This window comes from Cupriavidus agavae, assembly GCF_004217045.1.
GTDB lineage: Bacteria > Pseudomonadota > Gammaproteobacteria > Burkholderiales > Burkholderiaceae > Cupriavidus > Cupriavidus agavae.
Genome location: NZ_SGXM01000001.1, coordinates 2060335 through 2175677 on the forward strand (window position 1 = coordinate 2060335; position 115343 = coordinate 2175677).

General features: G+C 66.9%; 94 protein-coding genes, 1 tRNA gene and 1 other RNA gene (1 of these 96 running past the window's edge). 41 read left to right on the forward strand and 55 right to left on the reverse strand.

Annotated elements, in window-relative coordinates:
* Positions 1 to 116 precede the first annotated feature (116 nt).
* The gene (gene mltB / locus EV147_RS09390) at positions 117 to 1223 is read left to right on the forward strand and encodes a lytic murein transglycosylase B (protein ID WP_130390807.1); all 1107 of its coding nucleotides are present in this window, start codon (positions 117 to 119) and stop codon (positions 1221 to 1223) included.
* A gap of 57 nt (positions 1224 to 1280) precedes the next feature.
* Here mltB and cysM read toward each other — a convergent pair whose 3' ends face one another.
* From cysM to gyrA, 18 genes are all read right to left on the reverse strand, one after another.
* Complete coding sequence (gene cysM, locus EV147_RS09395) at positions 1281 to 2183, reverse strand: cysteine synthase CysM (protein WP_130390808.1); 903 nt, start codon at positions 2181 to 2183, stop codon at positions 1281 to 1283.
* A gap of 106 nt (positions 2184 to 2289) precedes the next feature.
* Positions 2290 to 3615 (reverse strand): solute carrier family 23 protein, encoded by a 1326-nt coding sequence (locus EV147_RS09400; protein WP_130390809.1) that lies wholly within the window; start codon positions 3613 to 3615, stop codon positions 2290 to 2292.
* 216 nt (positions 3616 to 3831) lie between these two features.
* Entirely contained in the window at positions 3832 to 4251 is a 420-nt protein-coding gene (locus EV147_RS09405) for a ComEA family DNA-binding protein (RefSeq protein WP_130390810.1), read from the reverse strand.
* A 223-nt stretch (positions 4252 to 4474) separates the two neighbouring features.
* Complete coding sequence (gene rfaD, locus EV147_RS09410; RefSeq protein ID WP_130390811.1) at positions 4475 to 5467, reverse strand: ADP-glyceromanno-heptose 6-epimerase; 993 nt, start codon at positions 5465 to 5467, stop codon at positions 4475 to 4477.
* Positions 5468 to 5491: 24 nt separating this feature from the next.
* Complete coding sequence (gene rfaE1 / locus EV147_RS09415; RefSeq protein WP_130390812.1) at positions 5492 to 6436, reverse strand: D-glycero-beta-D-manno-heptose-7-phosphate kinase; 945 nt, start codon at positions 6434 to 6436, stop codon at positions 5492 to 5494.
* A gap of 27 nt (positions 6437 to 6463) precedes the next feature.
* Positions 6464 to 7837, reverse strand: coding sequence for a UDP-glucose dehydrogenase family protein (locus EV147_RS09420; protein WP_130390813.1), 1374 nt, complete (start codon positions 7835 to 7837; stop codon positions 6464 to 6466).
* 39 nt (positions 7838 to 7876) lie between these two features.
* On the reverse strand, positions 7877 to 9064 hold the full coding sequence (gene lapB, locus EV147_RS09425; RefSeq protein WP_130390814.1) for a lipopolysaccharide assembly protein LapB: 1188 nt from the start codon (positions 9062 to 9064) through the stop codon (positions 7877 to 7879).
* Between the two features lie 3 nt (positions 9065 to 9067).
* Positions 9068 to 9394, reverse strand: coding sequence for a LapA family protein (locus EV147_RS09430; protein ID WP_130390815.1), 327 nt, complete (start codon positions 9392 to 9394; stop codon positions 9068 to 9070).
* Positions 9395 to 9630: 236 nt separating this feature from the next.
* Positions 9631 to 10050, reverse strand: a complete 420-nt coding sequence (locus EV147_RS09435; RefSeq protein WP_130390816.1) for an integration host factor subunit beta — start codon at positions 10048 to 10050, stop codon at positions 9631 to 9633.
* Positions 10051 to 10083: 33 nt separating this feature from the next.
* Positions 10084 to 11778: a 30S ribosomal protein S1 gene (gene rpsA / locus EV147_RS09440; RefSeq protein WP_130390817.1), complete on the reverse strand. Its 1695-nt coding sequence runs from the start codon at positions 11776 to 11778 to the stop codon at positions 10084 to 10086.
* 154 nt (positions 11779 to 11932) lie between these two features.
* Positions 11933 to 12601, reverse strand: a complete 669-nt coding sequence (cmk, locus tag EV147_RS09445; RefSeq protein ID WP_130390818.1) for a (d)CMP kinase — start codon at positions 12599 to 12601, stop codon at positions 11933 to 11935.
* Between the two features lie 159 nt (positions 12602 to 12760).
* Positions 12761 to 14074, reverse strand: coding sequence for a 3-phosphoshikimate 1-carboxyvinyltransferase (aroA, locus tag EV147_RS09450; protein ID WP_130390819.1), 1314 nt, complete (start codon positions 14072 to 14074; stop codon positions 12761 to 12763).
* A gap of 42 nt (positions 14075 to 14116) precedes the next feature.
* Entirely contained in the window at positions 14117 to 15019 is a 903-nt protein-coding gene (locus tag EV147_RS09455; RefSeq protein WP_130390820.1) for a prephenate dehydrogenase, read from the reverse strand.
* 16 nt (positions 15020 to 15035) lie between these two features.
* Positions 15036 to 16160: a histidinol-phosphate transaminase gene (gene hisC / locus EV147_RS09460; protein ID WP_130390821.1), complete on the reverse strand. Its 1125-nt coding sequence runs from the start codon at positions 16158 to 16160 to the stop codon at positions 15036 to 15038.
* A 17-nt stretch (positions 16161 to 16177) separates the two neighbouring features.
* On the reverse strand, positions 16178 to 17314 hold the full coding sequence (gene pheA / locus EV147_RS09465; RefSeq protein ID WP_130390822.1) for a prephenate dehydratase: 1137 nt from the start codon (positions 17312 to 17314) through the stop codon (positions 16178 to 16180).
* 95 nt (positions 17315 to 17409) lie between these two features.
* On the reverse strand, positions 17410 to 18573 hold the full coding sequence (serC, locus tag EV147_RS09470) for a 3-phosphoserine/phosphohydroxythreonine transaminase (protein WP_130390823.1): 1164 nt from the start codon (positions 18571 to 18573) through the stop codon (positions 17410 to 17412).
* 135 nt (positions 18574 to 18708) lie between these two features.
* Positions 18709 to 19275 (reverse strand): DUF2059 domain-containing protein, encoded by a 567-nt coding sequence (locus EV147_RS09475; RefSeq protein WP_130390824.1) that lies wholly within the window; start codon positions 19273 to 19275, stop codon positions 18709 to 18711.
* An 82-nt stretch (positions 19276 to 19357) separates the two neighbouring features.
* Positions 19358 to 22042: a DNA gyrase subunit A gene (gene gyrA, locus EV147_RS09480; RefSeq protein WP_130390825.1), complete on the reverse strand. Its 2685-nt coding sequence runs from the start codon at positions 22040 to 22042 to the stop codon at positions 19358 to 19360.
* A gap of 446 nt (positions 22043 to 22488) precedes the next feature.
* Between gyrA and ompA the strand changes: the two genes are divergently transcribed.
* The 5 genes from ompA (at position 22489) to EV147_RS09505 (ending at position 26140) form a co-directional block, all read left to right on the forward strand.
* Complete coding sequence (gene ompA / locus EV147_RS09485) at positions 22489 to 23145, forward strand: outer membrane protein OmpA (protein WP_066739225.1); 657 nt, start codon at positions 22489 to 22491, stop codon at positions 23143 to 23145.
* A 119-nt stretch (positions 23146 to 23264) separates the two neighbouring features.
* Entirely contained in the window at positions 23265 to 24008 is a 744-nt protein-coding gene (gene ubiG, locus EV147_RS09490) for a bifunctional 2-polyprenyl-6-hydroxyphenol methylase/3-demethylubiquinol 3-O-methyltransferase UbiG (RefSeq protein WP_130390826.1), read from the forward strand.
* Positions 24008 to 24664 carry a phosphoglycolate phosphatase gene (gene gph / locus EV147_RS09495; RefSeq protein ID WP_130390827.1) on the forward strand — a complete coding sequence of 219 codons (657 nt, stop codon included), beginning with the start codon at positions 24008 to 24010 and terminating at the stop codon, positions 24662 to 24664. The genes ubiG and gph overlap by 1 nt, the downstream gene beginning before the upstream one ends.
* 90 nt (positions 24665 to 24754) lie before the next feature.
* Positions 24755 to 25114, forward strand: a transfer-messenger RNA (tmRNA) gene (ssrA, locus tag EV147_RS09500).
* 234 nt (positions 25115 to 25348) lie between these two features.
* Positions 25349 to 26140, forward strand: a complete 792-nt coding sequence (locus EV147_RS09505) for a phosphoribosyltransferase (protein ID WP_235844640.1) — start codon at positions 25349 to 25351, stop codon at positions 26138 to 26140.
* 75 nt (positions 26141 to 26215) lie between these two features.
* Here the strand turns inward: EV147_RS09505 and EV147_RS09510 are convergent, their stop codons facing one another.
* Positions 26216 to 26587, reverse strand: a complete 372-nt coding sequence (locus tag EV147_RS09510; protein WP_235844641.1) for a hypothetical protein — start codon at positions 26585 to 26587, stop codon at positions 26216 to 26218.
* Between the two features lie 104 nt (positions 26588 to 26691).
* Positions 26692 to 27855, reverse strand: coding sequence for a lytic polysaccharide monooxygenase (locus EV147_RS09515; protein ID WP_130390828.1), 1164 nt, complete (start codon positions 27853 to 27855; stop codon positions 26692 to 26694).
* A 237-nt stretch (positions 27856 to 28092) separates the two neighbouring features.
* On the opposite strand from EV147_RS09515, the gene EV147_RS09520 reads away from it, so the two are divergent.
* Complete coding sequence (locus EV147_RS09520; protein WP_130390829.1) at positions 28093 to 28497, forward strand: hypothetical protein; 405 nt, start codon at positions 28093 to 28095, stop codon at positions 28495 to 28497.
* Between the two features lie 85 nt (positions 28498 to 28582).
* Here EV147_RS09520 and EV147_RS09525 read toward each other — a convergent pair whose 3' ends face one another.
* Positions 28583 to 29053, reverse strand: coding sequence for a cyanophycin metabolism-associated DUF1854 family protein (locus EV147_RS09525; RefSeq protein ID WP_130390830.1), 471 nt, complete (start codon positions 29051 to 29053; stop codon positions 28583 to 28585).
* 22 nt (positions 29054 to 29075) lie between these two features.
* Positions 29076 to 31376: a cyanophycin metabolism-associated ABC transporter gene (locus EV147_RS09530; protein ID WP_130390831.1), complete on the reverse strand. Its 2301-nt coding sequence runs from the start codon at positions 31374 to 31376 to the stop codon at positions 29076 to 29078.
* A 339-nt stretch (positions 31377 to 31715) separates the two neighbouring features.
* On the opposite strand from EV147_RS09530, the gene cphA (EV147_RS09535) reads away from it, so the two are divergent.
* Together cphA (EV147_RS09535) and cphA (EV147_RS09540) are read left to right on the forward strand one after the other, a co-directional pair.
* Positions 31716 to 34367 (forward strand): cyanophycin synthetase, encoded by a 2652-nt coding sequence (gene cphA / locus EV147_RS09535; protein WP_130390832.1) that lies wholly within the window; start codon positions 31716 to 31718, stop codon positions 34365 to 34367.
* Positions 34368 to 34400: 33 nt separating this feature from the next.
* Positions 34401 to 36971 carry a cyanophycin synthetase gene (gene cphA / locus EV147_RS09540; protein ID WP_130390833.1) on the forward strand — a complete coding sequence of 857 codons (2571 nt, stop codon included), beginning with the start codon at positions 34401 to 34403 and terminating at the stop codon, positions 36969 to 36971.
* 33 nt (positions 36972 to 37004) lie between these two features.
* Here the strand turns inward: cphA (EV147_RS09540) and EV147_RS09545 are convergent, their stop codons facing one another.
* The 4 genes from EV147_RS09545 to EV147_RS09560 form a co-directional block, all read right to left on the reverse strand.
* The gene (locus EV147_RS09545; RefSeq protein WP_130390834.1) at positions 37005 to 37664 is read right to left on the reverse strand and encodes an amino acid ABC transporter permease; all 660 of its coding nucleotides are present in this window, start codon (positions 37662 to 37664) and stop codon (positions 37005 to 37007) included.
* A gap of 170 nt (positions 37665 to 37834) precedes the next feature.
* On the reverse strand, positions 37835 to 38641 hold the full coding sequence (locus EV147_RS09550; protein ID WP_130390835.1) for a transporter substrate-binding domain-containing protein: 807 nt from the start codon (positions 38639 to 38641) through the stop codon (positions 37835 to 37837).
* Between the two features lie 155 nt (positions 38642 to 38796).
* Positions 38797 to 39705, reverse strand: a complete 909-nt coding sequence (locus EV147_RS09555) for a glutamate/aspartate ABC transporter substrate-binding protein (RefSeq protein WP_130390836.1) — start codon at positions 39703 to 39705, stop codon at positions 38797 to 38799.
* A 112-nt stretch (positions 39706 to 39817) separates the two neighbouring features.
* Complete coding sequence (locus EV147_RS09560; RefSeq protein WP_130390837.1) at positions 39818 to 41095, reverse strand: D-amino acid dehydrogenase; 1278 nt, start codon at positions 41093 to 41095, stop codon at positions 39818 to 39820.
* A 186-nt stretch (positions 41096 to 41281) separates the two neighbouring features.
* Between EV147_RS09560 and EV147_RS09565 the strand changes: the two genes are divergently transcribed.
* A complete protein-coding gene (locus EV147_RS09565; RefSeq protein WP_130391251.1) occupies positions 41282 to 42235 on the forward strand; it encodes a LysR family transcriptional regulator in 954 nt (317 codons plus the stop codon).
* Positions 42236 to 42319: 84 nt separating this feature from the next.
* Positions 42320 to 43630 carry a hemolysin family protein gene (locus EV147_RS09570; protein ID WP_130390838.1) on the forward strand — a complete coding sequence of 437 codons (1311 nt, stop codon included), beginning with the start codon at positions 42320 to 42322 and terminating at the stop codon, positions 43628 to 43630.
* 113 nt (positions 43631 to 43743) lie between these two features.
* On the opposite strand, the gene EV147_RS09575 is transcribed toward EV147_RS09570, so the two are convergent.
* The 4 genes from EV147_RS09575 to EV147_RS09590 all read right to left on the reverse strand — a co-directional run bounded on the left by EV147_RS09575 (position 43744) and on the right by EV147_RS09590 (position 47399).
* Positions 43744 to 43833 (reverse strand) — tRNA-Ser (locus tag EV147_RS09575).
* A gap of 86 nt (positions 43834 to 43919) precedes the next feature.
* Positions 43920 to 45227, reverse strand: coding sequence for a serine--tRNA ligase (gene serS, locus EV147_RS09580; protein ID WP_130390839.1), 1308 nt, complete (start codon positions 45225 to 45227; stop codon positions 43920 to 43922).
* A 168-nt stretch (positions 45228 to 45395) separates the two neighbouring features.
* Complete coding sequence (locus EV147_RS09585; protein ID WP_130390840.1) at positions 45396 to 45872, reverse strand: hypothetical protein; 477 nt, start codon at positions 45870 to 45872, stop codon at positions 45396 to 45398.
* 213 nt (positions 45873 to 46085) lie between these two features.
* The gene (locus tag EV147_RS09590) at positions 46086 to 47399 is read right to left on the reverse strand and encodes a replication-associated recombination protein A (protein WP_235844642.1); all 1314 of its coding nucleotides are present in this window, start codon (positions 47397 to 47399) and stop codon (positions 46086 to 46088) included.
* A 223-nt stretch (positions 47400 to 47622) separates the two neighbouring features.
* On the opposite strand from EV147_RS09590, the gene EV147_RS09595 reads away from it, so the two are divergent.
* A complete protein-coding gene (locus EV147_RS09595; protein ID WP_130390842.1) occupies positions 47623 to 48306 on the forward strand; it encodes a hypothetical protein in 684 nt (227 codons plus the stop codon).
* A 128-nt stretch (positions 48307 to 48434) separates the two neighbouring features.
* Entirely contained in the window at positions 48435 to 48602 is a 168-nt protein-coding gene (locus tag EV147_RS26095) for a hypothetical protein (protein WP_198680196.1), read from the forward strand.
* Between the two features lie 16 nt (positions 48603 to 48618).
* Here EV147_RS26095 and EV147_RS09600 read toward each other — a convergent pair whose 3' ends face one another.
* From EV147_RS09600 to EV147_RS09610, 3 genes are all read right to left on the reverse strand, one after another.
* Complete coding sequence (locus EV147_RS09600; RefSeq protein ID WP_130390843.1) at positions 48619 to 49038, reverse strand: hypothetical protein; 420 nt, start codon at positions 49036 to 49038, stop codon at positions 48619 to 48621.
* Positions 49039 to 49059: 21 nt separating this feature from the next.
* Complete coding sequence (gene lolA / locus EV147_RS09605; RefSeq protein ID WP_130390844.1) at positions 49060 to 49695, reverse strand: outer membrane lipoprotein chaperone LolA; 636 nt, start codon at positions 49693 to 49695, stop codon at positions 49060 to 49062.
* Between the two features lie 121 nt (positions 49696 to 49816).
* A complete protein-coding gene (locus EV147_RS09610) occupies positions 49817 to 52150 on the reverse strand; it encodes a DNA translocase FtsK (protein ID WP_130390845.1) in 2334 nt (777 codons plus the stop codon).
* Positions 52151 to 52331: 181 nt separating this feature from the next.
* On the opposite strand from EV147_RS09610, the gene trxB reads away from it, so the two are divergent.
* From trxB to EV147_RS09625, 3 genes are all read left to right on the forward strand, one after another.
* The gene (gene trxB, locus EV147_RS09615) at positions 52332 to 53285 is read left to right on the forward strand and encodes a thioredoxin-disulfide reductase (RefSeq protein WP_130390846.1); all 954 of its coding nucleotides are present in this window, start codon (positions 52332 to 52334) and stop codon (positions 53283 to 53285) included.
* 139 nt (positions 53286 to 53424) lie between these two features.
* The gene (locus EV147_RS09620) at positions 53425 to 54090 is read left to right on the forward strand and encodes a Smr/MutS family protein (RefSeq protein WP_130390847.1); all 666 of its coding nucleotides are present in this window, start codon (positions 53425 to 53427) and stop codon (positions 54088 to 54090) included.
* A gap of 4 nt (positions 54091 to 54094) precedes the next feature.
* Positions 54095 to 54736, forward strand: a complete 642-nt coding sequence (locus tag EV147_RS09625; RefSeq protein ID WP_130390848.1) for a trimeric intracellular cation channel family protein — start codon at positions 54095 to 54097, stop codon at positions 54734 to 54736.
* Between the two features lie 71 nt (positions 54737 to 54807).
* Here EV147_RS09625 and glnK read toward each other — a convergent pair whose 3' ends face one another.
* Positions 54808 to 55146: a P-II family nitrogen regulator gene (glnK, locus tag EV147_RS09630; RefSeq protein WP_006162803.1), complete on the reverse strand. Its 339-nt coding sequence runs from the start codon at positions 55144 to 55146 to the stop codon at positions 54808 to 54810.
* A gap of 103 nt (positions 55147 to 55249) precedes the next feature.
* Entirely contained in the window at positions 55250 to 57313 is a 2064-nt protein-coding gene (locus EV147_RS09635) for an NAD(+) synthase (RefSeq protein WP_130390849.1), read from the reverse strand.
* A gap of 175 nt (positions 57314 to 57488) precedes the next feature.
* Between EV147_RS09635 and EV147_RS09640 the strand changes: the two genes are divergently transcribed.
* A complete protein-coding gene (locus EV147_RS09640) occupies positions 57489 to 58676 on the forward strand; it encodes a GNAT family N-acetyltransferase (protein WP_130390850.1) in 1188 nt (395 codons plus the stop codon).
* Here the strand turns inward: EV147_RS09640 and EV147_RS09645 are convergent.
* Together EV147_RS09645 and ppa are read right to left on the reverse strand one after the other, a co-directional pair.
* A complete protein-coding gene (locus EV147_RS09645; RefSeq protein WP_130390851.1) occupies positions 58673 to 59269 on the reverse strand; it encodes a cytochrome b in 597 nt (198 codons plus the stop codon). The two genes, EV147_RS09640 and EV147_RS09645, sit on opposite strands and share 4 nt — an antisense overlap.
* 128 nt (positions 59270 to 59397) lie before the next feature.
* Positions 59398 to 59925, reverse strand: a complete 528-nt coding sequence (gene ppa / locus EV147_RS09650; protein ID WP_130390852.1) for an inorganic diphosphatase — start codon at positions 59923 to 59925, stop codon at positions 59398 to 59400.
* A 186-nt stretch (positions 59926 to 60111) separates the two neighbouring features.
* Between ppa and EV147_RS09655 the strand changes: the two genes are divergently transcribed.
* From EV147_RS09655 to EV147_RS09670, 4 genes are all read left to right on the forward strand, one after another.
* Positions 60112 to 61548, forward strand: a complete 1437-nt coding sequence (locus EV147_RS09655; RefSeq protein ID WP_130390853.1) for an aldehyde dehydrogenase family protein — start codon at positions 60112 to 60114, stop codon at positions 61546 to 61548.
* On the forward strand, positions 61541 to 61777 hold the full coding sequence (locus EV147_RS09660) for a hypothetical protein (protein ID WP_130390854.1): 237 nt from the start codon (positions 61541 to 61543) through the stop codon (positions 61775 to 61777). The genes EV147_RS09655 and EV147_RS09660 overlap by 8 nt, the downstream gene beginning before the upstream one ends.
* Before the next feature lie 93 nt (positions 61778 to 61870).
* On the forward strand, positions 61871 to 62632 hold the full coding sequence (locus tag EV147_RS09665; protein ID WP_130390855.1) for an SDR family oxidoreductase: 762 nt from the start codon (positions 61871 to 61873) through the stop codon (positions 62630 to 62632).
* 66 nt (positions 62633 to 62698) lie between these two features.
* The gene (locus tag EV147_RS09670; protein ID WP_130390856.1) at positions 62699 to 64012 is read left to right on the forward strand and encodes an MFS transporter; all 1314 of its coding nucleotides are present in this window, start codon (positions 62699 to 62701) and stop codon (positions 64010 to 64012) included.
* 115 nt (positions 64013 to 64127) lie between these two features.
* Here the strand turns inward: EV147_RS09670 and EV147_RS09675 are convergent, their stop codons facing one another.
* The 6 genes from EV147_RS09675 to EV147_RS09700 form a co-directional block, all read right to left on the reverse strand.
* Complete coding sequence (locus EV147_RS09675; protein ID WP_130390857.1) at positions 64128 to 70058, reverse strand: hybrid sensor histidine kinase/response regulator; 5931 nt, start codon at positions 70056 to 70058, stop codon at positions 64128 to 64130.
* 38 nt (positions 70059 to 70096) lie between these two features.
* Positions 70097 to 72277: a methyl-accepting chemotaxis protein gene (locus tag EV147_RS09680; RefSeq protein WP_130390858.1), complete on the reverse strand. Its 2181-nt coding sequence runs from the start codon at positions 72275 to 72277 to the stop codon at positions 70097 to 70099.
* Between the two features lie 80 nt (positions 72278 to 72357).
* Entirely contained in the window at positions 72358 to 72903 is a 546-nt protein-coding gene (locus EV147_RS09685; protein WP_130390859.1) for a chemotaxis protein CheW, read from the reverse strand.
* 80 nt (positions 72904 to 72983) lie between these two features.
* Positions 72984 to 73352: a response regulator gene (locus tag EV147_RS09690; protein ID WP_130390860.1), complete on the reverse strand. Its 369-nt coding sequence runs from the start codon at positions 73350 to 73352 to the stop codon at positions 72984 to 72986.
* A gap of 32 nt (positions 73353 to 73384) precedes the next feature.
* Positions 73385 to 73879 carry a response regulator gene (locus EV147_RS09695; RefSeq protein WP_130390861.1) on the reverse strand — a complete coding sequence of 165 codons (495 nt, stop codon included), beginning with the start codon at positions 73877 to 73879 and terminating at the stop codon, positions 73385 to 73387.
* 347 nt (positions 73880 to 74226) lie between these two features.
* Complete coding sequence (locus EV147_RS09700) at positions 74227 to 74397, reverse strand: rubredoxin (RefSeq protein WP_008644874.1); 171 nt, start codon at positions 74395 to 74397, stop codon at positions 74227 to 74229.
* A 249-nt stretch (positions 74398 to 74646) separates the two neighbouring features.
* Between EV147_RS09700 and hemL the strand changes: the two genes are divergently transcribed.
* From hemL to EV147_RS09720, 4 genes are all read left to right on the forward strand, one after another.
* Positions 74647 to 75939 carry a glutamate-1-semialdehyde 2,1-aminomutase gene (gene hemL, locus EV147_RS09705; RefSeq protein WP_130390862.1) on the forward strand — a complete coding sequence of 431 codons (1293 nt, stop codon included), beginning with the start codon at positions 74647 to 74649 and terminating at the stop codon, positions 75937 to 75939.
* A 149-nt stretch (positions 75940 to 76088) separates the two neighbouring features.
* Positions 76089 to 76685, forward strand: a complete 597-nt coding sequence (locus tag EV147_RS09710; RefSeq protein WP_130390863.1) for a LemA family protein — start codon at positions 76089 to 76091, stop codon at positions 76683 to 76685.
* Between the two features lie 22 nt (positions 76686 to 76707).
* Positions 76708 to 77532: a TPM domain-containing protein gene (locus EV147_RS09715; protein WP_130390864.1), complete on the forward strand. Its 825-nt coding sequence runs from the start codon at positions 76708 to 76710 to the stop codon at positions 77530 to 77532.
* A gap of 10 nt (positions 77533 to 77542) precedes the next feature.
* The gene (locus EV147_RS09720; protein ID WP_130390865.1) at positions 77543 to 78079 is read left to right on the forward strand and encodes a TPM domain-containing protein; all 537 of its coding nucleotides are present in this window, start codon (positions 77543 to 77545) and stop codon (positions 78077 to 78079) included.
* An 18-nt stretch (positions 78080 to 78097) separates the two neighbouring features.
* Here the strand turns inward: EV147_RS09720 and EV147_RS09725 are convergent, their stop codons facing one another.
* Positions 78098 to 78862: an MHYT domain-containing protein gene (locus EV147_RS09725; RefSeq protein WP_130390866.1), complete on the reverse strand. Its 765-nt coding sequence runs from the start codon at positions 78860 to 78862 to the stop codon at positions 78098 to 78100.
* 115 nt (positions 78863 to 78977) lie between these two features.
* Positions 78978 to 80246, reverse strand: coding sequence for an MFS transporter (locus EV147_RS09730; protein WP_130390867.1), 1269 nt, complete (start codon positions 80244 to 80246; stop codon positions 78978 to 78980).
* 1190 nt (positions 80247 to 81436) lie between these two features.
* Here EV147_RS09730 and EV147_RS09735 point away from each other — a divergent pair.
* From EV147_RS09735 to EV147_RS09795, 14 genes are all read left to right on the forward strand, one after another.
* Positions 81437 to 81619: a Flp family type IVb pilin gene (locus EV147_RS09735; protein WP_407923206.1), complete on the forward strand. Its 183-nt coding sequence runs from the start codon at positions 81437 to 81439 to the stop codon at positions 81617 to 81619.
* Positions 81620 to 81714: 95 nt separating this feature from the next.
* Entirely contained in the window at positions 81715 to 82296 is a 582-nt protein-coding gene (locus EV147_RS09740; RefSeq protein WP_130390868.1) for an A24 family peptidase, read from the forward strand.
* Between the two features lie 69 nt (positions 82297 to 82365).
* Positions 82366 to 82512 carry a hypothetical protein gene (locus EV147_RS25925; RefSeq protein WP_157994675.1) on the forward strand — a complete coding sequence of 49 codons (147 nt, stop codon included), beginning with the start codon at positions 82366 to 82368 and terminating at the stop codon, positions 82510 to 82512.
* 117 nt (positions 82513 to 82629) lie between these two features.
* Positions 82630 to 83472 carry a Flp pilus assembly protein CpaB gene (gene cpaB / locus EV147_RS09745; protein WP_130390869.1) on the forward strand — a complete coding sequence of 281 codons (843 nt, stop codon included), beginning with the start codon at positions 82630 to 82632 and terminating at the stop codon, positions 83470 to 83472.
* 43 nt (positions 83473 to 83515) lie between these two features.
* Positions 83516 to 85318: a type II and III secretion system protein family protein gene (locus tag EV147_RS09750; protein WP_130390870.1), complete on the forward strand. Its 1803-nt coding sequence runs from the start codon at positions 83516 to 83518 to the stop codon at positions 85316 to 85318.
* 41 nt (positions 85319 to 85359) lie between these two features.
* Complete coding sequence (locus EV147_RS09755) at positions 85360 to 85683, forward strand: hypothetical protein (protein WP_130390871.1); 324 nt, start codon at positions 85360 to 85362, stop codon at positions 85681 to 85683.
* A gap of 49 nt (positions 85684 to 85732) precedes the next feature.
* Positions 85733 to 86977 (forward strand): AAA family ATPase, encoded by a 1245-nt coding sequence (locus EV147_RS09760; protein WP_130390872.1) that lies wholly within the window; start codon positions 85733 to 85735, stop codon positions 86975 to 86977.
* 18 nt (positions 86978 to 86995) lie between these two features.
* Positions 86996 to 88393, forward strand: coding sequence for a CpaF family protein (locus EV147_RS09765; protein ID WP_130390873.1), 1398 nt, complete (start codon positions 86996 to 86998; stop codon positions 88391 to 88393).
* A 27-nt stretch (positions 88394 to 88420) separates the two neighbouring features.
* A complete protein-coding gene (locus EV147_RS09770; protein WP_130390874.1) occupies positions 88421 to 89395 on the forward strand; it encodes a type II secretion system F family protein in 975 nt (324 codons plus the stop codon).
* Between the two features lie 21 nt (positions 89396 to 89416).
* On the forward strand, positions 89417 to 90370 hold the full coding sequence (locus tag EV147_RS09775; RefSeq protein WP_130390875.1) for a type II secretion system F family protein: 954 nt from the start codon (positions 89417 to 89419) through the stop codon (positions 90368 to 90370).
* A 34-nt stretch (positions 90371 to 90404) separates the two neighbouring features.
* A complete protein-coding gene (locus EV147_RS09780) occupies positions 90405 to 90887 on the forward strand; it encodes a TadE/TadG family type IV pilus assembly protein (protein ID WP_130390876.1) in 483 nt (160 codons plus the stop codon).
* Between the two features lie 35 nt (positions 90888 to 90922).
* Positions 90923 to 91585, forward strand: coding sequence for a TadE family protein (locus tag EV147_RS09785; RefSeq protein ID WP_130390877.1), 663 nt, complete (start codon positions 90923 to 90925; stop codon positions 91583 to 91585).
* A 28-nt stretch (positions 91586 to 91613) separates the two neighbouring features.
* Entirely contained in the window at positions 91614 to 92918 is a 1305-nt protein-coding gene (locus EV147_RS09790; protein WP_130390878.1) for a vWA domain-containing protein, read from the forward strand.
* Positions 92919 to 93051: 133 nt separating this feature from the next.
* Positions 93052 to 93840 carry a metallophosphoesterase gene (locus tag EV147_RS09795; RefSeq protein WP_130390879.1) on the forward strand — a complete coding sequence of 263 codons (789 nt, stop codon included), beginning with the start codon at positions 93052 to 93054 and terminating at the stop codon, positions 93838 to 93840.
* Positions 93841 to 93995: 155 nt separating this feature from the next.
* Here EV147_RS09795 and groL read toward each other — a convergent pair whose 3' ends face one another.
* The 9 genes from groL to EV147_RS09840 all read right to left on the reverse strand — a co-directional run bounded on the left by groL (position 93996) and on the right by EV147_RS09840 (position 112847).
* Positions 93996 to 95639, reverse strand: a complete 1644-nt coding sequence (groL, locus tag EV147_RS09800; protein ID WP_130390880.1) for a chaperonin GroEL — start codon at positions 95637 to 95639, stop codon at positions 93996 to 93998.
* A 91-nt stretch (positions 95640 to 95730) separates the two neighbouring features.
* Positions 95731 to 96021, reverse strand: a complete 291-nt coding sequence (gene groES / locus EV147_RS09805) for a co-chaperone GroES (RefSeq protein WP_130390881.1) — start codon at positions 96019 to 96021, stop codon at positions 95731 to 95733.
* Positions 96022 to 96318: 297 nt separating this feature from the next.
* Entirely contained in the window at positions 96319 to 105285 is an 8967-nt protein-coding gene (locus EV147_RS09810; protein ID WP_130390882.1) for a two-partner secretion domain-containing protein, read from the reverse strand.
* A gap of 63 nt (positions 105286 to 105348) precedes the next feature.
* Positions 105349 to 107082, reverse strand: coding sequence for a ShlB/FhaC/HecB family hemolysin secretion/activation protein (locus tag EV147_RS09815; RefSeq protein ID WP_130390883.1), 1734 nt, complete (start codon positions 107080 to 107082; stop codon positions 105349 to 105351).
* Positions 107083 to 107096: 14 nt separating this feature from the next.
* The gene (locus tag EV147_RS09820; protein ID WP_130390884.1) at positions 107097 to 108053 is read right to left on the reverse strand and encodes a fimbrial protein; all 957 of its coding nucleotides are present in this window, start codon (positions 108051 to 108053) and stop codon (positions 107097 to 107099) included.
* Positions 108050 to 110719, reverse strand: a complete 2670-nt coding sequence (locus EV147_RS09825; protein ID WP_130390885.1) for a fimbria/pilus outer membrane usher protein — start codon at positions 110717 to 110719, stop codon at positions 108050 to 108052. The genes EV147_RS09820 and EV147_RS09825 overlap by 4 nt, the downstream gene beginning before the upstream one ends.
* A 2-nt stretch (positions 110720 to 110721) precedes the next feature.
* On the reverse strand, positions 110722 to 111468 hold the full coding sequence (locus EV147_RS09830) for a fimbrial biogenesis chaperone (RefSeq protein WP_130390886.1): 747 nt from the start codon (positions 111466 to 111468) through the stop codon (positions 110722 to 110724).
* Between the two features lie 126 nt (positions 111469 to 111594).
* Positions 111595 to 112131, reverse strand: coding sequence for a fimbrial protein (locus EV147_RS09835; protein WP_130390887.1), 537 nt, complete (start codon positions 112129 to 112131; stop codon positions 111595 to 111597).
* A 431-nt stretch (positions 112132 to 112562) separates the two neighbouring features.
* A complete protein-coding gene (locus EV147_RS09840; RefSeq protein ID WP_130390888.1) occupies positions 112563 to 112847 on the reverse strand; it encodes an ArsR family transcriptional regulator in 285 nt (94 codons plus the stop codon).
* A 156-nt stretch (positions 112848 to 113003) separates the two neighbouring features.
* On the opposite strand from EV147_RS09840, the gene EV147_RS09845 reads away from it, so the two are divergent.
* Complete coding sequence (locus EV147_RS09845; RefSeq protein ID WP_235844643.1) at positions 113004 to 113267, forward strand: anti-sigma factor family protein; 264 nt, start codon at positions 113004 to 113006, stop codon at positions 113265 to 113267.
* Between the two features lie 16 nt (positions 113268 to 113283).
* On the opposite strand, the gene EV147_RS09850 is transcribed toward EV147_RS09845, so the two are convergent.
* Complete coding sequence (locus EV147_RS09850) at positions 113284 to 114162, reverse strand: c-type cytochrome (RefSeq protein ID WP_130390889.1); 879 nt, start codon at positions 114160 to 114162, stop codon at positions 113284 to 113286.
* Positions 114163 to 114492: 330 nt separating this feature from the next.
* Between EV147_RS09850 and EV147_RS09855 the strand changes: the two genes are divergently transcribed.
* Positions 114493 to 115343: the beginning of a diguanylate cyclase gene (locus EV147_RS09855; protein WP_130390890.1), read on the forward strand. Its footprint extends 2515 nt past the window's final position; 851 of the gene's 3366 nt are visible here — the first part of the coding sequence; its start codon is at positions 114493 to 114495; the stop codon falls past the right edge of the window.

Sequence of the window (115343 nt, forward strand, 5' to 3'; positions counted from 1 at the left end):
GTCAAGTTTGTCTCCAGACGTTACGTTAGCACAGGACGTGCCCGCGCTCAGCGCGCGCCGCGGGGCGTCAGCGGTAGCCCTTCCGCTATACTCGGACCCGACTTGCAAAGGACAACATGACCGACCAACAGCGCTCCCTGCGCCGCCCGCTGCTGGGCGCCGCACTCACCGCTGCCGCATTGGGACTGTGCGGCGTTTCTCCCAGCCTGCTTGCCGCCGGCAAGCGCCGCGTGAGCGTCCGGGAAGAGGAAATCGAACCGGGCCGCTACCAGAATCATCCGCATGCGCGTGCGTTCATCGACGAGATGGTGGCCCGCAACGGCTTCCCGCGCGCCGAACTCGAATCGTATTTTGGCCAGGCCGTGTACTCGGCAACCGTGTCGCGGCTGATCATGCCGCCGACGACGCCGGGCAAGAAAAGCTGGCGCGCCTATCGCTCGCGCTTCATCGAGCCAATCCGCATCAACGCCGGCGTCCGCTTCTGGCAGCAGAACCGCGAAACCCTGCGCCGCGCCGAGGCCGAGTTCGGCGTGCCGGCCTCGGTCATCGTCGGCATCATCGGCGTTGAAACGATCTACGGCCGGGACATGGGCACGTTCCGCGTGATCGATTCGCTGTCGACGCTGGCCTTCGACTATCCGGACACCCCCAACCGGGCCGCCCGCACCAAGCTGTTCCGAGACCAACTGGCCGACTACCTGCTCTGGTGCCGCGACACGAAGACCGACGTGTTCTCGGTGCTCGGCTCCTACGCCGGCGCGGTGGGCATTCCGCAGTTCATGCCCACGAGCCTGCGCGAGTATGCCGTCGACTATGACGGCGACCGCCATGTGGACCTGCGCAACAGCCCGACCGACGCGATTGGCAGCGTCGGGCGCTTCCTGCAGCTACATGGATGGGAGGCGGGCCGCCCGGTGGCGTGGCGCATTGCCAGCGACGCCGGCAGCCTGGGCGTGGCTGCGGCAGCCGCCGACGGCGAGCCGTGGCCGACCCGCACGCTGAACCAGCTCACGCGCGCCGGACTGCGCGTGGACGAGCCGATCGACCTGCAACGCGAAGGGGAAACCGGGGTATTGGTGGTGGATCTGCCGACGCCGGACCAGCCCGTGGAGTACATGATCGGGCTGCGCAATTTCTATGTGCTGACGCGGTACAACCGGAGCTTCTTCTACGCGCTGTCGGTGTACCAGCTTGGAGAAGCGGTGAAGGCGGCGATGGGCTGACGCCGGTGGAGATGTGCTCCCCTCTCCCGCAAGCGGCGGGAAAGGGGAAAGAACCCATCAAGCCGGAAACACGCCCGTCGATAGATACCGATCGCCCCGATCGCAGACCACGAACACGATCGTGGCGTTCTCCACTTCCTCTGCCACGCGCAGCGCCACGCACAGCGCGCCCGCCGCCGAGATTCCGCAGAAAATTCCCTCTTCCCGAGCCATGCGGCGCGCCATGTGTTCGGCATCGGCCTGCGTCACCGGCTCCTGGCGGTCGACCAGCTTGTCATCGTAGATCTTCGGCAGATAGGCTTCCGGCCACTTGCGGATGCCCGGAATACGCGAGCCCTCCGCGGGCTGGGCGCCGATGATCTGGATGGCGGAATTCTGTTCCTTGAGATAGCGTGACACGCCCGTGATGGTGCCGGTCGTGCCCATGGCGGACACAAAGTGCGTGATGCGGCCCTCGGTATCGCGCCACAGTTCGGGGCCGGTGGTCTCGTAGTGCGCGAGCGGATTGTCCGGATTGGCGAACTGGTCGAGGATAACGCCCTTGCCTTCGCGCTCCATGGCATCGGCCAGGTCCCGCGCGTACTCCATGCCGCCTTTGACCGGCGTCAGGATGATCTCGGCGCCATAGGCAGCCATGCTCTGGCGGCGCTCAAGGCTCAGGTCCTCGGGCATGATCAGCACCATCCGATAGCCGCGTACCGCCGCGGCCATGGCCAGCGCAATGCCGGTATTGCCGGACGTCGCCTCGATCAGCGTGTCGCCGGGCTTGATGCGGCCGCGCGCCTCGGCACGGCTGATCATCGACAGCGCCGGCCGGTCCTTGACGGAGCCAGCCGGGTTGTTGCCCTCGAGCTTGCCGAGAATCACGTTGCCGCGCGCCTCGATGGCGGCACCGGGAATGCGTTGCAGTCTGACCAGCGGCGTGTTGCCGATGGTGTCTTCAATCGTTTTATAGGCCATGGTGCGGGGTCGTCAGTATTCGTCGGCCATTGTAATCCACCCACCTTACCCGCACCGGGCGCCGGGCCATTCCGGCCCGGCCGGCCCGCGCCAATGACGCGGTGGGTCAGTGGGTCAGGCCCTGCTCCTCCTCCCGCCCCTTGCCGAGCAGGTGGTAGAGCAGGATGGCGCCAAACGTGGCGGTACCGATACCGCCCAGCGTCATGCCGCCGAGCTTCAGCGTCAGGTCGCCAGCGGCCACGGTCAGCGTGGCGCCCACGGTGATCAGGTTGCGCGAACTCGAGAAATCGACGTGGTTCTGCACCCAGATGCGCCCCGCCGTGGCCGAGATCAGGCCGAACACGACGATGGTCAGCCCGCCGATCACCGGACCGGGAATGGTCAGGATCAGCGCGCCGAACTTCGGCGAGAACCCGAGCAGAATCGCCACGGCAGCGGCCACGACGAAAATCAGCGTCGAGTAGATCTTGGTCACCGCCATCACGCCCATGTTCTCGGCGTAGGTGGTCACGCCCGTGCCGCCGCCCGAGGCGGACAGCATCGTCGCCACGCCATCGCCGATGAACGCGCGGCCGATGTACGGATCGAGATTGCGGCCCGTCATCACCCCGATTGCCTTGATGTGGCCCAGGTTCTCGGCCACCAGCACGATGGCCACCGGCGCTATCAGCAGCATGGCATTGAATTCGAACACCGGCGTGGTGAATTCCGGCATGCCGAACCAGCTCGCCGCCGCCACGCCAGAGAAATCGATGGCCTTGCCCATGCCCATCACATTGGTAGCGACGAAGTAAGCCAGGTAACCGGCCAGCCCGCCCAGCAGCACCGGCAGGCGTCCCAGCATGCCGGGCGCGCGCACCGCGATGAGGCCAACAGCCAGCACGGTCAGCAGGCCCACCCAGGTGTCGAGCGGCGCACCGCTGACGGCCTTCACGGCCACCGGCGCCAGGTTCAGCCCGATCGCCGCGACGATGGCGCCCGTGACCACCGGCGGCATCAGCTTCTCCACCCACGAGTAACCTACCGCCTGCACGACGAGCCCGATCACGGTGTACAGCGCCCCGGCCGCGATGATGCCGCCCAGCGCCACCGGAATATTCGGGTTGGGGCCGCTACCCGCATAGCCGGTAGCGGCAATCACCACGGCGATGAACGCGAAGCTCGAACCCAGGTAGCTCGGCACCCGGCCGCGCACGCACAGGAAGAACAGCAGGGTGCCGATGCCCGAAAACAGGATGGCGATATTGGGATGGAAGCCCATCAGGATCGGCGCAATCGCCGTGGAGCCAAACATCGCCACCACGTGCTGGATGCCCGCGAGCAGCGTCTGCCCGGCCGGCAGCCGTTCGTCGGGCCCGATCACACCCGTGGTCTTGAGCCGCCATGTCGGCAGGAAACTCCCGTCGTCGGTACTGTCCTGGCCATTCGCCATCTTGTTCTCTCCCTGTCAGCGGTACGCCCGTGCTGGTCTGTTGTGTCGTGTTGTGTTGTCATCGGCTCCGGCGGATCCCATGCGGGGCCGGAGCGGCGATGCGGATGATACCGCGCACCCTGCGCCGTGCAAAACGGCACCGGCGCGGCACCGATGCCAGCCAAGCACAACGCATACCAGGGTCGGTGTGTTGACCGCCCACACCCTGCGGGCAGGTCAGCGGGCGGCGGGCTTCTGGGCCGGCGCCTTCGCGGCCGGTGCCGGCGCAGTCTGGGCCGCCTGGGGCGCCGCCCGGGCCGGCGTTGGCGCGGCGGCCTTGCCGAAGGTCAAGCCTGCGGCTTCGAGGTTGGCTGCCGATTTCGGCCCCACGCCCGGCACGCGGTCCGCGAGGTCGATGGCGTCCTTGAACGCGCCGTGCTTCGTCCGCTCGTCGAGGATGCGTTTGGCGGTGGCCGGGCCGATACCCTTGACCGAGGTCAATGCCGACTCGTCGGCCGCATTGATATCGATCGCGGCGCACGCGGGGCCCATCGCCAGCATGGCCAGCGCGGCGCCGAAGGCCACGGCCACACGCCGGCAGCCGCCACGCGCGGCGTCGGCCATTTCGGACAGCAGGGATACGAACGTCTTTTGCATCAGGAACTCCTTTTCCGTTGGATTCAACCCGCCACCGGATGGCAGCGGGACGATCAGGATAGGAGTCCGAGCGGACGACAGAAACGGCCGGACACACAAGTTCACAACTCCCGCGCGCTTATGTGTCCGAACTGCAATAGGAGCGTTGCACTCCCAGAATTTCTACGAGATTCACGGGCGCAAAGCGACGGCCGGCGTCGCGCTCCCGCCACAGCATTCCGGCTCAGCTACGTTCCATCAGCCACTTGCAGTAACGCGTCACGCCTTCCTGCACGGTCAGGAACGGTGCGTCGTAGCCGGCCGAACGCAGGCGCGAGACATCGGACTGCGTGAAGCACTGGTACTTGCCGCGCAGCGCATCGGGAAACTTCACGTACTCGACCAGCCCTTCCTGCACCATCTCGTCGAGCGAGAGCGGCGGCTTGTCGTCAGCCTCGCGCAGCGCATTGACCACCGAGACGGCGATATCGTTGAACGGCTGCGAACGCCCCGTGCCCAGGTTGAAGATGCCGGACTTCCCGGGATGGTCGAGGAAGTACAGGTTGACCTTGACCACGTCTTCCACCGAGACGAAATCGCGGCTCTGCGTGCCCGGGGCGTAGCCGTTGTACTCGCCGAACAGCTTCACGGTGCCTTCGGCACGGAACTGGTTGAAATGGTGGAACGCCACCGAAGCCATGCGGCCCTTGTGATACTCGCGCGGGCCGTAGACGTTGAAATAGCGGAAGCCGACGATCTGTGACAGCGCCGACGGCAGGCGGCGGCGCACCACCTGGTCGAACAGGAACTTCGAGTAGCCGTAGACGTTCAGCGGCTTCTCGTACTCCCGGTCCTCGCGGAACATCGTAGAAGCGCCATAAGTAGCCGCCGACGACGCATACAGGAACTGCGTGCCCTGCTCCAGGCAGGCCTCCATCAGCGCCAGCGTGTAGCGGTAGTTGTTCTCCATCATGTAGCGGCCGTCGGTCTCCATGGTGTCGGAACACGCGCCCTCATGGAACACCGCACGGACACGGCCGAAATCGCCGCGCCGGAAGCGCTCCACGAACTCGGTCTTGTCGAGATAGTCGGCGATTTCGCAATCGACGAGGTTGTTGAACTTCTCGGCGCGCGTGAGGTTGTCCACGGCGACGATGTCGCTCTCGCCGCGGTCGTTGAGGCCCTTGACTAGGTTGCTGCCGACAAAGCCGGCGGCGCCGGTCACGATGATGGTCATGGCGGTATCTGGCTGTGGCGCGCCTCAGGCGGCGCCGAACAATTCGGAATAACTGACGACGGCGGTGCCGAGCTTGCCGACAACGATGCTGCCGGCGCGGTTGGCGTGCTGCACGGCTTCCTTGAGCGGCACGCCGGCGCCGAGCATGGCGGCCAGCGTGGCAATCACGGTGTCGCCGGCCCCCGATACATCATAGACTTCGCGCGCCTGGGCCGAGACATGGAGCACCTCGGCCTCGGTGTAGAGCGTCATGCCCTCTTCCGAGCGGGTCAGCAGCAGTGCTTCGAGCTGCAGGTCGCGGCGCAGGTTCTGCGCGCGGATCGTCAGGTCGGCCTCGGTCTTCCACGCACCGACCACGGCGCGCATTTCGGAGCGGTTCGGCGTGATCAGCGTGGCGCCGCGATAGCGCGAGTAGTCGTCGCCCTTCGGGTCGATCAGCACGGTCCGGCCGGCCGCGCGGCCGGCCTCCACCATGCGGCCCACGTGCGTGAGCCCGCCTTTGCCGTAGTCAGACAGCACCAGCACCTGGTAATCGTTGACCAGCGCGTTGTAGCGGTCCTGTACCGAAGCCAGCACTTCGCTGGCCGGGGCGTTCTCGAAATCCACCCGCAGCAGTTGCTGCTGGTGCGCCACCACGCGCAGCTTGATCGTGGTGTTCAGCGATTTGTCGTGGTGCAGGTAGGGCTGCACGTCGCTGGCGGCGAGCAGCGTCTCCAGCGTGCGGCCGGGCTCGTCGTCGCCGACCACGCCCAGCATGCCGACCCGCGCGCCCAGCGCCGCGGCGTTGCGGGCCACGTTGGCCGCGCCGCCCAGACGTTCGTCGCTGCGCTTGATCTGCACCACCGGCACCGGCGCTTCGGGCGAGATGCGGTGCACGTCGCCGAACCAGTAGCGGTCCAGCATCATGTCGCCCACCACCAGCACCTGGGCCTGGCGGATCTGCTCCAGCGGAATCGTGTTCTTGCTCATGAACTGTCCTTTACGGTGCCAACGGGATCAGGACGCGGCGTTGGAGCGCCCGATCGCGTGGTATTCGATGCCGGCCTGCGCCATGGCATCGGGTTCATAGAGGTTGCGGCCGTCGATGATGACCGGCGTCTTCAGCAGCTTGCGGATCTGCGCGAAATCGGGGCTGCGGAACACCTTCCATTCGGTCACGATCACGAGCGCATCGGCGCCGTCCAGCACGTCCATCTGCGCCTCGCAGAACTGCACCCGCGCCATGCCGCCGGGAGTGCCGGCCAGGTCCTGCTCGATCACGCGGCGGGCTTCGGCCATGGCCACGGGATCGTGCACCCGCAGCGCCGCGCCGCGCGACACCAGTTCACGGGCCAGCACGCGCGAGGGTGCCTCGCGCATGTCGTCGGTATTGGGCTTGAACGCCAGGCCCCAGACGCCGAACGTGCGGCCGCTCAGGTCCTCGCCGAAGCGGCGCACCACCTTGTCGCCCAGCACCTGCTTCTGGGCGTTGTTGACGCGCTCCACGGCCTCGAGCACGCGCATCGGCTTGCCGTGGTCGCTGGCGGTGCGCATCAGCGCCTGCACGTCCTTGGGGAAGCACGAGCCGCCGTAGCCGGCGCCCGCGTAGAGGAAGCTGTAGCCAATGCGCGGGTCCGAGCCGATGCCCAGGCGCACCAGTTCGATGTCGGCACCCACTTCGTCAGCCAGGTTTGCCAGCTCGTTCATGAACGAGATGCGCGTGGCCAGCATCGAGTTGGCGGCGTACTTGGTGAATTCCGCCGAGCGTACATCCATATAGAAGGTGCGTTCATGGTTGCGGTTGAACGGCGCGTAGAGCTGGCGCATGATCGCCTGCGCGTGCCGGCCGGACGCATCGGGCGCGCAGCCCAGCACGATGCGGTCGGGCCGCATGAAATCCTCGACGGCCGCGCCCTCCTTGAGAAACTCCGGGTTCGACACAACCGAGTACTGCAGGTCCTCCAGCCCCCGTGCAGCCAGTTCCTCGCGGATGGCCGCGCTGACGCGGTCGCCGGTGCCCACCGGGACCGTCGACTTGTCCACCACGACCTTGAAGCCGGTCATGTGCCGGCCGATATTGCGCGCGGCCGCCAACACGTACTGCAGGTCGGCCGAGCCGTCCTCGTCGGGCGGCGTGCCCACGGCGATGAACTGCACGTCGGCATGCTCGACGCTGGCCGCCACATCGGTCGAAAACGTCAGCCGGCCCGCCGCGCGGTTGCGGTCGATCAATTCCTTGAGGCCCGGCTCGTAGATCGGCACGCCGCCGGCGTTGAGCAGCGCGATCTTGCGCTCATCCACATCGAGGCAGAACACAGCATTGCCAAGCTCTGCCAGGCAGGCGCCGGTCACCAGACCCACATAGCCGCTGCCGATAATCGTGATTTTCATTGCTGAAGGTCCAGAACGGTGGCGTTTGCCTCAGATGACCTAGCCAAGCGCTTCGGAACGGCGTGGCGCATACGTCTCCCAGCGATTGCAGCCGGGGCATTGCCAATAGAACAGGCGCGCCCTGAAACCGCACTCGCGGCAGGTGTAGCGCGCCAGATTACGCGTGCGAAGTTGCAGAAGATCGCGGATGGCGGCGGTTTCCTGCGACTGGGCGTCGGGCGCGCCCGTGCCGTCCGCCGCCTGGCCCGCGGCCTGGGCTTCGAAATACCTGGTCAGCGCCAGCAGCGATGGCTGACGGCGCAGTTGCTCGCGCATCAGGGCCGTGGCCCCCTCCGGACCATTGACCTCGAGTTCGGTCTTGTACGCGGTATCGAGCAGTTCCGGCGCCAGGTTGCCCTTGAGCAGCCCCCGCAGCCAATCCAGCGCCTTGCCCTGCTCGCCCAGCGCGCCATAGGCCTTGACCACGCGGTCGGCCACCAGCGGCAGGTAGGCGGCATCCTGGCTCTCGATGGCGAGCCAGTGCTGCAGCGCGCCCGGCAGGTCGCCGGCGGCGGCCGCCACGTCGCCCAGCAGGATCGGGGCGCGCACGTTGGCGGGGTTTTCCTCGCGGGCGCGGCCCAGCCAGGCGATGGCGTCCTCGGGTTTTTTCTTCTGCAGCGCGTCCTGCGCCAGTTCGCAGCAGAACTGCGCGATCTGCACGCGGTAGTCCTTCTGTTCCAGCGTCTGCAGTTCCCGGGCGGCGTCGATGGCCTTGAGCCATTCCTTCTCGACTTCGTACAGCTCCAGCAATACCCGCTTGGCCGACGCCGCGTACGGCCCCGACATCAGCCGGCGCAGCGATTCCTCGGCGCGGTCGAGCAGGCCGGCGCGCAGGTAGTCCTGCCCCAGTTCATAGAGTGCGTGCTCACGTTCGGGCTCGGGCAGGTCAGGACGCGTGGCCAGGTTCTGGTGCACGCGGATCGCACGCTCGGTTTCGCCCCGGCGGCGGAACAGCGCGCCGAGTGCGAAGTGCAACTCCGTGGTCTCGGGATCGAGCCGGGCCACCTCGACGAAGGCGTCGATCGCCTGGTCCGGCTGCTCGTTGAGCAGGAAATTGAGGCCCTTGAAATACGAACGGGGCAGCGCGCCCTGCTCGCTGATCAACTGGCGCAGGTCGAACCGCGCCGCCATCCAGCCAAGGCCAAAGACAAGTGGCAGCGCAAGCAGCCACCAGGTTTCAAACATCATGGATCAGACTTTCGGGCCGACTACGTTATAGGGGACGCCCGGCTTGGCCTCTGGCGGCACGGGATCGACAGGCGCCGTTGCGGCGCGCACCTGGTTCAGGGCGCGGCGCAGCCGTGCGGCTTCCATGCGCTGGCGCATCAGGCCCGGCGCCACCGACGCCAGCGCCGCCAGAATGCCCAGCCCAAAGGCGGCCAGCAGGATCAGGATCAGCGGCGCATGCCAGACCGCGCCAAAGAACAACTGGAGGTCGGCATCGGCGGTATTGCGCAGCGCCAGCACGAACAACAGGACGAACAGGACGATGCGGAAGATCCAGGCGACAAGTTTCATGCGGTGAGGGCCATCGGAACGAGAGCGGAGACCCGGCCGGCAATTGCGCAGCGGGGCCCGGGCGACGGATTCCCGGCATTGTAGCGGAATCACTTCGGCCAAACGGTAACCATTGGTCGCTTATTCGTCGCTTTCGCGCATAGTTGGCCTCCATTACGGCGCCGTAACGGGGGCGTAAACGAAGAAAGGCGCTCCCGGGGGAGCGCCTTCCAGAGACTGCAGTACTTCAGAGCAGGCTACGAGCGGACCAGATTGAGCTGGCTATCCTCGTGCAGCCCCACCGAAGTGGACTGCACGGCGGACGATGCCGACATCGACCCGGCCTTGCCGTGCGACGCCTGGCCGTTGGCGGCCATGACGCCAGCCTGCGGCCCGGCCGGACGATCCACCCGTTCGCGCAACTCCTTGCCCGCCTTGAAGTGCGGCACCCGTTTCTCGGGCACCAGCACGCGTTCGCCGGACTTGGGGTTGCGCCCCACGCGAGGCGGCCGCCGGTTCAGACCAAAGCTGCCGAAGCCACGGATCTCGATGCGATGGCCATCGGCCAGGGCCTCGGACATCGCGTCGAGAATCGTTTTCACCGAGATGTCCGCATCCCGCAGCAGCAACTGCGGGAAACGGGCAGCCAGTTTTTCGACGAGCTCGGACTTGGTCATGGGCGGTCTCGCTGTTCGCGCGGCGCTCGGATATTACTGGTTGTCCTGGCCCAGCTTGGCCTTCAGCAGCGCGCCCAGGTTGGTCGTGCCAGCCGTGCCGGTGTCAGCCTGGAACTTCTGCATCGCTTCCTGCTGCTCTGCGCTGTCCTTGGCCTTGATCGACAGGTTGATGTTGCGCGACTTGCGGTCCACGTTCACCACCAGGGCGGTGATCTGCTCGCCTTCCTTCAGCACGTTGCGGGCATCTTCCACGCGGTCGGCGGAGATTTCCGAGGCGCGCAGGTAGCCTTCGACGTCGTCGGCCAGCTGCACCACGGCACCCTTCGGATCAACGGCCTTGATCACGCCATTGACGAGCGAACCCTTGTCGTTGGCCGAGATGAAGTTGTTGAACGGATCGCCCGACAGCTGCTTGATACCCAGCGAGATGCGTTCCTTGTCGACGTCGATGCCCAGGACGACAGCTTCCACTTCGTCGCCCTTCTTGTACTTGCGCACGGCTTCTTCGCCCGACTCCTGCCACGACAGGTCCGACAGGTGCACCAGGCCGTCGATGCCGCCCGGCAGACCGATGAACACGCCGAAATCGGTGATCGACTTGATCTGGCCCGACAGCTTGTCGCCCTTCTTGTGGTTGCGGCTGAAATCGTCCCACGGGTTGGCCTTGCACTGCTTCATGCCCAGGCTGATACGACGCTTGTCTTCGTCGATATCCAGAACCATGACTTCGACTTCGTCGCCCAGCTGGACAACCTTCGACGGGGCCACGTTCTTGTTGGTCCAGTCCATTTCCGACACGTGGACCAGGCCTTCGATACCGGCTTCGATTTCCACGAATGCGCCGTAGTCGGTCAGGTTCGTGACCTTGCCGAACAGGCGCGTGCCTTGCGGGTAACGGCGCGAGATGCCCACCCACGGATCTTCGCCCAGTTGCTTCACGCCCAGCGAGACGCGGTTCTTTTCCTGGTCGAACTTGAGGATCTTGGCGGTGATTTCCTGGCCAACCGACAGCACTTCGCTCGGGTGGCGGACACGGCGCCAGGCCAGGTCGGTGATGTGCAGCAGGCCGTCGATGCCACCCAGGTCCACGAACGCGCCGTAGTCGGTGATGTTCTTGACGATACCGTTGACGATCGCGCCTTCCTTCAGCGTTTCCATCAGCTTCTGGCGCTCTTCGCCCAGCGTGGCTTCCACCACGGCGCGGCGCGACAGCACGACGTTGTTGCGCTTGCGGTCGAGCTTGATGACCTTGAATTCCAGGGTCTTGCCTTCGTACGGCGTGGTGTCCTTGATCGGACGCACGTCGACGAGCGAACCGGGCAGGAACGCGCGGATGCCGTTGACCATGACGGTCAGGCCGCCCTTGACCTTGCCGGTCACGGTACCCGAGATGATCTCGCCGTCTTCCAGCGCCTTCTCGAGGTTCAGCCACGATGCCAGGCGCTTGGCCTTGTCGCGGGAGAGAATCGTGTCGCCATAGCCGTTCTCGAGTGCGTCGATGGCCACGGAGACGTAGTCGCCGGCCTGCACTTCGAGTTCGCCCTGGTCGTTCAGGAACTCCTCCACCGGCACGAATGCCTCGGACTTGAGGCCGGCGTTGACGACCACGAAGTTGTGGTCGATGCGCACCACTTCAGCGGAAATCACTTCGCCAGCCTTCATGTTGGAGCGGGCGATCGATTCCTCGAACAGTGCGGCAAAGGATTCGTTAGTTTGCAGGTCGGACATAAACGTAGTTAGCAATCCGCAATACAGTGGCCGGCACGACTATCGCGCTCAGTCTGCCAGTGCAGCGGGGTTAGGTTGCAATGCACCGGACATCGGATCCTTCCGAGCCGTCCGGGCTCCAGCGGTGCTGCAGCCCGCCTGCCGTTATCGCGCTTCAATGCGTTGCGCGCACGGCGGCATACCACTCCAGCACCTGCGTCACCGCCTCGTCCACCGTCATTTCAGAGGTGTCCAGGCGCTGCGCATCCTCTGCGGGACGCAGCGGCGCGGCGGCACGGGAACGGTCCCGCGCGTCGCGCGCCTCGAGGTCACGCAAAAGGTCTTCGATATTAGCAGAAATACCCTTATCAATCAATTGTTTATAGCGCCTGCGGGCGCGCGCCTCCACGCTGGCCGTCAGGAACACCTTGAGGCGGGCCTCCGGGAAGATCACGGTGCCCATGTCGCGGCCATCCGCCACGAGTCCCGGCAGCTTGCGGAAGCCGCGCTGGAGTGCCGTCAACGCATCACGGACCGGCTGGTGCACCGCCAGCGCCGACGCACGGTTGCCAATCGCCTCCTGGCGGATCAACTGGCTGACTTCCTCGCCGGCCAGCCATACGCGATCCGGGCCAAACTTTACGTCGAGGTGCAAAGCCGTCCTGGCAAGGGTGTCGACGTCCTGCACGTCCACATTGGCACGGTCGCTGGCCAGCGCCACCAGCCGGTAGAGCGCGCCGCTGTCGAGCAGGTGGAAGCCAAGGGCATCCGCCACCTTGTGAGCCACCGTGCCTTTGCCAGACGCGGTTGGCCCATCTATGGTGATGACGTCGATGATAGTCATTCTTTATTAATTAGCTTGAAACTATTGATTTCCGAACTTGATGTCGAATCGATATGATGGGTGCCATGGTTGCGTGGCAACGGCGCCTCCCGAAGTCGGCGCTCCCCACAAAAGACGCTGCGCAACCATCCAGAATCAGGCAGCGGCCGGCGTGCGCGCCTACCGCGCCACCCCGGCAAACACCGGAAAGTAATCCGGGAACGTCTTGGCCACGCAGCCCGGTTCGTTGATCCGGACCGGCAGCGGTCCAAAAGCGGCCAACGAGAAACACATGGCCATCCGATGATCATCATAGGTGCCAATCCCGTCGGCGGGGGTCTGCCAGGCCGATGGGGATGAAGGGGGCGTCACTTTCAGGTAGTCAGCGCCCTCTTCCACCTCGGCGCCAAGCTTCCGGAGTTCGGTTGCCATCGCGGCGATGCGGTCGGTTTCCTTGACACGCCAGCTGGCGATATTGGTCAGCGTCGTGGTCCCCTCGGCGAACAGGGCGGCCACGGCCAGCGTCATGGCGGCGTCGGGAATGTGGTTGCAATCGAGTTCGATGCCGTTCAGCCGGCCATCGTCGCGCTCGGTGCCGCGCACCTCGATCCAGTTGTCACCAGCCATCACGTTGGCGCCCATGCGGTTCAGCGCGTCGGCGAAACGCACATCGCCCTGGATGCTCGACAGTCCCACGCCCTCCACCCGCACCGGGCCGCCACCGATGGCGCCGGCCGCAAGAAAATACGATGCGGTCGAGGCATCGCCCTCGACATAGATCTCGCCCGGCGAGCGGTACTCGGCGCCGGCCGGCACGAAGAACCGCTCCCAGCCCTGCCGCTCCACCACGATGCCGAAGCGGGCCAGCAGGTTCAGCGTGATCTCGATGTAGGGCTTCGATATCAGTTCGCCCACCACCTCGATCTCGATTCGCCCCGACGGCGCCGCCGCCATCGGCAGCGTCATCAGCAGCGCGGTCAGGAACTGGCTCGACACGTCGCCGCGCACGCGGATCGGCGCGTCGATGCGGATGTCGGCCGGGCGGATCTGCAGCGGCGGATAGCCGGGCGTGCCGAGGTAGTCGATCGCGGCGCCCACCTGCAGCAGGCCATCGACGAGATCGCCGATCGGCCGCTCGTGCATGCGCGGCACGCCGCTGACCTTGTAGCTGCCGCCCTGCAGCGCCAGCGCGGCCGTCAGCGGCCGGATGGCCGTGCCGGCATTGCCCATGAACAGGTCGGCCGACTTGTTCGGAAACTGGCCGCCGGCACCGGTGACGATGCAGTCTCCGCCCTCGCGCCGCCACGCTACCCCTAGCACCTTGAGGGCGTCGAGCATGACGCGCGTGTCGTCGGAATCGAGCAGGTCGCGCACGCGGGTCTCGCCCGTGGCCAGTGCCGCCAGCAGCAGCACGCGGTTGGAAATGCTCTTCGAGCCGGGCAGGCGCACCGTGCCCGATGCGCGGGTCAGGGGTCCGAGGGTCAGATGTTCCATGGTCTTGGCAGCATGCCATCGCGCCCGAGGACGCGGCGGCTTTCAGGGTTCTACGTTATGGAGGGCGTTGGCGCGGGCAGCACCCCATTTCAGGCGCGTGTCGCTGGCGCGCTTGAACACGCGTTCCAGCGCGTCGCCGTCGCCGGCCTTGATCTGGGTCTTGAGATAGCCGAGCACCGCCTCGTAAGTATCGATCTCGCGCAACAGGGCGTCCTTGTTGGCCACGCAGATGTCGCGCCACATTTCGGGCGAGGACGCCGCGATCCGGGTGAAATCGCGGAAGCCGCCGCCGGCAAAATCGAGCTTCAGCGGGCCGTCCTCGGCGTTGGCCACCTGCGCCACCAGCGCGTAGGCCAGCACGTGGGGCAGATGGCTCACCGATGCGAATACCGCGTCGTGCTGCACGGCGGACATCACGTGGCAGTCGGCACCCGCCGATTCCCACATGGCGCGCACGGCGGCCACGTCGGTCCGGCTGTTCTCCTGCAGCGGGCAGAGCACCACCTTCTTGCCAAGGTACAGGTCGTTGAGCGCCGCCTCCACGCCGTTCAGCTCGCGCCCGGCAATCGGATGGGCCGGCACGAACTGGGCGACCTTGTCGCCGAGCGCGGTCTTGGCCGCCATGATCACGTCGGACTTGGTACTGCCGGCGTCCGTGACGATGGTGCCGGGCTCCAGGTGCGGCTCCAGCGCATGGAGCAGCGCGAAGTTCTGGGCCACGGGCGCGCACAGCACGATCAGGCTGGCGCCGCGCGCGGCGTCAGCCAGCGACGTGGCGGCCTCGTCGATCACGCCGAGCCTGACGGCCTTTTCGAGCGAAGCCGCCGTGCGGCCCACGCCGACCACGGTGCCCACCACGCCGGCGCGCTTGAGCGACAGCGCCAGCGATCCGCCGATCAGCCCGACGCCGACGATGACCACACGGGAAAAATGCAGAGCGTTCACGGGTTCAGACCTTTCTTCACTTCAACGCCTGCTCGAGCGCCGCGATGCACGCGGCGTTCTCGTCCGGCAAACCGATCGTGATGCGCAGCCACTGCGGCAGGCCGTAGTTGGCTACCGGGCGTACGATCACCCCTTGCCTGAGCATCGCCAGGTTGACACGGGCGCCCGCGCCATCGTCGGTGCCCACGCGCACCATCACGAAATTGCCCGACGATGGCACGTATTCCAGCCCCAGCCGCTCGAACGCCGCCACGAGCTGGGCCTTGCCGTCCCGGTTCAGCGCGGCGCTGCGGGCCAGAAAGTCCTCGTCTCCGAGCGCGGCCACCGCCGCGGCCTGGGCCAGGCTATTGACGTTGAAGGGCTGGCGCACGCGGTTCAGCAGATCGGTCAGCGGCGGCTGCGCCACGCCGTAGCCCACGCGCAGGCCGGCCAGGCCGTAGGCCTTCGAGAACGTGCGCGAGACCATCAGGTTCGGATACTTCCGCACCCAGGCCACCGATTCATACTGCTGCGCCGGGTCGAGATACTCGTTGTACGCTTCGTCGAGCACCACCACCACATGGGGCGGCACCTTCGCCAGAAACGCCTCGATCTGGGCGGCCGTCACGAAGGTGCCGGTCGGATTGTTCGGATTGGCGATGAATACCAGCTTGGTGTCCGGGGCAATCGCGGCGGCCATCGCGTCGAGATCGTGCCCGTACTGGCGCGCAGCCACCTCGATGGCACGCGCGCCCACTTCCTGCGTGGCCAGCGCGTACACCGCGAACGAATACTCGGCGTAGACGATCGATTCGTCAGCCCGCACCAGGGCGTGCGCGGCCAGCTCCAGAATGTCATTGCTGCCGTTGCCGAGCGTCAGCCATTCGGCCGGGACATCGTATTTTTCCGAAAGCGCGGCCTTCAGCGCGAAGCCGTTGCTGTCCGGGTAGCGTCCCAGGTCTTCCACCGCCGCCGCAAGCGCGGCCCTGGCCGACACCGGCATGCCGAGCGGATTCTCGTTCGACGCCAGCTTGACGATGCGCGCCTCGTCGAGGCCGAACTCACGCGCCACCTCGGAAATTGGCTTTCCTGCGATGTACGGCGAAATCCTGCGCACGTAGGTCGGGCCGAAGTAGTCGGCCGCCTTGCCCTGCTCTGCCATGGTGTCTCCCCTGCGTGTCACTTGCTCGACGGATACGAGCCCAGCACCTTCAGATACGCGGCGTTGGCGCGCAGCATCTCGATGGCCCGCGCCACGGACGGGTCGTGCTGGTGGCCTTCCACGTCGACATAGAAGTAGTACTCCCAGGCACCGCTGCGCGCCGGACGCGACTCGAAGCGGCACATCGACACGCCGTTCTCGGCCAGCGGCGCCAGCAACTGATAGACCGCGCCCGCCTTGTTCGGCACCGACAGGATCATCGACGTCTGGTCGCTGCCCGAAGGCTCGGTTTCGTAGCGGCCGATCACCGCAAAGCGCGTGCGGTTGTGCGGATCGTCCTGGATGTGCGTGCGCACCATGTGCAGGTGGTAGCGGTTGGCCGCCGTCTCGCCGGCGATTGCCGCCACGGTGGGGTCCTCGCTGGCCATGCGCGCCGCCTCGGCGTTGCTCGATACGGCCTGGCGCTCCAGGTGCGGATAGTTGGCCGTCAGCCAGTGCTGGCACTGGGCCAGGGCCTGCGCGTGGGCGCGCACCACGGTCACACCCTGCATGTCGGGCGTCGCCGCCATCAGGTTGTGGTGCACCTTCAGCGCGATCTCGCCGCTGATCTTCAGCGACGTCTGCAGGAACAGGTCGAGCGTGCGCGACACCGCGCCCTCGGTGGAGTTCTCCACGGGCACCACGCCATACTCGACGGTGCCGGCTTCCACCGCGCGGAACACCTCGTCGATGCTCGGGCACGGCACGCCCGACACTTCATGGCCGAAATGCGCGTAGAGCGCCTGCTCGGAGAACGTGCCAGCCGGGCCGAGGAACGCGATCTCCAGCGGCTTCTCCAGCCCGCGGCAGGCCGACATCACCTCGCGCCAGATCGACGCCACGCTTTCGCCAAGCAGCGGGCCGGGATTGGCGCCCTGCACCTTGCGGATGACTTGCAATTCACGCTCGGGACGGAACACCGGCGCGCCGTACTTCTTCTTGACCTCGCCCACGTCGAGGGCCAGTTGCGCGCGGCGGTTCAGCAGCGCCAGCAGTTCACGGTCGACGGTGTCGATCTGGTCGCGCAGCGGCGCCAGGTCGGCCGACAGCGCCTGCTCCTGGGGGCTCGGTCCCGGCGTGGAGCCGTTGGCGTCGGGCTTGTCTTGCTGTGTCATATCAGGGCCTGTGGGGCGCCCGCGGGGGCGGCCTCGGAAAAGTCTGGGGCAACGCTGCCCGGCGCGCGGGCGGCGGGGCGTCGGCTAACCCGCCGTCAGGCGGCGGTACGCTCGAACTCGCGCATGAACTCCACCAGCGCGGCAACGCCTTCGAGTGGCATCGCGTTGTAGATGCTGGCGCGCATGCCGCCCACGGACTTGTGGCCCTTGAGCTGTACCAGGCCGTTCGCGCGCGCCTGGGTCAGGAACGCTTCGTTGCGCGATTCGTCGCGCAGCAGGAACGGTATGTTCATGCGCGAGCGGCAGCTGGGATCGATTTCGTTACGGTAGAAGTCGCTCTGGTCCAGGAAGTCGTACAGCATGCGCGCCTTGGCGATATTGCGCTGTTCGATCGCGGCCACGCCGCCCTGGGCCTTGAGCCACTGGAACACGAGCCCGGCGACGTAGATCGCATAGGTGGGCGGCGTGTTGTACATCGAATCATGTTCGGCCACCAGGCGCCAGTTGAACGCCGAGGGGCACAGCGGGTGGGCGAAGCCGATCAGGTCTTCACGGACGATCACGATCGTCACGCCGGCCGGGCCGATATTCTTCTGCGCGCCGCCGTAGACCACCTGCACGCGCGACCAGTCGATCGGGCGCGAAAGGATGTGGCTCGACGCATCGGCCACGACGATGCGGCCCTTGTCGTGCACGCCGGTCTGGCCGATATCGGGAATCTCCTGGAACTCCACGCCGACGATCGTCTCGTTGGTGCAGAGGTGGACGTACGAGGCATCGTCCGACAGCTTCCACGACTTCACGTCCGGAATCTTGTGCCACTTCTGGTCCTTGCTCGACGCCGCCGTGTTGACCTCGCTGTAGCGCCGCGCCTCCTGCTCGGTCTTGACCGACCAGGTGCCGGTCAGCACGAAGTCCGTGCGCGGCTTATCGGTATTCACGCGGCCCGCCAGGTTCAGCGGCACGATGCCGTTCTGGCCGATGGCCCCGCCCTGCATGAACAGGATCCGGAAGTTCTTCGGAATGTGCAGCAGCTCGCGCAGATCCGCCAGCGCCTGCTGGTGGATGCTGTCGAATTCCTTGCTGCGGTGGCTCATCTCCATGACCGACACCCCGGTGCCGCGCCACGACAGCATTTCCTCGGCGGCCTGCTGCAGGACTTCCGTCGGCAGGGCCGCCGGACCGGGCGAGAAATTGAAGACGCGCTCGGCCAGCGAACGTTGCAGGCCGGTCAGGGCGGGATTCTGGGGATCGTTCATGGGGAAAAAGAAAAATGGCTGCCGGATTGAACCAGGCAGCCATTATCCCCCAAAACCCGCGCCCCTTGGACACCGGGGGCGTCCGGAGCGGGGCGGGAACAGCCGGCGGGGCCGGCCGTCGATCACTTCGCGTGCTTACTTCGACGCGGCGGTGATTTCCTTCTCGGCGGCGTCGCGCATCGACTTGCCAACCTGCGGGCCGTACTTCTGCATCATCGAGCCCCAGATTTCCTGGGTGGCCTTGCCCTGGTTCTGCATGAACTTCTGGCCCGTCGGCGACTTCAGGAACGTGGTCAGGTCCTTCAGCTCCTGCGTCGTGTAGTACTTGCCGAACGCGTCGTAGTGCGCCTGGATGGCGTCCTTGCGGAAGCCATCGGTGTTGAACGCGGTGCCCGCGCCGTCCACCATGCGCTGCACGGCGCCGTTCTTCTTGAGCTTCTCGACGGCGGCCTGCTTCTGCTTGTCGTTCAGCGTCTTGTTCTCGACCAGCACCTGCTCCAGCACCAGCGGCGCTTCCTGCTTGGCGCCCTGCTGCCAGTTGTCCGCCTGGCCCTTCACGGCCTGGTCGGCCTGCATGACGGACAGCAGTTCCTTGATGGCCGCCGTCTTGTCCTTGTCTTCCTGAGCGTGCGCACCTTGCGCCAGCATCATCATCGGAGCAAAAGCAGCCAGAACAGCAATACGTCGATAGGTTTTGAGCATTGTGACTCCCTGGAAAATACGTCCCGTTTAGTCCGGCCGGCCGTCTGGCGAGTTCCGGCCGCCGTCCCGTTGTTGCAACAAATTACGAATTGGCGTCCGCGTCCGTGGCGCCCGCATCGGTCGCGCCGGTGGTGTCGTCCGCCGCCGTCTCGTCGTCGTCCGCACCGTTGTCGGCATCGGTCTCGACAATGCGCTGCAGGCCCGACAAGCGGGTCCCCTCGTCCACATTGATCAGCGTCACGCCTTGCGTGGCACGGCCCATTTCGCGGATTTCGGCGACCCGGGTGCGGATCAGCACGCCGCCGGTCGTGATCAGCATGATCTCGTCCTCGGGCGATACCAGCGCCGCAGCCACCACACGGCCATTGCGCTCGCTCGTCTGGATCGCAATCATGCCCTTGGTGCCACGGCCGTGTCGAGTGTACTCGCTGATCGGCGTACGCTTGCCGTAGCCGTTCTCGGTGGCCGTCAGCACGCTCCCCGCCGGCGCGGCGGTGCCTTCGGCAGCGTCGGCGGCGTCAGTCTCTGCCGGCGCCACCAGCATGGCGATCACCGACTGGCTCTCGTCGAGATTCATGCCGCGCACGCCACGCGCCTGGCGGCCCATCGGGCGCACGTCGTTCTCGTCGAAGCGCACGGCCTTGCCGGCGTCGGAGAACAGCATCACGTCATGCTTGCCATCCGTCACGGCCGCGCCGATCAGGAAGTCACCCTCGTCGAGGTCCACCGCGATGATGCCGGCCTTGCGCGGGTTCGAAAAATCGGTCAGCACGGTCTTCTTGACCGTGCCGCGCGCGGTGGCCATGAAGATGAAATGCTCGGCGTCGAACTGGCGCACCGGCAGGATCACGTTGATCTTCTCGCCGTCGGCCAGCGGGAACATGTTCACGATCGGACGGCCACGCGAGTTGCGCGATCCCTGCGGCACCTCGTAGACCTTGAGCCAGTACAGGCGGCCACGGTTCGAGAAGCACAGGATGTAGTCGTGGGTGTTGGCCACGAACAGCGTGTCGATCCAGTCGTCTTCCTTGGTGGCCGTCGCCAGCTTGCCGCGCCCGCCGCGCTTCTGCGCGCGGTACTCGGAAATCGGCTGGCTCTTCATATAGCCGGAATGCGACAGCGTCACCACCATGTCCTGCGGCGTGATCAGGTCCTCGGTGTCGAGTTCGGTCGCGTTCAGTTCGATCTGCGAGCGGCGCTCGTCGCCGAACTCGGCGCGGATGGCGCCCAGTTCCTCGGTGATGATCGTGGTGATGCGTTCCGGACGCGCCAGGATGTCGAGCAGATCGGCGATCACGCCCATCACCTCGCGGTATTCCTGGACGATCTTGTCCTGCTCCAGGCCCGTGAGGCGTTGCAGGCGCATTTGCAGGATTTCCTGCGCCTGGCCGTCGGAAAGGCGGTACAGGCCGTCCGGCTGCATGCCGAACACCGCCGGCAGGCCATCGGGACGATACGAAGCACGGCCGCCGGAAGTGTCGCTTTCGGCACGCGCGAGCATCTCGCGCACCAGGCTGGAATCCCATGCCTTCGACATCAGTTCCTGCTTGGCCAGCGGCGGCGTCGGCGCGGCCTTGATGATCGCGATGAACTCGTCGATGTTGGCCAGCGCCACGGCCAGGCCTTCCAGCACGTGGCCGCGCTCGCGCGCCTTGCGCAGCTCGAACACGGTGCGGCGGGTCACCACCTCGCGGCGGTGCGACAGGAACGCACCCAGCATCTGCTTGAGGTTCAGCAGGCGCGGCTGGCCGTCGACCAGCGCCACCATGTTCATGCCGAACGTGTCCTGCAACTGGGTGTTCTTGTAGAGGTTGTTCAGGACGACCTCGGGCACCTCGTTGCGCTTCAGTTCGATCACCACGCGCATGCCGGACTTGTCCGACTCGTCACGGATGTCCGAAATGCCCTCGACCTTCTTCTCGGTCACCAGCTCGGCGATCCGCTCCAGCAGCGTGCGCTTGTTGACCTGATACGGCAGCTCGTCGACGATGATCGCCTGGCGCTGGCCACGGTCGATGTCCTCGAAGTGCGTGCGCGCACGCATGACCACCCGGCCGCGGCCAGTGCGGTAGCCTTCGCGCACGCCCTGGATGCCATAGATAATCCCGGCGGTCGGAAAATCGGGCGCCGGAACCAGTTCGATCAGTTCGTCGATGGTTGCTTCGGGATTACGGAGCAGATGCAGGCAGGCATCGACGACTTCATTAAGGTTATGCGGCGGGATATTGGTGGCCATACCCACGGCAATACCCGACGAACCATTGATCAGCAGATTAGGAATACGGGCCGGCAAAATGCCCGGCTCTTTCTCCGAACCGTCATAGTTCGGCTCGAAATCGACAGTTTCCTTGTCGATATCGTGAAGCATTTCATGGGCAATCTTGGACAGGCGGATTTCGGTATAACGCATCGCCGCGGCGTTATCTCCGTCCACCGAACCGAAGTTACCCTGGCCGTCCACCAGCATGTAACGCAGCGAGAAATTCTGCGCCATGCGGACAATCGTGTCGTAAACAGCGGTATCGCCGTGCGGGTGATACTTACCAATCACGTCACCGACGATACGGGCCGACTTCTTGTAGGCCCGGTTCCAGTCGTTGTTGAGCTCATGCATCGCATAGAGCACACGCCGGTGTACCGGTTTCAGGCCGTCCCGGACGTCAGGCAGCGCACGGCCCACAATCACGCTCATGGCGTAATCGAGGTAGGAGCGGCGCATTTCCTCTTCCAGCGAGACCGGCAGGGTTTCTTTGGCGAATTGATCCATTGCGACGTGGTTTATACGGCGGGTTTAAGCAAATGAAGCCCGCGAAACCGGTGGCCACGGGAGGGGCTGCCGGCGACGGGCGAACATGGCATTCTAACACGCGCGCCACCCCTCCCCGCCCCCGCCGGAGACCCTCGCCAGGACACTCTCCAAACGCCCGGCGCGCGCCTGCCCCCTACCCTGCAAGCCATACAGGACAAGGGTTTGCAGGCGCCGCAAGTGCGATGTTGCACAAACACCACAGGCCCAAAACCCCGTTGTTGAATCGAATATATTTACTTCTTAGGAAACGAGCCTTGTGGCACAATTCCCCAGCGAAGAGCCAGACATTGTTCGAAGTGGAGCATACTCCACATCGTGAATGTTATACTCCGAAGAATGTATGACTTGTTTTCGTCCATTTGCTCGCAGTAACCCTGCGGTGATCTCATCCTGAGAGGAGAAATATGAAAAAATTTGCCAAGCTCGCACTCGTTGCAGCTACCGCAGTAATGGCTGCATCCGCTCAAGCCCAGTCCGTCCCCTATGAAAAGAAGGCCGTGAACGATAACTGGGGCAACGGTACGAGCGAGTACGTGTGGAAGAATGGCACGAACGAGCTCTGCTGGCGCGACAGCTCCTGGACCCCGGCAACGGCCAATGCCCTGTGCGATGGCGCACTGGCTCCGGCTGCTGCTCCGGCTCCGGCACCGACCCCGGTGGCTCCGCCGGTTGTGTCGAGCGAGAAGGTCACTTTCGCTGCTGACACCCTGTTCGACTTCGACAAGGCTGTTCTGAAGCCCGAAGGCAAGGCCAAGCTGGACGACCTGGTCTCGAAGCTGCAAGGCATCACGCTGGAAGTCATCATCGCCGTGGGCCACACCGACTCGTTCGGTTCGGACAAGTACAACGATCGCCTGTCGATCCGCCGTGCTGAATCGGTCAAGGCTTACCTGGTGAGCAAGGGCGTCGAAGCCAACCGCGTCTACACCGAAGGCAAGGGCAAGCGCCAGCTGAAGGTCGATCCGAAGTCGTGCAAGGGCAACCGCACCGCCCAGATCGCCTGCCAGCAGCCGAACCGCCGCGTGGAAGTCGAAGTGGTCGGCACCCGCAGCGCACGTTAATCGGATCTCCTCCGATGAAGAAAGCCCAGCGCAAGCTGGGCTTTTTTTTCGTCCATACGCCGGATTTTGGTAAAGTTGCCGCAGCCTTCTCACAAGACCGCCGGTAACACGGCCACAAGATGTCGCAATCGACCACGCTCCACCCTCCGCTCGACGCCCACCCCGGCCGCAATGCCGATCCCAGGGAGATCGACAAGTTCAGCGAACTGGCGCACCGCTGGTGGGATCCGAACAGCGAATTCAAGCCGCTGCACGACCTGAACCCGCTCCGGCTCGGCTGGATCGACGGGCTCGCCGGGCTGGCCGGCAAGCAGGTGATCGACGTCGGCTGCGGCGGCGGCATCCTGTCAGAAAGCATGGCACGCCTGGGCGCCACGGTGCGCGGCATCGACCTGTCGAAGAAGGCCCTGAAAGTGGCCGACCTGCACAGCCTCGAATCCGGCGTACCCGTGACCTACGAGGAAATCGCCGTCGAGGAACTGGCCGCCCGCGCGCCGGCCAGCGTCGACGTGGTGACCTGCATGGAAATGCTCGAACACGTGCCCGATCCGCAGTCGATCGTCCGCGCGTGCACCGCCCTGGTCAAGCCGGGCGGCCACGTATTTTTCTCGACGATCAACCGCAACCTGAAGGCCTACCTGCTGGCCATCGTGGGCGCCGAGTACGTGCTCAACATGCTGCCGCGCGGCACGCATGACTACGAGAAGTTCATCACGCCGTCGGAAATGGCGCGCTACGCCCGCAACGTAGGACTCGAACTGGTGGAGATGCGCGGCATGACGTACAACCCGCTGACGCAGGTCTATGCGCTCAACCGCGACACCGACGTCAACTACATGATGGCCTACCGCAAGCCCGCCTGATGCCGACCTTCGACGCAGTCTTCTTCGATCTCGACGGCACGCTGGCCGACACCGCTCCCGATCTCGCCGCCGCTGCCAACCGGCTCGTGGTCGAGCATGGCCTGCCGCCGGTCGCCTACGAAAAGCTCCGGCCGGTGGCCTCGCATGGCGCCCGCGGCCTGATCGGCGCCGCCTTCGGCAAGCGCCCCGAGGACCCGGAGTTTCCGGCGCTGCGCGACACGTTCCTCGACTACTACGAGGCCGACATCGCGGTGCACACGCGGCTGTTCGACGGCATGGAGGCGGTGCTGGCCGCGCTGGAGACGGGCGGCATCCGCTGGGGCATCGTCACCAACAAGATCGCCCGCTTCACGGTGCCGCTGGTGGACGCCATCGGCCTGACCCCGCGCGCCTCGGCCGTGGTCAGCGGCGACACGACCGGCCATCCCAAACCCCACCCTGCCCCGCTGCTGCATGCCGCCGAAATCAGCGGCGTGGACCCGGCGCGCTGCCTCTACGTGGGCGACGACCTGCGCGACATCCAGGCCGGCAAGGCCGCCGGCATGGCTACCGTGACGGCCGCCTACGGCTACTGCGGCAAGGACGAGCCCCCCGAGACCTGGGGCGCCGATCACCTGATCCATCATCCGTCCGAACTGCTTGCATTGCTGCGTTGAGCCCCCATCTGCCCGACACGGAACCGGAGCGCGCCAGCGGCGTCGAAACCGGGTACAATCCGTTTTCTTTCGCGTTTTACGACGCACATTGGGGCCGACCTGGTTTCGACGTGGGTTACAAAGCAGTGGAGGGCATACCGAGGACCCGTCACCTCGTTAATCAATGGGAATGCAATAACTGCTAACGACGAACGTTACGCACTGGCAGCCTAAGGGCCGCCGTCCTCGCACTGGCTCGCTGACGGGCTAGGGTTCGCAAGAACCAGCGAGGTCATTTACGTCAGATAAGCCCCGGGAGTGTCACGTGCCTGGGGACGAAAACCTAGTGACTCGCCGTCGTAGAGCGTGTTCGTCCGCGATGCGCCGGTTAAATCAAATGACAGAACTAAGTATGTAGAACTCTCTGTGGAGGGCTTGCGGACGCGGGTTCGATTCCCGCCGGCTCCACCAAATTCTTTTGGCATCAAGCAAATAGCCCCTCGGGGCTATCTTGTTTTGGGAAAACCACACCAACTTCCGGCATCTGAGTCGTTTCATCGCTGTCATTGGTCATCCTCGATGCAGACACATAGACGACTGGCGAAGTTGTTCCCGCGATTAGCGGGCGGGTTGAGAACCGAGCAGCGTACATTCCGGTACCACGTGCCGATGGTACGGCGTTTTGGGTTCCCTCCCGGCATTCGAGTGACATCGGTTTTCACGGATGACAGGGCACTGAAGGCGGATCCTGACTACCGGGCAGCTAAAGCAGGAGATGACGAAGCTGCAGCTGGTGTTGTAAGTCGGTTGGCGATGGGGCTACTGGATTCAGCCGCTGACCTTTTCCCGCCAGATTGCATTTTCGTCGCACCTCACGCCAGCGAGGCGCAAGGGGATAACGCTATCCCACAGGTGCTTGCTGCAGCACTCGGCATATTTGCGAATGGGCCTGTGGACTACCAGATTGTCCAGGTAACCAAGGTTTACCATACAGGCGCCGACCCGATGGAGCGGCTGAACGCACGCCCTCGCTTCATCGGCGCGGTGCAGTACGGCGCTCGCTATGTATTGGTCGATGATGTGACGACGATGGGCGGCACTTTGGCCGAGCTATCGAACTACATTCAGGCTAAGGGCGGAAGCGTACAAGGCGTGGTAGTCTTGGTTAACGCAAGCCGGTCCGGGGTGCTACAACCAGGTAAGAAGGTTGTACGAATACTGACCGAGAGGTTTGGAAATGAGATCACAGAAATTTGCGGCATCGCCACTCATGCACTCACAGCGGACGAAGCGAACTACCTCGTCGGCTTCCGCACAACTGACGAACTCCGAAATCGAAAAGCTGCAGCAGCAAAAGAGACTAATCGCAGGCTCCGCTCGAAAGGTCTTCTCGGCATTGGCCGCCCAGAAGGCCTAGCGGCGTTCGACCCTCGGATCGCTGCTCACTTCCGGCGTGCACTATGGCGCGACCATCGCCGGAGGCGACTTCAAGGCTGAACGATCTCCACCAAACAAAAAAACCCAACCTTCCCAGGTTGGGTTTTTTCTTTTCCGCGTCGTGCTGTGTGCCGCTCAGTGCATGACGGCGCCGGTTGACGGCAGGCTGTCGAGCCGGGCCTTGTAGAAGCGCTCCACGGGCAGGGTGACGCCGAGCCAGGCGAACATGTGGCCGGCGTGGTCGACGGACTCGATCATGCCGGGCATCCACAGCCGTTGCAGGCGGGCGGCGTCCACGCCGGAGCGTTCGGCGAAGCCAGCCACGCCATATTCCTGGATGGCCTTGAAGAGGACGAGGCCGACGAGGTACATGTCGCCCGTGTCGAGGGCGATTTCAGCCTGGGCGGTCCAGCGCGCTTCGCGGTTCTGAATTTTTTCTGCTTCTGCAAAGCGCTCGCTCATGTCTGGCTCCTGCGCGCTGCCGAACAGGTGAAACGAAAGACTCATTGCCCGTCTCCAAATCCCGTGTCGAAATTGCAATGACGGCAATTGACGCCGAAAACTGTAGCGATCGGTATAGATCGCTGCAATTTTCAGCGCAAATACAACAGTTAGCGGACGATGCGCCACAGCGCAGGCGTGCTCGCTGGGGTCCATCCGGCACCGTCCCAGGCCGTGTGACGCTGCAGGCAGGCGTAGCGGCGGCCCTCGTAGGTCACGATCTGGCCGACCTCATAGGACTCCCCCTCGCTCCATGCCGTGCCGCCCTGGCCGCTGCCGCCGCCATCGACGGGGCCGGTGGACGGTGCCTCCTTGTCGACTTCGAACCGGTAGCCGGGGTAGCCGTTGCTCAGGTAGACGCGATTGCGGGCGGCTGAAGTCTGCGGCACCACGCTGGCTACGCCGTTGCGCGACTGGAGTTCGCCGATGCGGAAGATGTGCGATTCGGCGTTCACCTTCTGGGCGAGCTGGTAGGCCCACGCATCGGGCTTGGTGCTCCCGGCCGCGATCTCGACGGCATGCCTGGCCACGTCCCGGCCGGTGCTGTCCATGGCACGGAAGGTCAGCTTCGTGCCGGCTGCGAGGTCGCCGGCGGCGACGAGCGGGCCCCGGTCTTCCCAGCCGACCGTGGGCGCCGGTACGCCATCGCCAGGGAACTTCACGTCGGCGCAGGCATAGAAGGCTTCGGGGCTGTCGCTGCGCTGCCAGACGCTGTAGATGATGTGGCTGCCCTTCTTGCCGGACGGCAGGCGCACGGTCATGTGATAGCGGCCGTTGTCGCTGGTGGCCGATGCGCCGGGCACCGAGGCGAACTCGACGAGGTCGCTCCAGGCCAGCGGTTTCGAGCGGTCCCAGCCGTCGCGCGTGATGTAGTACTTGAAGTACTGCGAGGAGTGGCGGGCCGTGGCGCGCCAGACGAACGTGTAGTCGCCGGACGGCGTCGGCACGATCGACGTCTCCTGCCAGTCCCCGCGCGGCAGGTCGAGTCCGCGGAACAGCGACGAACCGCCCGAGCACAGCATGCCGTCCGGCACCACGGCGCGATGGTTGCCGCCAGCGCCACCCTGGCGCACGCCATTCCAGTCATAGAATTGCTGCGAGCCGCCGGCCTGGCGCGCGGCCTGGCAGCCGCCCGATTTCGGACGCTCGGCGCCCTCGTTGTAGCAGTTCAGCACACGGCTGACGGGCAGTTCCAGGGTACCGTGGGCCATGGCGGACAGCGGCGCCGCCGCGGCCAGCGCGAGCCCCGCGAGGGTGATGGTTTTCTTGGACATATCGCACCTGATGAGAGTGCCGGAAGGAATCTTCCGACTGGGACGGGCCCCGGAAGTCCGGGGCCACGGCGCGATTTCACCGTCAGCATGCGGCTATTTAAATAGTATTTTTCCTAAATATTCGAGAAAGTGCGAAGTCTTATACTGGGGTGTCTCGCGCCCTGGGCAAGGTGTCAGCGGCTGGGGTCGGACGGCGGGCGCTACAATAGCCCGTCGACCCTCCTCCGCCCTGCCCTCATGTCCGATCATCCGCGCTTCACCATCAACCGTTCCATGATCCTGCTGCTGCCCGAGCAGCCGTTCGTTGACTGGATCCTGGCCGTCGATCCCGAGCCGCCGCCCTCGCTGACGCTGGAGGCCGTGCGCGACGATGCGAGCGTGTTCCTGCTTCCCGAGGACATCGCCAATACGCCAGAAAACGCCCAGCATTGGGTGGAGAAGCGCTGGCGGCCGATGTTCGAGTTCATGCTCGCCGAGTGGTTCGACGATTCGCTGTGGCCCGAGGACATCACGCTGGACATGTTCCGCAAGTGGTTCACGGTGCGGTATCACTCGATGATCTGGGACATGGCCCCTGAAACCACGCTCGATCTGGAAGATTGGGAAGAGGACGACGAAGACGGCTCGACCATGCTCCACTGAGCCAGCCCGCTCCCTGCCCGCCAACGAAAAACGGCACGCCTTGCGCGTGCCGTTTTTTCGTTGAACTGCGATACCTGCCGACCGTTCAGAGGAAGCGGTCGAGGATCTTCCGGCTTGGCTTGTCGAGCGCGAACTGGTCGCGGATCAGGTAGTGGATGCCGTGGCTGTCGGAGATCAGCAGCGTGTTGCCGGTCAGCCGGCGGATATCTTCCTCGCCGCGCAGCACCAGATCGGTCTGGCCGCGGTCGGTCTTCACGGTCCAGACGCTCGGCGTGGCATAGGTGGAAACGCCCACGATCTTCTCGATCTCGGGCATGAACTCGCGGCTGGCCAGTTCCGCCTCGATCATCTCGCGTGTCGGCGCGGGCAGCGTGGCAAGGCGCGGAACCCAGACCAGTTCCCGGCCATCGGTGCTCATCAGGCCCAGCCCGTCCTCCGCTGCGGAAATCGGAAAAGCGCGCACGGGCACCACGCCCTCGTGCTGCGTGCCGTCGGCAAACGTCAGCACGAGCTTGCCAAGGCGGTTGCGGGTCAGGGTGAAGTCAGGCGATTGCATGGCCGTTTGTCCAAAAAATCCGTTACTGGGCACTGAGCGGCTCGGCCACTTCGGCGCGGTCGCCGCCATCGGCATCGTCGGCATCGGCATCCACGTTGCGGGCCTGCGCCTGGTACAGCTTGTAGTAGTGGCCCTCGCGCGCCAGCAATTCGTCGTGGTTGCCCACCTCGACGATCTGGCCGCGATCCATCACCACGAGCCGGTCGGCCTTGCGCAGCGTCGACAGCCGGTGCGCGATGGCAATCGTCGTGCGCCCTTGCACGAGGTTGTCGAGCGCCTTCTGGATTTCCTTCTCGGTGGTGGTGTCCACCGACGACGTGGCCTCGTCCATGATCAGGATGCGCGGGTTGATCAGCAGCGCCCGGGCGATGGAGATGCGCTGGCGCTCGCCGCCCGACAGCGCCTGGCCACGCTCGCCCACCAGCGAATCGTAGCCGTGCGGCAGGCGCAGGATGAACTCGTGGGCATGCGCGGCGCTGGCCGCGGCGACGATTTCCTCGCGGGTGGCCTCGGGCTTGCCGTAGGCGATGTTGTCGGCGATGGTGCCGAAGAACAGGAACGGCTCCTGCAGCACGAGGCCGATGTTCTGGCGGAATTCCGATACCGGCAGCGAGCGGATATCGACGCCGTCAACGCGGATCGCGCCCTCGGACACATCGTAGAAGCGGCAGATCAGGTTCACGAGCGTGCTCTTGCCCGAGCCGCTATGGCCCACCAGGCCGATCATCTCGCCGGGCCGGATCGACAGGTTCAGCCCGCGGATCACCGCGCGGTTGCCGTAGCGGAAGCCCAGGTCGCGCAGTTCGATGGCGCCCTGCACGTTCTGGATATGCACCGGCTTCTGCGGTTCGGGCACGCTCGACACATGGTCGAGGATGTCGAAGATCCGCTTGGCGCCGGCCGCCGCCTTCTGCGTGACCGAGACGATGCGGCTCATCGAGTCGAGCCGGGTATAGAAGCGGCTGATATAGGTCAGGAAGGCGACCAGCACGCCCACGGTGATCGCGTCGTGGCTGACCTGCCAGATGCCGAAGATCCAGACCACGAGCAGGCCCACTTCGGTCAGCATCGTCACGGTGGGCGTGAACAGCGACCACACCGCGTTGACGCGGTCGTTGATCGCCAGGTTGTGGCGGTTGGCCTCGCGGAAGCGGGCCACCTCGCGCTTCTCCTGCGCGAACGCCTTGACCACGCGGATGCCCGGGATCGTATCGGCCAGCACGTTGGTGATCTCCGACCAGATCCGGTCGATCTTCTCGAAGCCGTGGCGCAGGCGGTCGCGCACCAGGTGGATCATCCACGCGATGAACGGCAGCGGTACCAGCGTGACCAGCGCCAGCCAGGGGTTGATCGAGATCAGGATGATCGCGGTCATGGCGATCATCAGCACGTCGGTGGCGAAATCGAGCAGGTGCAGCGACAGGAACACACTGATCCGGTCGCTTTCCGAGCCGATGCGGGCCATCAGATCGCCCGTGCGCTTGCCGCCGAAGTATTCAAGCGACAGTTTGAGCAGGTGTTCGTACGTGGTGGTACGCAGGTCGGCGCTGATCCGTTCCGAAACGCGCGCCAGCAGGTAGGTGCGCGCCCAGCCCAGCAGCCAGGCCACCAGCGCGGCGCCCAGCAGGCCGCCAAGGTACATCTTGACCAGGTCATAGTCGATCGGCACGCCGTTCTGATACGGAATCAGCACCTTGTCCATCAGCGGCATGGTCAGGTACGGCGGCACCAGCGTGGCGCCCGTGCCGAGCAGCAGCAGCAGGAAGCCGCCGATCAGCTCCCAGCGATACGGCCGGGCAAAGCGCCACAGGCGCAGCAGCGCCCAGGTGGACGGCGGCGTTTCAAGCTCCCGGCTGCATTGCGGGCACTGTTCCTCGCCCGGCGGAATGGGCGCCTTGCAGGTCGGACAGAGGTCGGCGTCGACGTCGCTCGACCGGCCCGTGGCCAGTAGTTCGCGGCGCGCCTCGAACTGGTCGGCCAGCCGCAATGCGTCAGGATTGTAACCAAGCGTATAGCGCCAGCTGGCCAGCCGCTGCTGGCCGTTGGCCAGCTCCAGCGTGCCGACCCCGGCATGGTCGCCGTGCGACAGCGCCAGTCCGGCCTCGATGTCCCAGTGGCGCAGCGTGTCTTCGCCCGGCGCGCGGGCAATCACGCGACGATCCGTCACAACCAGCCACCCTTGGGTAAAATGCAGCCTCGCGTCCAGATCCAGCCTGAGCCCGGCCAGGACGTTTTCCCCGGGCAGCAGGCTGGCGCCCAGTTCGGCCGACCAGGGATCCTGGGTGCCAGAGGATGGGGAAACAGACGGGGAAGAAGGGGTCATCGTTGGCGCGGGAGCAATGAAACCGGCATCAAACCAGCAGGAAAACTGCGCGGCAAGGCCGGTCGAGAGCGATAAAACGTGTCAGAAGCCCGTCCGGACGACCTGAAAACGATCAAAATCGGACATAACTTGAAACAATTTCCGCGGCGCGCCGGCTGGCGGGCCGCAATTTTGCCGCAAGTATACATAACGCAAACGAGCGGAGCGGCTGCTGCACTGCACAAGACGCGATGGCACGAACCGGAGCCCCCTTCGGGGTCAACCCGGGGCGTGCAGTAACGTTACTGAAAGGTTAGTCTTCCATTTCTCGGGCACTCGCCCACTGCCTCAAGTAGATCAATGAAAAAGAAGGACATTGAGATTTTCGATGTCATGTCGCTGCGCGGCCCGAATATGTGGACATATCGGCCAGTGCTCGAGGCATGGGTCGACATCGGTGAACTGGAGGATTTCCCCTCCAACACGATCCCCGGGTTCTACGAGCGCCTGTCGGCCTGGCTGCCCACGCTGATCGAGCACCGCTGCAGCCCCGGCGTGCGCGGGGGCTTCCTGATGCGGCTCAAGGAGGGCACGTGGCCGGGCCACATCCTGGAGCACGTCACGCTCGAACTGCAGAACCTGGCCGGCATGCCCGGCGGCTTCGGCAAGGCGCGCGAGACGCCGGTGCGGGGCGTGTACAAGGTGATCGTGCGCGCCTGGCACGAGCAGGTGACGCGCGCCGCGCTGTTCACCGCGCGTGACCTGGTCATGGCCGCGATCGAGGACCGCCCGTTCGACGTGCCGGCCGCCGTGGACAACCTGCGCCGGCTGGTGGACGAACACTGCCTGGGGCCGAGCACCGCCTGCATCGTCGATGCGGCCGACGACCGGGACATCCCGTCGATCCGCCTGTCCGACGGCAACCTGGTGCAACTGGGCTACGGCGCCCGGTCGCGCCGCATCTGGACGGCCGAGACCGACCGCACCAGCGCCATCGGCGAATCGATCTCGCGCGACAAGGACCTGACCAAGAGCCTGCTGGAGTCGTGCGGCGTGCCCGTGCCGGAAGGCCGCATGGTCGAGAGCGCCGGGGACGCCTGGGACGCCGCCGAGAGCATCGGCGTGCCGGTGGTGGTCAAGCCGTACGACGGCAACCACGGCCGGGGCGTGTTCACGAACCTGATGACGCGCGAGGAAGTGGAAACGGCCTATGCCGTGGCCATCGACGAGGGTAGCGGCGTGATCGTCGAGCGCTTCATCCCCGGCAACGAACACCGCCTGCTGGTGGTGGGCGGCCGCATGGTGGCGTGCGCGATGGGCGAGACGGCTTCGGTCGTCGGCGACGGCAGGCAGACCATTGACGAACTGATCGAATCGCAGATCAACTCCGATCCGCGCCGTGGCAGCACCGAGGACCACCCGCTGAACCGCGTGCGCCTGGATTCCGCCGCACGCCTCGAACTGAAGCGCCAGGGCTATGCCGATGGCGGCGCCGTGCCGCCCGAGGGCCGTACCGTGCTGATCCAGCGCAACGGCAACGTGGCTTTCGACGTCACCGACCGCGTGCACCCGAGCGTGGCGGCGCATGCCGCGCTGGCGGCGCGCGTGGTGGGGCTGGACATCGCCGGCGTCGACCTGGTGGCCGAGGATATCTCGCGCCCGCTGGCCGGGCAGCGCGGCGCCGTGGTCGAGGTCAATGCCGGTCCGGGCCTGCTGATGCATATCAAGCCGGCCGACGGCGAGCCGCGCCCGGTGGGCCGCGCCATCGTCGATCACCTGTTCCCGAGCCGCAACGGGGTCGAGGACGACGGCCGCATTCCGGTGGTCGGTATCACCGGCACCAACGGCAAGACCGTGGTGGCCAAGCTCGTGGCACGGCTGCTGCAGCTGTCGGGCAAGCACACCGGGCTGGCCTGCAGCGACGGCCTGTTCCTGGACCGCCGTCAGGTTGAGGGCGGCGGCCGGGGCGAGAAAGCCAGCTGGGACGCCGGCCATCGCATCCTGATGAACCGCGCGGTGGAAGCCGCCGTGTTCGAGAACGACAGCGGCATGATCCTGTCGCAGGGCCTGCCCTACGACCGCTGCCAGGTTGGCGTGATCACGAACTTCGGCCAGCCTGACCACCTCGGCGACTACTACGTCGAAGACGAGGACCGCATGTACAGCGTGCTGCGCACGCAGGTGGACGTGGTGCTGAAGACCGGCGCGGCCGTGCTCAACGGCGCCGACGCCCGCCTGGTGGAAATGGCCGAACTGTGCGATGGCGACGTGATCTTCTTCGGCCTGTCCGCCGACGTGCCGGCCATTGCCGCGCACCGCGCCGCCGGCAAGCGCACGGTGTTCGTGCGCGACGGCAAGGTGGTGCTGGCCACGGGCAGCAGCGAAACCGCGCTGACCGATGTCTCCGCCATTCCGCTGACCTACGCGGGCCGCGTGGCGTTCCAGATCGAGAACGTGCTGGCCGCCGTGGCCACGGGCTGGGCGCTGGGTATCTCCAACGACCTGATCCGCGCCGGCATCGTCACGTTCGACGTGGGCCAGGTGGACGTGCCGGGCCGCTTCACGCTGTTCGAGCGCAACGGCGCCACGGTGATCGTGGACGACGCCCACAACGCCCCGGCGCTGACCGCGCTGGCCGCCGCGCTGGACCGCTTCCCGTCGGAGCGCCGCCTGCTGGTGTTTGGCGCCGGCGTGCAGCGCCGCGACGAGGATCTGGTGGCGCAGGGCAAGATCATCGGCCGCGCGTTCGACCGGGTCTTCCTGTGCGAGGACCGCAGCGTACGCCGCGACCTGCCCGAGACCGAGGCGCGCGCCCTGCTCAAGAAGGGCCTCTATGAAGGGCGCCGCGTGACCAAGATCATCGATGAAGGCGCGCGCAACGTGGCAGTGGACGCCGCGCTGTCGCAACTGGTGGCCGGCGATCTGCTGGTCCTGCAGTGCGACGAGGCATCGGTGGACAGCACGGTGGAACAGGTACACCAGTGGATGGGCCGCAACGGCCGCCGCGCGTGAGTCCGGCCCGGAAGAACAACGGATAAAGAGTCTATGGAAGTTTCTCGCATCCGGGCCCTGCGTGGCCCGAATCTCTGGTGCCGGCACACCGCCATCGAAGCCATCGTGGCGTGTTCCGACCAATCCCACCTGCTGGCCGAGCTGCCCGGCTTCGAAGACCGCCTGCGTGCGCGCTTCCCGGCCATCGGCCCGATGCGGCCCGACGAGGAAGCCGGCTCGCCCTCGATGGCCCATGCGCTGGAAGCCGCCGCGCTGGGCCTGCAGGCCGCGGCCGGCTGCCCGGTGACGTTCAGCCACGCCGCGCCGACGCTGGAGCCGGGCACCTACCAGGTGGTCGTGCAGTACAGCGAAGAAGAAGTGGGCCGCCTGGCCTTCGAACTGGCGGAACAACTATGCCTGGCGGCGCGCGACGACCAGCCGTTCGATCTCGACGACGCGCTGCACCGCCTGCGTGAACTGGACGAAGACGTGCGCCTGGGCCCGAGCACCGGCTCCATCGTCTACGCCGCCGTGGCGCGCGGCATTCCGTACCGCCGCCTGACGCAGGGCTCGATGGTGCAGTTTGGCTGGGGTAGCAAGCAGCGCCGCATCCAGGCCGCCGAGACCGACATGACCAGCGCGGTGTCCGAATCGATCGCGCAGGACAAGGAACTGACCAAGGCCCTGCTCCACGCCGCCGGCGTGCCGGTGCCGCTGGGCCGCTCGGTGCGCAGCGCCGACGAGGCCTGGGCGGCCGCGCAGGAGATCAACGGCCCGGTGGTGGTCAAGCCGCGCGACGGCAACCAGGGCAAGGGCGTGGCCGTGCGCATCCGCACGCGCGAGGAAGTGATGACGGCCTACGAAGTGGCGGCCGACATTTCGTCCGACGTGCTGGTCGAACGCTACATTCCCGGCCACGATTTCCGGCTGCTGGTGGTTGGCAAGCACCTCGTGGCCGCGGCCCGCCGCGATCCGCCGCAGGTGATTGGCGATGGCCACCACACGGTGCGCCAGCTCGTGGACCAGGTCAACCGCGACCCGCGCCGGGGCGAGGGCCATGCCACGTCGCTGACCAAGATCCGCTTCGACGACATCGCGCTGGCCACGCTGGCCAAGCAGGGCCTGAGCGCCGACGCGGTGCCGGCCAACGGCGTGCGCGTGGTGTTGCGCAACAACGCCAACCTGTCCACGGGCGGCAGCGCCACCGACGTGACCGACGACGTCCATCCGGACATCGCCGCACGCGCCGTGGCGGCGGCCCAGATGGTGGGCCTCGACATCTGCGGCGTGGACGCGGTCTGCGAAACCATGCTCAAGCCGTTCGAGGAACAGGCCGGCGGCATCGTGGAAGTCAACGCCGCGCCGGGCCTGCGCATGCACCTGCAGCCGTCGTACGGCAAGGGCCGCGCGGTGGGCGAAGCCATCATCTCGACCATGTTCGCCGATGGCGACGATGGGCGGATTCCCGTGGTGGCCGTCTCGGGCACCAACGGCAAGACCACCACCGTGCGCCTGATCACGCACTTGCTGGCGTCGAGCGGCCTGCGCATGGGCATGACCGGCACCGATGGCGTCTATATCCGGGGCGAGCGCATCGACACCGGCGACTGCAGCGGCCCGCGCAGCGCGCGCAATGTGCTGCTGCATCCCGACGTGGATGCCGCCGTGTTCGAGACCGCCCGGGGCGGCCTGCTGCGCGAGGGCCTGGCCTTCGACCGCTGCGACGTGGCCGTGGTGACCAACGTTGGCGAGGGCGACCACCTGGGGCTGTCGTACATCAGCACCGTGGAAGACCTGGCCGTGCTCAAGAGCGTGATCGTGCAGAACGTGGCGCCGCACGGCATGGCCGTGCTGAACGCGGCCGACCCGATGGTTGCGCGCATGGCCGATGCCTGCCCGGGCACCGTGACCTTCTTCGCCCATGACGCGGGGCTGCCGACGATGGCGCTGCACCGCGCGCAGGGCAAGCGGGTGGTGTTCGTCGAGGGCGCCGAGATCGTGGCCGCCGAGGGCGAGGTCGTGGCGCGCTTTGCGCTGGCGGACATTCCGCTCACGCGCAATGGCTCGATCGGCTTCCAGGTGGAAAACGCGATGTCATCGATCGCCGCGGCCTGGGCGCTGGGCATCGACTGGAACGTGATCCGCCGGGGGCTGGCCACGTTCGTCAGCGACGCCGCCACGGCGCCCGGACGCTTCAACGTGTTCGACTACAAGGGCGCGACGCTGATTGCCGACTACGGCCACAACCCGGACGCCATCCAGGCGCTGTGCAACGCCGTGCAGTCGATGCCGTCGAAGAAGCGCGTGGTGGTGATCAGCGGTGCCGGCGACCGCCGCGACGAGGATATCCGCAAGCAGACCCAGATCCTGGGCGGCGCGTTCGACGACGTGCTGCTGTACCAGGACCAGTGCCAGCGCGGACGCGAGGATGGTGAAGTGCTGGCGCTGCTGCAGGAGGGTCTGGTGGGCGCGCCTCGCACCACCCATACCGAGGAAATCCGGGGCGAGTTCCTGGCCATCGACACCGCGCTGGCACGCCTGCAGCCGGGCGACCTGTGCCTGATCCTGATCGATCAGGTGGAAGAGGCGCTCGACCACATCGCCAAGCGCGTGGCCGGGCAGTAACCGGCCGGCGGCCCCTTCCCGCCCGGGAGGGGGCTAGTTGCGCGTGGGCAGCGCGAGCCGGCGCTCCATCACGTGCTGGAGCGCCGACAGCGCCGTGCTCAGCACCCAGTAGATGGCGGCCGCCGCCAGATAGAGCGGCAGCGGCTGGTAGGTCGCCGCGATGATTTCTTGTGATGTTCGCAACAACTCCGTCACAGTGATCACAGAAACGAGTGAAGTGTCCTTGATCAGGCTGATCAGGCTGTTCGACAGGCTCGGCACGGCCAGCCGCAGCGCCTGCGGCCCCACCACGTAGCGCAGCGTCTGCAGCGGCGTCATGCCCAGGCTGTACGCGGCCAGCCATTGCCCGCGCGGCACGCCCAGGATGGCCCCACGCATGCTCTCGGACAAGTAGGCGCCCACGTTCAGGCTCAGCGTCAGCACCCCTGCCGGGGTCGGCTCCAGCGAGATGCCGAGGCTCGGCAAACCGTAATACACCACGAAGATCTGCACCAGCAGCGGCGTGCCCCGCATGATGCTGACGTAGATGCGCGCCGGAATCGTCAGGATGCGCAACTGGCTGATACCCATCAGCGCCACCCCTACCCCCACCAGCAGTCCGAACGCCATCGACAGCACGGCGAACTTCAGCGTAAGCAACGTGCCCTGCAGCAGCACAGGCAGGGAATCAATGACGAGCTGGAGGGCAGACATGGCGAAGGCGGGGGAGCGGTCGAGGGCCGGAATGCCGGGATCATACGTGATCCGGGGCCGGCGGGCAGCGCTGCGGCGCAGGAAGGCGTGCGGAATGGCAAACGAGGATTGCCAGCAGAACTGGCAACCCTCGTCGGGGTATCGGATCTACCGAATTTGCCGCTGTGACCTTACTTGGCCGGCTTGGTCACGTCCGAGGCAAACCACTTGTTCGACAATTTGGCCAAAGTGCCATCGCGCCGCAGATCGTCGAGCGCCTTGTCCACGGCGGCGGCAAACTTCGGGTTGTCCTTGCGGAACGGGATGGCCACTTCGGTGTTGGCGCCCGGCAGCACCGCGCCCGGACGCAGCGGCAGGTTGGCCTGCTTGATCAGGTAGTTGACCATCAGGCGGTCATTGAGGGCGGCGTCCACGCGCTGGGCGGCCAGGTCGCGCAGATACTCCGGGGCCCCCGGGTAGGTCTTCACGTCGATGCCGGGCACCGACTTGGCCAGTTCGTTGTAGTTGCTGCCCAGGCTGACGCCGAGCTTGTGGCCCTTGAGCGCGTCGAGCGAGCCGAAGTCGCGCTTGTCGTCCTTGCGCTGGATCAGCTGCGCGGCCGAATAGACGTAGGGCGTGGAGAAATCGAGCACCTGCTTGCGCTGCGGCGTGACCGAGACCTGGTTGACGATGATGTCGAACTTGCCCGCCTGCAGGCCGGCGATGATCGCGCTCCATTCGGTGGTCACGAACTCCGGCTTGACGCCGAGCTTGGCGGCCACGGCGCGGGCCACGTCCACATCGAAGCCGTCGAGTTCGTTGTTGGCGCCGCGATAGCCGAACGGGGGGTACGTGCCTTCCAGGCCCACCTTGAGCACACCCGCCTGCTTCACGGTGTCCAGCAGGTCGGCCGCCTGGGCCGCCGTGGCGGAAAGGCCGCCGGCCACCAGTGCGGTAGCCAGCAGCGTCTTGAACCAACCCGATCGAATCGTTCGCATGTCTTCTCCAGTGGGATGCGGTTGACGGCCAGACCTCCCTTTTAAGGAAATCCGGCGGCTCCATGAGCCTATAACGGGCTCAAAGGTACCGCAAACACTATCGATGGCGAAATAACGATTTGATATGGCTATATAACCGCGACTGCCCTTACGCCTTACTGGAAAGCCTTGTCGTTCGGCGCTGCAAACAGTTGCTTCATCTCCGGCGACAGCGCGTAGTTCATGTTGATGTTGCGCGGCGGGATCGGCTGCAGGAACCACTTGTTGTACATCTTCTCGGCGCGGCCGCTCTTCTGGATGTCGGCCACCACGTCGTCGACGAGCTTCTTGAACTGGGCGTCGTCCTTGCGGAACATGCAGGCATAGTTCTCGGTCTGCAGCGGCGTGCCGGCCACGACCCAGTCGGCGGCGTTCTTGGCCTTGGTGCGCTCGCCGTACAGCAGCGGCTCGTCCATGACGAAGGCCGCCGAGCGGCCGGTTTCCAGGATCAGGAAGGCCTGGCCGTGGTCCTTGGCGCTGGTCAGGTTCATGTTCCAGCCCTCGCCGTTCATCTTGACCAGCAGGCGCTCGCCGGTGGTGCCGGCCGTGGTGACCACGTTCTTGCCCTTGAGGTCGGGGAAGTCGGTCACGCCCGAATCCTTCTTGGTCAGCATGCGGATGCCGTAGATGAACAGGCTGTTCGAGAACGCCACCTGCTTCTGGCGCTCGGTGTTGTTCGTGGTGCTGCCGCACTCGATGTCGAGCGTACCGTTCTGCATCAGCGGAATGCGGTTCTGCGACGTGATCGGCGTCATCTTGACCTGCAGGTTCGGCATGTTGAGCGTCGACTTGACCTTGTCGACGATCGCCAGCAGGTAGTCATGCGAGTAGCCCATGACTTCCTTGCCGTCGGAGTACGAGAACGGAATCGACGACTCGCGGTAGCCCAGCGAAATCAGGCCGCTGTCCTTGATCTTCTTGAGCGTGTCGCCATCGGCGGCATGGGCGCCGGCGGCGGCCCCCAGCAGCACGGTGGCGGCCAGCAGGCGATGGAGGGTGGTTTGACGGACAGACAGTGACTTCATGATTCGCTCCTTGCAGGGGCTTGGTTTAATGGCACGACGAGGCAATCTCACTACCACTCACGACAACTTCACCTAACTTCAGCACAACCCGTGTTGCGGCCACCCGATCCGGCTAGGCGGCCGCTGCACTGAAATCTTCCGTATCGATGGCTGGCCGGCGCCCTGCCATCTGGTCCGCCAGCAGGCCCGCGCTGCCCATGGCCAGCGTGAAACCCAGCGCGCCATGGCCAAGGTTCAGCCACAGCCCGCGCACGCGCGATTCGCCCACCATCGGCAAACCCGTCGGCGTGGCCGGACGCAGCCCGGCCCACGGCTGCAGCCCGTCCAGCCCGGCCCCGTTCATCACGTTGCCGAACACCGCGCGGGTCTGCGCCACCAGCGTCTGCGCCCGCTCGCGGTCGATCACGGCGCCGCCGCGCACGATGTCCGCCATGCCCGCCACGCGCAGCGTGTTGCCGATCCGCGCGTAGACGATCTTGTTGGCGAAGTCCGTCACGCTGATATGCGGCGCCCGCCCGCCCTCGGCAATCGGCACCGTGATGCTGTACCCCTTCAGCGGCCACAGCATCGGCCGCACGCCCGCCGGGCGCAGCAGCGGCACGCTGCCGATGCCGCCCGACACGATCACCGCATCGGCCCCGATCTCGCCCTGGTCGGTGCGCAGGCCGCTCACGCGCTCGCCCTGGCGCATCAATCCGGTCACCCGCGTGCCGAAGCGCAGCGTCACTGCGGGATTGCCTTGCAACAGATGGGCCAGCGACACGCAGAAGCGATGACAATCGCCCACTTCCTCGCTCGGCGTATAGATCGCGCCGGCAATATCGTCCCGGATGCCGCCCAGCGCCGGCTCCAGCGCCACCGTGGCGGTGCGGTCCAGCGCCTGCTGCTCGCAACCGAGGCTGGCCTGGTAATCCAGCAAGCGGCATGCCGAGTCGTACGCTGCCGCGTCGCGGTGCACCACGAGCTTGCCGCGTCGCGCGAAATCGAAACCACCGCCCTCCTCCCGGGCTTCGGGGCGTTCCACGAACGCCTGCATCAGATCCCGCGAGTAGAACGCCAGCCGCAGCAGCTTGCGCGTGGTGGCCTCGCTGGTCGTCGTGTTGCAGGCCCGCACGAACGCCAGCAGCCAGCGCCACTGCGCCGGGTCCGGCGACGGGCGGAAGCGCATCGGCGAATCACGGTCCAGCAGCCAGCCGGGCACCTTGCCCAGCACGCCCGGCCCGGCCAGCGGCGCCACGTAGCTATAGCTGAGCTGCCCGCCGTTGGCGAAGCTGGTTTCCTCGCCCGGCCCGGCATGGCGCTCCACCACCGTCACCTCGTGCCCGTCACTGGCCAGCCGCCAGGCGGTGGTCATGCCCACCACGCCCGCGCCCACGATTGCGATCCGCATCTGCACTGCTTCCTTCTGAACGATGGCCCAGAGCGTAGAGCACGCAGCGCCGCTTGCCCAATGCCAATACGTGCCAGAATATGTCCTCAAGCTATGGGCGCCCGCCACCCGGGTCTACCCGTAGTGCACCGCACCACCAGCCCGCACCAACGCCGCGCCACGGCGGAATTCCTTGGCACCACAACGATGCGCCTGCGCCAGATCGAAGTCTTCCGCGCGGTGATGCTGACCGGCACCGTCAGCGAAGCCGCGCGCCTGCTCCATGTTTCCCAGCCCGTGGTTTCGCGCGTGCTGCAGCACGCCGAGGCGTCACTGGGCTTCCGCCTGTTCGACCGCCAGCGCGGCCGGCTGCAGCCCACGCCCGAGGCGGTGGCGCTCTACGGCGATGTCGAAAGGCTATATGGCGAGATCGAGCGCGTGCGGCGCGTGTCGGAGAGCCTGCGGCACAAGGGCGCCGGCCGGCTGCGCGTGGCGGCCACGCCGAGCCTGGCCAATCCGCTGCTGGTGCCGGCCGTACGCCGCTTCTGCGCCCTGCACCCCGACACGCAGGTCCAGGTGCTGACCCACCACACCAGCGAGATCGTGGCGGCCCTGCTCGCCAACCAGATCGACGTGGGCTTTGCGTTCTCGCCGCCCGGCCACGAGGCGATCGCGAGCCGGCCCGTGTCGGCGGGACGCATGCTGCTGGCGGTGCCGCGCACCCAGCCGCTGCCCTCGGGGGGCCGGCGCGGCGTGGTGCCGATCCACAAGGTGCTGGAACGCCCGTTCATCGGCTACGACGATGACAGCTCGCTCGGCCTGCTCGTCCGCCAGACGCTGGCCCGCCACGCGCTGGAGCCGCACTCGACGCTCGAAGTCCAGACCTACTCGCTCGCGCTGGCGCTGGTGGACGCCGGCCTGGGACTGACCCTGCTCGACCAGTACACCGCGCTGAGCGCCAGCCCCGATCACGTCATGCTGCACGACGTGCAGCCCGAACTGGGCTTCGAGATCCAGATGCTGCGCGCCAGCCACCGGGGCGCGTCGAGCCTGGTCGACGCCTTCCACCAGCAGTTCATCGAAGCCGCCGCCTCGCTGGCCGGCACGCTCGGCGACAGGCTGGAACCGGCGGTGGTCCACTTCGATCCCCCCGGCCGCTGACCGCGCGGCCATTGACCTGACATTTGACAGCGCCCCGCGCTGTGCACCATTATCAACACGCCCCTCCGGGCGCGTGAAACTCCTATGTTCGTCCTGACCCTGACCCTTCTTGTGCTGGCGAGCGCGTTCTTCTCGATCTCCGAGATCGCCCTCACGGCCGCCCGACGCACCAAGCTCCAGGTGCTGTCCGAACGCGGCGACCGCCGCGCCACCAAGGTGCTGCTGCTCAAGGAAGAGCCCGGCAACTTCTTCACGATCGTCCAGATCGGCGTCAACAGCGTGGCGATCCTGGCCGGTATCCTCGGCGAGAAACACGTCTCGGACCTGATCTACGAGCTTCTGCTGGGCTACATGGACCCGTCGATCGCCCAGCGCGTGGCCAATATCGGCTCGTTCCTGGTGGTGACACTGCTGTTCATCCAGTTCGCCGACCTGATCCCGAAGCGCATCGCCATGACCTTCCCCGAAGCCTGCGCGGTGCAGGTAATCGGCCCGATGCTGACGCTGCTGCGCGTCTTCAAGCCCGTGGTCTGGGTGTTCAATGCCGCCGCCGACGCCATGCTGCGCCTGTTCGGCATCCCCACCAAGCCGGTGGACCAGATCACCACCGAGGACATTGCCGCGATGGTCGACGCCGGCGCCGAGGCCGGCGTGCTGCACAAGCACGAGTTGCACCTGATCGAAAACGTGTTCGAGCTCGATTCCAAGCCGATCACGGCAATCATGACGCCGCGCGACGACGTGGTGTTCCTGACGCTGGACGAGTCCGCCGACAGCATCCGGCGCAAGCTGGTCAAGCAGCCGCACGCCCAGTACCCGGTCTGCGGCAAGAGCGTGGACGACGTGCTCGGCTACATGGATTCCAAGGACATCCTGCAACTGCTGCTGGCCAACGAAAGCGCCGCCGTGCTCGACGACATCGGCAAGCACTACGACAAGAACGTGCTGGTGATCCCCGACACGCTGACGCTGTCCGAATCGCTGACGCGGTTCCGCGAGATGCACGAGAACTTCGCGGTGGTGATGAACGAGTACGGGCTGGTGGTGGGGGTGGTCACGCTCGACGACATCGTGGGCGCGCTGATGGGCGACATCCTCTACACCAACGAGGACGAGCAGATCGTGCGGCGCGACGAATCGTCGTGGCTCGTGGACGGCGTGACGCCGCTGGTGGACCTGAAGAAGGCGCTGGACCTGGAGACACTGCCCGGCGACGACTATGTCGACACGGCCGCCGGGCTGGTGATCTATGCGCTGAAGCGGATCCCGAAGAAGTCCGAATCGATCACCGTGGCGGGCTTCCGCTTCGAGGTGCTCGATATCGACCACCACAAGATCGACCAGTTGCTGGTGTCGAGGTTGCCGGGGACGGCGGCGACGCCGGCCGCCGAATAGCCACCCGTGTGGCCCAAAAACAAAACCGACCTGGGCTTGCGCCGAGGTCGGTCCGAGTTTTACTACTGTCTTTTGGCCTGCCGGTGGTCGAATGCGTCGGCAGCTTCTTGTTTTGGCGGAGAGGGTGGGATTCGAACCCACGGTACCGTCGCCGGTACGCCTGATTTCGAGTCAGGTACATTCGACCACTCTGCCACCTCTCCGGTAACTGGGTCGTTGCGTTTCAGCAGCGAAGCCAAGATTATAGGGACATTGCCACGATTTGCGCAAGCCCCTTTCCGCAACTTTTTTACGCTTCCGGTTCCAGCCGCTCGGTGCCGCCCATGTACGGCTGCAGCGCCTTCGGCACGGTCAGCGAACCATCGGCATTCTGGTAGTTCTCAAGAATCGCCACCAGCGTACGGCCCACGGCCAGGCCCGAACCGTTCAGCGTGTGCACCAGTTCCGGCTTGCCCTGCGCGGCGCGCGAGCGGGCCTGCATGCGGCGGGCCTGGAAGTCGCCCATGTTCGAGCACGAGCTGATCTCGCGGTACGTGTTCTGCGCCGGAATCCAGACCTCGATGTCGTAGGTCTTGGTGCTGCCAAAACCCATGTCGCCGGTGCACAGCACCACGGTGCGGAACGGCAGTTCCAGCTTCTTCAGGATGGCCTCGGCGTGGCTGGTCATCTGTTCGAGCGCGTCCATCGACTGGTCGGCCGGCACCACCTGCACCATCTCGACCTTGTCGAACTGGTGCTGGCGGATCATGCCGCGCGTGTCCTTGCCGTAGGAGCCGGCCTCCGAGCGGAAGCACGGGGTATGCGCCACGAAGCGCAGCGGCAGCGTCTCGGCCGCGACGATCGCATCGCGGACCATGTTGGTCAGCGGCACCTCGGCGGTCGGGATCAGGTAGAAGTTCTCGATCGTGTCCTGGCCGTCCTCGCCACCCACCTTGCGCGGCACCTTGAACAGGTCGTCCTCGAACTTGGGCAACTGGCCCGTGCCGCGCATCGACGCGGCGTTGACGATGTACGGCACGTACATCTCGGTATAGCCGTGCTCCAGCGTGTGGGTATCGACCATCAGTTGCACCAGCGCCCGGTGCATGCGGGCGATGCCGCCGCGCAGGAAGGCAAAGCGCGAGCCGGTGACCCTGGATGCCGTCTCGAAATCGAGACCCAGGCGGGCGCCCACGTCGACGTGGTCCTTGACCTCGAAGTCGAACGCGCGCGGCGTACCGACGCGACGCACTTCCACGTTCTGCGTCTCGTCCTTGCCCACCGGCACGCTGGCGTCCGGCAGGTTCGGAATCGACATCATCGCGTCGTTGAGCTGGCCCTGGATCTGGCCCAGGCGCTCGGCCGACGCCTTCAGCGTATCGCCGATGCCGGCCACTTCGGCCATCGGCGCCGAAGCGTCCTCGCCCTTGCCCTTGAGCATGCCGATCTGCTTGGACAGCGCGTTGCGGCGCGCCTGCAGCTCCTCGGTCTGGGTCTGCAACTGCTTGCGTTCAGCCTCCAGGGCCTGGAACGTCGCCACGTCGAGTTGGAATCCGCGCGTGGCGAGGCGTTGGGCCACGGCGTCGATGTCTTTGCGGAACAGCTGGATGTCGAGCATGTTGCGGGGTCGGTGTGCAGTACCGGCGACATGCCGGCGGAACGCGACATTTTACTGCACCGGCAAGGCGGCACGGCGCCGAATCTGGCGGGTTTTAGGCCGTTGTTCTCAGAAGGCTACGGTCCGGCATGCGATGGATCGGACGGCGCCGCACGATGGCAACGCGCTTCAGCGGCTTTCCGGGTCTCCTCCCGAGGCTTCCATTTGCACCTTGAACACCCATTCCTCCCACTCCGCTTCGGCAATATAGGACCGCGTCCGATCCCGCCAGCGCTCCAGGAAAATGTCCCGCTCCTCCGCGCTCAGACTCTTCCAGTAGGGAGCCCAGATATAGGCGGACCAGAAATCGGGGTCCCCCTGGTTATAGGGCACCGGCCCGAGGTCATACCAGATCACCCACGGCGGCGGCGGGCCGAACTTCGAAATGGCCAGCGATTCCAGCAAATCGACGTCGTTGGTCAGCAAGCGGATATTCCTGCCACCGAATTCATCGTCATGCGTCAGAAAGGTATGTGCGCTGCCACGGGTAAAGTGATGGTACGAAAACTCACTCCTTCCCGTTCTGATCAGGTTGATACAGCGGGGAAAGGCTTCAATTTCGATATTCAGCGTCACCAGGAAAGCCTCGATGCCGAGATCTTTCAAACCCTCCGCGCACGGATATTCAAGCTGCCAAGCGCCAACCGGCGTCGAAAAGAGTTCCCGGAATGTTCAGCCGACACCCCGAACACGTGAGTTAGCGCTTCTCGCCGACCCCTCTCATAGGTAGCCAGAAAACGCGCGTCGCGTCTTTTCATTGCGTAATTCTCGATGGCACGAGTCAGGGAAAACATATTCTCTCGGTTATCCGGGATCGCGCTATTTCTTCCCAGCCTCCTCATCCCACTTCTTCAACAACTCGAGTTTCTCCCCGATCTTGAGCTCCAGCCCGCGGGGCACCGGCTGATACCACCCCGGAGCGTGCATGCCTTCAGGCAAATACGTTTCACCGGCCGCGTAAGCGTTCGGTTCGTCATGGGCGTATCGATAGGCATGCCCGTAGCCCAGTTCCTTCATGAGCTTGGTCGGCGCATTCCGAAGGTGAACCGGAACCTCCCGGCTCTTGTCCTGCTTCACGAACGCCCGCGCCTGGTTGTAGGCGTTGTAGCCGGCGTTGCTCTTGGCGGAAACGGCGAGATAGATCACGGCCTGACCCAGTGCCAGTTCGCCTTCGGGGCTGCCGAGCCGTTCATAGGTCAGCGCCGCATCGTTGGCAATCTGCATGGCGCGCGGGTCGGCCAGGCCGATATCCTCCCAAGCCATGCGGATGATCCTTCGCGCCAGATATTTGGGATCGGCGCCGCCATCCAGCATGCGGGTCAGCCAGTAAAGCGCAGCATCGGGATGCGAGCCGCGCACGGACTTGTGCAGCGCGCTGATCTGATCGTAGAAGGCGTCACCGCCCTTGTCGAAGCGGCGCAGGTTTTCGGCCAGTGCGCTGCCCAGCAGCGCCGTGTCCACCGCCTGCACCCCGGCGCTGCGGGCGGCGCGGACCACGATTTCGATGTTGTTGAGCAGCTTGCGGCCGTCGCCGTCGGCGGAGCCGACGATCAGCGCCATGGCCTCGTCATCCCACGCCACGCCGCCCAGTTCCTCGCTGGCACGGAGCACGAGTTGCTTCAGTTCGGCCTCGTCGAGGCTCTTGAGCACGTACACGGCGGCGCGCGACAGCAGCGCGCCGTTGACTTCGAACGAGGGGTTCTCGGTGGTGGCGCCGATGAACGTGAACAGCCCGCTCTCCACATGGGGCAGGAAGGCGTCCTGCTGACTCTTGTTGAAGCGGTGCACCTCGTCCACGAAGACCAGCGTGCGCCGGCCGTGGGCGCGGTACTGCTCGGCGCGCTCCACGGCCTCGCGGATGTCCTTGACGCCCGACAGCACGGCCGACAGCGCGATGAACTCGGCATCGAACGCATTGGCCATGAGCCGCGCCAGCGTGGTCTTGCCCACGCCGGGCGGGCCCCACAGGATCATCGAGTGGGGTTCGCCCGACTGGAACGCCACGCGCAGCGGCTTGCCCGGCCCCAGCAGGTGCTGCTGGCCGATGACTTCGTCGATATTGCGCGGGCGCAGCCGCTCGGCAAGCGGTTGCCGGGAACGTTCAGGGGGATCGGAAAACAGCGAGTCCGCCACGATTGCAAAGCCTCTCAGTCTGGTGCGGCCGCCGGGGCGGCGCGGAACGACACAGTGTAGAGCATCCGGCGCGGGCCACATTTCCGGAGGGCGCCCTAAAGTTCGGACCGCGAACTGCCGATAGCCTCCAATGGCCCGCGTTTCAAGCCACTCGGGCAGAGACGGCGCCGGCACGACCGGCGGCACACCGCAGGACATTGTTTTCGAAACTTCGGGGATTTGTATGCTGCGTTACCGCATGCTGATGTTCAAGCTGAACCGGCTGGCGAACAAGAACAAGCTCAATGCCGTGGACGAGGTGTCGCTGGCCGGCCAGTTCACGGAACTGATCGAATCGCAGGAAGATGCCGACCGCGTCATCGAAGACCTGTTCGACCACGAGAATCCGCACGTGCGCCGTATCGGCCTGTCCGCCATCCGCCGCACGCGCCGCCACGGCGGGCGCCTGCTGCCGGCCGCGCTGCTCAAGCGCATGGCCGACGCGGAAGGCTGGATCCGCCACGACGCGATCTGGATCGTCCAGGAAGCCTCGATGGATGGCGCCGAACTGCGCGCGGCCCTGCGCCGCGTGGCGGGCAATGTGAAGCTGCCGCAGGACGCCGTGCGCGCCAAGCAGAACCCGGCCGACGGCCACCTCAATGCCGCCGTGCGGGCGCGCCAGTATCTCGACGTGCTGATTGCGAAGTCAGCGGCCGCTCACAATGAAGCCCTTGCCGCAGGCGGTGGCCTGGCTGGCGCCACCGATGGCAAGCCGTACGCGCAGGATTCCGTGGGGCATATCCGCGCCGTGCATCGCCAGTTGCAGAAGAAGACTGCCGGACGCAAGCTCAAGAGCAGTACCAGGCTCACGTTCCGCAAGGTCGAGCCCCGCTATGCCGAGAACGACAACCGGCGCTTCCTGACCTGATGGCCCGCCCCCCCGTCCCGCCCGGCCGATCTGAATTCTTTTTTCAGGCGGACAACGCGGGGCTGCGGGGCCTTACCATGGCAGGCAGCCGGCAACTGGCGCCGGCATGACAGGAGGACATCACTGCCATGGCCATCACCACCCGCATACGCAAGAAGAAGCAATATCGGAAAGCGGTGTTGAAATTGCGCGCCGCCATCAAGCGCGGCGACGACGAGGCGATCCGCATCCGCCGCGAGAAGCTCCAGGCACTACCCAAGCCACGCCAGCGCTACGCGCGCGAGGCGCTGGCCTAGCTGCCAGCCGCCGCGGTCAGCCGCGCGCCCGGTCGGTCAGTGCCTTGACCGCATCGGCCGGCAGCGGGCCGTGGCAGCTACGCTCGCCGCCGGGCTGGCCGAGTACCAGCCACACCTTGTCCGGCGCTCCCTTCGGATGGAATACCCAGGCCGGTCCGCGTGCGAGGCTCGCGGCGGGCAGGTCTTCGAGCGCGCCACGGTCCGGCGACTGCAGCATCGCCGCGCACTCGGTCTGCGCCACGCGCGTGGCCTTGAGAAAATCGGTGTTGGCCAGCACCTCGGGCAGCGCGGTGTCGGAACCGCGCAGGAAGGCATCCACGTCGAACCGGCTGGCGTGCCCGGTGGCGCAGCCGGCCAGCACCAGCGCGGCGGCCAGTGCACTGCCGGGCGCGGCAAGCATGTGGAGGGAAGGCAGGAAAGCGGGGGCGTCTTTCATTGTCGGTGTCCTTGGCCGGCCTTACTGCTTCATCACGTCGGCGCCCTGCGGCACCGTGAAGCGGAACGCGTCAGCCGGCAGCGGCGGGTTCTTCTGGATGCCCGTGAACGTCAGCATCGTCGTATTGCCGAACGCGTCACGCAGTTCCATGGCTTCGAGGTTGCCGGCCTTGAAGCCAATGCCGATCCGCTCGAACTGCGTATCCTTGGCTTTTGGCGTCAGTTCCAGCCACTCCACACCGTCGCGCGTGGCGCCGTTCTTCACGTCGAAATTCTTGCTCAGGTCGTTGCTGCCGAACAGGATCGCCGCCGGGCTCGAACCCAGCGCGCCGTCCAGCTTGCGCTCGGTCACCTGGTTCAGGTCCTTGTCGTAGATATAGAGCGTCTGGCCATCGGCCTGCAGCAGTTGCTCGTACGGCTTGGTATAGCGCCAGGTGAACTTGCCGGGACGGGCGAACGCGAACGTACCGCTCGACGTGCCGGACACCTTGGTCACGCCGCCCTGCCCCTTGATCTGCTTCTGGGTGAACTCGCCGCGCGCGGACTTCACGCTGGTGACGAAGGTCTGCAACTGGTCGGTCGCGGCGGCCTGGGCGGCCGGAACGGCGGCCAGCAGCGCCAGCGTCGCGCACAGCGGCGCGAGGATGCGGTGTCGCATGGAATCCAATCCTTTCTGAGTCGCGGATGACGGTTAGAGCCTGGCGCGGAACGTCAATTCCGCGACAGGCTGTGACCGGCGTAACGGTATATTACCCGTCACATGGCCGGCCAGGGGGCGGTCAGTCGTCGCCGCCGGCGCTGGCGCCGGCCGGCACCAGGATGTCGCGGTTGCCGTTGCCCGACATGGCCGAGACCAGTCCGGCCTTTTCCATGTCCTCCAGCAGGCGCGCGGCGCGGTTGTAGCCGATGCGCAGGTGGCGCTGCACCAGCGAGATCGACGCCCGGCGGTTCTTGACCACCACTTCCACGGCCTGGTCGTACAGCGGATCGACCTCGCCGCCCGGGCTGCCGATGCCGGCGCCGCCGCCCAGGCTGTCGCCCGCGCCGTCGCCGTCGACCAGCCCGCCTTCGAGAATGCCCTCGATATAGTTGGCCTCGCCGCCTTCCTTGAGCTTGTCCACCACGCGGTGCACTTCATCGTCCGACACGAACGCGCCATGCACGCGTACCGGCATGCCGGTGCCCGGCGCCAGATAGAGCATGTCGCCCATGCCCAGCAGCGCCTCGGCGCCCTGCTGGTCCAGGATCGTGCGCGAATCGATCTTGCTGCTGACCTGGAATGCCATCCGCGTCGGCACGTTGGCCTTGATCAGGCCCGTGATCACGTCCACCGACGGACGCTGCGTGGCCAGCACCAGGTGCAGTCCGGCGGCGCGCGCCTTCTGGGCGATCCGGGCAATCAGTTCCTCGACCTTCTTGCCGACCACCATCATCAGGTCGGCCAGTTCGTCGATCACGATCACGATCGTCGGCAGCTTGTCGAGCGGCTCCGGCGCGTCCGGCGTGAGGCTGAACGGGTTCGGAATCTTCTCTTCCTTCGCGGCGGCCTCGTCGATCTTCTTGTTGTAGCCGGCCAGGTTGCGCACGCCCAGCTTGCTCATGAGCTTGTAGCGCCGCTCCATCTCGCCCACGGCCCAGTTCAGCGCGTTGCCGGCCTGGCGCATGTCGGTGACCACCGGGCACAGCAGGTGCGGAATGCCCTCGTAGACGCTCATTTCCAGCATCTTCGGATCGATCAGGATCAGGCGCACCTGATCGGCGCCGGCCTTGTAGAGCAGCGACAGGATCATCGCGTTGATGCCGACCGACTTGCCCGAGCCCGTGGTGCCCGCCACCATGCAATGCGGCATCTTGGCCAGATCGGCCACCATCGGCTTGCCGGCGATGTCCTTGCCGAGCGCCATGGTCAGGTTCGACGTGCTCTCGTTGTAGACCTGGGAACCGAGGATTTCCGACAGGCGCACGGTCTGGCGCTTCGGATTCGGCAGTTCCAGGCCCATGTAGTTCTTGCCGGGGATCGTCTCGACCACGCGGATCGACACCAGCGACAGGCTCCGCGCCAGGTCGCGCGCCAGATTCACCACCTGGCTGCCCTTGACGCCCGTGGCCGGCTCGATTTCGTAGCGGGTGATGACGGGACCCGGATAGGCCGCCACCACCTTGACCTCCACGCCGAAGTCCTTGAGCTTTTTCTCGATCAGGCGCGACGTGTACTCCAGCGTCTCGGCGCTGACGGTCTCCTGCTGGGTCGGAATCGGATCGAGCAGCGACAGCGGCGGCAGGTCAGAATCGCTGATATCGGCGAACAGCGGCTGCTGCTTCTCGCGCTCCACGCGCTCGTGCTTGGGCACCGCCTGCGGGCGCACGATCTGCACCGGCGCGGCTTCCTCCTGCTTCACGCGCTGCACTTCCACGGTCTCGGTGCGCTCCACCTTGGCGGCGGCACCGATGATGCGGTCCTGCTTCTTCTCGCGGCGGGCCTTGAAGCCCGCAAAGCCGGTCTCGACGAAGCCGCCGACATGCTCGGCCACGGTGATCCACGAGAAATGGAAGAACAGCGACAGGCCGATGGCAAACATCAGCAGCAGCAGCAGCGTGGCGCCCGAGAAACCCAGCGCCAGTTGCAGCCAGCCGCCGAGCAGGTCGCCCAGCACGCCACCCGGGGCGCGCGGCAGCGCCGAGCGCAGCGGATACATGCGGATGGCTTCGAGGCCCATGCTGGACACCAGCGTCAGCGCGAAGCCGATCCAGCTCACGGCGGTGCCGTGCTGCTGCGGCTCAGGCAGGCGCTCGGGCAGTTCGGCGGTCAGCACGCGCCAGCCGCGCCAGCAGCGGCGCATCAGCAGCACGCTCCACCAGTAGGCCGAGAAGCCGAAGATGAAGAACAGCACGTCGGCCACCCAGGCGCCCACGCGGCCGCCCAGATTGTGGATGTCGGCCACCTGGCTGGCATGCGACCAGCCCGGATCGGCCTTGCTGTAGCTCGCCAGCACGCAGACGAAGCCGAGAGTCACGGCAAGCAGCAGGAACCAGCGTACCTCGCCCAGCAGCTTGCCGATACGCGAGGGAAGTGCCGACGGGTCGGTCCGGGTAGTCGTGGTTGCGCGCGCCATGCCTCAGGTGTCAGTCGATCGGTCGGAGTGGACGATGGCGGCCATTTTACCCTTGGCCGGCGCTATCGCACCCATTGGAATTTGCAACAGTCGGCAAACGCCGCGCCACTTATAATGGCGGTTTCCGATGATACCGGCGCGAGCGCCGTGCCGGTGCATCTGCTGCCTACAGGAACGCATCATGTCCGCAAAACACGCAAAAGTGCTGATTCTCGGGTCGGGTCCGGCCGGCTACACCGCCGCCGTCTACGCAGCCCGCGCCAACCTGAACCCGGTGCTGATCACCGGCCTGGCCCAGGGTGGCCAGCTGATGACCACCACCGATGTGGAAAACTGGCCCGCCGATGCTAACGGCGTCCAGGGCCCGGACTTGATGCAGCGTTTCCTGGCGCACGCCGAGCGTTTCAACACCGAAATCATCTTCGATCACATCCACACGGCCAAACTGACCGAAAAACCGATCCGCCTGATCGGCGATTCGGGCGAGTACACCTGCGACGCGCTGATCATCGCCACGGGCGCCTCGGCGCAGTACCTGGGCCTGCCGTCCGAGGAGAGCTTCATGGGCCGCGGCGTCTCCGCCTGCGCCACCTGCGACGGCTTCTTCTACAAGAACCAGGAAGTGGCCGTGATCGGCGGCGGCAATACCGCGGTCGAGGAAGCGCTCTACCTGTCGCACATCGCCAGCAAGGTCACCGTGATCCACCGCCGCGACAAGTTCCGCGCCGAGCCGATCCTGGTGGACCGCCTGCTCCAGCGCGTCAAGGAAGGCCGCGTGGAGCTGCGCTACGACCATACGCTGGACGAAGTGCTCGGCGATGACTCGGGGGTGACCGGCCTGCGCATCCGCAGCACCAGGGACGCGTCGCAGACCGAAGACCTGAAGCTGGCCGGCGTGTTCGTGGCCATCGGCCACAAGCCCAACACCGACCTCTTCACCGGCCAGCTGGACATGAACAACGGCTACATCGTGACCAAGAGCGGCCTGTCGGGCGACGCCACCGCCACGAACATCCCGGGCGTGTTCGCTGCCGGCGACGTGCAGGACCACGTGTACCGCCAGGCCATCACCAGCGCCGGCACGGGCTGCATGGCCGCGCTCGATGCGCAGCGCTATGTCGAGGCGCTGAAGTAAGCAGACAGCCAGCCGAAAGTAAGCGGACACCAACCCGGCCGCCGCAGGCGCCGGGGCAGGACCGATCGGGGACGCCCGCCTTGCCGCGGCCGTCCCCGATTTCCTTATAATCGACGCCAAGCCTTTTGAGATTTTTGCTATGTCACACGGCGCCAAGACTCCTCCCAAGCGGTTCGGCCTGAACGACCTGGCCGCGCTGCGTGACAACCTGAAAGCCGACGCCGAACGCCGCGAGGCCGAGCGCGTGGCCGCCGAAGCCGCCGCCCGCCGCGCCGAGGAAGAAGCCAACGTCTTCCGGGCCAATGTCGGCACCGTCAGCACGCTGCGCGACCGCAACCGCGTGCAGGCCCCGCGCCAGGCGCCGGCACCCATCCCCGTCCAGTCCCGGCTCAACGACAAGGCCGTGCTGGAAGCATCGCTGTCTGACGAATTCGATGTGGAGAACCTGCTCGATATCGACGAGACGATGTCGTTCCGGCGTCCCGGCATCGGCGAGGACGTCATCAAGAAGCTGCGCCGGGGCGAGTGGGTGCCGCAGGACAAGGTGGACCTGCACGGCCTGCGCAGCGACGAGGCCCGCGAGGCGCTGGCCACTTTCCTGCGCCGCTCGGTGCGTAACGGCGTGCGCTGCGTGCGCGTGATCCACGGCAAGGGCATCGGCTCGCCAGACAAGCTGCCGGTGCTCAAGGGCAAGGTCCGCAGCTGGCTCGTGCAGAAGGAGGAAGTGATCGCCTTCGTGCAGGCCCGCGAATCGCAGGGCGGCGCCGGCGCGCTGATGGTGCTGCTGCGCCAGCCCAAGCCCTGACGCCATGCACCTGCCGTTCGATCTGCTGATGGGCCGGTTGCCACTGATCCTCCACGTGATGGAGGTGATCGGCGTGCTCGCCTTTGCCGTGTCGGGGGTGGTGGACGCCCGCAAGCAGAAGATGGATGCCGTGGGCACCTTCATCGTCGCCTTTGCCACGGCGTTCGGCGGCGGCACCGTGCGCGACGTGCTGCTGGACCGCCGGCCGTTCTACTGGGTCGAGCACGAATACTACGTGCTGTTGATCTTCGCCATGTCGATCGGTGCCGCCATCGTCTTCCGGGTGGTCAACACCGTGGCCTCGGACCGCACCATGCTGGTGGCCGACGCCATCGGGCTGGGCCTGTTCTCGGTCACCGGCACCTCGCTGGCGCTGGTGGCCCAGATGACGCCGACCGTGGCCGTCATGATGGGCATCATCTCGGCCGTGTTCGGCGGCGTGCTGCGCGACATCCTCTGCAACGAGGTCCCGATGATCCTGCGCGACCGCTCGCCCTACGCCACGTGCTCGTTCTTCGGGTGCTGGGTCTACGTGGGGCTGACGTGGATGCGCACCGGGCAGGAGGTGGCGCTGCTGACCGGCGCGCTGGTGACCATCGGGATGCGGCTGGTGTCGGTGCAACTGAAGTGGAAGCTGCCGAGTTAGCGGCGACGCGAAGACCAGGACAACAAAAAACCGGCCCAGAGGCCGGTTTTTTTCCTGGCGCTGACGACGCCTCAGACTGCCGCTTCGTCCTGCTCGCCGGTGCGGATGCGGATCACGCGCTCGATTTCGGTGACGAAGATCTTGCCGTCGCCGATCTTGCCCGTGTGGGCGGCCTTGACGATGGCGTCGAGCACGGTGTCCAGCTGGTTTTCGGCGACCACCACCTCGATCTTGATCTTCGGCAGGAAGTCCACCACGTACTCGGCGCCGCGATACAGCTCGGTATGGCCCTTCTGGCGGCCGAAGCCCTTCACCTCGGTCACCGTCAGGCCCGTCACACCCACATCTGCCAGCGCCTCGCGCACTTCGTCGAGCTTGAACGGTTTGATGATGGCGGTAATCTGCTTCATGGCTGGCCTCTGTGTCTCTGATGTCGGAAGATGACAGATTCTAGCCCGAAACACCACACGGGGACTGCGGGCATACCCACATTGTCAGCAAACCCCATGCCAATCAGTCCGGAATCCGGGCCAGGTCGCGCATCCAGACCGCCGATTCGCCATCGCTGGGCGCGCGCCAGTCGCCGCGCGGCGACAGCGAGCCGCCGGACCCCACCTTGGGCGCGTTCGGCACGCACGAGCGCTTGAACTGGCTGGTGCGGAAGAAACGATCGACGAAAATCCCGAGGATGCGCTTGATTTCCGGGAGTTGGTAGCTGTTGCGCGTCACTTCGGGACCGTTGGGCCACATGCCCCGTTCCACGTCGCCCCAGGCGTGCAGCGCCAGGAATGCCACCTTGGACGGCGCATAGCCGTAGCGCAGCGTGTAGTAGAGGTTGAAATCCTGCAGTTCGTACGGCCCGATGATCTGTTCGGTCTTCTGCTCCGGCGCCTTGTCCTGGCCGCCGCCGGCCGCGCCGCTCGGCACCAGTTCGGGGCTGATATCGGTGTCGAGCACGGCCATCAGCACGTCCTTGCCCGTGTCGAGTACCTGGCCGGTATCGGCTACCCAGCGCACCAGGTGGCTGATCAGCGTCTTGGGCACGCTGGCGTTGACGTTGTAATGGGACATATGGTCGCCCACGCCATAGGTACACCAGCCCAGCGCCAGTTCGCTGAGGTCGCCCGTGCCGATCACGATGGCGCCGTTGTGGTTGGCCAGCCGGAACAGGTGATTGGTGCGCTCGCCGGCCTGCACGTTCTCGAACGTGACGTCGAAGACCGGCTCGCCACGCGAATAGGGGTGGTCGAGGTCCTTGAGCATCGCCATGCAGCTGGGGCGGATGTCGATTTCGCGGGCCGTGCAGCCCACCACCTCCATCAGTTCCCGGGCCTGCCTGAGCGTGCGGTCGCTCGTGGCGAAGCCCGGCATCGTATAGGCCAGGATGTTGGCGCGCGGCAGTCCCAGGCGGTCCATGGCCTTGGCGCAGACCAGCAACGCGTGGGTGGAGTCGAGCCCGCCGGACACGCCGATCACCACCCTGGAAATCCTGCTCTGCGACAGCCGCTGCACCAGCGCCTGCACCTGGATGTTGTAGACCTCCATGCAGCGCTCGTCGCGGCGGCGCGGGTCCGCCGGCACGTACGGGAAGCGTTCGAGGCGGCGTTCCAGCGCCAGCGGGCGCTCCGTGGGCACATCCACGCGGAAGGCCACCACGTCGAACTGCTCCACCTCGCCGAGATGGCGCCGTACCGACTGGCCGAACGAGGTCTGGTGCATGCGCTCGCGCGACAGGCGCTCCAGGTCCACATCGGCAAAGACCACGTGGGAGGTGTCGGCAAAGCGCTCGGACTCGGCCAGCAGTTCGCCGTTCTCGCAGATCAGCGCCTGGCCGTCCCAGGCCAGATCGGTAGTCGACTCGCCCTTGCCAGCCGACGTATACATATAGGCAGCCATGCAGCGGGCCGACTGCTGCGACACCAGCTGGTGCCGGTAGCCCGACTTGCCGACCACGATGTTCGAGGCCGACAGGTTCACCAGCACCGTGGCGCCGGCCAGCGCCGCGAACGACGACGGCGGAATCGGCACCCAGACGTCCTCGCAGATCTCCACATGGAAGCGGAAAAACGGGATGTTCTCGATATCGAACAGCAGGTTCGGGCCGAACGGCACTTCGGCGCCCAGCAGCGAGATCGTGTCGACGGCCGCGGCGTCGGCCGGGCTGAACTGGCGCGCCTCGTAGTATTCCCAGTAGTTGGGCAGGAACGTCTTGGGCACCACGCCCTGCACCGCGCCGTTGTTGACCACCACGCCGCAGTTGAACAACTGGTGCTCCACCAGCACCGGCATGCCGACCACGATGGCCGCGCGAATATCCACCGACGCCTCGACGATGGCCTGCAGCGCCAGTTCGCACTCGCGCAGCAGCGCGCGCTGGTGGAACAGGTCGTCGCAGGTATAGGCCGGCAGGCCCAGTTCCGGGAAGGCCACCAGCACGGCGCCGCCCGCGGCGGCCTGGCGCGCCAGCGTGATGGTCTGCTCGGCGTTGAAGGCGGGATCGGCCACGCGGCACTCGGGCACGCCAACGGCCACGCGCGCAAAGCCGTGGGAATAGAGGTTGTGGAACGGGTGCGTCATGTCAGTGTGCCTGGCGAAAGTGCCACGAAAGTCCGGACGGCGTGGCGCGGGAGCGATGCAGGCATTCTACGATGCCGGGCGGCCAGACGGCGTCCGCGTCACGCTGACAACGGCTGCAGCACATATTGGATTCCGGTAGACTCGGCCAGCCCTTCGCTGCCATGACCACGTCCCGATGACCGAACCGCGCCCCGCTTACCGCACGGAGATCGTGTCGGACCTTGCCGAGATCGATGCCGCCGACTGGGACACCCTGCTCGCCGCCCAGCCCGAGCCCACGCCGTTCCTGCGCCATGCCTTCCTGCACGCGCTGCATGCCAGCGGCAGTGCCAGCGACGACAGCGGCTGGTCGCCCCGCTTCCTGGCGATCTGGGTGATCGACGGCAAGGCCCCGGGCCAGGACCGGCTGGCCGCCGCCATGCCGCTCTACGCCAAGTCCCACTCGTACGGCGAGTATGTGTTCGACTGGGCCTGGGCCGACGCCTACCGCCAGCACGGCATTGGCTACTACCCCAAGCTGCTGTCGGCCATTCCGTTCACGCCCGTGCAGGGCGCCCGCCTGCTGGCCGAAGACGATGCCGCACGCCGCGTGCTGCTGCAGTTCGCGCTGACGCTGGCCGAGGAAAGCGGGCTCTCGTCGCTGCACATCCTGTTTCCGTCGCCGGGCGAGGCCGACCTGATGGCCGGCGCCGGCATGATGATGCGCCACGGCGTGCAGTTCCACTGGACCAACCCCGGCTACGCCAGCTTCGACGCCTTCCTGGCCACGCTCTCGCAGAAAAAGCGCAAGAACATCCGCGCCGAGCGGCGCCACGTGGCCGAGGCCGGCATCACGTTCCGCCACCTGCGCGGCGCGCAGATCGACGATGACGCGTGGAAGTTCTTCAACCGCTGCTACCGGCAGACCTACCGCGAGCATCACTCCACGCCGTACCTGAATCTGGACTTTTTCCGACGGATCGGCGCGGCGATGCCCGGCAACCTGCTGCTGGTGATTGCCAGCCGCGACGGCCACGACATCGCCAGTTCGCTGCTGGTCTACGACGCCGACCCGGCCGTGAGCACGCTCTACGGCCGCTACTGGGGCGCGCTGGAGCACCACCCGTGCCTGCACTTCGAGACGGCCTACTACCAGCCGCTGGAATTCTGCATCGCCGAGGGCATCGCCACGTTCGAAGGCGGCGCGCAGGGCGAGCACAAGATGGCGCGCGGCTTCCTGCCCGTGGCCACGCGCTCGGCGCACTGGCTGGCCCACCCGTCATTCGCCGATGCCGTGGAGCGTTTCCTGGTGCGCGAGCGCGAGGGGATCGACAGCTACCTCGACGAACTAAACGAGCGCAATCCGTTCGCGCGGGCCGGCTAGCGCCGGTGCCCCATCCGGCGCATCGTATTGTCGCCAAGCATGTAGTGCCGGAACAGCGCCGCCATGGCGTGCAGGCCAATGATCAGGTAGAACGCCTGGCCGAGCGCCTCGTGGAGGTCGCCGGTGGCGTCGTTGAGCGCCGGGCTGGGCGGGACGATGGCTGGCACCTCGATTCCCACGTAGGGCAGCACCAGCAGCCGGCCCGCGGCGTTCATCATCACCAGGCCCAGCAGCGGCTGGGCGATCAGGTACACGTAGAGGGCGCCATGCATCAGGCCGGCCAGCCGGTGGCCCCATTGCGGCCCCGGCTCTGGCGCGGGCCCGCCGCGCACCAGGCGCCACAGCAGGCGCGGCACCACCAGCGCCAGTATCAGCGCGCCGGCCCATTTGTGCAGGTCCATCAGGAACATGCGCGCCACGGTGCCCTTGTCGAAGAAGTCGCGCAGTTCGATGGTGGCATAGGCCATCGCCACCAGCATGAACATCAGCCAGTGCAGCGCGATGGCGAGCGCGTCATAGCGTTCGTAGTCGGGAAACGGGGCGACGGTCGGCGCGGTGAGCCGGACGTCCGTGGAGGGCTGCGGAGAAGACATCGGGTTGCTGCTGTGGTGTGGGAAGTCGGCAAGCCTACCGCCGGCGGCACCCGCCCCGCGTTGTCGCGGATCAGGCGCGCCCAACAAAAAACCCCGCCGGAGCGGGGCTTCTTGCGCGGCGAAGTGGCTTACTTCTTGAAGTTGGCCACGCCGTCGGTGATTTCCTTGTGGGCTTCCTCGATGCCGGCCCAGCCGTCCACCTTGACCCACTTGCCTGCTTCGAGTGCCTTGTAGTGCTCAAAGAAGTGCTTGATCTGGTCCAGCGTGTTCTGCGGCACGTCCGACAGGCCCTTCATATACGCCGTGGCCGGCGACAGCTTGTCCACCGGCACGGCCACGAGCTTGGCGTCCACGCCGGACTCGTCGGTCATCTTCAGCATGCCCAGTGCACGGCAGCGCACCACGGCACCGGCCAGGATCGGGAACGGCGTCAGCACCAGCACGTCCACGGGGTCGCCGTCGCCCGACAGCGTCTGCGGGATGAAGCCGTAGTTGGCCGGGTAGCGCATGCCCGTGCCGATGAAGCGGTCCACGAACAGCAGGCCGGTTTCCTTGTCGGCCTCGTACTTGACCGGGTCGCTCTGCGCCGAGATCTCGATGATGACGTTGAAATCGTTGGGCAGGTCCTTGCCCGGGGAGACGAGATTGAAGCTCATGCGAGTTCTCCGAATACCTGTGGAATGGGATGGGCGGCATTATAGCGGGTCAGCCCTGACCGTACGCTGACAAAGCGTGTCCGGGGCCGCCGCCGGCCCGAGCCTTGCGCCGGCGGCGCGGTGCGAGATAATGCGGCATTCCCGAAATTCAGCATGTGCTCCATAACCGGAGCCGTGGAGACCTGCATGCATGCCCAGCATTTCGTCGCCAACCGCCTGATCGCGCCCGATTCGGGCCTGCGCATCAAGGTATTCGATCCGTCCAGCGGCCAGCCCTTCGCCGAGATCGCCCGTGGCAACGCCACCGACGTCAGCGTGGCCGTGCACGCCGCCCGCCAGGCCGCCGAGGGCGCCTGGGGCACGATGAACCCGGCCGACCGCGTGCGCCTGCTGAACCGCCTGACGGTCAGCCTGATCGAGCACGAGGACGAACTGGCCGCGCTGGAAGCGCGCGACACCGGCAAGCCGCTGCGCCAGGCCCGCGCGGACGCCCGCGCCGTGGCCCGCTACTTCGAGTTCTACGCCGGCGCCGCCGACAAGCTGCACGGCCAGACCATCCCCTACCAGTCCGGCTACACCGTGCTGACCGTGCGCGAGCCGCACGGCGTGACGGGCCACATCATCCCGTGGAACTACCCGCTGCAGATCTTCGGGCGCAGCGTCGGGGCGGCGCTGGCCACCGGCAACGCCTGCGTGGTCAAGCCGGCCGAGGACGCCTGCCTGTCGATCCTGCGCGTGGCCGAACTGGCCGCCGAGGCGGGCCTGCCCGAAGGCGCGCTGAACATCGTGACCGGCTATGGCCACGAGGCCGGCGCCGCGCTGGCCCGCCATCCGGGCATCAACCATATTTCCTTTACCGGCTCGCCCCAGACCGGCAGGCTGGTGTCGCAGCTGGCCTCGGAAAACCACGTCCCGGTGACGCTCGAACTGGGCGGCAAGTCGCCCCAGATCGTGTTCGCCGATGCCGATCTGGACGCGCTGCTGCCCGTGGTCATCAACGGCATCGTGCAGAACGCCGGCCAGACCTGCTCGGCCGGCAGCCGCCTGCTGGTGGAGCGCCCGGTCTACGAGGCGCTGCTGGACCGGCTCTCGGGCGTGTTCGAATCGCTGCGTGTCGGCCCCTCGGAACTGGACCTGGAATGCGGCCCGCTGATCAGCCGCAAGCAGCAGCAGCGCGTCTGGGATTTCGTGTCCGACGCCCAGCACGCCGGCATCTCGGTGATGGCGCAGGGCCAGATCGTGGGCGAGGCGCCCGAATCCGGCTACTACCAGGTGCCGATGCTGTTCCGCGACGTGCCGCCGACGCACCGGCTGGCCCAGGAGGAAGTGTTCGGCCCGCTGCTGGCCGCGATGCCGTTCGACACCGAGGACGAGGCCATCCGCCTGGCCAACGGCACCGCCTACGGGCTGGTGGCCGGCGTCTGGACGCGCGACGGCGCGCGGCAGATGCGCCTGGCGCGCAAGCTGCGCGCGGGGCAGGTCTTCATCAACAACTATGGCGCCGGCGGCGGCGTCGAGCTGCCGTTCGGCGGCACCGGCCACTCGGGCTACGGCCGTGAAAAGGGCTTCGAGGCCCTGTACGGATTCACCACTCTGAAAACCATCGCCATTCAACATGGGTAACATCAATTTCCTGTCGGTCGCGTTCGCCATCTTCTTTTTCTGGATGGGCTGGCACGTCCGCAACAAGCGCGCCACGAATCCGTCCGGCATGCCCCGCCTGCAGGTCTTCAAGCGCAAGTGGGGCGAAACCGTGGGCGACCGCGTCCACTGGTGCCTCTACGTGGCGCTGCCGTTCCTGCTGGCCGTCATGATGGTTGGCAACGCACTGCGTAACAAGGGACCGTTCTAGGCTCCGACATAGCAATTCGTCCAAGTTGTTCCGCCCGCAGTGCGGCAATCCACGACAGACCGCGCCGGGCTTCACCATGACAGGAGACAGGCAATGACCAGGCTGGCTGGCAAGGTAGCGGTAGTGACGGGCGGCGGCTCGGGATTCGGCGAAGGCATCGCCCACACGTTTGCGCGCGAAGGCGCCAGCGTGATGGTGGCCGACCTGAACCTCGACGCGGCGGAGCGTGTGGCGGGCGCCATCCGCGACGCCGGCGGCCAGGCGCGTGCGGTGCGCGCCGACGTGGCCCGGGGCGACGACGTGGCCGCGATGCGCGACGCCACCATCGACGCATTCGGCCGCGTGCACTGCGTGGTCAACAACGCGGGCACCACCCATCGCAACAAGCCGATCCTCGACGTGACCGAGGACGAGTTCGACCGCGTCTACGCGGTCAACGTCAAGAGCATCTACTGGTCGGCGCACCACTTCATTCCACACTTCCGGCAGCACGGCGGCGGCAACTTCGTCAACGTGGCGTCCACGGCCGGCATCCGGCCGCGCCCGGGGCTGGTCTGGTACAACGGCAGCAAGGGCGCCGTGATCGTGGCCAGCAAGGCCATGGCTGCCGAACTCGGTCCTGACAACATTCGCGTCAATTGCGTCAATCCTGTAATCGGCGCGACCGGCCTGCTCGAACAGTTCATGGGCGTGCCCGACACCCCCGAGAACCGCGCGAAGTTCCTGGCAACGATCCCGCTGGGGCGCATGTCCACCCCGCAGGACGTGGCCAACGCCTGCCTGTACCTGGCTTCGGACGAAGCCAACTTCATCACCGGCACCTGCATCGAGGTGGACGGCGGACGGTGCGTGTGAGCCGTCCGGCCGGCGTTTTATTCCACCCCAAATAAAACAACATAATTCCTGACACAGGAGACACCCATGACTTCCACCGCCGTCAACGCCGGTGCGCATGACGCCGCCTTCGCCGACGCCACCTACCGCAAGGTGAGCTGGCGCCTGGTTCCCTTCCTGCTGCTCTGCTACGTGGTGGCCTACCTGGACCGCGTCAACGTGGGCTTCGCCAAGCTGCAGATGCTCAACGACCTGCAGTTCAGCGAGACGGTCTACGGCCTGGGCGCGGGCATCTTCTTCATCGGCTACTTCCTGTTCGAGGTGCCGAGCAACGTGATCCTGCACAAGGTGGGCGCCCGCATCTGGATCGCCCGGATCATGATCACCTGGGGCCTGATCTCGGCGGCGATGATGTTCGTCACCACGCCCACCATGTTCTACGTGCTGCGCTTCCTGCTCGGCATCGCCGAGGCGGGCTTCTTCCCCGGCATCATCCTGTACCTGACCTACTGGTATCCGGCCAACCGGCGCGGGCGCACCACCACGTTCTTCATGACGGCCATCGCGCTGTCGGGCGTGATTGGCGGGCCGCTGTCGGGCTGGATCATGCAGAACTTCGACGGCCACAACGGCTGGTCCGGCTGGCAGTGGATGTTCCTGATCGAGGGCATTCCGTCGGTGCTGGTCGGCATCTGGGTGCTGGTGCGGCTCGACGACCGTATCGCCCACGCAAAATGGCTGAACGACGATGAAAAGGCGCTGCTCGAACGCAACATCGCCGCCGAAGACCAGCACAAGGAAGACCCGCCGATCCGCTCGGTGCTGTCGAGCCCGCGCGTCTGGCTGATGAGCGCGATTTATTTCAGCTTTGTCATGGGGCTGTACGGCGTGAGCTTCTGGCTGCCGACGATCATCAAGCAGACCGGCGTCAAGGGCGCGCTCGACGTGGGGCTGCTGACGGCGATTCCGTACGGCTGTGCCGTGGTCGGCATGATCCTGGTGGCCTACAGCGCCGACAGCCACGGCGAGCGCCGCTGGCATATCGCCCTGCCCGCCCTGCTGGGCGCCGTGGGGCTGGTGCTGTCGGTGCAATGGCATGGCGACACCATGCTGGCCATGGTGGCGCTGACGCTGGCCACGATCGGCATCCTGACCACGCTGCCGCTGTTCTGGAGCCTGCCCACGGCCTTCCTGGCCGGCACCGGCGCGGCGGCAGGCATCGCGCTGATCAATTCACTGGGCAACCTGGCGGGATTCATCAGCCCGTACGCCGTGGGTTGGCTCAAGGACCTGACCAAGAGCACGGACTCGGGCATGTACCTGCTGGCGGTGTGCCTGGTGGTGGGCGCGGCGCTGACGCTGTCAGTGCCGGCGGGGATGGTGAACCGGAAGAATTCGTAGAATTACGATGTGGTTTTGCTCCCCTCTCCCATGCAATGGGAGAGGGGAGCCAACCGTCAGATCAACAAGTTGATCCGTTTGAGCAAGAAAACACTACATTTCTTGCTCAAACGTCTCACCCCTCGCCCAGCATCTGCGCCACGGACCCCGCCGTACCGGCTGATTTCTCGCCGATCAGTTGCTGCAGCGTCCGCAGCAGCTCGTCCTCGTTGAACGGCTTGCCCAGGTACACGTTGACGCCGATCTCGGCCGCGTAGCGGCGGTGTTTCTCGGCCGTGCGCGACGTGATCATGACGATCGGCATATGGGTCGTGTTGCTGTCGGCGCGCACGTTGCGGGTCAGGTCGAAGCCGTCCATGTTCGGCATTTCGATATCCACCAGCATCGCGTCGGGCATGACTTCCTGCAGTTGCCGCAGCGCGTCCACGCCGTCGCGGGCCAGCACCACCTTGTAGCCGGCGCGCGTCAGCAGGCGCTGGCTGGCCTTGCGCACGGTCAGCGAGTCGTCCACCACCATCACCGTCGGCTGGGTCAGCAGGCCGGCCACCGGCACGGCCGCGCCGGCGTCGATGAACTCGGCCACCGCACCCATCTGGGCCGGCGCCGCCAGTTGCAGCGGCACCGCCGGGGCCACCTCGCCGCGCTCGCGGGTCCAGCGCTGGGCCAGCACTACCGGGTTGTAGATCAGCACGATTTCGCCATCGCCGAGCGTGGTGGCCCCGGCAATGCCTTCCAGTCGCGCCAGATGCGGGCCGATGTGCTTGACCACCACTTCGCGGTTGCCGATCACGTCGTCCACGTGCACGGCCACGCGCTCGGCGCCCGAGCGCACCACCACCACCGGCGAATACTTGCGGCCCGAGGCCATCGCCGCCACTTCCTCCAGCAGCGCGCCGAAGTAGAAGAACGGCGCTTCCACGCCGCCCGCCGCGAAGCGGCCCGCGTTGTAGGCTTCCACCAGCGGCTTCTCGCGCAACTGGTGAACCTGGTCGATCATGCCGCTCGGAATCGCGTACAGCCGGCCGCCCAGCGACACCAGCAGCACCTGCGTGATCGCCGTGGTCAGCGGCAGGTGCACCGTGAAGCTGGTGCCGCGCCCCGGCTCGGTCGAGAGCGTGATGCGGCCGCCGAGCGCCACGGTTTCCGCGCGCACCACGTCCATGCCCACGCCCCGGCCGGCCAGTTCCGATACCGTGTCAGCCGTCGAGAAGCCCGGCGCGAAGATCATTTCTGTCAGGCGCGCCTCGCTGGCGTCCTCGTCGGCAGCCAGCAGCTGGCGCGCCACCGCGCGCTCGCGGATCCGGCCCAGGTCCAGTCCGCCGCCGTCGTCGAAGAACGTCAGCACCACCTCGTTGCCTTCCTGCTGCACTTCCAGCGTCAGCGCGCCCGTGGCCGACTTGCCCACGGCGCGGCGCGTCTCGGCCGGCTCGATGCCGTGCACCACGGCATTGCGGATCAGGTGTTCGATCGGGCCGGCCATGCGATCCAGCACCGAGCGGTCGATTTCCACGGTGCCGCCCTTGATCAGCAGCCGCACTTCCTTGCCGGTCTCGGTGGCCGCCTGGCGCGCCACGCGATACAGCCGCTCGGCAAGTGCGTCAAACTGCACCATGCGCGCCTGCATCAGGCCGCGCTGCAGGCCACGGGTCAGCCGGGCCTGCGCGGCGAGGTCGCCCGAGGCGCGGTCGAAGCCGCGCTGCAGGTTCTGCTCCACGGTTGCCACGTCGTTGACCGACTCGGCCATCATCCGCGTCAGCTCCTGGAACCGCGTGAAGCGGTCGAATTCGAGCGGATCGAACTCCTGGTTCTGCTGGGCGTCGGCGATACGCGACGCCATCTGCGTCTCGGCCTGGATTTCGATCTCGCGCAGCTGCATGCGCAGACGCGCGACGTTGTCGTTCAGTTCGCCAAGGTAGCTGCGCAGCGCCAGCAGTTCGCTGTCGAGGCGGGCACGCGTGGCGCCCACTTCACCGGCGTCGTTGATCAGCGTGTCGAGCGTGCGGGCCTGCACGCGCACCAGCGCGCGCTGGCGCTCGGCGTCGGTCGGCAGCGCGGCGGGCGTGACGGGCGCGACCGGCAGCGACGCCTGCACCGGCACCACGGCCTGCGCCGGGCCGGATGCCTGCGCCGGGGCGGCCACGAGGCCGTTGATGACGTCGGCATCGTCCACGGGCAGCAGCTTGCCGGCCTGCAGCGCCTCCCCATGCGCCAGGATGCGGTCGTACCAGGCGTAGAGCTTGCCGAACAGGTCCGGCGTCACGCGCTGGCCGCGCACGCTGGCTTCGAGCAGCGTCTCCATTTCGTGGGCGGCCTGGCCCAGCGCCATCGCGCCGGCCATCCGCGCGCTGCCCTTGAGCGTGTGCAGGCCGCGCAGGATCAGGCCGCCGTGCTGGGTCTCGGCCGGCGCGGCTTCCCAGGTGCGGACCAGCTTGCCGAGGTCCGGCAAGGCGCCCTGCGCTTCTTCGAGGAAGATGTCGACGAGCGCCGGGTCGAGCGCGGCGATGTCAGCCAGGGCGGCATCGGCAGCGTCGGGCGGCGTGTCCGGCGAAGCAGCCGAGACGTGGGCCACGGCGATCGAATCGTGGCGCGGCGCCGGCATCGAGATCACGACCGCGTCGTGGATCGGCGTCACCGACGTCACCGACGTCACCGGCACCACCACCGGTGGCAGCGAGGTGATCGGCGTCAGCTTGACCGCCGGCAGTTCAGCCACGGGCGCCTGGTTCCCGATCTCGGGCAGCGGCTGGCCGCCGAACAGTTGCGCAACGGAGCCTTCCTGCCCGGCCGACTGGCCCGGCGGCACCACCGCACGCGGACGCACCAGCGCCCGCTCGCCGAATTCGTACAGTTCCCGGCACAGCGCCGGCTCGGCGTCGGGCCAGATGCCAGCGGCAAACTGGTGCAGCATCGCGCGCAGCCGGTCCACGGCCTGGTCGAGCAGGCGGAAATCGGCCGGATGCATGACCACCGGATGGCGGCCCAGCAGCAACAGCAGTTGTTCCAGCGCCTCGGCGATGTCGCGCACCGGGGTCAGGCCCACGGTCGACGCGCTGCCCTGCAGCGTGTGCGCCACGCGCAGCGCCAGTTCGCTCGGGCACGGGTGGTTCTCGTGCTTCCACTCGGAGAGGTCGGTGGCGAACTGCCGCAGCAGGTCGTCAGCCTCGTGCAGGTACACGTTGTAGAGCGCCAGCCCGATGCGGACCGGGCCGATGACCTTGTAGTGATCGTCCTCGTCCACCAGCGCGCCGCCGAGGCGGAACGGCAGCACGTTGCTATCGGTGTCGATGTCGGTGTCGGTGTCGGGGGTGGGCTGCGGCTGCGGCAGTGCGGCGGCTTCGGCCAGCAGTGCATCGAGCGGATCGGCCTCGGGGGCCCCGGGGGCCTCGACCCCTTCCGCTGCCTCCACCGGGGCCGGCGCCCCGCCCTCGCCCGGCTCGCGCACGGCCTGGGCGGCGCCCAGCAGCGCGGCGGTATCGCGCAGCGTCAACGGGTCGTCGCGCAGCGCCAGCGCCCATTCGCGCAGCAGGTCCTGTGCCTGGCGCAGCAGTGCCAGCAGCGCGGGTTGCGGTGCGCGCGCCTCGGCGATCCACAGGTTCATGACCTGTTCCACGGCCCAGGCGGCCTCGCCGTAGCGGTTCAGGCCCACCATGCGGCTCGAACCCTTGAGCGTGTGGAAGGCGCGGCGCAGGCGGCTCAGCACGTCGGCATCGGCCAGCACCTCGACGCCAGCGGCCAGGTCGGTGTCGATATTGCCGAGCACCTCGTCGGCTTCGGACAGGAAGATGTCGAGCAGTTCGGCGTCGATCGCCGCCGCGTCGGCCGGCAGCGGGGCCGGCGCGGGCTGCGGGGCGGACGGCGCGGCGGCGGGCATCGGGTCGGCCAGCGCCACCACCAGCCGCTCGGCGGCCGAATCGCTGCCGGCCAGCCACGCGTTCAGTTGCGTGGCGGCCTCGCTGGCCTGGCGGCGCAGCGTGGCGTTGTCGTCGATGGCGGCCTGGTCGGCCACGGTCTGCAGCGCGGCGCGCAGCCGCTGGATCTCGGGCGAATCGGCCGTGGCGGCCACGCGGATCGCGTCCATGGCCGCGCCGCGCGCCGCCGCCAGCGTGCCTTGCGGCAGCGGCTCGCGCTCGGCGGCATCCCAGGCCAGCGGATCGTCGGGATCGTCGGCGCCGGGCTTGCGACCGAATTCGAGCAGGTCGGCAAACGCGTGCACCGCGCCCAGTTCGGCGGCGATGTCGGAAAGCTGGTCGATGCGGGCCGCTTCGTGTTCGGTCTGGCGCAGCACGCCGAGCCGTTCCAGCACCGCGCGCACCGCCGCCAGCGCGGCGTCGGCCGGGGCGTCGAGGCCCTCGGGCAGCGCGGCGCCGCCGTGCAACCGTTCGAGCGTGGCCAGCAACGCGCCAAACGCCTGCGCAGCCTCGTCGAGGGCGCTGCCGGCATCCGGACGCGCCGCGTTGCGGTCATAGGTATCGAGCCACGATTCGCCGCTGTCGAGCTGGGCGCGCAGCTGCGTCAGGGCCTCGGCCCGCTGTGCCTGGGCGCCGGCGGCCTGCACCATGTCGGCAAGCCAGTCCGGGGCGGCGGCGGCCGGGTCAGCCAGACGCGCGGCCAGCACGTCGCACTGTTCGGCAAAGGTCTTCGCGGTGGGATGGCCCGATTTGCCGTGCACACGCCACGGCATGGCCAGCGCGCGCGACAGGAACAGCGCCACGCCGGCCCGGCCCAGCGCGTCGCCAGCCGGACGCTGGCCCGCGTAGGCAGCGGCGGCGCTCAGGGCCTGCTGCAGCGCCGGCTGGGCCAGCGGCAGCGCGGCCTCGGCCAGCGACGCCAGTGCCAGCTCCCAGCCGGACTGGTCGTCGCCGGCCGCGCGCCCGATGGCGGTGGCCGCATGCTGCAGGTTGCGGGTATCGATCGGATCGAGCCAGCCGTAGTAACGCTGGCGGTGGTCGGCGCGCGCCACGGCATGGGCGGCATCGATGCGGAACGCCTGCAGCGAGCGCGCGATATCGGCGCGCAGTACCTCGATGGTGGCCTGCACGCCGGGCGGCGTGGTGGCGGGGTCGCCGTCGGGGGTCTGGCCGGTGCTGACCAGGAAGAATACGGCGTCGTTGAGCAGCGCCTGCGGCACGCGCACCTGCCCCTGCAGGTACTGGCGCACCAGCAGGTGGGCACGGGCGGCGAAGCGCTTGGCCAGCAGGTCGGACGGCAGCAGCCCGTGGGCCAGCGCGCGGCACACCAGCGCCAGCGCGTGCCAGATGCCTCGGTCGGGGTTGTCGGTGGTGCGGCGGGCGTCCTGCTCGTGGTTGCGTACCTCGTCGAGCGCCGCCTGCAGCGGCAGCCAGGCTTCGCGCAGCAGCGCGGCCTCGGGGCACGGCGTGGGCAGGCGCAGCGCCTTGAGCAGCGCGGCCTCGAAACGCTGGCGCGCCCGCGTGACCGCCGACGCCGAACGCGTGGGCAGCACAATGCCGGGCAGCATCTGCAGTTCCTCGATCCACAGGTCGGCCGGATGCACGCGCTCTTCCTTCATCAGCGCCAGCGCGGCCGCGAAGGGCTGGAACAGGCGCAGCGGGTCTTCCGCATCGCCGGCCATCAGGTCGTCCACGTACTCGGCCAGTGCCTGCACGCCCGTGCGGAACACGGCCAGCGTGGCGGCATCGGCGGCCACGGTGCCAGCGTCGATCGCCTCCAGCAGCCGGCGCAGCGCCTGGCAATAGGCATCCACGCCGCGCAGGCCCACGATATGCACCGCGCCGGCGGCCTGGTGCAACTGCTGCCCGGCCAGGCGCAGCGATGTGGTGTCGCGTGCACCCAGCGCCTCGGGCGTCTGGCGGATTTCGTCGACGTAGTGGCCCAGTTCGGCCGCTGCATCGTCCAGCGCGGTGCGCAGGCTCGGCGCGAGCCAGGCCAGCACGGAGAGATCGCGCGCCGGTGCGGCGGGCAGGGTTGCCGGGGCTGCCGGGGCCACGGTCTCGTGGCCCGGCCCGGCGGGCGGTTGCAACGCGGCCGGCTCGGCCGCGTCGCTGATGGCTGTGGAATGCAAGGACATGACCAGTTCCGGTGTGCCCGTACTTTTACGGGCAGGCCTCAGGCGATCTTGAATCGCGATACCGAGTTACGCAGTTCCTCGGTCAGCGCCGTCAGCTGGCGCACCGAGGTGGCGGTCTGGCGCGTACCGGCCGTGGTCTGGGCCGTGACCTGCAGGATGCCTTCGATGTGGTGGGCCACGTTGGTCGCCAGCCCGGCCTCGTGCGATGTGGTCTGCGAGATCTGCTCGATCAGCTCGGCCAGCTGGCGCGACACCCGGCCGATCTCGACCAGTGCGGCACCGGCGTTGTCCGAGAGGCGCGCCCCTTCGACCACGCCCGCCGTGCTCTGCTCCATCGCGTGCACGGCGTCCTGGGTATCGGTCTGGATCGTGCGGATCAGCGCGCCGATCTGCTTGGTGGCCTCGCCCGAGCGTTCGGCCAGGCGCTGCACTTCTTCGGCCACCACAGAGAAGCCCCGGCCCGCCTCGCCGGCGGACGCGGCCTGGATGGCGGCGTTCAGTGCCAGCACGTTGGTCTGCTCGGTAATGTCCGAGATCAGCTCGACGATTTCACCGATCTCCTGCGACGATTCGCCCAGCCGCTTGATGCGCTTGGACGTCTCCTGGATCTGCTCGCGGATGCCGTTCATGCCGGCAATCGCATTCTGCACGGCCGACTGGCCCTGCTCGGCAGCCGCAAGAGACGCACGCGCCACATTGGCCGACTCGGCCGCGCCGCGCGATACCTGCGTGATGCGGTCCGCCATTTCCACGACCGACTCGCCGGTCTGGCGGATCTGGCGCGACTGTTCCTCGGTGGTCGCCGCCAGCTGGACGGACGTCTCCTGCACCTGCGAGGACGCGTTCTGCACCTCCCCGGCGGTCTGCTGCACGCGGCCCACCAGTTCCTTCAGTTCTTCCACCGTGTAGTTCACCGAGTCGGCGATGGCGCCGGTAATGTCCTCGGTCACCGTGGCCTGCCGCGTCAGGTCGCCGTCGGCGATGTCCTGCAGCTCGTTCATCAGTTGCAGAATGGCCTTCTGGGTGGCGTCGTTGTTACGCTTTTCGTCCAGGCGGCGCGCTTCGGCCTCGCGCTCGCGCGCCTCGGCTTCGAGCGCCCGGACGCGCGAATCGCGCAGGTACAGCGCGGCCAGACCGGCCAGGCACAGCAGCGTGGCCGCGGCCGAGATCACCATCGCGCCGAGCGTCCACGGGCGGAAGCGCGCGTTATCGGCGTAGGTGGTCTGCAGTTGCGAGAGTTCGCCGCGCAGGGCCTCGTTGTCATTGAAGATCTGCTGCTGGGCGCGCTTGGCGGCGATCAGGCCCGGCAGGTTCTGCAGGATGGTCTGGGTGGTCTTCTGCACCGCCTCGAAGCGCTGCGAGAGTTGCGTCAGGTAGGCGCGCGTCTCGGCATCGTTGGCCGGTGAGAGCCGCAGCGCCTCGGAGCCGTTGGTCAGGCCGTCCAGCGTCTCGCGGAACGTGTTGGTGTCCTTGCCGAGCAGGAACGCCGTTTCCGGGTTCACGCCTTCGCCGGACAGGAACTCGTTCAGGTTCTTGCCCAGGCGCTGCGTCAGCATCACAAGCTGCGCGGACGCGGCCACCTCGCGCGTGTTCGAGCCGGCCTGCAGCTTGATGGCGGCCACCTGTTCAGCGGCTTCGAGCAGTTCGGGGTTCGAGGCGTTGAAGATCTGCAGCGTCTGGCCGATGGTGGTCAGGATGGGCTGCTGGGCCAGCACGTCGGCGGCGCTCTTCTCGGAGCGCTTCCACGACGCCATGGCCTTGTCGAGCAGCGGCACGGCGTCGCCGGCGGTGGCGCGCACGTGCTTCTCGTCGCTGCCGCTCTGCAGCGCCAGCAGGTCGGCCGTCAGTTGCTCCTTGGACTGGCGCAGCTGCGTGAACGCCTGCGCATTGCCAAGCAGCGCCACCGGCACCGCCTTGCCCAGGCGCTGCGAGTGCATCAGCATGTTGCCGGTGATTTCGATCTGCGCCGTGCCGTTGGTGGCCTGCCGGTTATCGAGGTAGACCGAGGCCAGCAGCGCCAGCAGCGACACCACCACGCCCGCCGTCAGCGCGCGCTGCTGCGAGGCGAACGGCATGCCGGCCAGCCAGCCCGACATCCGCGCGGCCGGGCTCTGCGCCGGGCCGCCCCGGGCGAACACCGACGCGCGCGGCGCGGTGGCTTCGGCAGCGGCGCCCGCGGTGGCGGTACGGCGACCCAGGCTGATCTTCTTGATACCCATAGCAACCCTTTTTCGTGTGATCTCGGTCTGTACTTGTCTGTACTGCGATGTTTTGGTCGTTGCAGCCGTGCGCCGCCCGCTCAGGCCGCGTCGCGGCCCGCCTGCAGGAAGGCCGGCGCGTCCAGCAGGCGGCCGATGTCGAGCACCTGCCAGCCGCGCCCGTCGCGGTCGGTGAACGGCGCGCCCTGCCAGGCGCCGCCCGGCTCGGCTCCGGCCGCCGGGGTCAGGTCCACGGCATGGCGCAGGCCCACCACGCGCGTGGCGACGATGCCGCAGGCGCGCTCCACGTGCCGCGACAGCACCACGATCTTGCTGCCCGGCTGCACCGGCGTGGCACCTTCGCCGCAGAACAGGCCGAAATCGATCACGCCCAGCAGGTTGCCGCGTGCGTTGACCAGCCCGCGATACCACGGCTGGGTCAGCGGCACCGGCGCCGGCGCGCGCATCTCGATCACCTCGCCGGTCTCGGCCAGCGGCAGCAGCCAGTGGCGCTGGCCCACCAGCACGCCGAGGTAGCTGTCCACGGCGGGCAGGCTGCGCGCCTCGCGCAGGCGCCGGGCCAGCATGGCCTGGTAGTCGTGCAGACGGGTCTGGCGGGCTCTGACATCCTGGCGCGGCGCGTTCATATCGGGGTACCGGGTGGAGCGGGTCGTAAGGCGGAGGGGTGAGGCGATGCCGGCGGGGAGCCCCGGGGGACTCCGGACGCTCAGTGCGTCAGCGCGGCGATCTTCGTGAACAGCTCCTCGCTGTCCACCGGCTTGACGATGTAGTCGGACGCGCCCTGGCGCATGCCCCAGATGCGGTCGGTTTCCAGCCCCTTGCTCGTGCACATGATCACGGGGATGTCCTTGAAGCGGTCGTCGCGCTTGATGGCGCGCGTGGCCTGGTAGCCGTTCTGGCCCGGCATGACCACGTCCATCAGGATCAGGTCGAAGGCTTCGGATTCCAGGCGCGCCATGGCCTGGTCGCTGTTGCCGGCCACCGAGACCTTGAAGCCCTTCTTGCCGAGCAGGTCGGACATGAACAGCGCCTCGGTGGGCGAATCGTCGACGATAAGGATTTTGCTGATGGTCATTGTTGGTTCCTGGATGCTTGCGGCGGCATCGGTCATGCCGCCACGGCCGTGCCCGTCTCGGCCGCGCAGCCGCCCAGGCAGGTCTGTACCGCCTGCAGCAGGGCTTCGCGGGAGAACGGCTTGGCCAGATGGTTGTGCGCGCCGACGAGCCGGCCGCGCGAGCGGTCGAACACGCCGTCGCGGGACGACAGCATGATCACGGGGATGGCGTGGAAGCGCGGGCTTTTCTTGATGAGGGAGCAGGTCTGGTAGCCGTCGAGCCGCGGCATGAGGATGTCGCAGAAAATGACATCGGGGCGCAGGTCGCCAACCTTGGCGAGCGCCTCGAAGCCATCCTCGGCCAGCATGACCTGGAAGCCCGCCTGCGTCAGGAAGATCTCCGCCGTGCGGCGGATGGTGCTGGAGTCGTCGATCACGAGCACCTTCGCGGCGGCCTTGCGCGGCGCGCCGGAGCCCCCGGCGCCGGCCATGCCGCCGCCCTCGACCCCATCGACTGACGTGTCTGATTCAGTAGGATTGACCCGCATGTTGTTCCCGCGACCAACTGCCTGAAACTGCAACAGGCGTCGGCATTCACTTGAGAACTTCCGCACGGCAGACGCTGATGGCGCGCCGGCGGCCCCCGATTTTCGTTTTCCCAATCAAAAAAGCCCGGCTATCCTGCCGGTGGCGGCGCGTACCCGAACGCGCTGCCTGGACTGCATGTTCTTTTGCTGCGAACGCCGCCTGGCCCAAGTGGCCGGACCGACGCTCAGTTTTGCCGCAGAGTGTGACAACTCGTGATGGGGCCGTCAATCCGGACTCTCCGGACCGCCCGGCGCCACCTGCCGTTCTGTCGCTTTGGCGCGACGAACGGACCTTCAGGACGGCTGCCTCAGATGGCTACCATCTCGAAATCTTCCTTGCGGGCACCGCATTCCGGGCAGGTCCAGTTGATGGGCACGTCTTCCCATTTGGTGCCCGGGGCGATGCCGTCTTCCGGTGCGCCGGCGGCCTCGTCGTAAATCCAGCCGCAGATCAGGCACATCCAAGTCTTGTATTCCATATGCAGGCTCTCGCCACTCTCCATTAAAATCCAGCGCATGATGGTACCCAATCAGCGCCGATGACGCCACCCATGGACGGGGGTGCCCGGCCCGATATCGCCGCGTTCGCGCACTTTAGCGTGGAGATGCCGCCCGAACGGCACCCTTTTGGCCCGGATTGCCGCGTTTTTGGCAGCCGGCCCCGCCCCGCGCGCCCCTGCCCCCGGCCGGACGCCCGTCTTTCCTGAATTTTCCTGACCCCGATTCCCATGACCCGTAACCAGCAGCTCTTCGACCGTGCCCAGCAGACCATTCCCGGCGGCGTCAACTCGCCCGTGCGCGCCTTCCGCTCGGTGGGCGGCACGCCGCGCTTCATCACCCGGGCCGAGGGCGCGTACATGTGGGACGCCGATGGCCAGCAGTACATCGACTACATCGGCTCCTGGGGGCCGATGATCGTCGGCCACGCCCACCCCGACGTGGTGCGCGCCGTGCAGGAGACGGCCAGCCAGAGCTTCTCGTTCGGCGCCCCGACCGAGGCCGAGATCGTGATGGCCGAGGAAATCTGCAAGCTCGTGCCGTCGATCGAGCAGGTGCGGCTGGTGTCGTCGGGCACCGAGGCCACCATGAGCGCGCTGCGGCTGGCGCGCGGCTTCACGGGCCGCGACCTGATCATCAAGTTCGAGGGCTGCTACCACGGCCACGCCGACAGCCTGCTGGTCAAGGCCGGCTCGGGCCTGCTGACGTTTGCCGACACTACCCAGAACGCCCCGTCCTCGGCCGGCGTGCCCGCCGATGTGACGCGCCACACGATGGTGCTCGAATACAACAATGTCGCCCAGCTCGAAGAGGCGTTCGCGCGCCACAAGGGCGAGATTGCCGCGGTGATCGTGGAGCCCGTGGCCGGCAACATGAACCTGGTGCGTGCCAGCGATGCCTTCCAGCAGGCCATGCGCAACCTGTGCAGCGAGCACGGCGCCGTGCTGATCTTCGACGAGGTGATGACCGGCTTCCGCGTGGCGCTGGGCGGCGCGCAGGCCCACTACGGCATCACGCCCGACATGACCTGCCTGGGCAAGGTGATCGGCGGCGGCATGCCGGCGGCGGCCTTCGGCGGCCGGCGCGACATCATGGCCAAGCTGGCGCCGCTGGGCGGCGTGTACCAGGCCGGCACGCTGTCCGGCAACCCGCTGGCCGTGGCCGCCGGCCTGGCCACCCTGAAACTGATCCAGGCACCGGGCTTCTACGATCGACTGGCCGCCCAGACCCGCAAGCTGACCGACGGACTGACCGCCGCCGCCCGCGCCGCCGGCGTGCCGTTCTCGGCCGACGCCATCGGCGGCATGTTCGGCCTGTACTTCACCAATGACGTGCCGGCCAGCTTCGCCGAGGTCACCAAGGCCGACGTGGGCCGCTTCAACCGCTTCTTCCACGCGATGCTCAACGAGGGCGTCTACCTGGCACCGTCGGCGTTCGAGGCCGGCTTCGTCTCGGCCAAGCATGACGACGCGATCATCGCCACGACGATCGAGGCAGCGAAGAAGGCGTTCGCGGCGGGTTGAAGGCTCCAACCTGCTTCAGGTTTGCTGCCCTCTCCCCCAACCCCTCTCCCACTTCGCGGGAGAGGGGAGCCAAAACATTTGAATTCAGCCCCACCACCGCCTGCACTACACTCCATATTTGCCTGAACCGAATTCAAGGAGTGCTTCCGATGCGCAATGTTTCCGCGCTGTGCCGCTGGATGGTGCTGGCCGCGATGGTCAGCCTGTTGTCCGCCTGCGGCTACAACGACTTCCAGACCAAGGACGAGGCCGTGAAGGCGGCCTGGGGCGAGGTGGTGAACCAGTACCAGCGGCGCGCCGACCTGATTCCGAACCTGGTGGCGACGGTCAAGGGGTATGCCAGCCATGAGCGCGAGACGCTGGAGGCGGTGACGCGGGCGCGGGCGCAGGCCACGAGCATCCAGGTCACGCCCGAGACGCTGAACGATCCCGAGGCGTTTGCGAAGTTCCAGCAGGCGCAGGGGCAACTGACCGGGGCGCTGTCGCGGCTGCTGGCGGTGGCCGAGGCGTATCCGCAGCTCAAGGCCGACGCGGCGTTCCGCGACCTGCAGAACCAGCTCGAAGGCACCGAGAACCGCATCACCGTGGCGCGCCAGCGCTACATCGCGGCGGTGCAGGACTACAACGTGCTGGCGCGCAGCTTCCCGACCAACCTGACCGCCATGGTCTTCAAATACCCGGTCAAGCCATCGTTCACGGTGGAGAACGAGAAAGCCATCGCCACGCCGCCGGCGGTCAAGTTCTGATTCCGGATCTGGCGAAACGACGATGCGCAGGCTGATCCCGCTCTGGTTCCTGGCGTTGCTGCTGGCCCTGCCCTCGTGGGCGGCGAGCGCGGCGGACGGCTTCGTGGCCGTGCCGCCGCTGCAGGCGCGCGTGACCGATCTGACCGGCACGCTGAGCACCGACCAGCGCGGCGCGCTGGAGAACGTGCTGGCCGAGTACGAGCAGCAGCGCGGCAGCCAGATTTTCGTGCTGATGGTGCCGACCACCGAGCCCGAGACGATCGACCAGTACAGCATCCGCGTGGCCGAGGCGTGGAAGGCGGGCCGCAAGGGCGTGGATGACGGCGTGATCGTGCTGATCGCCAAGGACAACCCGGCCGGGCTGCGCAAGATGCGGATCGAGGTGGGCCGGGGCGTGCAGGGGTCTCTGACCGACGCGGTGTCCGGGCGCATCCTGCGCGACGTGATGGCGCCGCATTTCCGGCAGAACGATTTCTACGGCGGGCTGGTGGCCGGGGTCTCGGCGATCCAGTCGGCCATCGACAAGGAAGGACTGGCCGCGCCGGACCGCACCAGGGCCCAGGGCGATATCGTCGGCGAGTGGCTGCCGGTGCTGTTTCCGATTGCCATCATCGCGTTCTTCTTCATTTCGGCGCTGTTGCGGCGCGGCCGGCAACCCTATGTCGTGACGAGCCGGCGCGGCTGGCCGACCGGCACCGCCGGTGGGCTGGGCGGCATGACCGGCTACGAGATCGGCCGGCGCTGGGGCGGTGGCGGCGGTGGCTTCGGCGGAGGCGGCGGCGGCGGTGGTTTCGGCGGCGGTGGCGGGGGCGGCTTCGATGGCGGCGGCGCCTCGGGCAACTGGTGAGGCATCGGCGATGAAGAAAGCAAAGGCTCCGCATCCGCCGCTTGGCACATCACTGCAACGCACGCTGCGCCATGCCGGCAGTGGCGTGGGCGTGGCGCGCAAGGCGTTTCCCGACGAGGCGCGGCACCAGATCCAGGTGGCCGTGCACAAGGGCGAGCAACATCACCGCGGCGAGGTGCGCGTGGTGATCGAGGCCAGCCTGCCGCTGGCGCTGGCCTGGGCCGGCACCACGCCGCGCGAGCGCGCCCGCGCGCTGTTCGGCGCGCTGGAGGTCTGGAATACCGAGGACCACTCGGGCGTGCTGCTCTATATCAACCTGGCCGACCACGCCGTGGAACTGCTGGCCGACCGGGGCATCGACGCCTGCGTCAGCCCCGACGCCTGGCGCGCGATCTGCGACGAGCTGGTGCACGGTTTGGCGGAACGGCTATGCGTCAAACCGGTGCTCCACGCGATCGAACAGATCCACGCGCTGCTGGTGGCGCACTTTCCGGCCGAAGCCGGGCACAACCCCAACGAACTCGACGACCGGCCGATCATCCTCTGACGATCTGCCGGCAAGCCGTCACTGGCGCGCCTGCGCGGCGCTGCGCGACACCTCGATCACGAAGATGAAGGTCAGCACCACGGCGGCCAGCGCGAAGATCGCGTAGCCCATGTTGGTGCCTTCGAGCGCGAGCAGCGTGGGGGAATAGGTGCGGCCGGTGCAGATCATCGTGCCGGCGGCCATGCCCGTGTAGTGCATGCCGCAGACCGCCACGCCCATCACGAACGCCGCCACCACCTGCCAGCCGCGCGTCTTCACGGTGGTGGCCAGCCACAGGCCGACGATCGATACCACCACGGCGATGCCCGCCGACAGCGCCACGATCTGCCAGTCCCACTCGAAGCGGCTGTTGGTGTGGATGGCGGCCATGCCCGTGTAGTGCATCGTCGTGACGCCCAGCCCGGTCAGTACGCCGCCCGCCACCACATTGCCGGCCACGCTGCCGGTATGGCGCGAGGCGCGCGCCAGCCCCGCCGCGACAAAGGCCATGACCACCAGCAGCGACCCCAGCGTGGTGAACAGGCCGAACTCGCGGCCCGTGGGGGTGCGGTAGGCCACCATGCCGATGAAGTGCATCGCCCAGACCGCCCCGCCGCCAAGCGCCACGCTGGCGCACAGCAGCCGGTCGCCGTCGAGCGAGCCGTCGGCGCGGCGGATGCCGCGCGACCAGCGCAGCGCCACGTAGGCGCCGCAGACCGAAATCAGGAAAGACAGGCCGACCATCGGCCAGTTGTAGAGGTACGGCACCACCGCCCCCGGAACCGCCTGGAAACCCTCGAACATGACCCCTCCGCTTGGCTCTGTTGTCCAGTGCCGCAGAGTTTGGCGAGCGCTTCAAACGTTCACCTATACCTAATACGAGTATCGGAAGTGGGGTATCGGGGTGGGCCGGCGCGGCTCAGGGCCGCTTCTTCTCCATCAGGTACCAGAGCGCGGCCAGCACCTGCACCACGACCAGGCCGCCCCAGACCAGCAGATGGGCCGACACGGGATGGCGGCCGTCCACCGTGGGGAAGACATCGAGCACGACCCCGATGCCGACCTGGAACACGAAGGTGGCCAGGAACACCGTCAGCGTCATGGCCGTGGTGGCCCGGCCGATCAGGTTGTCCGGGAAGCGGCGCGCCAGCAGCGCATAGGTCAGGATGCCGCTCGACCCGAACACGCCGTAGGCGCCCCACAGCAGGCCCAGCGGCAGGAACGGCAGCCGGGCCATCAGCAGCAGCTGGACCACGATGAACGAGATCATGCCGAATCCGGCAAACGCATAGAGGCTGATGCCGCGCCGCTCCAGGTGGCGCGCGGCCCAGCCGGCGCCGACGCAGCCCCCCATCATCGCCAGGCCGATCACCGACACCAGCCGCGCGCTCTCGGCCGGGCCGAGCCCCTGCACGTCGTGCATGAAGGCGCTGACCCACAGCGTCTGCACGGCCAGGAAGATGCCCTGGTTCAGCAGCGTCAGCGGCACCACGCGCCAGAAGCGTTCGCTGCCGAGGATCTGCCGCGTGCCGCGCATCTGCTCGGCGAAGCTCTCCTTGGCGGGGCGCCGCGCATCGGGCACGCCAAACCACAGCAGCAGCGCCATCGCCAGCGAAAGCAGGCCCATGCCGATACTGACCGTGCGCCAGTCCGTGATCGACATCAGCCACGACAGCGGCGCCCCCACCACCACGGCGCCCAGCCCGCCGATGGCCATTACGAGGCCGTTCAGGAACGGCATGCGCGCCAGCGGAAACCACATCGACAGTGCCTGGATGGCCGCGCCGAGGCAGACCGATACCCCTACGCCGATCATCGCCCGCCCCGCCGCCAGCCCGGCCATGCCGGGCGCCCAGGCGAATACCAGCGAACCGGCCACGGCCAGCAGCAGCAGCGCCGCCTCGGTACGGCGCGGGCCAAAGCGGTCCAGCAGGATGCCGGCCGGCAATTGGGCGCAGGCGAAGCCGAGGAAATAGAAGCTGGTCAGCAGGCCGAGGTCGCCGGCGGTCAGCCCCAGATCGCGCGTCAGGAACGGGGCAAAGCCCAGATTGACGCCGCGGAAGATGTACGAAACCAGAAAACCGAGCGAGAAGACCGCAAGCACGCGCCAGCGGGCCGGCGAGGCATGACGGGATTCGGGAGTGGCCGTGGCGGACTGGGGTGTGGCGGGGGCGGTAGACGTCGTCATTTCGCCATTGTGAATCACCACCGTGGTGCAAATCCACCACTCCATCCGGTGACGCAGGGGTATCAGGCGCCCCGTCCGGGGGAGACCGTGTTTGAAAAGTCTGCCCGGCTGGTGTCACACGGTTGAGACAGGCAAACGGCCGGCCGTCTTCAAGAGCCTTATCAGACGCTTCAGGTACGTAACAAAGCGCGGCCAGCAGCCCGGTCAGTTTCATGAATGCAACCATTTGGCTTCCGACGCATTTTGCTGGGGGTTGCGCGACGTTCCTCCATCTTCCGGACGAATTGACAGGGCCTCTGCACCACTTTTGGGTTCAGCATCGGACGGAAGGATGAGGGAAGGCTCCGCGCGATGCCTGCCCTGCGCCGGCCGGCAACGTCGGGGTGAGACCGCCGGAAGACCGCCCGGCGAGGGGTGACGTCATCCGCCCGGCTCCCCTCTTCGGACGGGTCACCCAACAAATGCCTTTTGCGCCGCTTCAACAATGCAACGTTTCTGGCCGGCAGGCGCTGATCGGTGCCGACCCCTACCAGCCTTGTACAAAGGATCGCAAGCGCCGCTTTTGGAGTCGGCCATACGCCACAAAACCACGTAAAAGATACAAAGCACGCCCCACAGATGGCGAAAAAAGCACGTAACGATTCAGAAACATCTGGTTACACAGTCTCGGAAACGACGCACCGGCGGAAACCCACCTCCATATAAATCAACGAGTTAGCACCGGTGGCACGTTCGTCGCTGTATGGCTGGCACAAGGCAGCGCGGCAAGCCACCCAGAACAGGCCACCGACGCAGCCGGCAGACAGGAAGCACGGAAGAACGGGGAAGGACGGCAGCACGCAGCAAGGCAGGACGGGAGAAGGGGCGACGGTGCCTGGCACCCGCAGCCCCGGGGGAGGAAAGAAGTTGCAGCAAATTCGGGTGTGGGAACGATCCCTGGAGAAGGGTCGGATCGAACCCGCAGTGTCCGTCAGGGTGCAACGCGCCGCCGGGAGTGGCGCCGCGCATCGGACACCGGTGGAGACACGCCTTGCGGCGCGGCTCCGCCCCCGAGCCAGGTGGAACCGGAACAGCGGCCACGATCCCGTGGCATCTGGCTGGTTTGGCCTCGGCCGGTTTCCGGCCGGAACCTTGTGCCCGATCTCCAGCGGGCATTTTTTTCCACCAACCATGACGTGAAGGAGAAGGACATGAACACCATGTTCAATGGCATCAAGCATTTTGCCCAGGAAGAAGACGGCGCCGCCGGCATCGAATACGCCCTGCTGCTGGCGTTCGTGGCCCTCTGCATGGTCGCGGCTGGCCCTGCGGTCAAGACCGCGGTGACGTCGATCTGGACCGCCATCTCGGCCGCCCTGACCGCTGCGGCCTGACGCCCCACGCGGTCCGGCGCGACGCGCCACGCGCCGGACCGCAGTGGCCGCCTTTGCCACACCCCGGCGCACCCCATTTCGCATGAGAGGCTGCCATGCAGATCACGGAACGCTTCACCGCCTTTGACCCGCTCACCACGGCCTGCCTGCTCGCCGTGCTTGGCGTGGCCGTGGTGACGGACGTGCGCAGCCACCGCATTCCGAACCGGCTGATCGTCGTGGCGGCGCTGGCCGCGCTCGGACTGCAGATGTTCCAGCACGGCATGGCCGACGGCGCGTGGCGCTGGGCCACCGGCCTCGCGGCCGGGCTGGTGCCGCTGCTGCTGCTCTACATCGTCCGGGCCGTGGGTGCGGGCGATGCCAAGCTGATGGCCTGCGTGGGCGCGCTGGCGGGCGCCCACGCGGTGCCGGCGATCCTGCTGGGCACCGTGCTGGCGGGCGGCGTGCTGGGGCTGGCGGTCATGCTGGCCCGCCGCGAGACGCGGCGCACGCTGCAGGCGGTGCTCGGCACGCTGCTGTGGCTGCCGTTTGCCCGCGACGCGGCGTCCGCCACGCCGGCGGCCCCGGCCCCGGGCAGCAGCGGCGGCGGCACGCAGCGGCTGCGCACGACCAGGAGATTGCCCTACGCGGTAGCCATCGCGGCGGGTGTGGTGCTGGCGATGGCGCGCGTGTTCTGACACGCGGCGCATCGGCCAGCCAGACGAGGGAAAAAGCCCGGCACACCGGGCGGGAACGGGAGAACGATCATGGCCAGGAAGCTTCGCAACAATGTCAGCACGCCCGGCACGCGCCGCTGCCCCTCGCGCCTGTTCGACCGCGCACCGCTGACCCAGCGGCCGGCCCAGGCCGCACGCACGGTCCGCCAGCACATCGGCTGGGTGTTCCACCACTAGCGGCGCACCGCCCGCCTCACACCGCGCACCGCATCGCCTGACCCGGCATCCCGCATGGCGCACCGCTTCCGGTGCCGCCAGGGGCGCCTGCACCCCGGAACAACGGAGGACCATCAAATGAGAAACGTACGCACCCTGATCATGCTGCTGATCGCGGCCCTGGCCGGCCTGGCGGCGGTCGTGCTGGCCTCGCGCTGGATGGTGGAACAAAGCGCCGGGAGCACCGTGAAGGTGGCCGTGGCCAGCACCGACATCAATCTGGGCCAGCGCCTGGCGCCCGAGTTCGTGAAGCTGGTGGACTGGCCGCGCGAAAGCCTGCCGCCGGGCACGCTGGCCGACCTCAAGGCCATCGACGGCCGCGTGACCAAGGCCAGCGTGATGCGCGGCGAGCCCGTGCTGGAAAGCAAGCTGACGCCGGCTGGCACCAAGGGCGGCCTGTCGGCGGTGATTGCCGACGGCAAGCGCGCCATCACCGTGCGGGTCAACGACGTGGTGGGCGTGGCCGGCTTCGCGCTGCCGGGCAGCTTCGTCGACATCATCGTCAATACCAACAAGGACGCCAAGGGCAGTGGCACCGAGCCCGAGCAGTCGATCTCGAAGATCGTGCTCGAAAAGATCCTTGTGCTGGCCGTGGCGCAGGAGGTCAACCGCGACGAGACCAAACCCAAGGTGGTCAACGCGGTCACGCTCGAAGTCTCGCCCGAGGAAGCCGAGAAGCTGGACCTGGCGCGCAGCGTGGGCTCGCTCTCGCTGGTGCTGCGCAACCAGATCGAGGCCCGCCCGGTGGATACGGCCGGCGCCACCAAGCGCAGCCTGCTCAACGAGCCGGTCGTCCAGGTGGCCGCGCCGGCGCCGGCGGTCCGGCCCATCCAGGTCGTCCAGCGCGTGGCCGAACGCAAGACCAACACCAACTGCGTGGGCGTGATCAGCGGCATGCATCAGGACAAGGAGTGCTTCTGAGCGGGCCTTTGCCCAGCCAGAAGTCACCAACCGGGGGAACATCATGAAGACCAACCAATCGATGCACCGCACGCTGCGCCTGGGGACGCTCTCCACGGTGGCCATCGCCAGCGTCTGGCTTGCCAGCACGCAGGTGCAGGCCGCCGAGGAAGCCGCCGCCGCGGCCGCCCAGCCCACGCGCATCGCCGCCAGCGGCCCGATCCAGCTGACCATCGGCGCGGCCGCCACGCCGGCCCCGGCCAGCGACGCCGCCAGCCGTGGCCCGAGCTGCGTGGGCGCCGCCGCCGAGGCCGAGCAGGTCACGGTGCCGGTCGGCAAGTCGCGCATGCTGCCGCTGCCCGAACCGGTGCGCACCCGCACGCTGGGCAACCCGAGCGTGGTGCAGGCCATGCTGGTCTCGCCGCAGACCATGTACCTGCTGGGCCTGGAGGTGGGCACCACGAACATGATCGTGCAGGGCCGCAGCGGCCGCTGCACCGTGATCGACGTCGTGGTCAGCGCCGATCCGGGCGGGCTCCAGCAGGCGCTGCGCTCGCTGCTGCCCGGCGCGCGCAACGTGCAGGTGGCCGCCGCCGCCGACAGCTTGGTGCTGAGCGGCAACGTGCCCGATTCCGCCACGGCCCAGCAGGTGATGGATATCGCCAACGCGTTCGTGCAGCGCCAGTCGCGCAGCCCGCTGCAGGCCCCGCCGCAGGCGCTGGGCGCGCCGGCCAACGCGCCGGGCGGCCCGGCCATGATGATGCCGATGGGCGGCGTGATGATGCCGGTCTCGTCGGCCACCACGCAGAACAGCGGCATGCCGGTGCGCAGCAGCCGGCTGATCAACATGCTGACCGTCGACGCACCCCAGCAGGTCATGCTCGAAGTCAAGGTGGCCGAGGTCTCGAAGACGCTGATCGACCAGCTCGGCGCCGCCGCCAACCTGCAGGGCGCGTTCGGCAGCTGGTCGTTCGGGCTGCTGGCGAACTTCCTCTCGGGCGGCGCCGGCGTGATTGCCGGGGCCAAGAACAACGCGCTGCCGCTGAACTTCCAGATCGACGCCCAGAAGGGCGACAGCCTGGTAAAGATCCTGGCAGAGCCGAACCTGATGGCGATCAGCGGGCAGGAAGCCAGTTTCCTGGCCGGCGGCAAGGTGTTCATCCCGGTGCCGCAGTCGTCGTTCGGCGGGGTCACCACGATCGTGCTGCAGGAGGAAACCTTCGGCGTGGGGCTCAAGTTCACGCCCACGGTGCTGCCGAACGGCCGCATCAACCTGAAAGTGGCGCCCGAGGTCTCCGAGCTGTCGCCCACCGGCGTGGCGCTGACCGCGCCTAACCTGCAGGGCTCGACGATCCTGCCGCTGATCAACACGCGGCGCGCGTCCACCACGCTGCAGGTCATGGACGGCCAGAGCTTCGCCATCGGCGGGCTGATCAAGAGCAACGTCACCGGCAGCCTCAAGGCCCTGCCCGGCGCCGGCGAACTGCCAGTGCTCGGCAACCTGTTCCGCAGCACCAACTTCCAGCAGGACCGCAGCGAACTGCTGTTCGTGGTCACGCCGCGCCTGGTCAAGCCGCTGCCGCCGAACTATCCGATGCCGACCGACTCGTTCGGCCCGGGCACCAACGGCGAGGTCTACATCAACGGCAACATGGAGGGCCACCCGGTGCGCGTGCCGGACAACCTGGCGCCCATGCCGGCGGCCGCGCCGGCACCGATGCCGACCGTCCCGGCCGCCCCGGCCCAGCGCACCGCGCCCACCACGTCGATCGGCCCTGCGCCGGCCGACGCCCCGGCGGCCAGCGGCCAGTTCACGCCGACCGCCGCCCTGCCGCCCACCACCGTGGCCGCCAACGGCGCGCAGTGACCGCGCGACCCGACATCCACCGACACAGACAGGGGACGATCATGACCGCCTACGCAAACCTGAGCCGCCTCGGCCGCGCCGCCGCCCTCGCCCTGCTGGGCGCCGGCCTGGCCGGCTGCATGAACACATCGCCGATCTGGGACGCCAACTTCGGCGAATCGGTGCGCACCGTGCGCCAGCTGCAGACGCTGAACCCGAACGCCACGTTCGCCAACAGCACCGATCCGGTCACCGGCATCGACGGCCGCGCCGCCACCTACGCGATGGACCGCTACGGCCAGTCGTTCCGCGCCCCGCCCACCAACGGCAATACGTTCGTGATCGGCGTGGGCGGCGCGACCAGCGCCGGCGGGGCCTCGCAGTAGGCGCCCGCCACCCCGGAATCCATTCCACACCACCACACGGAGCCGCGACATGGCCAAGCTGATACTGATGTCCGCCGACGAGACACGCGCCCGGCAGATGCTCGCCCTGGCCCAGCAGGCCGATACCCGGCGCCAGCCGCAACTGGTGTGCATGGACCCGGCCAAGGCGCTCGGCACGGCCGGGCTGCTGCACGCCACGGATTTCGTCGTGCTGCAGGCCGACGAGTTCGACATGGACATGCTGGAGCGGCTGCGCCAGCGCTTTCCGGAGCCCGGCGACGTGCCCTGCATCCTGGTTACGCCGCAGCCATCGGCCGAGCTGCTGATGCGCGCCATGCGCATGGGCGTGCGCAGCGTGCTGCGCTGGCCGCTGGACCCGCGCGAGTTCAACGAGGAACTGGCCCGGCTCGACACCCGGCAGGAGGCGGAGGCCGGCGCGCAGGCCCGCACCGTGGCGTTCACCTCGTGCAAGGGGGGCAGCGGCACCACGTTCGCCGCGTCGAACTTCGCCTACGCGGTGGCTACGCTGCGCAACAAGCGCGTGCTGCTGGTGGATCTGGACCAGCAGTTCGGGGACGCCGCCTTCGTGGTCACGGACAAGACACCGCCTGCCACGCTGGCCGACATCTGCCAGCAGGTGGACCGTCTCGACGCCGCGCTGCTCGACGCCTGCGTCACGCACGCCCACCCCAACCTCGACGTGATTGCCGGCGCCGGCGATCCGGTCAAGGCCGCCGACATCCGCGCCACGCACCTGGAGCGCCTGCTCGACCTGGCGCGCCCCGCCTACGACGTGCTGGTCTTCGACCTCGGCCAGGCGATCAACCCGGCGGCGATCATGGTGCTGGACCACTGCGACACGATCCACCCCGTGGTGCAGCTCTCGCTGCCCTACCTCCATGCCGGGCGGCACATGATGGAGATCTTCCAGTCGCTGGGCTACGCGGCCGAGCGCACGCAGGTGCTGGTCAACCAGTTCGAGAAACACGCGCCGGTCACCATCCGTACGCTCGAAGACGCGCTGGGCGCCCGCGTGGCGCACACGCTGCCGCTCGACAGCAAGCACGCCCGCGAGGCCGCCAACCAGGGCGTGCCGGTGCTGCAGCTGGCGCCGCACAGCGCCACCTCGCGCGTGCTGCTGCAGATGGTCGAGCAGATGTTCCCGGCCCCGGCCCGGAAAGAAGAGGGGCTGCTGGCCCGCCTGCTCGGCCCGCGTGGCCAGAGCGGCCAGAGCGGCCAGAGCGGCCAGAGTAGCGATGGCGCCCGGCCGCTGCCCGTCGGCCGCCACGCGTAACGCCAGCGGAGAACCATCATGTCACTGCGTGCCCACCTCTTCGAGAAAGCCGGCGAGACGCCGAGCGAGCGGCTGGCCGACCGTACTGGCGACCGTCCGGCCGAGCGCGCCGCCGAGCGGCCCGCCAGCCCCGGCGCCAGCGCCGCCTACCACCAGCTCAAGGTCGACATGCACGCGGCCATCATCGAGCGCGTGGAGCTGGAAAAGCTGCAGCGGCTCACGCCGGACCAGGTGCGGCGCGAGCTGGCCACGCTGGTCGAGCGGCTGATCGACGAACGCAATATCCCGATCAACGAGGCCGAGCGCCGCCGGCTGATCAATGACGTGCGCGACGAGATGCTGGGCTACGGCCCGCTCGAACCGCTGCTGGCCGACCCGACGATCTCCGACATCCTGGTCAACACGGCCAGCAAGGTCTACGTGGAGCGCCGGGGGCGGCTGGAACTGACCGATGTGACCTTCCACGACGACGCGCACCTGATGAAGGTGATCGACCGCATGGTGTCGCGCGTGGGCCGGCGCATCGACGAATCCAGCCCGATGGTGGACGCCCGCCTGCCCGACGGCTCGCGCATCAACGCGATCATCCCGCCCTCGGCCGTGGACGGGCCGCTGCTCTCGATCCGGCGCTTCGCGGTCAACCCGCTGATGGTCAAGGACCTGGTGGAACTGCAGACCCTGACGCCGCCGATGGCCCAGCTGATCGAGGCCATGGTCAAGGCCAAGCTCAACATCCTGATCTCGGGCGGCACCGGCAGCGGCAAGACCACCATGCTGAACATCCTGTCCGGCTTCATCCCCGCCAACGAGCGCATCGTGACCATCGAGGATGCCGCCGAACTGCAGCTGCGCCAGGACCACGTGCTGCGGCTGGAAACGCGCCCGCCCAACATCGAGAACCGGGGCGAGATCACGCAGCGCTCGCTGGTGCGCAACGCGCTGCGGATGCGCCCGGACCGCATCATCCTGGGCGAAGTGCGCGGCGCCGAGGCGCTGGACATGCTGCACGCCATGAACACCGGCCACGAGGGCTCGCTGGCGACCATCCACGCCAACACCGCCCGCGACGCGCTGACCCGGCTCGAAAACATGATCAGCATGGCCGGGCTGGCGCTGCCGCCGCGCACGATGCGCCAGCAGATCACCTCGGCCATCACCGTGATCCTGCAGGTGTCGCGGCTGACCGACGGGCGCCGCAAGCTGATGAGCATCCAGGAAGTCACCGGCATGGAGAGCGACGTGGTCAACATGCAGGAGATCTTCACGTTCCGGCGCACCGGCGTGGACGCCGAAGGCCGCGTCAAGGGGCACTTCTGCGCCACCGGGGTCCGCCCGCACTTCTCCGAGCGGCTGGCGTCGTTCGGGCTGTCGGTGCCCGAGCGGCTCTACGACCCCTCGGTGCGCTTCGAGGTCTGAACCCGGATCCGGTCAAGGAGACCCGCCATGAGCAATACGATGATCGGTTTCGGCGCCTGCCTGTTCGTCGCCATCGTGACCGCCGTCACGGTGGGCTACCAGTGGTGGCATCGCCGGCACAGCGCCGCGGCGCGCCGCTTCGGGCGCCGGCTGCGCGCGGTGGCTTCGGCGCCCTGGCAAGGCGAGGGCGAGGCGTCGATCATGAAGGCCCGCGCGCTGGCGCAGTCGCCGTTCATGACCGCGCTGCTGCGCCGGCTGCCGCTGGGCTCGCTGGACCGCACGCTGCAGCAGTCGGGCCTGCAATGGACTGTCTCCACGTTCGTGACCATGACACTGCTGCCACCCATGGCGCTGTGGGTGGCTGGCCGGGTGCTGGACCTGCCCGGACCGCCGCTGGCCGCCGCCGCCCTGCTCTGGCTCGCGGTGCCGGCGCTCCACGTGCGCCGGGCGCGTGCGAAACGGCTGCAACGCATCGAAACGCAGTTGCCCGAGGCCGCCGACATGATCAGCCGCGCGCTGCGGGCCGGCCACTCGTTCTCCAGCGCGCTCGACATGGCCGGCGAGGAACTGCCCGAGCCGATTGGCGGCGAATTCCGCACCACGTTCGACGAGATCAACTTCGGCACCTCGATGCATGACGCGCTGGGGGCCCTGGTGGAGCGCGTGCCGCTGCCGGACCTGCGCTACCTGGTGATCGCGGTGCTGATCCAGCGCGAATCGGGCGGCAACCTGGCCGAGATCCTCGGCAACGTCAGCGCCATCATCCGCGAGCGCATGAAGCTGCTGGGGCAGGTGCGCGTGCTGTCCGCCGAGGGCCGGCTCTCGGGGCTGATCCTGGCGCTGCTGCCGTTCGTGGTGGCCGGTGCCATGTATCTGCTGAACCCGGAGTTTCTCGACCCGCTCGCGCAGGACCCGGCCGGGCCGTGGATCGTCGGCTACGCGCTGTTCCTGATGGCGCTGGGGCTGGTCTGGATGCGCCGGCTCGTACGCATCCACATCTGAGATTGGACTGAGGAACGCATCATGAAAACCGGCCAGATCCTGATCCTGCTGCTGACCTTCGTGCTGACCTTCGGCGCCGCGCTGGCCGCGATGCTGCTGGCCCAGCCCAACGCGCTGCGGCGCCGCATCTCGCAGGCCACGCTGGTGCGGACCGAGGAAAACACCACCCCCGCGCTGCAGGACGAATGGCTCCAGCGCATGGCGCGCGTCTCGCAGCCGCTGGCCAAGCTGGCCGTGCCCAAGGAGGGGTGGGAGGCTTCCACGCTGCGCACGCGCTTCCTGAACGCGGGCTGGCGCAACCCGTCGGCCATCCCGCTCTACTTCGCGGCCAAGACGCTGCTGGCGCTGGCCTTTCCGCTGGCGCTGTTCGCGGCCACCGGCGGCACGCTCGGCGAGGACAACCCGCGCCTGCTGCCGGCCGCGCTGCTGGGCGCCGCCATCGCCGGGTTCTACCTGCCCGACCTGGCACTGCGCCGGCGCATCGCGCGCCGCAAGCAGGAGATCTTCGAGGCCTTCCCCGACGCGCTGGACCTGATCACGGTGTGCGTGGAAGCCGGGCTTGCGCTCGATGCCGCGCTGCTCAAGGTGGTGGAGGAACTGCGCGCCAGCGGCACGGCGCTGTGCGACGAACTCGAACTGCTGGTGCTGGAACTGCGCGCCGGACTCTCGCGCGAGAAGGCGCTGCGCAATCTGGCCCTGCGCACCGCCGTGGACGATGTGGACATGCTGTCCAGCATGCTGATCCAGGCAGACCGCTTCGGTACCAGCATCGCCGAGTCGCTGCGCGTGCAGGCCGACACGCTGCGCACGCGCCGCCGCCAGCGCGCCGAGGAGCGCGCTGCCAAGATCGCCGTGAAGCTGCTGTTCCCGCTGATCTTCTTCATCTTCCCGTCGCTGATGGTGGTGCTGCTGGGCGCGCCCGCGCTGCAGTTCTACCGCTCGCTGATGCCGTTCATGACGAGCCAGGGCGGCTGAGCGCCACCCCGTCACCCCAGCCCAGGAGCCGACCATGCTTGCGCGCAACCCTGCCAGCCACGCCACCCGCAGACACCGCGGCGCCAGCGCCGTGGAGTTCGCGCTGGTGGCGCCGATCTTCTTCCTGCTGCTGTTCTCGATCGTCGACTTCGGCGCCATGATGTGGGCCAACCTGACGATGCAGCACGCGGTGCGCGAGGCCGCCCGCTACGCCGTGACCGGCCAGAAGGGGCTCGACCCGAACCAGAGCCCGCAGCGCTACCGGGCCGTGCTCGAAAAACTGGAGCAAAGCTCGCTGGGGGTGTTCAACATGTCCAACGCGCAGGTCAGCACCTGGGTCAACGGCTCGTCGCAACCAAGCGGCGCGGGCATGTTCGGCACGGCCGGCGACATCGTGGTGATCCAGGTGACCTGCAACTGGCCGTTGCTGACCCCCGTGGTGGCCGCCTTCTACAAGCCGACCAACGGCAAGTACCGCTTCAGCGTGGCCGCCACCATGCGCAACGAAGCCTTCTAACCGCCTGAACCGCGCCAGCCGCCCGGGGGACCGCCATGACCGCCTGCAACCTTCGCCAGACCCGCCGCCAGCCTGGCCGCCACACTGGCCGCCGGCGCCAGCCGGCGCGCGGCATCGCCGTGATCGAGTTCGCCATCCTGCTGCCGATCTTCATCTTCATGACGCTGCCGGTGATCGACTTTGCCCGCGCCATCCAGGCCAATCTGATCCTGATCAACCTGACCCGCGAAGGCGCCAGCCTGGCCTCGCGCAGCTCGCAATTGCCGCAGACCATCATGGACTCGCTGGCACAGACCACCCCGCCGCTCAAGATGGGCCAGCGCGGCATGATCTACATCACCAAGGTCATGGGCAACGCCGAGAACTGCAACAGAAATGGCAACAACTGCACGGTGCGCAACATCGTCCTCGAACAGCACCGCTGGACGGACGGCTGGGGCAGCGGCGGCAGCGCGCCCGGCAGCAAGGTCTACGGCTGCGCCAGTTTCAGTTCGGGTGACGGCGCCTGCCGCAACCTGCCCACGCCCGGCACCAGCTCGCCCACCGCCAACGCCATGACCGGCAAGCTGACCGACGGACAGGTGATCTACGTGGTGGAGAGCTACTACAACTTCGAGATGCTGTTCCAGGGGCTGACGATGGGCGTGCTGCGCATGCCCACGCTCGGACCCAACCTCTATTCGTCCACGACGTTCTGAACCGGCGCACCCCGGCAAAGGAGGCCCCATGACCACGACACCACGCCGCGCCCCGTTGCGCCCGCGCCCGGCACGTCAGCGGGGGCAGATCACCATCGTCGCCGCGCTGCTGATGTTCGGGCTGGCCGGTGCGGCCGGGCTCGGCATCGACGCCGGCATGGCCTACATGACCAAGGCCCGCCTGAACGCGGCGGTGGATTCCGCCGCCGTGGCCGCCGCCCGTGCGGTCACCAACGGCACTACCCAGGCCGAGCAGGCCGCCGCCGCGCGCCAGGCCGCCACCGACTTCTTCAACGTCAATTACAAGACCGACTACCTGCGCGGCAGCCGCTCGATGGCCACGCCAAACGTGGCGTTCGACCAGGGCAAGGTCACGATCACGGTCTCGGCCAACGCCACGATGCCGTTGTCCTGGATGAAGGTGCTGGGCTTCAACAACGTGGCCGTGGCGGCATCCTCCACGGCAATCCGCAAGGATCTGGACATGGTGTTCGTGATCGACGCCTCGGGGTCGATGGGCCCGGTCTGGAGCACGGTGCGCAGCAACGCCAACAGCTTCCTGAACCAGTTCAGCCCGTCGACGGACCGGGTGGGGCTGGTGCATTTTGCGACCGGGGCCGTGTCCGACATCGCCATCCGCACGTCGCAGCGCGGCTTCGACAGGCCGGCGATGCAGACCCGGATTACCGGGCTGACCAACGACGGCTCCACCAACTATGCCGAAGGACTGTGGCAGGCCCGCTCGCAACTGAACAGCATTCCGCAACTGAACCGGTCAAGCCTGCGGGTCATCGTGTTCTTCTCGGACGGCAAGCCCAATACGCTCGGCGCGGCCTACCGGACCAAGAACGGCAACACCTGCACGGGCAGCCTGTCCGCCTCGGGCGGCCTGGACGGCTACTTCGCCGTCGACCAGCAGGACACCCGGCTCGGCGGCAACTGCAACAGCCTCAACGGCAACAAGGAGCCCAGCCAGATGCCGGCCTACTACACCGCGCACAGCCCCACCGACACCGAGTTCCGGATCGTGGGCAGCAGCCCCCTGACGGTGTCCTCGTCCGTCACCAGTGGCAACGTCGGCAACGCTTCGTACAACGTTCCGATCGCCATGGCGTCGGCGCTGCGCGCCCAGGGCGTCTATATCTTCACACTGGGGCTGGACGGCAACGGCGGCTTCGACGAGGCGCTGCTCAAGCGCATGGCCAATACGCCAGACGCCACGGGCTACAACAGCAGCCAGCCCAGCGGCATCTACTGCTACGCGAAAACCATCAACGACCTGCGGCCCTGCTTCTCGAAGCTGGCCTCCGAGATCCTGCGGATCTCGCAGTAACGTCGCAGTAACCGATCGCCGACCGGGGACCGGCCACCCTCGCCGCACGCTTGACGGCGGGGGTGGGCCGGGGCGGCGAAGCGTGGGAGAATCAGCCCGATCGCGGCCAGCGTTGCCGCCACCGGGAGTCCCCATGAAGCTGCGCATCCTCAGCGACATCCATCTGGAACACAACACGCCCGACGCCGTGCCCGACTGCGCGGCGGACCTCGTCATCCTGGCCGGCGACATCGCCAACGGCCGCGACGGCATCGACTGGGCGGCCCGGTCCTTCGCCGGACCCGTGGTCTACGTGCCCGGCAACCACGAATACTACGAAAGCGCGTTCGACGCCGTGGACCCGCTGATGGCCGAGGCTGCCGCCGAGTCAGGCAACGTGACGGTGCTCAACGGCACCGTGGCGGAATTTGCCGATGCCGGCGGCCAGCGCGTGCGCGTGATCGGCACCACGTGGTGGACCGACTACTGCCTCTATGGCGAGAACCGCGCCGAAGAAGCCATGGAAGCCTGCTCGCGCGTCATGGTCGACCACCGGCTGATTGCCACGGCCGACGCCAACGGCCGGCACCGTGGTTTCACCCCGGCCGATGCGCTGGCCCGCCATCGCGCCGCCACCGCCTGGCTGGAAGACGTGCTGGCCCAGCCGTTCGATGGCCGGACCGTCGTGGTCACCCATCACGGCCCCGACCTCGGCAGCCTCGACGCCCGCTACGCGCACGACATCGTCTCGGCCGGCTTCATCTCCCGCCGCCCCGACCTGGTGGCACTGGCCGATGTCTGGATCCACGGCCACACCCATACCAGCTTCGACTACTGGATCGACGATTCGCGCGTGGTGTGCAACCCGCGCGGGTATATCTCCAGACGAAGCGGGCAGCCCGAAAACCCGGCGTTCGACTGGGGGAAGGTGGTCGAGGTTTAGCGCTTCCTGCCCGCTCGGTTTTCTCCCCTCTCCCACTTTGCGGGAGAGGGGAGTCAATCCGAGGAGATTCAAAAAACAAAAACCCCCGAGGGCTTGCACCCTCGGGGGTTTTTGACAGAACAGTCAGGCTGGTTGGCCTGGCAGTCCGGCTTGATTTACATCATGCCGTCCATGCCGCCCATGCCACCCATGCCGCCCGGCATTGCCGGAGCCGACTCTTCCTTCGGCGTTTCGGCAACGGCGCAGTCGGTCGTCAGCATCAGCGAAGCCACCGAAGCGGCGTTCTGCAGCGCGGTGCGGGTCACCTTGGTCGGGTCCAGCACGCCCATTTCCACCAGGTCGCCGTACTCGCCCGAGGCAGCGTTGTAACCGTAGTTACCCTTGCCTTCGATGACCTTGGCCACCACGACCGAAGCCTCTTCACCGGCGTTCAGCACGATCTGGCGCAGCGGCTCTTCCATGGCGCGCAGCACGATCTTGATACCGGCGTTCTGGTCCGGATTTTCGCCGGTCAGGTTCGAGATGGCAGCACGGGCGCGCAGCAGGGCCACGCCACCGCCAGGAACAATGCCTTCTTCCACGGCGGCGCGGGTGGCGTGCAGTGCATCTTCCACGCGGGCCTTCTTTTCCTTCATTTCGACTTCGGTGGCAGCGCCAACCTTGATCACGGCAACACCGCCGGCCAGCTTGGCCACGCGCTCTTGCAGCTTTTCACGGTCGTAGTCCGAGGTGGCTTCCTCGATCTGGGCGCGGATCTGCTTCACACGGCCTTCGATGGCCGATGCGTCGCCGGCACCGTCGATGATGATGGTGTTTTCCTTGCCGATCTCGATGCGCTTGGCCTGGCCCAGGTCCTGCAGCGTGGCCTTTTCCAGCGTCAGGCCGATTTCCTCGGCGATCACCGTGCCGCCCGTCAGGATGGCGATGTCTTCCAGCATGGCCTTGCGGCGGTCGCCGAAGCCCGGAGCCTTGACGGCGGCGGTCTTCAGGATGCCACGGATGTTGTTCACCACCAGCGTGGCCAGGGCTTCGCCTTCCACGTCTTCGGCGATGATCAGCAGCGGGCGGCCAGCCTTGGCCACTTGCTCCAGCACCGGCAGCAGGTCACGGATGTTCGAGACCTTCTTGTCGAACAGCAGCACGAACGGGCTGTCCAGGGCAACAACCTGCTTTTCCGGGTTGTTGATGAAGTACGGCGACAGGTAGCCGCGGTCGAACTGCATGCCTTCCACGACTTCCAGCTCGTCGGCCAGCGACTTGCCGTCTTCGACGGTGATGACGCCTTCCTTGCCAACCTTGTCCATGGCTTCGGCAATGCGCTCGCCGATCGAGGCGTCGCTGTTGGCCGAAATCGCGCCAACCTGGGCGATTTCCTTGCTGGTGGTGGTGGGCTTGCTCAGCTTCTTGAGCTCTTCCACGGCCGAGGCCACGGCCTTGTCGATGCCGCGCTTCAGGTCCATCGGGTTCATGCCGGCGGCCACGAACTTCATGCCTTCGCGGACGATCGACTGGGCCAGCACGGTTGCGGTGGTGGTACCGTCACCGGCGTTGTCGCTGGTCTTGGAAGCCACTTCCTTGACCATCTGCGCGCCCATGTTCTGCAGCTTGTCCTTCAGCTCGATTTCCTTGGCCACGGACACGCCGTCCTTGGTCACGGTCGGGCCGCCGAAGCTGCGCTCCAGCACCACGTTGCGGCCCTTCGGACCCAGGGTAACCTTCACTGCGTTGGCGAGAATGTTCACGCCTTCGACCATCTTGGCACGTGCGGCGTCGCCGAACACTACGTCTTTTGCTGCCATGTTCTGAATCTCCGAATCTGGGATAACCGCCCCGCGGTCATGGTGGGGGCGGTCAGGGAATCTGGGGTGTTGCGGTCAGGCTTCGCGTCAATTACTTGTTGACGACGGCCATGATGTCTTCTTCGCGCATGACCAGCAGCTCCTGGCCATCCACCTTCACGCCCTGGCCGGCATACTTGCCGAACAGCACGCGGTCACCCACCTTGACGTCGAGGACAATGTTGTTGCCCTTGTCATCCTTCTTGCCCGGGCCAACGGCCAGGACTTCGCCTTGATCCGGCTTCTCGGCTGCATTGTCGGGAATCACGATGCCGGACGCGGTCTTGGTTTCGTTGTCCAGACGCTTCACGATCACACGGTCGTGCAGAGGACGCAGGTTCATACGGACTCCTAAATACAAAAAGTGAGTTTTGATTCACAAAACGGCCGTGCCACGCACAAGCCGTCGGGGTTCGGTCTACCGCAGAGGCGGCGCCAACAGGTTGTTAGCACTCTCCCCTAGCGAGTGCTAATTATAGGGACGGGGTATTTCCTTTTCAAGACGCGAACTGAATGGGGGTATACCCGCACCCACCCGAAAAGCCTCGCCAGACGAAAAAAACCCCATGCCGGGGACCGGCACGGGGCGTCAGCGATACAGGGGCGCGGCAAGGCCCAGGGGCGCCGCCGCGTCCGTCCATCAGTACTTCACGGCGTTCGGGTTGGTCGTGTAACCCATCTGCCCGTATGTCACGTTGGCGGGGCCGACCTTGGGTTCGGCGAACCCGGGCTGGCCAGTGGACGAGCCCGGCGACAGCTTGACGCGGTCGGACGGTTCCACGGTGGGCCACGACGACTGCCCCGGTTCGGCCCGCACGAGCTGCCCGTCCGCGGGATCGCCCGCCGTGGGGGTCACGGCCGGCTGCTGCGGCTGCTGCGGCTTGGGCGGCACGGCTGGCGCCACCTTCGGGGCACCCGAGCCACCGCCTTGCAGCAGCGAATCGTACGACTTGCCCGTGTTGGTGTTCATCTCGCGGGCGCCATTGAAGCCCGAGAGACCCGTGGACGAGCCCGGCGAGAGATTGACACGATCACCGGGCTCCACCGTGGGCCACGACGACTGGCCCGGTTCGGCCCGCACGAGCTGGCCGTCGGACGGCGTACCCGATGTCGTGGTCGCGGCCGGCTGCTGCGGCTTCGGCGGCACCGCCGGCGTCACCTTCGGAGCACCCGACCCACCGCCCTGCAGCAGCGAATCGTACGACTTGCCCGTGTTGGTGTTCATCTCGCGGGCGCCGTTGAAGCCGCCCATGCCCGTGGAAGACCCCGGCGACAGCGTAACGCGCTCCGGCGGCTGCACGATGGGCCACTTGCGGCCCTCGGCGCGGCCATCGGGATTGCCGGCCTGTTGGCCCGAAGCGTTGTCCGGCTGGTCGCCGCCACCTGCCAGCTTGCCTGCGGCATTGTCCGGCTGGCCGCCTCCCTGCCTGCCGGCGTCGACCGGCTTGCCGCCATCCGCCGGCTTGCCGGGATTGGCGCTCGTCGCGCCGCCCAGCGGGATAGCCGTCTCGGGCGTCTTCAGGATGCGGTTCTCGACTTCGGCACGCTTCTCGACCACCCTGCCGCGGACCAGATAGGGATCCGCCGGACCGGAGGACGTCTGGCCGGGACCGTCGTCGAAATCGGTCTGCGACGTGAAGTCGGTCGTGCGGCCACCGCCGCCGTTGCCCGGCAGCGAGGGATCGCTGCCGCTGCTGCGGCGCGATCCACCGGGACTGTCGTCGAAGTCCGTCTGCGAGCTGAAGTCCGTGGTACGGCCCGGACCATCGGCGTCGCCATTGCCGCCCCGGTTGCGCGGCGCCGGCACCGGCAGGTCTGCGCCGCCATCACCACTGCCACGGCGTGACGCAGCCGGGCTGTCGTCGATCGGCGTGTAGTGCTCGCGCGTGCCGCCCGTCTCGGTCGGAAGATCGAAGCTGCCTTTCTTCTTGCCGACGATCTTGGTGATGTCGCCAATACCGGCGGTAAACGACAGCTTGTTGCCGGTTGTCGTCTTGTCGGTGATGGTCTGCGTCGCCTTGCCCGCCTCGGCATTCACGTCGCCATTGACGCCACCGGCCGTGACCGAAACGCCGGCGATCGTGGCATTCTGGCGGGTCTGCTTGTCCACGTCGTCCACGGTCTCGCCCCAGGCGCTGACCGTGCCCATGCCGGTGCGGGAAATACCGAACCCGCCGCCGCCATAGCCACCGTCCTGGTCGATCTTGTCGTTGACGTTCTCGGCATTGACCGAGCCGCCGATGTTGGCCGTGCCCTTGCCGGCGTCCGAAATCAGGTGGCCGCCCTTCAGGTTCAGATCGCCGCCGGTCTCCACGTTCAGCGAATCACTGCCCTTGATACCGGACTGCGCAGCCGTAGTCCGCTCCGTACGGTGCTCCGTGCCCCCGCCAGCCTGCACCGAGAACGTCGGAATGACGTACACGGTACCGGTTGCCTGGATCACGCCAACCGCGGCGCCTGCCGACAGGCCGGCATTGGCCTTCTTGCGATTGTAGTCAACCGTGTCCTGGACCGACTCGATATTGAGCTTGCCACCGGTCTTTACCGACACGTCCTTGGCATTGACGTTGGCACCCGCCAGGGTGGTGTCGCCGCCAGACCGCATGTTCACCTTGTTGGCGTCCAGCGTCGTATTGCTGTTCTGGGTCCACTTGGCGTGCGAGCCGTCGTAGGTGCCGCTGGCGTCCACCGAGACACCCACGCCGGAGCCGAACAGCGATGCCCACGCACCGGCCGAGGCGCCCACCTTCACGGAGTAGCCAGTCGTATCCTGGCTGCCCCCGCTCTGCGCCGTGCCCATCCTCAGCTCGCCCCCTGCATCGAGGTTCGCTTCGTCGGCCTTCATCTTCACGCCCTTGAGGTCGATGTCGTTGCGGGCCTGCATGTTGATCTTGCCCGCCTCGATGTGGTTCTCGTTCTCGGACCACGTCGACTGGTTGGTCTTCCCGCCGGACACGCTGACGCCAGTTGTCACGGACGCGCCCGCCAGGTCGTTGAAGATGACGTTCGAGATGTCACCGATCACCTGCAGGGTGGTCATCCCGGCATCGGTCTTGTTGCCCTCCTTGGCCGCCGCGTTGCCCAGTTCACCATACTTGTTGGCCGCATCGGCCAGCACGCTGTGCACCTCGCCCTTGGTGCCCACCATGACCGACGACTTCGATTCGGTCGAGCTGTGGCGATCGACATACTTGGTTGTCTGGATATCGTCGGCCTTGACGTCGAGCGTCCCGGTGGTCTTGATGTTGGCGCCGCCCATGTCCACCGTGCCCGCGCTCATCGAAAGCCCGCCCTCGCCGAACGACAGGTTGGTGTTGTTGTGCGTTTCCGACGACTTGCTCGACGACTCGGTAGTCCGGCTGTAGCCAAACTTCACGCTGGCCATGTCATCCACCCCCGCCCGTCCAGGCTTCTTGGCGTTGGTGGAGTTCGAGTTGCCATCCTGCTCCGGATTCTGGCGGTCGCTGACACCGGCGTAGGTCGATGTGCCGGTCTGCGAGGCCGCACCGGCACTGGCCTCAAAGCCCAGGGCCTTGGCCCCCGCCGAGATGCCGAACTGGCTGACCGTGGTCTTGTCGGTCTCATGGCTATAGTTCGTCGTGGTCTTCACGTCGATCTTGTTGCCCGCCACCATGTTGCCGGACTCGCCGGAGAACTTGCCGCCCTCGAGCGTGATGTCGTTCTTGGCACCCATGTTGAGCGCACCGCCCGCCTGCACCGAGCTGCCCACGCCGGTGGCACTGGCCGAGCTGGACTCCTTCATGGTGAAGTTCAGCACGCCCTTGGTGCGCTCGTAGTAGTACGAGCTGTCGGCCTCGTGCATCTCGTTGGAACGCAGGTCGCCCTCGGTGGCCACGATGTTGGCGTCGTTGCCGGCCTTGATGCTGGCACTGTTCAGCGTGACATTCTTGCCGTAGATATTGACGTCCTTGCCGGCATTGATGCCATCGTCGAATTCGTGCAGCTTCAGCTTGCCCGCCTCGTCGTAGCCCGCGCTGGCCGTGATGTCGATATTGCCCTTCTCGGCCAGCAGTGTGATGTCGCCGCCCGCCTTGATGGCCGCGCCGTTGTTGATCACGCTGCCCTCGGTGGAGATCAGGTTGACGTGGCCGCCGGCGGCGATGCCGCCGCTCATGCCAGCGCTGACGTTGGACAGGTCGCCCTTGGAGCGCACCACCACGTCCTTGCCGGCCGTCAGCGAACCGCTGGCGTTCTGCATGCGTTCAGCGTCGATGCTGATGGTGCCACCGGCATTGACCAGCGCGGCCCCGTCGCCTTCGCCGCTGCGCATGGCCGTCAGCGTGGACTGGGCCAGATAGACGCGCGGCACCATGACGGCCTCGCCATCGATGGTCTCGCTCACGAACCAGACGATGTCCTTGTCGAGCGATGCCATCTGCTCCTTGGACAGCGCCTTGCCCACTTCGAGGCCCTCCACGTCGGCGGCGTTGCCCATCAGCATCTTGACCAGCTCCGCATCCTGCACGCCATCGCGCACGGCGAAGAACGCGCCCACGGAGTCGTTCATCTGGCGCCGGATCAGTTCCGTGACGAAATAGTTGTCGCCAATGACGTTGACAGGTATCTCGCTGTTGTAGCCGATCTGCTGGAAGAAGTAGTCCGAGCCGTAGAACTTGCTCTGGTCGATGAACTTCAGGCGGGTCTCGTACATCGGTACCACCTTGACGCCGTTGTTGGCCAGGCCCTCACCGCCCTGGCCGCCGGGCAGCCCGGTGGCATCGCCGGCCGCCTGCGCGCCTTTCTTGCTGAGCCACGCCGACGAGCGGCTGAACATGCCCTTGATCGACGTGAGGTCCTTCAGCGCGGGCAGCGTGCTGATGCCCATCTCCAGTTCCTCGAACTTCTTCGGGTTCACGGAGACATCGTAGGTTGGCGCCACGATGTCGATCTCCTTGTCGCCCACCTTGACGTTGATCTTCTTGTTCTCGACACGTACGCCGCCCAGGCCGTTGTCGAAGGTGCCCTTCTCGTGCACCACATTGCCGCCGGCCGTGATCGCGCTCTTTTCCTGCGGCAGCAGATAGAACTTGCTGTCCTTGAGTTGGGCGTCACCATCGGCCTTCAGTTCCCTCCAGCGCTTGCTGAGATCGCCGTTGGACATCGCGCGCCAGGTCGGGCCAAACAGCGTGGACATCAGCAGGTTCAGCGTCGGGCCTTCCATCTGCTTGAAGACCGACTGCGGGTCGCCGTCGCCACGGTACCAGTCGTACCAGTAGTTGCCCGATCCGGCGCCGCCCCACAGAAAGTCGATGAAGTGGTACATGCTCTCGAAGTACACCGGCTCATCGCGATTCTTGCTGGCGTCCATCTTGATCTTCTTCGGCCGCTTCGCCGTCATGAACGAATAGAGGTCGACCGTGATGAACTTGGGCTGGTTGACCACATCGCCACTGAGGTAAAGGTTCTTGCCGGCCGCAATCAGTCCACCTTCGTTCAGGACCGAATCGAAATCGCGCTTGCCGTCCACCACGGCGTTGGCGCCGAACTTGTTCCGCTGGTTGATGAACAGGTTGCCACCGGCCGATATTTCGGCCGACTTGTCGAGCGCCAGGTTCGAGGTCAGCGTCGGCAACGCGATGTCGAGCTGCACCCACACCCGCTGCGCCGCCCGGAACTTGAACCGCGCGCCGTGGGAGCTGAGCGAGTCCGGGCCTTCCACCAGTTCCTGTCCCGTGTAGGCCGAGAGATTGCGCAGGTCGCGCGCATCGATGGCCATGTCGCCCTCGCTGCGGATCGTGCCGGCCTCGTTGAGGATGGTTGGAGCCACCAGGGACAACGTATCCTGGCTCAGGATGTTGGCGTTCCGTTCGTTGTGGATCCATTCGTCCGCATCGAGCGACACGTCCTTCATCGCCCAGATCAGGCTGTCCTTGCTGTTACGGATCTGCTTCGCGCCGAGCGCCACGCCGTTGGCGCTGATGATCGCCGCGTTGTTGGTGAGAGCCTTGCCCGAACGCAGCCGGATCGAACCCAGGTTCTCGATCGTCTGGTCCACGGTAATGTCGCCCGTGGCCTTCGCGTCGAGCAGCTTGCCCGAATTCAGGGCCCCGGCGTTGCCGCCGAAGACGAGGTCGTCCTTGACCGATACCGCCAGCGTATCGCCGGCCCAGACGGTGCCCTTCTCGTTATCGAGCGTATCGACGTCGATGTTCACGTTGTCCGTGGCTTCGACATCACCCTCGTTCACGAGCGACTTGCCCGAGAAATCGACACTGCCGCCCACGATGACGGCCGAGTCGTTATGGATGGAAGACTTCCCCTCCACCGTGACGCGCCCGCCATCAGAGCCCATCTGGGCCTTGCCCGTATTGGCAATCTGGTCGGCGGTGAAGCGCGCGATGCTGTCACTGAGCATCCGCGCCTTGTCCTCGTTGGTGAGCCGGTCCGCATCGATACCCAGTTCCTTCTGCGCGTACATCAGCGCACCGTCTGTATTGAGGACGGTCTTGGCCTTGGCCGTCAGCTTGCCGCTGGAACTGATCTGCGAACCCGCGCCACGGTTCTCGATGGCATCACCGGAGAGCGCCAGGCTGGTTTCGCCATGGATCATGGCACCGTCGGCGTTCTTCAGCTTGCTGGCGTCGATACCAAGGTTGGCGTCGGACGAGATCAGGCTCTTGCCGGTGTTGTTGAGGTCGGTTGCCCCGATCTTCGCGTCCCCGCCAGCCTGGATGCGGCTGCCCGCGTTGTCGAGCGTCTCGGCATCGACTGACAGGTCGCCGCCCGCCACGATGATGCCGGCGCCGGTATTGTCGAGATCGGTGGCCGAGATCGTGGCATCGGCGCCCGACTGGATGCGGCTGGCATCGTTGGCAAGCGTCTTCGCGTCGATCGACAGGCCCTTGTTGGCCACGATGGTGGCCGCCTTGCTGTTGATCAGCTTCTCCACGGCGTCGATGGCCACGCGGCCGTCGGAGGCGATGGTGCCCGCGGTGTTGGTGACCGACTTGATCTTGCGCAGCGCGAGCGTCTCGCCGGCAGCCAGCGTCGCATCATCGTTGAGCAGGCTGTCGGCGCCCTCCAGCGTGACGGTCTTCGCGGCCTGGATCGCACCCTTCTTCTTGTTCTCGATCTTCCTGGTGTTCTTCACCTCGACCGTGTTGCCCTGGATCGTCGCACCGCTGTTGGAGAGCGACCCTGCCTTGTCAATGCCGAGTGCGCCGCCGGCCAGCAGCACGGCGCCGTCCTTGTTGTCGATCGAGCCGATGTCCGTCAGCGAGACGTTCTGGCCCTGGATCCGGCCGCCGTCGCGGTTGACCAGGGTGTTCAGGCCCTTCAGGGCAAGGTCCCCGCCGGTCTGCACCGTGCCGGCATTGTCCAGGCGCCTGGCAACATCGAGGCCCAGTGTCTCGCTACCCGATACCAGTCCGGAATTGTCGAGACTGTCGGTCTCGAGGCCCACCTTGGTGCCCAGAATCGCGCCGCTGTTGTCGATGCTGCCGGCCTTGGCGGTCAAGCTGGTGCCGTTGAGCACACCGCTGTTGTCCAGCGTGGTCGACTTCAGGCCGATGGTGCCGGCCTGCATGCCGCCAGCGTTCGACAGCGCCTTGGCGGCCACGTCGATACTGCCGGCTCCGAGATAGCCGGTGTTCTGGAACGTCGCGGCGGCCACATCGAGCTTGCCGCTCGCGTTGGCCATGCCGGCGTTGCGGAACAGCTCGGCAACGTCGAGTACCAGCGCGCCATCGGCAGCGATCAGCGCGCCCCCGGCATTCTGGACCTGCGTCGCCACGATCTTCACGTCGCCGGCCGTTGCGCCGACCTGTGCCGTCGACGCCACGCGCGCATCGTCGATCAGTGCGCCCTGAGCGTCTTCGACCACGAAGCGGCCGTCGCGCAGCACCACGCGGGCGTCTGCGATCTGCTCGCCCTTGGCGTTGATCGCGTACAGCGTACCGTCGATGCGGTAGTCGCCCACGGTAATGCGGATAGCCGGCACCGAGAGGTCCGCGGCCGTGCCGTAGTAGGTCAGGATCGACGCCGCGGTCTGGATCAGTGACTCCGCATCGATGGCAATGGTGCCTTCATGGCTGATCACGTCGGCGTTGACGCCAATCGCCTTCAGTGCGCGGATCGCCACGCTGGAGATGCTGTTGATGCGCCCGTCGATCGTGGCACTGGTGCCGGCGTCGATGGACACCTGGCCCTTGCTGATGGTTTCACCGTTGAGGTCGACCGAGGTGCCGGCCACCACCGAGACGCCGTCGCCATGGCTCAGCAACTGGCCGTCGGTGCTGACCGAGTCTCCGGCACGAATGGCAAGCTTGCCGCGCGCTTCCATGTTCGCGTTGCCGGACACGCTGCCGCCCGCGTCCACCGAGACGTCGCCGTAGCTCAGCAGCGAGCCGTCGACCTTTGCCGCGCCGCCTGCCTTCACCGACAGGTCACCCTGGCTGGCCAGCCCGGCCGCGATACCGGCGGAGCCGCCCGCGTCGATGCCGAGCTTGCCACGGCTGAGCAGGTCGCCGGTCACGTCCACATTGCCGCCCGCGCCAATGCCCATGTTGCCGGAGCTTTCCAGGTTGGCCTTGATGCTGGCTCCCTGGCGTGCCCTGATATCGATATCCTTGTCGGCGATCAGGCCGATCCTGCCGGTGTCGGGCGTGCCCTGCACCGATACGTTGCGGCCAGCCAGCGCGATTCCGCCCTGCTTGCTCTGTGCCGCGCCCAGCACGATGTCGCCATCGGCCGTCACCCGGATGTTGTCGCCGCCAAGAATCACGCCTTCATGGCGCACGCCGGCACCGCTGTCGGTAGCCACGAGCTCGATCATGCCGCCGTACATCGAGCCCAGCTGGCTGCCGTCGATGGCAATGGCCTGCTCGGCCTTGGCGCCCGCCTTTGCCACATGGGTGCGGGTGGCCGGGTCATACTCGCCCTGGCCGGCCACGACCTTCACATTGGCGGGGCCGTTGATCTCGCCGTTGATCTGCGCCGTGCGGCTGACGATGTCGAAGTGCGACAGGCCCTCGGTCGAGATGCCTGCCCCTTCGATGCCGACCATGCCGCCCTCGATACCGAGGCGCATGGCGCCGTCCGGCCCGCCGAGCACCTTGCCGGTGGATAGCGTCAGGCTGTTCGCGTTGATCGTCGAGGCACCGTTCACCGAGATGCCGTTGGGGTTGGCGATGATCAGGTCGGCGCGGCCGCCGAACACTTCCATGGCACCACGGATACCGGTGGTGCCGGGACCGGTCACCTCGCCGATGATCGCCCTCGCCTGGTTGCTCAGGTTGGGGTTGTTCATCGTCAGGCCGCCAATGGCCGACACGCCGTCCTTCATGCTGTTGTTGAAGACCACGCCGTTCGGGTCGACATTGAACTTCTGGAACTGGTTGTGCGAGATGCCGCGCTGGTTCGGATTCACGATGTTGACCAGCGGCGTGCCGTTGGCCGTGACATTCATGCCGGCGCGCTGCGCGGCGTTGGGGTCGACCACGATCTCGGCGCCGGCAATGGCCGGCATCAGGGCGACCACGGCCGCGTACAGCGGGTGCAGGCGCATCCGCTGCTCGCTGGAGCGGGTGGGTCTATTGCCCTTGCGAAGGGCGGTGCCTTGCTTGGAGTGGAGAATTTTCTTGCTCATGATTGACACTGGATTCTGGTGTGGAACGGGACGGCTTCAGGCCGTCCATGGGCCGGCGACATGTCAGTAGCGGAGATCGAGCCGGTAGTTGATGGCTTTCGCCAGGGTCTGGGTGGAGCCGGGCGACATCAGCGGCCATCCGTAGCTCAACGAGCTCGTGAAATACTTGCCGCTGAAACGCAACCCGACGGCTGCACCCATCAGATACTCGGGTCTGGCGCCCGGCTGATTCTTGTTGACGAAACCGACGTCGTAACCCACGAATGGGGCCAGTTCGATTCCGCCCAGTACGTTCGCGCGCAGCGGCATGCGCAGCGTGTTCGAGATCCACGCCCCGCTGTCGCCGTAGAACGCCGTGTCCTTGAAGCCGCGCACTGTGTACTCGTCGCCGAGCGAGAGCTGCGCGTCGTTGACCATGCGGTTCTCGGAGTACTGGAAGCCGCCGCCGGCCTCGTACTGGAACTCGGCGCTGCCGATCCTGAACGGCCGCGACCACGTCAGGCTGCCATTGACCTTCACGAAGTCCGGATCGAAATGCCGCATGTCCGGGTCGTCGCGCCAGGTGGCGCCGAACCAGGGCACCCCGGCGGTCAGACTCAGGTCGCCGTAGACCCAGCCCCCGCCCAGCTTGCCCACGTGGCTCAGGCCGAAGCCCAGCTCCGAATACATCTTGGAGCTGACGCCCAGGTCGAAACCCGCCACGCTGTTGGCGTTGTCCTTGACGCCAAGCTTCACGTAGGCGCTGGTCTTGCCGTCCGCATCGCGCATCAGCAGCCGCGACAGGCGCGCGTTGTAGCGCTGCGAGCTGCCCTCGCTGAGGTAGTCGCCCAGAACGCCGCCGGTGATCTTCTCGTAGCGCGAGCCGTACCAGGAGGCGTCGAAGTTCCACTTGCCGATTGGCAGGCTGTAGCTGACCGAGCCAATCTGCTGCAGGTTGCGCGAGTCCTTGAAATCCTGCTGCGCGTAGTAGGTCGACAGCGTGTCGTTGAGACCCGTCAGGTTGTTGATGCCGAGCGAGCCGGAGTACTGGTTCCAACCTTCCGATTCACGGCCGCTGTTGTTCATGCCCACGCCCAGGTTGAAGCGCTTGGGCGGCGCCGTCACCACGTCGAGCGTCGACTTGCCGGCTTCCACGTCGGGCACGATGCGGATCACGTCCTGGCTGCCGGCCTTCATGAGGTTGTCCACGGCCTGGTCGATATCGCCCATGTCCAGGACGTCGTCCGCCGCGAACGGCAGCGCGCTGAACAGCCGCAGGTGGTCGCGGATGCCGTCCGGCGGCTGGCCGTTGATCGTCATCCCCTTGATCGTGCCCCACTTGACCTCCAGCACGAGCTTGCCCTGGTTCAGCGAGCCGGGCTGCACGGTGACGATGGTCGTCACGAAGCCCCGGGCCATGTAGTGGTTGGTCAGGTCACGGACGATGGCCATGATCTCGTGGGCGCCCATCGGCTTGCCGCGGTACGCCGCCAGGATGGTCTCGACCTCGGGCGCGGGGTCCTCGTCGCCGAGCAGTTCGATCTCGTTGACCAGGAACCTGGCCTCGGTGTCGGCCGCCGGCGCGGCAGCGCCCGGCGCGGGAGCCGCCGGGCCCAGTTGCTGCTGGCGCTCGCGTTCGCGTTCGATCTCCTGCTGCACGCGGCTCTGTTCCCGCTGGCGCTCCAGGTTGTCGAGATCCATGCGCTGGTCGCGCATCGGCGACACGATGCCGCCCGTCTGCGCCTGGGCCAGCGGTGTCATGCCCAGCAGGGCGACCACGCCAAGCCAGATGCTGTTTCGCCTGAGGTAATGTCTCATGGCTGTTTCCTTTCCTATCGGATGTTGAGCGTGAAGACGACGAAGGCGTCCACGCTTCCCGGGCTCAGGGTCTCGCCCCGGATTGGGTACATCCGCGCGTTGTAGTCGAAGGTGCGCGCGCCGCTGATCTGGCCGAGCGCCACTTCGCGGCCCAGCCGCACGCCAAGCAGGCCGCTGTCATCGAGCAGGCGCACGGCGACGCCGCCCGCCGTGCCGTCGTTCTGGATCAACCCGTTGACACCGCCCGCGAACGGTGCGGTACCGTTGAACGTGATGCCCACGCTGGCCGGATTCGGGCAGTTGAAGGCAAGCTGGAACGGCACCACGTTGCTGCCGCCCCGCGCCTCGATTTCCGCCACGGTGTAGTTCCCGAGATCCACGCGCACATCGGACGTCACGGAGCAGGTATTCACGGCGATCGTGATCGGATTCATCAGCGACACGGTCAGCGCCGTCAGCGGCGAGGACGATGTGGACGGCGCAAGCAGCGTTGCCACGCCCAGCGTGCCGGCGGGCAGCGTGCCCGCGCTGATTCGTCCGGTCTGCACGAATTCCACGCGCAGCGTGCTGGCCGGCACCGAGCAGTTGCCGCTCTGCGTGCCTGAGCAGCGCAGCGCGTTGGGCCACCAGGTCGACGACGGCCAGCGCAGGCGGTACCCGAGGCCGGGAATGCTCGTGCTGTAGACGTTGTCCACCGCCGTGGCGGCCGAGCCGGTCGCCAGGGTCGTGCGCAGTTCGGCGTTGACGTTGGCGCCGCACGTGTATTCGATCTGGCTCAGCGGAATGTCGCGCGTGGCCAGCACCGTGCCAGCCACGCCGGCCGTGGCGGCGGTGATCGAGTCCACGCGCACCTCGGCCCGCAGCGGCTGTCCGCCGTTGGACACGATCGAGCAGGCGGCCCACGCCGACGGTGCCGACGCGAAGCCGGCCACCGCCAGGGCAAGTCCGAGAAGGGGTCTGAGAAGTTTCATGATTGCTCCTGCGTCGCCAGCGGCGCTGGCGGCACGGCTGGGACGCTGCCGGGTTCGCACGCCATGGCGCGGACATGCAGCCCTGCGTCTCCGGCGCCACCGTTCGCGGCCGCCTGGGGTTCGTAATGGACCGAGCACTGCTGGCCTGCGGACTTGCCCCAGACCACGTTCAGCGAGCCGCTGTCCGGCAGGTCCGCGGCCACCACGGTGCCGCCACCGCCCACGGTGCCCACCGTGGTGCCGTCGGGCAGCGTGACGCTGGCGCCGAACGGCACCGGCGTGCCATCGGGCTGGCTCAGCCGCAGTACGGCAGACGCCGTGCGCCTCGAATCGAACTTGACCTTGACCACGGCGCCGGCCGTGGGCGCGGTGCTGATCTTCGTGTTGTCGACCTGCACGCCCATGTCGGCGCCCTTGAGGTCGAGCTCGACGTTGTTCCACGTGTAGGGCGTGATGTACGGCACGATGGCGGTGCCATCCTTGCCGACGCGGGTCCGCGAGAACGGCAGCACCTTGGCACCGGCCGCGCCCTCGGCTTCCACCAGCGCCACGGTGTCGCCCAGCTCGCTGGTGAAGGCCACCCCGCCGCCGTGCACCACCACGCCACCGCTCAGGTTGGCGCCGAAGCTGTTGACGCCCGGCGAATAGCCATAGGTCACGTTGCCCTTGGCCGCGTCGCCGGCATAGCCGAGCGTCGCGCCGGCCGAGCGGCGCCCGCCGCTGCCGACGTCGAACCAGGTGTCGTACGACGCGCGTGCGTCCTCGTCGAAGTTGCCGATCAGGTTGGCGCGCATGTCCGTGGCATCGCCCACCCGCGACGCCGTGAAGCCCAGCGTCGGCGTGGTTGGCGTGGCCGAGCGCCCGAGCGGCAGGGACACCGACAGGAATACGCTGTTTTCGTGAGCCCCCATCGCGTTGCGGGTGCGGCCCACGCTGATGTGGTAGCGGGCACGGCCCCAGCTGTTCGAGTAGCCAGCCTGGTACGACAACGTGCGGCCGTTGTCTTCCCAGCGCCGGCCGTAGGAGCCGGTCAGGAACAGGTTGCCCCAGCCCTCGCCGAGCGACTGCGTCACGTTCATGTCGAAACGGTCACGCAGGCGCAGCGGTTCCACCGACGAGTTGCCGTTGCGCACTTCGCGCAGCAACATGGCGTCCATCAGCGAATAGAAGCCCGGGCTGGAATAGCGGTAGCCCACCAGGCTGAAGTAGGTGCCTGTGCTCGTGAACTGCCTGCCAAGGCTGGCCCGGACGCTGTAGCCCGAGGCCTCGCAATCCCGCGCGGTGTCCACGCAGAGCGAGAAAGACTGCGTGACGTCGAGGCCGAGCGCGCCCAGCGGCGTGTTCACGGCCAGGCCACCCATGATCGAGGCGTAGTACGTGGGCGCCGTGATCTGCGCACCGCCGTAGAGCGTGATGTCGTCGGTCAGGCCATGCTGGACCGTGCCTTCCATCAGGATCGGCGCGTGGTTGATCGCGTCGTCGCGGATCTGGCCGAACGTCAGGCTGTACTTCGTGTAGTCGGCCCGCAGAAGCTGGGCAATGCTGCCGTAGGGCACCGCGAAGCGCTGTACCGAGCCATCGGCTTCGGTCACGGTCACGTCGAGGTCGCCGCCATAGCCGGTCGAGTAGAGATCGCGGAACTCGAACTCGCCCGGCGGGACATTGGTTTCGTACAGCACCGCGCCACCCTGGCGCACCGTCACCACCGCGTTGGACCGTGCCACGCCGCGCACCACTGGCGCGTAGCCGCGCTGCGATTCGGGCAGCATGCGGTCATCGGTGTACAGGCTCACGCCCCGGATACCGGTGGAGTCGAACAACGTGCCCGTGGTGTTCCAGTCGCCGAAGATCGCTTCGGACTGGATCGACGGCAGCGGGCGCTGCGCGTAGGCCGCCACGTGGTTCCACCGCGTGGCCTGGCCGTCGCTCGACGACAGCGTGCCGTAGGTGCGGAAACGCCACGCACCCAGGTTGAAGGCGCTCTGCAGCCCGCCATAGAGGTACTCGCCCGAGCCCTTGCCGCTGTACTGGCTGTTGGTGTAGCTCAGCGAGTACCGGAAGGTGGCGGCGGTGACGCCGGTATCGAGCGCGTCGAGCGGAACATAGCCGCGCGGACGGTAGAGCAGGAATGCCTGCGGAATCGTCATGCTCAGCTTCTGCTCGCCGCCGTCGTACTCCGAGGCGGCGCCCTCGACCAGATCGTCGAGGAAAGCGCACTGGCCGGCTTCCACGGGCTTGAGCTGGCGCTGCGGGTCCAGCCCGATACGCTCCAGCAGCGTCGCCGGCAGGCACGCCTCGATGCGGCCGCTCGCGGGGTTGCGCTGGAACGGCAGTGTCAGCGTGCCGTATTCCGTGTCGTTGATGACCAGTTCCACGGGGTGTTCACCCTCGGTCACCGACTCGTCGCGCTCGAAGCGCGACAGGTCGATGTCCTGGCCCAGCGCCCGGATGAAGCCGCTTTCAAACTCCACCAGGCCCGGCACGGCTTTCGAAGCGCCGCGCTTTGCCGATGGTTGCTGGCTGCCGATGGGCGCTCCGGTATCGGTTTCGGCCATTTCCGCGGCCATGGCGGGTGCGGACGCTGCCAGCGCCACGCCAAGCGCGATGGCGCGCAGCGAGGATCGCAACGGAGCCTGGCTTTTGCGCAGGCGGGTATCGCAATACATGGTCAGCCCCCCGCACCCAGGGGAACGGAACCCGGCACGAAGGCGCCGAGATCAGTGATGTAGTCGAAATCGAGGCTCAGCGGGCCGCTGCCGGCTGCCGCCGCCTTCTCGAAGCGGAACTGCGTCTGCCCGCGCGGTGCGGCCATGCCGCCGCCGAGGTCGACCTGCTTCTCGCCCTGCTTGAGCGCGAGCTTGGCAAACGACACATACAGCGCGCCGGGGTTGTCGCAGGTGACCACGTAGTCGGCCCCGTCGCGCCGGACGTGCCACTTCAGGGCTTCGGCGGCTTCCACGATGTCGGTCTGGATGCCGGTGGGGCGATAGAACAGCTTGAGCCGGGTACGCAGCGCGATGTTGAGCCGGTTCACCGCCGGCGCGCTTTCGTCGGCCTTCGATTTGGCCGGGATCTCCAGGACATTGAAATAGAAGACCGATTCGCGGTCGGTGGGTAGCGTGGCGATGTCCGCGGACTTGAAGATCCGCACGACTTGCGCCTTGCCGCTGTTGAGCCGCGCCACGGGCGGCGTCAGGATGAACGGGGTGTCCTGGGCACCCGCCTCGACCTTGCCGGGACCCTGCGGGTCGTCGCGGTCGAGCCAGATCTGGGTCAGGACGGGCGTCTCGGCCGTGTTGGTCAGCCGGACGGTCTGTTCCTTCTGGTCCCCGTCAAATACGATGCGTGTGCCGGTGACCTCGATCGCGGCATGGGACACGCCCGCAGCCATGACGAATGCCGTCAGGGCGGTCATGCATAGATTCTTCGCTTTCACTTCGGTACCCCTTCGGTGGGCCGGCCACGCGCATTCGCGCGAAAGCCGACACACCTGGACACCCGGGCGCCACCGTATCTTCCCGAGCACGATGGCCGGGGAAAATCAGTTGTAGATGATCGAATAGACGACGTCGGTGCTGACCGTACCCGCCGTGGCAGCGCCGCCCGTGGCCACGTACTGCGCCCAGTAGTCGAACTGCGCGGCATTCGAGGCAATGGTCCGGGTGGTCTGCGGCGTGTCGTTGAACATGTTGATCGCCGCACGGTTCGAGTTCAGCAGGCCCACTTCCACGCGGGTGGCGCGTCCGGTGCCGGTCGCATTCTTCAGGTTGCCGGTCGCCGCGTTGATGTTCGTGCTCTGGGCAGGTTCGAAGTACACGCGGGCCACCGCACCGTTGGTGCAGGAGGCGCCCGACAGACGGATGTAGAACGGCGTGTCGCCGGCGCGCTCGCCCGCGGCGTTCAGCGAGGTGACGCTGACCCGGGGCAGGCCCACGGTGAAGTTGCCGTTCGCGGCGCCCGTGACGGTGGGACCGCCGCCCGTCACCACGCAGGTGGTGCTGGCGATGGAACCGGTGAACGTGATGCGCCCGTCGTCGGCGGCAGCCGACGATGCGGCAGCGCCCAGTGCGCAGGTCATGGCGATTGCCTGAAGCGGCTTGCGATAAGCCGTCAGATACTTTTGAGTCGAATTTTCCATAATGTTGGCCTGAGGTAAGTTTCAATGCCGCACTAACCGGCGACGCTTGAATTAAAACTCGGCCAACTCATGGCTTAAATCGCCATATTCCTAAAACTGCCGAAAACATTCTGCGACAGTTGCCACAACGGCGATTATAATGTGCAAAGACAAATACAGATAATCGTCGTTTCTTTAAAAAACGACGAAAATGAGCGCTCAATCGCGCGATTCGGCATCGCCAAATTCTGATTTTTCAGATGAAGAATTCCCGCCGGCGATTCCATTCAGCCTGGCCGGCGCGATATTTATATATTATTTCTGGATAATCGGCAGAATCAGATTAATCGAAATTGCAATCTGACTTAACGGATATTGAAGGCCGCGCCGGTTTAATTCAGGCCGCTGCTGTCGACATAACCGAGCGCCTCGCGCACGGCCTTGCGCGCCTTGAGCACGTAGCAGACCTCGTGGTTGCGGATCACCAGCACCAGCAGATTGGCCTGGGTCATCTCCTGGAAGCAGTGCGCGGCGCGGCGCAGGGTCAGGCCGGCCTCCTGCGCCAGGCTTGCCGCGGGCAGGCCCTCGTCTCCGGCGGCCAGCAGCGCGCGGCAGATGGCGGCGCGGGCCGGTACGGTCAGCAAGGCAAGGGCCAGGGTGCTTTCCTGCATCTCCACGATCGTTCTCCGCAAGGCCCCCTGGGCGGCAAGGGGCGGTGAGCGACCATGATGACGCACCGGGCGGCGGAAGGAAATGGCCGTGCGCGCGTTTGCCCTATCCGAACTTGCCCTCGTTGGCGCGGCGCCACGGCCGGCATAGAATCGGCAATCCCCATGCCGGAGTTCGCCATGAACTGCGATGAAGCGCGCAATCTGATGCAGGCCTGTGCCGACGGGAAGATCGGCGCCGCCGACAGCGTCCGCCTTGAAAAGCACCTGGAGGACTGCGACGACTGTATCGAGGTGATGGCCGCGCTGCAGGCGCGCCGTGCGGCGCACCGGCCCGGCAGCGCGCTGGAAGCGCTGGGCACCCCGCCGCCCGCCCTGGCTGGCGCGCCCACCTCGGCGTCGGCCCGGATCAGTACCACCGGGGACTGAGGCCGCCGGCTCCGCGCTATCTGGTCGTCAGGAACAGATACAGCGCGTTCAGGTCGGTATCGTTCATCTTGGCAAAGGCACTGAACGGCATCACGCGGCTCACGTCGGTGCCGTCGGGCCGCTTGCCGGTACGCATCATCGCCACGAATTGCTCCGCCGTCGGGTACGCCTTCATGGCGTGGCCGGGCTGCAGGTTGGACGCGGGCGGCCAGTCGGGCGGCGCGCCCGGAATATGCCCGCCGCGCAGGTTGGCACCGTGGCAACCCTTGCACGATTCGGCCACATAGGCTCCATAGCGCACATTCACCGCAGCGGCCACGGCTGGCGCCGGCGGCAGGCTGTGGTCGATCTTCTCGGCAGCGTCCTTGATCACGCCGGCACCATACATGCCCTGCACGAACCAGGGCAGATGGACCTCGCCAGGTTGTCCACCGGCCGGCGGCAGGCTGCGCAGGTAGGCCACCAGTGCGCCGAAATCCTCGTTCGAGAGCCGGTTGTAGTCCTCGCTCGGCATGACCAGTAACGGGCGCCCCGACGGCGCCACGCCGTGGCGGATGGCCCGGTCCCAGTCTTCGGGCGTGTACCGGTCGATGGCGGGATTGGCGCGAGTGATGTCCGGCGCACGTACGCGGAACCCGTTGGCTTCGTCGAACACCTGTTTTCCGCCACCATTGGCGCCATGGCAGTCCATGCACCCGCGGGATTCGTAGAGATACCGGCCGTGCGCGATCTGCGCGGCGCCCGTGGGAATGGCCACCGGTTGCAGTGGCACTTCCACCGTGCGCTCCAGCTTGCGCCCGCCCCACCAGTAGGTGGTGCCCACCGCCACCACCACGACCACCGTGAAGGCCACCAGCGCGGAGCTGGCAATGCGGAAGAATCGCTTGACGTCCATGGGTGTCCCCCTGATCAGCCGCCGGTCGGCGCCGGCACATTGCACCGGCCCTCACCTTCCCATTCCGTGCGCGATCGTACAGAACGCGCGGCGCCGGCACCAGCACCCCCGGCAGTCTGTGCGTCGCATGGCGCACACGGCAGGCGCGGTGCATACCAAAATTCATGACGATGCGCCAGCCCCAACAAAGCCATCGACTTGCCCCTATCCCGGCCGTCGGGTTCCGCCAGTCGGGACTACGATGCCGCCTATGCTGGGCACCGTGCGACCTCCGTACCCCTCCGGCGCAGTACTCTGACGCGCGCCGCGCGTCCCTGGAAATCGACAGAAATGATGTCTGAATCGGTCGCGTCCCCTTCGACCCAAGCGCCACAGTCCGTCCTCGGGCGCTGGCGTCCCCTGCTGCTCGCGGCCGGGGGCTATTTCTTGCTGGCCCTGGCCGGCCTGTGGCTGGCGCGCGTGCCGGGCCACGCGGCGGCCGTCTGGATGGCCAATGCGTTCGGGCTCGGGCTGCTGCTGCATCGCCCAAGCCGCGAGGCACCGGCGCTGGTATCGGCGATGTTCGCCGGCAACCTCGCGGCGGACCTGCTCAGCGGCCATCCCGCCGGCGCGGCGCTGATGCTGGCCGGCGCCAACCTGCTGGAACTGGTGGCTACCGCCGCCGTGCTGCGCCGCATCGTCGGCCACCCGGTGCTGGCGCGCAGCGGCCAGCTCGCCACCTTCGCGCTGACGCTCGGCGTGGCGTCCACGGTGGGCCCGGCACTGAGCGGGCTGATGGGCGCCTGGATCATCTCCGCCACCTTCGGCACGCCGTTTCCCAAGGTCTGGTGGAACTGGTGGAACGCGGGCGCCATCGGCATGGTGCTGTTGCTGCCGCTGATGGTGTCGATCTCGCGCGAGCGCGTGCGCGCCGCCTTCCAGCGCGCCATGCTGGCCCGCCTGGCCGGCATGCTGGCGCTGTGCATCGGGATGGGGGCCGGCGCGATCCAGGCCGGGCACGACCCGTTCGTGGTGATGTCCCTGCCGCTCGTGATCGTGGCGCTGGCCAGCAACCCGTTCGCCACGGCGCTGCTGACCCTGCTTTCGGCCATTGCCGCCGAAGCCATCTCGCTGGCCGGCGGCATGGATTTCCTCGCCTCGCGCTCGGTGCCGCTGTCCGGCGCGCTGATCCTGGTGTTCCC

Coding starts and splice junctions, on each gene's coding strand:
- mltB (WP_130390807.1), top strand. CDS start 117: ATGACCGACCAACAGCGCTCCCTGCGCCGCCCGCTGCTGGGCGCCGCA.
- cysM (WP_130390808.1), bottom strand. CDS start 2,183: ATGGCCTATAAAACGATTGAAGACACCATCGGCAACACGCCGCTGGTC.
- EV147_RS09400 (WP_130390809.1), bottom strand. CDS start 3,615: ATGGCGAATGGCCAGGACAGTACCGACGACGGGAGTTTCCTGCCGACA.
- EV147_RS09405 (WP_130390810.1), bottom strand. CDS start 4,251: ATGCAAAAGACGTTCGTATCCCTGCTGTCCGAAATGGCCGACGCCGCG.
- rfaD (WP_130390811.1), bottom strand. CDS start 5,467: ATGACCATCATCGTGACCGGCGCCGCCGGCTTTGTCGGCAGCAACCTA.
- rfaE1 (WP_130390812.1), bottom strand. CDS start 6,436: ATGAGCAAGAACACGATTCCGCTGGAGCAGATCCGCCAGGCCCAGGTG.
- EV147_RS09420 (WP_130390813.1), bottom strand. CDS start 7,837: ATGAAAATCACGATTATCGGCAGCGGCTATGTGGGTCTGGTGACCGGC.
- lapB (WP_130390814.1), bottom strand. CDS start 9,064: ATGATGTTTGAAACCTGGTGGCTGCTTGCGCTGCCACTTGTCTTTGGC.
- EV147_RS09430 (WP_130390815.1), bottom strand. CDS start 9,394: ATGAAACTTGTCGCCTGGATCTTCCGCATCGTCCTGTTCGTCCTGTTG.
- EV147_RS09435 (WP_130390816.1), bottom strand. CDS start 10,050: ATGACCAAGTCCGAGCTCGTCGAAAAACTGGCTGCCCGTTTCCCGCAG.
- rpsA (WP_130390817.1), bottom strand. CDS start 11,778: ATGTCCGACCTGCAAACTAACGAATCCTTTGCCGCACTGTTCGAGGAA.
- cmk (WP_130390818.1), bottom strand. CDS start 12,601: ATGACTATCATCGACGTCATCACCATAGATGGGCCAACCGCGTCTGGC.
- aroA (WP_130390819.1), bottom strand. CDS start 14,074: ATGGAACATCTGACCCTCGGACCCCTGACCCGCGCATCGGGCACGGTG.
- hisC (WP_130390821.1), bottom strand. CDS start 16,160: ATGGCAGAGCAGGGCAAGGCGGCCGACTACTTCGGCCCGACCTACGTG.
- pheA (WP_130390822.1), bottom strand. CDS start 17,314: ATGACACAGCAAGACAAGCCCGACGCCAACGGCTCCACGCCGGGACCG.
- serC (WP_130390823.1), bottom strand. CDS start 18,573: ATGAACGATCCCCAGAATCCCGCCCTGACCGGCCTGCAACGTTCGCTG.
- EV147_RS09475 (WP_130390824.1), bottom strand. CDS start 19,275: ATGCTCAAAACCTATCGACGTATTGCTGTTCTGGCTGCTTTTGCTCCG.
- gyrA (WP_130390825.1), bottom strand. CDS start 22,042: ATGGATCAATTCGCCAAAGAAACCCTGCCGGTCTCGCTGGAAGAGGAA.
- ompA (WP_066739225.1), top strand. CDS start 22,489: ATGAAAAAATTTGCCAAGCTCGCACTCGTTGCAGCTACCGCAGTAATG.
- ubiG (WP_130390826.1), top strand. CDS start 23,265: ATGTCGCAATCGACCACGCTCCACCCTCCGCTCGACGCCCACCCCGGC.
- gph (WP_130390827.1), top strand. CDS start 24,008: ATGCCGACCTTCGACGCAGTCTTCTTCGATCTCGACGGCACGCTGGCC.
- EV147_RS09510 (WP_235844641.1), bottom strand. CDS start 26,587: ATGAGTCTTTCGTTTCACCTGTTCGGCAGCGCGCAGGAGCCAGACATG.
- EV147_RS09515 (WP_130390828.1), bottom strand. CDS start 27,855: ATGTCCAAGAAAACCATCACCCTCGCGGGGCTCGCGCTGGCCGCGGCG.
- EV147_RS09520 (WP_130390829.1), top strand. CDS start 28,093: ATGTCCGATCATCCGCGCTTCACCATCAACCGTTCCATGATCCTGCTG.
- EV147_RS09525 (WP_130390830.1), bottom strand. CDS start 29,053: ATGCAATCGCCTGACTTCACCCTGACCCGCAACCGCCTTGGCAAGCTC.
- EV147_RS09530 (WP_130390831.1), bottom strand. CDS start 31,376: ATGACCCCTTCTTCCCCGTCTGTTTCCCCATCCTCTGGCACCCAGGAT.
- cphA (WP_130390832.1), top strand. CDS start 31,716: ATGAAAAAGAAGGACATTGAGATTTTCGATGTCATGTCGCTGCGCGGC.
- cphA (WP_130390833.1), top strand. CDS start 34,401: ATGGAAGTTTCTCGCATCCGGGCCCTGCGTGGCCCGAATCTCTGGTGC.
- EV147_RS09545 (WP_130390834.1), bottom strand. CDS start 37,664: ATGTCTGCCCTCCAGCTCGTCATTGATTCCCTGCCTGTGCTGCTGCAG.
- EV147_RS09550 (WP_130390835.1), bottom strand. CDS start 38,641: ATGCGAACGATTCGATCGGGTTGGTTCAAGACGCTGCTGGCTACCGCA.
- EV147_RS09555 (WP_130390836.1), bottom strand. CDS start 39,705: ATGAAGTCACTGTCTGTCCGTCAAACCACCCTCCATCGCCTGCTGGCC.
- EV147_RS09560 (WP_130390837.1), bottom strand. CDS start 41,095: ATGCGGATCGCAATCGTGGGCGCGGGCGTGGTGGGCATGACCACCGCC.
- EV147_RS09565 (WP_130391251.1), top strand. CDS start 41,282: ATGCGCCTGCGCCAGATCGAAGTCTTCCGCGCGGTGATGCTGACCGGC.
- EV147_RS09570 (WP_130390838.1), top strand. CDS start 42,320: ATGTTCGTCCTGACCCTGACCCTTCTTGTGCTGGCGAGCGCGTTCTTC.
- serS (WP_130390839.1), bottom strand. CDS start 45,227: ATGCTCGACATCCAGCTGTTCCGCAAAGACATCGACGCCGTGGCCCAA.
- EV147_RS09595 (WP_130390842.1), top strand. CDS start 47,623: ATGCTGCGTTACCGCATGCTGATGTTCAAGCTGAACCGGCTGGCGAAC.
- EV147_RS26095 (WP_198680196.1), top strand. CDS start 48,435: ATGGCCATCACCACCCGCATACGCAAGAAGAAGCAATATCGGAAAGCG.
- EV147_RS09600 (WP_130390843.1), bottom strand. CDS start 49,038: ATGAAAGACGCCCCCGCTTTCCTGCCTTCCCTCCACATGCTTGCCGCG.
- lolA (WP_130390844.1), bottom strand. CDS start 49,695: ATGCGACACCGCATCCTCGCGCCGCTGTGCGCGACGCTGGCGCTGCTG.
- EV147_RS09610 (WP_130390845.1), bottom strand. CDS start 52,150: ATGGCGCGCGCAACCACGACTACCCGGACCGACCCGTCGGCACTTCCC.
- trxB (WP_130390846.1), top strand. CDS start 52,332: ATGTCCGCAAAACACGCAAAAGTGCTGATTCTCGGGTCGGGTCCGGCC.
- EV147_RS09620 (WP_130390847.1), top strand. CDS start 53,425: ATGTCACACGGCGCCAAGACTCCTCCCAAGCGGTTCGGCCTGAACGAC.
- EV147_RS09625 (WP_130390848.1), top strand. CDS start 54,095: ATGCACCTGCCGTTCGATCTGCTGATGGGCCGGTTGCCACTGATCCTC.
- glnK (WP_006162803.1), bottom strand. CDS start 55,146: ATGAAGCAGATTACCGCCATCATCAAACCGTTCAAGCTCGACGAAGTG.
- EV147_RS09635 (WP_130390849.1), bottom strand. CDS start 57,313: ATGACGCACCCGTTCCACAACCTCTATTCCCACGGCTTTGCGCGCGTG.
- EV147_RS09640 (WP_130390850.1), top strand. CDS start 57,489: ATGACCGAACCGCGCCCCGCTTACCGCACGGAGATCGTGTCGGACCTT.
- EV147_RS09645 (WP_130390851.1), bottom strand. CDS start 59,269: ATGTCTTCTCCGCAGCCCTCCACGGACGTCCGGCTCACCGCGCCGACC.
- ppa (WP_130390852.1), bottom strand. CDS start 59,925: ATGAGCTTCAATCTCGTCTCCCCGGGCAAGGACCTGCCCAACGATTTC.
- EV147_RS09655 (WP_130390853.1), top strand. CDS start 60,112: ATGCATGCCCAGCATTTCGTCGCCAACCGCCTGATCGCGCCCGATTCG.
- EV147_RS09660 (WP_130390854.1), top strand. CDS start 61,541: ATGGGTAACATCAATTTCCTGTCGGTCGCGTTCGCCATCTTCTTTTTC.
- EV147_RS09665 (WP_130390855.1), top strand. CDS start 61,871: ATGACCAGGCTGGCTGGCAAGGTAGCGGTAGTGACGGGCGGCGGCTCG.
- EV147_RS09670 (WP_130390856.1), top strand. CDS start 62,699: ATGACTTCCACCGCCGTCAACGCCGGTGCGCATGACGCCGCCTTCGCC.
- EV147_RS09675 (WP_130390857.1), bottom strand. CDS start 70,058: ATGTCCTTGCATTCCACAGCCATCAGCGACGCGGCCGAGCCGGCCGCG.
- EV147_RS09680 (WP_130390858.1), bottom strand. CDS start 72,277: ATGGGTATCAAGAAGATCAGCCTGGGTCGCCGTACCGCCACCGCGGGC.
- EV147_RS09685 (WP_130390859.1), bottom strand. CDS start 72,903: ATGAACGCGCCGCGCCAGGATGTCAGAGCCCGCCAGACCCGTCTGCAC.
- EV147_RS09690 (WP_130390860.1), bottom strand. CDS start 73,352: ATGACCATCAGCAAAATCCTTATCGTCGACGATTCGCCCACCGAGGCG.
- EV147_RS09695 (WP_130390861.1), bottom strand. CDS start 73,879: ATGCGGGTCAATCCTACTGAATCAGACACGTCAGTCGATGGGGTCGAG.
- EV147_RS09700 (WP_008644874.1), bottom strand. CDS start 74,397: ATGGAATACAAGACTTGGATGTGCCTGATCTGCGGCTGGATTTACGAC.
- hemL (WP_130390862.1), top strand. CDS start 74,647: ATGACCCGTAACCAGCAGCTCTTCGACCGTGCCCAGCAGACCATTCCC.
- EV147_RS09710 (WP_130390863.1), top strand. CDS start 76,089: ATGCGCAATGTTTCCGCGCTGTGCCGCTGGATGGTGCTGGCCGCGATG.
- EV147_RS09715 (WP_130390864.1), top strand. CDS start 76,708: ATGCGCAGGCTGATCCCGCTCTGGTTCCTGGCGTTGCTGCTGGCCCTG.
- EV147_RS09720 (WP_130390865.1), top strand. CDS start 77,543: ATGAAGAAAGCAAAGGCTCCGCATCCGCCGCTTGGCACATCACTGCAA.
- EV147_RS09725 (WP_130390866.1), bottom strand. CDS start 78,862: ATGTTCGAGGGTTTCCAGGCGGTTCCGGGGGCGGTGGTGCCGTACCTC.
- EV147_RS09730 (WP_130390867.1), bottom strand. CDS start 80,246: ATGACGACGTCTACCGCCCCCGCCACACCCCAGTCCGCCACGGCCACT.
- EV147_RS09735 (WP_407923206.1), top strand. CDS start 81,437: ATGAACACCATGTTCAATGGCATCAAGCATTTTGCCCAGGAAGAAGAC.
- EV147_RS09740 (WP_130390868.1), top strand. CDS start 81,715: ATGCAGATCACGGAACGCTTCACCGCCTTTGACCCGCTCACCACGGCC.
- EV147_RS25925 (WP_157994675.1), top strand. CDS start 82,366: ATGGCCAGGAAGCTTCGCAACAATGTCAGCACGCCCGGCACGCGCCGC.
- cpaB (WP_130390869.1), top strand. CDS start 82,630: ATGAGAAACGTACGCACCCTGATCATGCTGCTGATCGCGGCCCTGGCC.
- EV147_RS09750 (WP_130390870.1), top strand. CDS start 83,516: ATGAAGACCAACCAATCGATGCACCGCACGCTGCGCCTGGGGACGCTC.
- EV147_RS09755 (WP_130390871.1), top strand. CDS start 85,360: ATGACCGCCTACGCAAACCTGAGCCGCCTCGGCCGCGCCGCCGCCCTC.
- EV147_RS09760 (WP_130390872.1), top strand. CDS start 85,733: ATGGCCAAGCTGATACTGATGTCCGCCGACGAGACACGCGCCCGGCAG.
- EV147_RS09765 (WP_130390873.1), top strand. CDS start 86,996: ATGTCACTGCGTGCCCACCTCTTCGAGAAAGCCGGCGAGACGCCGAGC.
- EV147_RS09770 (WP_130390874.1), top strand. CDS start 88,421: ATGAGCAATACGATGATCGGTTTCGGCGCCTGCCTGTTCGTCGCCATC.
- EV147_RS09775 (WP_130390875.1), top strand. CDS start 89,417: ATGAAAACCGGCCAGATCCTGATCCTGCTGCTGACCTTCGTGCTGACC.
- EV147_RS09780 (WP_130390876.1), top strand. CDS start 90,405: ATGCTTGCGCGCAACCCTGCCAGCCACGCCACCCGCAGACACCGCGGC.
- EV147_RS09785 (WP_130390877.1), top strand. CDS start 90,923: ATGACCGCCTGCAACCTTCGCCAGACCCGCCGCCAGCCTGGCCGCCAC.
- EV147_RS09790 (WP_130390878.1), top strand. CDS start 91,614: ATGACCACGACACCACGCCGCGCCCCGTTGCGCCCGCGCCCGGCACGT.
- EV147_RS09795 (WP_130390879.1), top strand. CDS start 93,052: ATGAAGCTGCGCATCCTCAGCGACATCCATCTGGAACACAACACGCCC.
- groL (WP_130390880.1), bottom strand. CDS start 95,639: ATGGCAGCAAAAGACGTAGTGTTCGGCGACGCCGCACGTGCCAAGATG.
- groES (WP_130390881.1), bottom strand. CDS start 96,021: ATGAACCTGCGTCCTCTGCACGACCGTGTGATCGTGAAGCGTCTGGAC.
- EV147_RS09810 (WP_130390882.1), bottom strand. CDS start 105,285: ATGAGCAAGAAAATTCTCCACTCCAAGCAAGGCACCGCCCTTCGCAAG.
- EV147_RS09815 (WP_130390883.1), bottom strand. CDS start 107,082: ATGAGACATTACCTCAGGCGAAACAGCATCTGGCTTGGCGTGGTCGCC.
- EV147_RS09820 (WP_130390884.1), bottom strand. CDS start 108,053: ATGAAACTTCTCAGACCCCTTCTCGGACTTGCCCTGGCGGTGGCCGGC.
- EV147_RS09825 (WP_130390885.1), bottom strand. CDS start 110,719: ATGTATTGCGATACCCGCCTGCGCAAAAGCCAGGCTCCGTTGCGATCC.
- EV147_RS09830 (WP_130390886.1), bottom strand. CDS start 111,468: ATGACCGCCCTGACGGCATTCGTCATGGCTGCGGGCGTGTCCCATGCC.
- EV147_RS09835 (WP_130390887.1), bottom strand. CDS start 112,131: ATGACCTGCGCACTGGGCGCTGCCGCATCGTCGGCTGCCGCCGACGAC.
- EV147_RS09845 (WP_235844643.1), top strand. CDS start 113,004: ATGCCGGAGTTCGCCATGAACTGCGATGAAGCGCGCAATCTGATGCAG.
- EV147_RS09850 (WP_130390889.1), bottom strand. CDS start 114,162: ATGGACGTCAAGCGATTCTTCCGCATTGCCAGCTCCGCGCTGGTGGCC.